Origin of the sequence: Campylobacter sp., assembly GCF_052169515.1 — a bacterium.
Lineage (GTDB): Bacteria > Campylobacterota > Campylobacteria > Campylobacterales > Campylobacteraceae > Campylobacter_A.
This window is the reverse complement of the sequence record NZ_JBQNCH010000002.1, coordinates 1-107,492: the sequence shown is the minus strand read 5'-3', so window position 1 is coordinate 107,492 and position 107,492 is coordinate 1. Positions and strand designations below refer to the sequence as shown.

Below are 107,492 nucleotides of genomic sequence, written 5' to 3'. Positions count from 1 at the left end.
AATCAATAATGTAGCCATAATCTTTTCCGTCATAAAGCCTATTTACTCTAGCTATTGCTTGGAGCAAATTATGCTCTTTTAGCTGTTTATCTATATAAAGCGTACTTGCCCTTGGCGCGTCAAATCCCGTCAAAAGCTTATCCACGACAATAAGCAGATCTATCTCGTCGCCGTAAATAAATTCGTCTTTTACGTATTTTAGATACGCCTCCTCGCTGCCGTAGTCTTTTATAGTCTCTTGCCACGCTTTTGCGACATACTCTTTATGCCCGCCTTCAAGCTCCTCATGCTCGTTGCTTGATATCACATAGGCACTTTTTATCTCTCCAAATTCCTCAAATATCTTATGATATTTTATGGCGTCGTATTTTCTTTGCGTTGCTAACATCGCCTTAAAACCGCTATTTGTCATCTTTAACGTCTTTTTAAAATGCTCATTTATATCAACCGCTATGAGCTCTAGCCTTTGTTCGCTTGAAGCCACACACTCAAACCTCGCCCATTTTTGCTGCAAGTCCCTCTTAGCCTCATCGCCAAGCTCTTTTGATATTAGATCAAATTTCCTTGTTAGCCCATCAGCATCTAGCACCTTTTGACCCACGTATCGCCCTTCATAAAGTAGTGGCAAGACGGCTCCGTCTTTTACGGCGTCGTCTATCGTATATCTATGAATTTCTCCGCCAAATTTAGCAAAGCTATTTTTCTCGCGCTTTAAAAGCGGCGTTCCGGTAAATCCTATATAGCAAGCAAGAGGCAACGCCTTTTTCATCGCCTTATGCAGATCGCCGCCTTGCGTGCGGTGGCTCTCATCCACTAGCACAAATATATCGCTATCTCTTATCACCACCTTTTGGTTTTGCACTTTTTCAAATTTATGCACGAGCGTAGTTATCACGCTAACCCCGCTTTGTAGCTTTTCTATCAGATCGCTTCCGCTACTTGCTCGCCCCGCTTTTATATCCGTGTTTTTAAATGTTTCGTGTATCTGCTCATCTAAATCTATCCTATCGGTTACGACGATGATCTTTGAGTTTGGATAAATTTGCTTTAAAAGCTTTGTTAGCATTACCATCGTTAGCGACTTGCCGCTTCCTTGCGTGTGCCAGATTAGTCCGCCCACTCTTGCGCCCTCTTTTTTTGTCGCCACCCTTTTTAGCGTCTCTTCGATAGCAAAAAACTGCTGATAGCGACAAACTTTCTTCATCCTTTTATCAAATAATATATAGTGCCTAATTAGCCTTAGTAGCCTATTTTTAGACAACAGCGAAAAGAGCGTAGTATCAAGCGCGCTTATCTTTCTATCTTTTATCGCGCCATTTAGGCTCTCATTTGTGTTATCTTGCTCTTTCCACACGCTATAAAATTTAAATGGCGTTCCCGTTGTGCCGTATCTTGCCTCGCTGCCGTTTGCGGCGATAGTTAGTTGGATGTATTTAAAAAGATGCGCTATTTCCTCTTTGCCCTGCTCTTTTTCTAGCTGTTTTATGCCGTTTTCTAGGCTCACGCTTGATTTTTTAAGCTCGATTACGACTATTGGTATGCCGTTTATAAAAAGCACGAGATCAGGCCTTCTGTGTTTTTGCGCTTCGCCTTGATTTACCCTGCTTACTTCAAATTCTTCCGTTACGTAAAAGTCGTTATTTTGCAAATTTTCAAAGTCTATAAATTTAAAAGAGAAGCTCCTCTTTGTGCCGTCTTCTAAATTTTCCTCGATACTAGTGCCGAGCAAGAGTAAATTCGTGATCTTTTCGTTTGCGATCATTAGCCCTTCGTTTAGTGAAACTCCCGCTAGCTCATCGACTGCTTTTAATATACTGCTTTGGCTAAATTTATATCGCTTGCCCTTATACTCGTAGTCGTTTATCTCGCCAAGCTTTTGGGTTAAAATTTCCCTAAACAAAACCTCGCTAGATTTACCGCCGCGAAGCTTTAAATTTTCTTCTCTGCTTATAAATTTATAGCCTAAATTCTGAAGTAAATCTATGCTGTTTCGCTGGATTTTATTTTCTGAAGTATCGGGGGTCATTTGGTGTCCTTTTGGTTTTCTTTTTTGATTTTAAAAAATATTTGAATCAAACTTCGCAAGTCTTTTATAATGGTATATATTTCAAATAAAAATACTTTAATAAGAAAAATATATGTTATAAAAAGCGCAACTATTAATACCCTTTTTGCAGTAATGCACCAAACCATTTTCTCGATTTCTTTAAAAACATCAGATGAGGCAACATCTCTAATGATTAGAATAAATAGTATAAAAACAAATAAGCAAAACATACTTTTTAGAAAAGATATAAATCTATAAAACAACGGTTTTATGTAAAAATTCAAGCTATCTTGTTTTGTGAGCTTATTTATAAAATCTGTATTTTGATTAAAAATATGTATTGCTAGAGGAACTATGGCTACTACAAAACCGAACAAGCCAGCTATCAAAGTAGAAAATAAACTAAACAAATCTTTATTAAATAATAGACTTTTAAAAATAAAATAAAAAGAATCAACACTTATTCCCAAAAATAGTAAAATCAAAACAACAAACGTCATAAAAATTGTTTTAAACATCTTACAAAGCCTTTGAGGTAAATTCTTCAATTAATGCCTTATATATACTTTTTGAATATCCGATACGCTCATTTTCCTCTAATCCAGATATATCATCATAATAATGCTCTTTTTCTATATTTAAAAATACCAAGTTATCGTATAAATTTGCTGTTTCTTTTTCATTTTTTTCATTTTTGTATTTTATTTTTATATTCGACAATTCTTGTTCAACCTTGCCTTCTAAAATTTCACGAAAATAATCCACAACTTTACTTTTAATAGTAGAATCATTTTGTTTTATTTGCAATGTAGCCTTGAATTGAGAATTTGGGTTTGTTATAATGCTTAGTAATTCACCATCACTATCTTCAGGATTTGACAAATATTTATGCAATTTCAAATCACATAAATCAATAGACTCTATTTTTTCAAGAAACAGATACAAAATTTCGATTATATTTTCTTTTAGTTTGGGAGAAAATAATAAATCTCCTTTATATTCTATTAAAGCATTAGCTATTCCTCTTTTAATTGTGCCAATAGTAGCTGCATTGGTATTACTTTCAACAATAAGAATGTCTTGGCTTGGCAAATATATACAATGGCTAGGAATTTTAGGTCTGATTTTAGAGTTACCAGTATAACTTCCTAACTCCTCTTTTTCTTTGTCTTCTATAATAGAGAAATCCATATCTTTTGCTAATAAAAAACAAACACTACCTTGCAATACATTATCTTTTGAAAAATCTTTTTCATAATCAAAAGAATCAAACCAAATTGAAGTTTCCTTGTCTTTGTATGTATCTAGTATCCTAATATTTCCATTGCCTCCAACATCATCCAATACCGAGGAAAGATCTTTTAAAATTTCTTTAAATGGTTTTGCAAATAGATTATTTGGTTTTACATCATATACATAAGCCTTTAATACACTACTCATATCCTCACCTTTCCGCTTAGTAGTTTTTGCATCAAGCCTTGTTTTTGTTTTTTCAAATTTTCTAGCTTTAAATTTAGTAAATTTATCTCATCATCGCAAGCCGTTAAAACCTCTGCGATTTTTTGTTGCTCTTTAAAATTTGGAAGTTTAATAGTTAAATTTAATACCTCGATTTTTGATATATTAAATCTTGTGCTTCCTTGTGCCAATTTAAATATCTGCTTTCTAAAACAATCACTTCTAAAATAAAATACGGCAAAACACGGAGTTAAAATTTCAAAATTGCTTAATCTAAAACCGAAACAAAAACTATTTAAATATAGAATGCCACATTCTCTCAATAAAACAGAGCTTATCCCGACTTCGTTTGGAGTTTCAGATGAGATTGTAAAAAATATATCTCCGAATTTAACCAAATTTTGTTCTTCGTCTTCCATAATTTTTACTTTTTCAAAAATATTGATATCTATTTTAGGGTTGTCGAAGATATTTTTATACGTTATAAAATTTGAGTTTCCATTTTGAAAATCTTCTGCAACTTTACCGATTAAGCCATTATATGATTTTCCTAAATTACCAAGCTTTATTTCTTCCCACTCGTCTTGAAACTCGGGAAAGCGGACTTTGGCTGTAAGTAAATTTTGCATAAGAGCTTTTTTAAACTGTTTTTTGTTTTCTATCAAATTTATAGTTAAATTTATAGCCTCATCCCAAGTAGATAAAATTTCCGCTATCTTTTCTTGCTCGTCTAATGGCGGAATTGAAATTTTTATACTTAAAAAATCACCATGATTTAAGTCTGGTATTGTTGAGCTCCCAGCTCTTTTTAAAATTTAGTTTTGTATTTTTGGTCCAGTAAGCAAAAAAACAAAATATTCTTTTTTAATAATTTGTCTATCGTATATAATTTTAAAAAAATTATTATGAAAAACACCAGAAACATTTGTAACAATTCTACCAGTATTACCAGTTCTTGTCATCAATATATCATCACAAAAACAAATGGTACCCTCTGGCGGGTTTTCAATATAATACTTAACTTCCGAATTTTCTTTTAGAAATTCATTTGTTATATAAAAGTATCTATTTTTTGCATTTTCACAAAATCTTTTCGATATAGGGATTTGCAATCCTTGTTTAACATTGCAAATTTCCCCAAGCCTCATGACCTTCCACCCGCTCGGTAAATTTTTAAATTCGCTCATAACCCAAGCTCCGCAAGATACTCGCTCATCTTGTTTTGAACGCTTTTTAGCTCGCTTTCAAGGTGCAAAATCTCAGCCTTTGTCGCCTCGATATCCACAGCCTCTTCTTCTTCAAAAGTATCGACGTAGCGAGGGATGTTTAGGTTGCAGTCGTTTTCTTTTATCTCGCTAAGGCTTGCTAGGTGGGAGTATTTTTCTATCTCGCTTCTGTTTTTATAGGTTGTGACTATCTTTTCGATATTTTGCTCGGTTAGCGAGTTTTGGTTTTTGCCCTTTTCAAATTCTTTGCTAGCGTCGATAAATAGCACGTCTTCATTTGCGCGGTTTTTCTTAAAAACGAGTATGCAAGCAGGTATGCTCGTGCCGTAGAAAAGATTTGCCGGTAGACCGATAACGGCGTCAAGTAAATTTTCTTCGATCAGCTTTTGGCGTATCTTGCCCTCGCTAGATCCGCGAAATAGCACACCGTGCGGAAGTACGACGCCCATTTTGCCGTTTTTATTTAGACTTTTTATCATATGCACGACAAATGCGTAATCACCCTTGCTCTTTGGCGGCAAAGCATAGCTACTAAATCTCATAAAAGGATCGTTCCCAGCAAAATCAGCGCCCCATTTATCTAGGCTAAACGGGGGATTTGCCACGACTATATCAAATGTTTTGATAAGATTATCTTGCAGATGAAGCGGATTTCTGATCGTGTCGCCCCACTCGATGACGGCATCGTTTATCTCGTGTAAAAACATATTCATCTTGCAAAGTGCGTGAGTTTGGCCGTTTTTTTCCTGTCCGTAAAGGCGGAAATTTTTGCTACCGACCTCTTTTGAAGCCTTGATAAGAAGTGAGCCGGAGCCACAAGTAGGATCGTAGATCATGTCGCCATCTTTTGGCTCGACTAATCTCGCAAGAAGCGTCGAAACCTCGCTTGGCGTATAAAACTCTCCGCCTTTTTTGCCCGCGTCGCTTGCAAAGTGAGCTATGAGATACTCGTATGCGTCGCCGATTATGTCGTTGCCCTCTAGCATGGAGGGGCGAAGGTCTAGCCTAGCGTCGCTAAAATCCTCGAGTAAATTTTGTAAGATGGCGTTTCTCTCTTTTGTGTCGCCAAGCTTGTTTTTGTTGTTAAAATCTATGCTTCTAAAGATGCCTTCAAGCTTGTCTTTGTTGTCCTCTTCGATCTTTTCTAGCGTTTTGTTCATTATCTCGCCTAAATTTACCGCCTCTTTGTGCGCCAAAAGATACTCAAACGTGCAGCTCTCATCAAGCTTAAATTTCTCTTTCTTTAGCTTTGCTTCGATCCTCTCGCTCTTCTCGCCATACTCGGCTCTAAGCATTTCGAGCTTTTCTTTGTAAAAATCAGATAGATACTTAACAAAAAGCATAGTTAAAACATAGTCTTTATAGTCGCTTCCGTCCATCGTGCCGCGAAACGTATCACAGGCTTTCCAAACGACGTTGTTTATGGTCTCTTGTGTGGTCTTTTGCATCTTAGTTCTCCTCTTTTTTTATCAAATTTTCAAATATGCTTTTGTTGTATTTTTGCTTTTGAGCTACTAAATTTTGTAAAATTTCGCTCTCTTGACGCACTAAATTTAGGTATTTTACTATCTTGTTTTGAGTTTGCAAATTTATAAGCGGTACTTTTAGATTATTTATACTAGCAACGCTTATCATCGCTATGGCAGTGCCTGAAATATCTGGTGCAAGGGCTCTTTTAACGGCGCTGCTGTTTAAATAATGCGCCACAAAACGCGGATCAAATTTATCGCTTTTAACCCTTATGCGAACCATCAAAGATGTGTGTAGATAAGATCGTCATAGTCTTTGTCTATATAAACGGCGAAATTTGGCTCTCTAAGGCGCAACAAAACATCGCCACGGCTCACTTTATAATCTTCGTTTATTTGCTCGCTCGATATAAATTCATCAGCAAAAGCGTCGTCGTAATATGTATCTTCTGCAAACGACTTTAGCGATACGATTTTATACGAGTGCTCGGACGAACTATGCGCCTCAACCTTTTTTCTGCTTAATACTAAGCCTGTTTTTATTTCGGCTATTTTGTTTAAATTTATCATTACAAAGCTTTTTTATGTATTACTTATAAAATAATACTAAAACTTTTATGACAGAAGTATAACAAGCGAATCAAAAATGTCAATATATTTTTATACTATTTCAAAAATAATGCAAAAAAGATAAACTAAGTGAAAAGTTTATTTTGATTGGTAGCTTTTAAAAAAATGCAAATTATTTTATGAGATCTATATCAAGGCAAAAATAGAAAAATAAAAAATATTATAATTTTTTAATATTAATAAAAATGATCAAGGAAATAAATATTTTTAAAAGAAATGGCTCCGGATGCTGGGTTCGTATAATAATATTTCTTAAAGTATTTTATATACCTATAAAATACTACAAAAATACCTAAAATAGGCAATTTTATTGATTAAGCTTGTTCTAAGTTATTCTAAAATATTATGTATTTTTTTAAAAACAGAGGGGAAATAAAGGGGAAAAATGCTTCGCCACTTTTTAAGTAAAAGGAGAAACCTTAAATGGCTTTAATGTCTTATAATAAATTTGCAAATACAAATAAATATCCGGGAGTTAGAATTTATATTCCCGAAAATAACGATATGATTTTTTACGTAAGATTAGACGGTAAAGATATAAAAGTAGGCTCAAAATCAGAAGGCGTAAACGTAACCTACGCCTATAATAAAAAGAAAGAATACGACACCAAAAAGAGAAACGGCGAGCTACCGGATAGTATAACGAAGAAACAGCTTATTAAATGTGGTTTAAAATTTAATGACATAGCAAAAGTATTTTTTGATTATAGGCTCGAACAAACGCCAGATAAAACGGAAAATGTTAAGGAGCAAATCTGCATGTACGAGCAGTATCATAAAGATAAATTCGGAAGTCTCACTACAAGCCTGATAAGCTCCGAGATGATACAAGAGCACTTTAAAAATATAAAAGAAACGGTGTCTAGCAGAACCGGTCGCAAACTATCGCAATCGCGTACAAATGCTATCATGGGTATAATAAGAACGATTTTTAACTACGCTATAAAACAAAAGCTTATATCTCATCTTAGTCCATTTGATATAGAGATCAAAAAACCAGATAATAAACGAGAGAGATTTTTAGAACTTATAGAAATCGAGCTTTTGCGCAAAGAGCTAGTCCGCAAAGGAGATTTTGCGTTAGAGTTATTCGTAGAACTTGCTTTATGCACAGGAGCCAGGCTTGATGGCATATTGAATATAAAGAAAAAAGATATATCACTTTCAAATATGAGCGTAAACATAACCGACTTTAAAAGCAAAAATCCAGAAAATAAAAGATATACGGGATTTTTAAGCAATGAAGCATTGGTGTTGATAAATAAAATTTACACGAAAATTTCACCAAATGACGCTCTTGTTGATAAACCCTACGCTACTCTCCAAAACGTTTTGCAGCATCTATTAAACAAGCTCTTTAATGATGGCCTTGCGCCAGAAGATAGTGCAAATAGAGTCGTAATACATACGCTAAGGCACACGTTCGCCTCTCATCTAGCCATAGCTGGCACTCCGATACTAACGATCAAAAAGCTCATGAACCACTCAGACATCAATCACACCCTAAGATATGCTAAACTGATGCCTGATAGTGGTAAAGAGATGGTAAAGAAACTATATAAAGCATAATTTGTGGCTTATTTGCAGAAAAAGTTGTATAATCCAACAACTATAAACGGATTAAGATGTTTAATTCTGTTACTTACCATTTAAAAAGTAAAACCATAGATTTAAATCGTATACATTATATAGGCAAACACAATGACCCAAAAAAGAGAATTTATACCCCAAGAGCTTCCGCTGGATTTTAAGCCTACTGAGCAAATTTATAAAACGCTAAATAGAGCTTCAAGAAAACTAGGCGAGCTAAATGGCTTTATAAAAACCATACCAAACCATGATATTTTGATAAATTCTCTCGTTTTGCAGGAGGCAAAAGACTCAAGCGCGATCGAAAATATTATCACGACGCACGATGAGCTATTTTTAGCGCAGATAGACGAAACCAAGATCGCACAAAGCGCAAAAGAGGTAATGAACTATGAAATCGCCTTAAAAAAAGGCTACTCGCTTATAAAAAAGGATAATCTATTCTTAACTCGTCATGTACTAGAAATTCAAAAACGACTGCAACGCAACAACGCTGGCTTTCGCACCCAAAGCGGAACTATGCTTAAAAATCCTGCCACAGGCGAGATAAAGCATATACCACCGCAACACATAGACGATATAAATAGATTGATGGCAAATTTAGAAAAGTACGTAAACGACGACCTGGACGATCTTGATCCGCTAATTAGACTAGCCGTTATCCACTATCAGTTTGAAACCATACATCCGTTTTACGACGGAAACGGCAGAACTGGACGCATCATAAACGTCTTATATCTAACGCACAAAAAGCTTCTTGATTTGCCGATCTTATATCTAAGCGCCTATATCATAAAAAACAAATCCAAATACTATGAACTTTTAGAAAACGTAAGTAAAAATGGCGAGTGGAGTGAGTGGATAGAGTATATGCTAAACGGCATAGAGCGTACTGCAGAGGCATCCGTAACGCTCATAAAAGAAATAGACGATGCTATAAGAGAATTTAGCGAGCTCTTGCAGGAAAAAGAGCGAGGTGTATATAGTAAAGATTTTGTTGAGTTGCTTTTTTCATACCCGTATACAAAAATAGAATCGGTCGAGAAAAAACTAAAAATCTCCAGGCAAACCGCTTCTAAATATCTTAAAATTTGCGAAAAATTAGATGCCTTTAAATGTGTAAAGCTCGGTCGTATAAATTACTTCGTAAATTTAAGGCTATTTGAAATCCTAAAACGAGGCTTAATTTTATAACTTGCTAATGGCTGGTAATTTGTAAAATTTTTAATATTTTTAACATATTAGCAACAACTTGTTAAAAATATTAAAAATTTTTAACATATTAAAAATCGTCATATTATGACATCAAAACTACACAAGGTTCTTTTTATTTCATTGTAAAATTCTTAAACTATTTTTTAATACTGCCTTAAATTGATTAAAAATACAATCCATAACCAGCTCACTATTCGCATACATATGATATCATCTATCAAAAAGTCATCTTTTATTCCATCTGGGCGAGGATACTTTTTGTCTGACAAGTCAGACAAAAACACCTCGTTAGGGATAATCCCTAAAACCCTTTTAAAGTCAATTACGGAATGCTAAAAATCTTATAAATATAGTCACTAAACGATATCTAGATTTAAAATATAGCTTAGTCGCCTAAAACAGATCATCAAGTTTAGTTTAGCATTTCTATCGAATTTATCATCGCTTAACATATTTATCGATACTAATCTTTTGCATACGTCGTGCGCCGCGGCAGCCTCTTGAAGGTCGCATTCATTAAAATATTTAACGTATATGTGTAAAATTTTATTGACATCTTTGATTACGCTCGTAAAGTCTTCTATCCATTGGGCGTAATAAAACTTTCTCCAATCCTCCGCTTGCTTATCTAGCAAAAGACAAATGTCTTGCATGTATTGTTTGGCGTTTGCGTCCAGAGATACTACCGAAACGTCGGCTTCGTTCAATTTACGCCCCAAGGAATAAACTAGATTAAAAAGAACGCCTCTAGCCATTTCGTATTTAGTGATAGACAGATCTAAATTTAGATCTTCGCCGGTACTTTTGAATTCGCTAGCGTTTTTCGAATTTTTATTTGTCAGATTTTCTTTCATAGCTCATCTCCTAAATTAAGACTATTTTAGGAGATTTTATAAAATATCTGCGACAGGTTATGTCATTTCAAATAATCCCTAAGCAAATTTTCAAATTTATTCTTCAAATTTAAAGGCTCGACTATCTTTATAAATGGTAGCCAGTATTTTACAACCCGCAATATCTCGTCGTCGTAAGCTACTTCCGTGCTTATAATGATTTTATTCTCACCCTCTTGCACTACTTCGTAATTTGGCAAAAACTCTTTTCTCTTAAAATACTCCATAGCTTCGTTTTTGATTTCAAGCGTAACCTTAAATTTATCATCCGAAAACCAGTTGGTGTCGTTTTTTTCGATACGTTTTAAAAACTCGGCGTTTGCAGAGAAGGTATCACCCTTTATCTTTATGCGTTTTATTTTAGAGAGAGTGAAGTTTTTTAGTTTGCCTTCGTCGTCTGCTAGCAGATACCATATACCGCTATTGTTTATTAGTTTATACGGGTTTAGTTTGCGCTCTTTACCGTTGTATTCGCACTCTACGATACGGTTTTTGATGACTGCGGCGCTTACGGATTCAAAGTCGTCTCTTGAAATTTGTATACTTTCAAACCCTTGGTTTTTGATTAGGTAGGCTTTGTTTAGCTTTTCGTTTAAAATATCGCTTATAAATCTATCGTCTAGCTCTAAAAATAGCGATCTTGCGCCGATTAATGCGGCAAAAGCTTTTATATCTTTAAAGCCTAGTTTACCAAGAGCGTAGTCCTCTAGGAAATACTTACCGTTTTCTTTTCCTATTGGCAAGACGCTAAGTCTCTCAAAATCTCTCAAAATAGTTCTTTTATTTACGTTAAACTCTTCTGCCAGCTCATCTATGCTGAGTCTTGCTCTGTCATTTAGTTTTATCAAAATTTGAGCTAGTCTAAATGCTATCTTATCGTGAGAATGCATTTTTATCCTTTTAGATAGTCTTTTGGTATCTCAAAATAATACGATTGCGGTAGAATTTTGCCGTTAAAGTCGAGTAAATAGCATTTTCCTCTAAATGGATGATAGCTACTATCGCCTGCTAGTAATACATTATCCCACCACATTAATCTTATGCTATCAAAATCGTGTTCCGATATAATTTCCAAATTATTATTTATCAAATATCTTTTTTTACCGAGTTTAGCACTAAATCCAAAGTTTCCTACGTAATCCAGTTTATCGTAAATTGCTTCTAAAGCATTTAAGTTTGGCATTACTACACCGTGCTTAAAGCCTAGCGAAATTTCTAAAATTTCATTTTCCAAATCACTATCACATCTTAAATAACAATAGTCACATCTTAAGCTCTTTAAAATTTCGCCTTTATCGTTAAAAATAGATAAATCATTGTCTTTTTGTATATAAAAATTTTCTCCAAAAAATTCAATCTCCCCACGATCTATATTTTTTAAAATCTCTCCCTTATTATTCATAACGATTTCATTATGCTTGGATCTCTCTTTTACGATATACAAATTCCCTTTTTGTTTATAGATATATAAATCATCTAATACTACTTTATTTGAATTTTCATCTTGGTAGCTATATTTTTCATATATGCGGCTATCGTAAAGATAAAAATTATGCTCTTTTATTTCATTTAAATTTTTATCCACAAAAGTTACGCTATCTCCTTTTACTAGAGCTATAACATATTTATCGTAGTCAAAACGCGATTCAACAATATTATCAAACTCTATATCTAAAATAAATTTCCCATTGTCATCTATAATTCCAGCCTTTCCGTCTCTTTTGACAATAAAATTTTTCGTATCACGTATGCTATATATTTTTGTAAGTTTAATTGGTATTATTTTATTACCGTTTTTATCCAATACTCCATATTTGTCGTATTTACGTACCACTATAATATTGTCATAAATTTCAATATCATCATATTTTGGTAGCATTATTGTCGCATCTTCATAAGAATCTTTTAATTTCTTACTATATTCGAAGAATTTATCTAGAGTTTCTTCCATATTTATGGCATGGGGTCGTTGTTTAAAAACATTTCCTTGTTCATCCATAAGTAATGTTTCATATCCATACAAAAGTTTTAAATAAGAATTTTCGCAATAATTTATAGGTAGTATGAAATTTTGTGCTTGTGCAACCTTTTTTCCATTTTTATCTACGGCCCAACCATCCTCAAATTTTAGTCCATATTTTTCTAAATCATTAAAACAAACCATATCTATTTTTTCATCTTTTTCTAGCTTTTTTTCTATATCTTGAATCTTTCTTTCGTAACTTTCAGTACTGCTAGCCAAATGTAGTGCATCAACTTTTAACTCATTTAAAGCTGTGCCTGGATGGTCGCAAAACGGCTTAACAATAGATAATTGTTTACCTATACTTTTGGACAAGCGATATAATTTAGAACAAACTTTTTTCAGACTCTCTTCTAAATCAAAATCATCAAAGATACTTTGTAAAACATCTACCTCTTGGCTTTCACTTAGTTCATCTGGCAAATCGTTTAATAATTTTGGCAAATAAATTAATCTAAGCTGTTCCTTTAAAGACTCACACTTAGATATTATAGACTCATCTATGTTTTTAAGTTTTTTGCTATTTTCTTCAGTTTCTTCCAATTTTAACTTAGATATTTCGTTAGCAAATTCTAAAATATCCCTTATTAGATCCAAATCTTTGGCTCTATATAATGCTTCCCTTATTAAGGCAATATCCTGCGTCGTCATCTCGTCTCCTTTAAAAATTTAGAAGATTATAGAATTTCGGTTTGACAGGTTGTGTCAAATAGTAAAGCGATACTTTATTTTACAACCCTTGATGTTTCATATTTCCCGCTTCAACCCTAGCCTTGACCACCTTAGCTAGTACGCTCTCACGAGCCACGCCTATTATCTTTGCTCTTAGCTTAGTTACGTCGGTATGGTTAGGGGCTTTGGCATGAACGGTTTCGTTTCGCAAATCTTGAAGATCGGTTATTACCTTTGGCAGGGTTCTAGTCACGTAGCTTTGTAGTAGATTTCCTTCGAGGACATCCTGGATAAGGCGGTTTTTAAAAAGAAATTTATATGTACCCAAATTTGGCTTGTTTTCAAATATATCGCTTACCGTAAAGCTCGTGCCTTGCACTTCGTATGGGATATTTAATATAGACGGCTTTATCTTTGCAAGCTTATCCATGAGAACTTTAACGAAAGCATAAATTTCTTGCTCCATAGTTTTTGAGTATTTGACAACGACGGAGCTAAAATCATAAAGCGGGTTGGCGATGTTACTCAGATACTCTATCTCTGCGGAGATGATATTTTCTATGCTATCCGGGTGCATTAGATTTATTAAACTTCGTCCGAAGCAGTAACGGATCAAATTTCGTTTTATCTCTAAAAACTCGGCGCTTTTATACGCGTCAGGATAAAATTTGCCCTCATCCTCAAAATACCTCGTCTCTTGCTTCATCTTTATAATCAGAGGATAAACATAAGCATTGCCGTATACTGCGTAAGTATGGCCGCTTACGGTAAAATTTGCCAAGTAATCGTCTCTAACGCACTCAAAGTCGTTTCTAACTAGCTCTCTAATATCGCTTATGATAAACCACTTTTCTACATCGAGTCTTTTTTCTTTATAATACTCAGGCGCTATCTCGCTCATATCTTCATCGGTTACGGCAATAACCTTTGCGACGAACAAATTTGAGTAGTCGGTCAAGAATAGTTGTAGATATTTATCGCCCTCAAGGCCCTGGGGAGCCAGATTTGGCACTTTAGGGCCTTGATTGCTTAAATTTAAGCTCTCGTAAATTTGCTCAAGTTCGGTTTCGTGAGAGTTTATCATATCTCGCCGCTTACTTTTTATCTTGCCGAAGGCTACTTTGCCTTTGAAGATTAGGATCTTAAGGTGTCGCTCGATGACACCCTCTTGGTAGTATGGGTTGTATAGGATGAGGATATTGTGCATTTTAATCATTCCTCACCATAAGATAGAGTTCTTTTTCTATATATTCATCTACTTTTTCAGGATCTATCTCGCCTGAATTATACCAGGCATTTACCTCCTTTAATCCTAAATATCCAAACCTAACCCACCCAATTAAATTTGTTCTTAGTAAAAATTCCACCATATTTACACCGTCGCTTCGAATATATGCATCCACGCCATCTATCATACAAAGGGTTCCATGTCCGACTAGTAGCATACGTCTAAGCTCCGGAATATTAGCACTTGGTATACATTCCTTCCAGCCTTTTTCATGGTAAAACCTTGCTTTCAAGACATACATGACTCTTATAAGTAGCTCAGTTATTAAAACCGGTATTGCCATAGCCATGCCATGTCTTAAGTCGTAGCCTTTTTGGAAAACAACCGTACATACTTCGGCAAAACTTAATAAAACTTCTTTATTCTTTTTATCGTTAGGCTTATATCGAAATTGACCAAAGTCAAATAATAAAAATAATTCATAAAAAGGAATTGGTATTCCACTACCTCTATTCCCTTTTGCTATTGAGCTATTTGAGCCTATCCAGTCCGAAAGTAGGTGACCAATCCAATTACAAAAACCACAAAAAATCTTAGATATAAAATTACTACCTTGAAGCTCGAATGTCTCGGTTTTGATTGTTATAAGCTGTCCATTGCTTACAAAACTTGATGTATCTGTAAATTGATTTAGTATTGAAAAAAACAGTCCTATTAGGTCTGGAGCATGACCCAGGCTTTTAACATGATGATTATTCTTAAGCAGATCTTTTACTGCTCCTCCGACTTGCGACGAATCAGTCTGATCATAATTAATCTTAAATTTACTCTCAAGAAATTGAATTACTCTCTTTTTGTAATAACTTTCAAAATCCAAGAACTCCTTTCCTTTGGCCACATTGGTTGCTACATTTTTCTCGTAATCTTTTATTATCTTATCCTTATCAAACCCCAGCATCTCAGCAAATTTCATAGTTATATCATTTGCTTTTTTATCTACAAAATCTCCTAAATCACTTTCGCCAGGCTTCCCAACAAGCAATACGTCTATTATTCCGCCTATGACGCCGCAAGTACCAGCTATCATATAGTCATATTTATCGCAGTTAGCGTTTTTATAGGCAAAGTCTTCTTTGATTCTCTTTTGAAGTTCTAGAATCTGACTTTTGGACATTAAATTTCTAAACGGGTCATCTGATAAATTTAGATTATACTTTTTAGCATATTCATCTACGGAATTTAAATAATCAAGCCAAGACATATTTTTATTAAAATCAATTTGTTCCAAAGAGTCTATTATGGTAACCTGATCATAAACAGGCTCATGTTCTAGTTCTTTTTCTACCGCGTCCAAGTTTACATCTATCTCATTATTCCTACTGGCATTCTCTAGTAATTCCTGCATTTGACCCATTAGCTCATCAAGCAAAACATCGCTCTCGCTTTGTGATTTTTTTATATCATCTAGGTTATTATTTATTTCATTTAATTTGTTGGTAACGGTTGAAACCTGATGTTTTTGGACTATTACGGCATTTGCTTCATCGACTAAGTGTTTTTCTTTCACTTTAAAATACCTTTAGCAAAGTCGGTAAATTTATCGAGCCCGTCCTGTGCCTTACCCTTTAAAATATTGCCTACATCAAAATAACCAATACCACTAAAAATATCAGCCATTTTCTCCAATGTTTGAGTATCTATATTATCTTTAATTTTTACTATTTTCTCTTTTTTGTCGTTTTTATCTACTTCTACTTCCTTATAGTTATTTATTATTAATTCAAACATAAATTCTTTAGTTGGATCACTAGTTAATTTTTTTAACCTAGAAACATCCAACACGTCAGGGCATTGCAACTTATTGACGCTATTCTCATAAGTATCTTGTTTACTTGTCATACTCTTGGCTGCGCTAACAAACTGCTTCACCATTTTTTCAAGCTGTTGAATTTTTTGATTTTTGTTTGCATCTGATTGCCTTACGTCATTTAATTTTAATACTATGTAATTTATATCCTCTATTACGTTACAAATACTTTTTTGGGTTTGTTTAATAGCCTCATGGAGCATAAGTTCTCTTTGTTTATAATTACTAACTTGATTTGCACCAGTCAAATATCTAACTCCTTGATATGCCCCCACACCAATTAACATCGCAAAACCAAGGCCTGTAACCATAGAAGATAATCCAAGAATGCCACCCATACCAAGAGCCGCAAGTCCAGAGGTCATGCCTGCAGCGCTTAATCCAAATACGGAACCGGATATATATACCGCACCAAGAGGAACACCGACGCTTGTAGCTTTTGCCGATAAGTCTTTTATTAGAGTTTTTATCTTATCGTCGTCAAAATTGTTGTAGAGTATACTGTAGTCTTGCTTAATGGTATCAAAGGCCAGTCCAATGTCACTATCATTTAAACCAAATAAACTCTTATTATCTTGTATAAATTTTACATCTTTTGCGTCAGCCTTATTAAAATCATCTATACCTATAAAATGAATATTTGCTATATCTTTTACCAGTGATATCATAATCGATTTAAACTGTGATCCGTCAGAATTTGCTTTTATATCTTCTAAAAGTTCTTTTATATCTGTTAAATTTTCAGATGACACATCAGACATATAAGCTCTAACTTCGAATCTAGGCTCTTTGCCGGCCTCAAGTCCAACCCTATCCATAAGCAAAAATATTTCCGCAAGCTCTTTTTCGTCTATTTCGTTGTCATTTGATAATGCTGCATTCACAATGATCTTTAAATATGCAACTTTTAAAGGATCAGGCATGTCGGCTATTATTTTTAGCTGATTTTCATCCTTAAAATTTTCATGCTGTAAAATTTTATTAATAAATTCTTCTAAAAATATATAGTCGCAATCGTGCAGGCCTTTTATAATAACATTTTCTTTTTCTGGGTCTTTAAATTTTATTTCGACATACTCATAATCAAGCTTGGAATTACCATTTTTATCCGTTTTATATTTTTGTCCCCACTCTGCACTTTGCATTTCATCGTATACAAAAACAACTGGATCAGTTAGTATGACCTTTTGTATCATCTTAGTACCAGTAAATAAAAGACCTTCTTCGCACGAGCCAGCCAATGTATGATCAAAAATAGCTAGTATAGAGCTAAAGTCATCACATTTAAAAGCCTTAGAGGCATTATCAAGATATTTTTTATCAAAAGGAGCTACTAGTACTTGGCTATTAGCTGTATCGCTTAGTTTGTTTACAACTTTATTTGCGAGCTTACCAAAAAAACCGGAAGTCATTTCAACAAGCTCATTATCAAGCTCTCTATTATCTCTTTCAATCCAACTTTTTGAAATCATATATGCGTTCTCTTTAATGTACGTATTTACGTTACCCATTTTTAGCTCCTTGAATAAATTTTGATAGTACCAATAGATTTTTCATCATAATTTGAAAAAATGCAAAACAATACCAACCGACGATAGCAATAATGCAACAATAGCTATGATATAAACTTTAGTATCTTTTTTTGATTGGAGTTCTCGTAAAATTTCGGTATTAGCCATTATGGCTTTAGCATTTTGAGCTATTAGCTTTTCTTGTTCTTGATCTAGCCGACCCTTTTCATCCATATGCAAAAATAGCTCTCTTATCTTATTGGCATTACTTTGTATAGCTTGGCCTTGTTCTTCGTCCACCTGATGCTTTTTATCTAAGCAAGAGTAAATTTGATCTATCTTGTCATCAAGTCTTGCTTGACTTGCGGCAAATTTATCGGCTGCATCCAAAATATCACAAAATGCCTTTGCACTTTCACCACTAAGCTTTGTAATGTTGCCATTTGCATCTTCTAATCCGTTTTTAAATAGAAACAACATTGCCTGTTGGAGATAAATTGAAAATTTACCTGTTAGCTGAGTAAAGTGAATTGACTCCTTAATAATATTTGACAGTTCAAAAATTGCTTCATTTTGTTTTATTTGACCTTCGATTGTTATTTTTAACCCATTAGCTATCTTATCTTCTCTGCTCTCGCCCGCGATGCCAAAAGAAATAATATTTTTTATATCTGATCCACCAGTGTCAAGCTCACTTGCCTCGGTCGATAATTTTTTAGCCTCCTCAATTTTTTTATTGATTTTAATGATATTTGAAAATATCTCTTTGGCTTTTTTTCTTGCTAGTTTTTCTAGTTCACTTTGAGGCATACTTTCTAAAATTTCGACAGAGAGTATTTCATTTTTTGCTAATTCGGTCATCACTACTCCTTTGTAATTTGTTTTAATTTGGATCTAAAATCTGCTATAGTTTTAGAAAAATTTTCCACAGACTCGCTTGCTTGTTTCGCACTTTGGTCGATTTCCAGCTTGGCTTGTTCAAGCCTAGCGTGACTTTGTTTAATATCGTTAGAAAACTCCTCATACGCTTCACCAAGCACAAACCAAGTTTGAGCGGCTTTCATATGGACTATCTCTCCACTTTTAGTCATAAGTTGAATTTGGATTTTACTTTCTTTTGCTTTAGTTTGCGCCTTATCCATAAAATATAAAGCAACAGTGGTTAATAGCCCACCACACATTGCACTAAGTGTTACGGCTATTGCATCACCAACTGTTTGATCCCCAAAAGGCAAAGGGAAACTCATAATCGGAGTAAGAATAGGTACTGACAATAAAAGTTTTTCTATGCCTTCCGTTAGCCCAAGAGATAGTGCCCCGATTAGTCCAGCAGTTAAAACTTTAAGAGCTTGATAGTTTATTTCATCTTTTGGCATATCAGATGGTGGATTTGCTAAAATTTTGGTAGCTTGAACTAGCGAAACAAATCCTGCACGTATTATTGCTACAAATCTTTTAAGAGTAGTCGCAAATAAATTTATAGCAAATACTACGATATTTGATAAAAAGGCAGTAATACCAGCCTCAATTGAACCCGCAAATATGTCTTTATATTTTGATTTCAATTCGACTAAAATGTTACTTACTCTATCTTTAAAACGACTAAATATTTCTTTTAAATTTTCGTTTCCTCTTTTTTCTAAAGTCAAGCGAAGTTCTATCATAATTCCTCGCATCAAATCTTTCAATATAACACCGAGAGCTGAGTAAGCTGCCATTTTAATTGCATCTTTTCCACCTGTTTGTAAAAGCTCTTTTGAATTTTTCTTTAAAGCTTCGATTGTTCTTTTTTTGTTTTCATTTCTTTTCGCATTATTATATTTTTGTGTTGCTACCCCCTTATCCACTTTTGAGGTATACTCGCTATTGCCATCTTCAAGCCATTCCTTTAAATTGCTATCTCTCTTTGAGCGATTAACGCCACGATCGGCATAAATTAGATTCTTATCGCTTGATGCTATTTCTGCTCTTTGTTCCACGCTAAGATAGAGATGATTTGAAGCATTCGACTCTATTTCTTTGACGGATACTATATGCTCTACGTCAGTGTATGATTTTGGTATTTTTTTGCCAGTATATCCATCTACTACAATCTGCTCCGTATTATCAAGCATCGCCTTATAATTCTTGTGCTTATCATAGTGCTGGCTACGATATTTTTGCCAATCCTCGCCTTTTAGCTCCTGTACTTTTTTAAATTCTTGATATTTACTTGCGTCTGATTGATTTGAAGTTATGCCTTTCTCAAAATTATGAGTCGTAGTTACACTACCTCCGTCACGAGCATCTATAAATAAGCTAGCCAACCCAAATTGTGAGGTAATAGTATCTAAAACATTGTCCTTGCACAATTCGAGAAGTGTTATGGTTTGTTCTTTTGGCAATTTGGATTTTAATTCCTCAAACTCGCTCAAGGCATTTTCAAGATGCTCATTTAGTTGTATTTGGTGTGCCCTAAATTCCGAGTTTTTATCTAAGATTTCAAATTCATTTTCTATTGATTTTAAATCAATATTTAGATAGTTAACACTGCTTATATCTGACGTATTATTGTTTATTTTAATTTGATCTTCCATGCCTTCTCCTTTTTTGAGATTTTGCTATTTTAGCCCATTTTAAACAAAAACCGACTTAATTCAAGTCGTCCGAATTTACCTTTTTATAAGCCTGCTTTACGCCCTCTTTCACCGCTGGCAAATAAAGATTCAACGCTAAAAATTTAATGATTTTATACATAGCATATCCAAACGATAAATCTAAAACCGTTCTCCACATTTTAGCTCCTTATCCTAGTTTAATTTTTAGCCTTTGAAAGGCTCTTTTGGCTTGTTCGTTTATCTCTTCGCCGTTACTTGTTAAAGTTGCGCAAGAAATAGCGTTTACTACTAGATTATTTAAATTTATAAGCTCCGACAAAAACTGCATTTGAGTATCTTTTAACGAGCTAAAATCGTCGTTTAACGTCGCTATTTCGTTAATAACGGTAAAATTTACAAGCTCGTTCGCTTGCGATAAAGTGCGCGTAAAATCCTTTAAAAGCTCTAAATTCTCCTCGCTTGCATTAAAGTATAAATAATCCTCTTTAAAAGGCGCCGTTCTAAGCGGCGATACGTTTGCTTTTACGTCTTTTATCTCGGATAATGCTTTTTGAAATTCGAAAAATATTTCAAAGCTTTTACTTTTTTCCGCTTCAAAAGCGTAAAATATCTCTCTGATCTCTACCGAAAAATTACCCACGTCATCTTTTTCGAAGCCTTTTTTTACGAGCTTTTTTATAAAGCTTACCGAATCGTCTAGCATATATAAAAATCTTTGTCTATTTTCGTAGTTTTGTAGATACTTTTTAGCCCCGTAAACTCCTGCGCCGATAACAGCTACTAGCGCTAACTTATTCATAAATTTCCTCCTTAAAAAATTTCTTATCATAATATCTTTTATATGCAGTTGCCGTATCTTTAAAAATAGTTGCGATCTCCTTCATGTGCGTAGCCATTCTTAACTCTCGTAGCGCTTTTACTAGACGGTTGTTTAGTTCAATCAACTTGATGACTATTTCTTGCTGTTCTTCACTAAATTTATCATAGTCACTCACTCTCTTGTTATGAGATGCGTCTAGTTTAGATATATTGCTTTCTATCATGTATTGCAGCGCGTAATTAATCATCAAATTTAGGTCGCATAAAATTTGCAAGTCCTCTTTGGTATCTATAAATAGATATAAAAAATCGTTAAAATTTTTACCGTCTATCTCATTAAATTTTAAAATCTTCTCGCCGCTGATAGACGCGTAAGCAGATTTTAGCTCTGGTAAATTTTCTATACCAGATAGTTTTTCTTGCAAGATTTTTAAAGATATGAAAAGACGATTAATGGTTTCATTAAATTTATAACCTTTGTCCATAGCTTTGCCAACTAAAGAATTATCGTCGGTAAAGCTTTTAAAATTCATTTCGTGCTTGTCTTTTATATCTGAATCTTTGGCGTCGCTTTGAATTTGATCACCTAGAGATAAGTGCGTATCAAATTTATCAATGTATTTTTTAAGTCCGTATCCGGTAGCTGCCAACGCTACTCCACCTATAATATATCTTAGCATTTTTGTTCCTTTGATTTAAATACGACGGAAATTTAGCATATGGTAGCGACAGGTTATGTCACACAGGTAGTATCGGGGCAATTAACCCATTCCCATATCACCGCCAGCCCAGATATCTTTAATATCCTTCCTTTTTATCTTACTTGCGTCTATTTTTATATCTTCGGGAATACGACTTAATACATGCTTTCTAGCGACTTCTTCAAATTCTCTAGTTGTGTCACATATTTCTCTTGAATAAATGTCTGATTCTCGGATTCTTTCTGTAAGTTTGTTAATTGTATTTGTACATTCTCTAATTCTTGAGATAAAGAGTTTGTGTTGTTTGTTAATTGCGTTTGCAATTTGGCTAATTTGTCGTTTAACGAATCGTATTCCATTAATAGCTGCTTTAATAGAATCATAGTATCTTGCTCTTGCTTCTCTTTTTCTTCTAATTGTGTCAATAATGTTTGCTCTAGTAGAGTCATTATCAAAAATCCTTTCGTTAAAAATAGTGTGTTTATGATTTGTTGCTCGCCATTTGTATTTTGTTCTATATATGCTATCATTTGCTGATTTATTTGCTAAAGCCAGATCTTTTGTAGATATGGGATCCATATGTATATCAATACTAGTATTATTAGTACGCCAATCAGCATCCATGACATGGCTTCGAAAAACTTTGCTTCGCTTCGGTACTCTACCAACCTGGATTTCAAGCCATTTATCGCGTTTTTGTATTTGTTTGTCAAGTCCTCTTTCGAGTCTTGCAAGCTCTTGATCTCGTTTTGAGATGTTTTGTTTGAATTTGATAATTCTAAAATCTCTTGGTTCTTTTGTTTCAAGCTGCCTTGTAAATATAAAACTTTCTTTTGAAACTCCCTTATCTGTTTGCTCATCTGTTCTGCTTCTAAATTCTGCTGCTCTCGCTTCAGTTTTATTTCGGAGTTGCTCCATGCTTTTAATATTTCCAAATTCTTCACTAAATATATCTCCCTTGAATCTTCTAGCTTTTTTAGTACCAGGTAATTTGACCGATATGTAGTCTTTGCTAATTCTAGTTACCTCTATCCTGCTATCCTTTAAAGCTTTTAAAATGTCATCTCTACAAGTAAATTCTTGATTTATAAATTTTTCGGTCAGTATTTTTTCTAGCTCAATATAGTCTTTGATGACGCCAATCTCTTTTCTTGATCCTTGAAGTATGTGAGCTTTAGCTGGGTCTTTTGGATCACTAAAGTTAAATTTGAAATTTGTAAGGTTTTGCCAAGCGTCTATTAAAGCTCTATCTGTTTTGTCATAATATGGATTAAAAGCCATTCCACTTTCTAAATCAATTTTTGGTATGGTAAAATTTAGCTCAAGTCGACCTTTATCGATATGTTGAACCCAAAGGATATTAAATCTCTCTTTGTATCTTCCGAGTAGCAGTGTTTCAAATTCATCTATAATCTTTTGTTTGGTATCTAAATCAATATCAACTTCTTCAAAGCTCAAACAACCAATACAAAGTTTTTGTTTTTTAGTAATATTAGATACTATCTTCCTAGTAATCACTTCGCTACCTTTTAAAACAAACGCTGTCTTGTCTTTTACCCGATGATTTAAAAGATAGTTGATACCAGCAACACTACCACCGTTTTTAGTTTTAAAGAATTTTACTAACATACTTAACTTCTTGGATTTTGCTTTTGCAGCATTAAGTCGTCTAATTTTTTATTGACATCAATTATTTGTTTTAAAACAACACCGTCTATGACTTTATCTATATTTATATGCTTTGCAATTTGGTTTATGTTATTGCCTATTTTTGCCACTTGAATTATCATTGCCTTGTCAAATTTATGAATAGGTGGCTTAGCATTTATTAAAACGTATCTTACATAGGATGATTTATTTAGCCCAGATATTGAAGCATTTAGATTCACTTGATTAAGTTCATTATCATCAAGTCTTATAGTGAGTCTGTTCTTTTTGTTTTGCTTCATCATAAAACCTTTTGTCTTTGATTTGTTAAAAACTCAGCTATTGAAAGTAAGGGAAAAACTATCCTTGAATTTTTAGCATCACCTATTTTTATATATCTAGGCAAATTCCTACCATCTTTGATACGCAAGTCTAATGTTGAAAGTCCGATTCCAATCGCCTTGGCCGTTTGCTTTCGATCTAGAGCTTGCACAGATGGAAATTGTCTTTCTAGACTTTGTAGTACTGTATTTAAAAACTCATTGCTATCAAGCATAAATATCCTTTTTGCTTTTACTACTAATTATACTAATTGGGATATTTTTTCATCACAGAATGAGGTATTTTTAGAAATTCTTTATAAAATATAGCTCTTTAGAGCAATTTGTAGTGAATTAGAGTAAAAACATTTTATGTTTTTACTCTACAACTTTTTAAAAACAAAAAATAATATACATAAAAACACATTAGAGCAAAATAGAAAATTTCAAAATATTAAATAAAACTGAGGGGAAATAAAGGGGAAAAATGCAAAAAATAAGAAAACTTAAAGTTCTTAAAATATCGTTAAAATCGGGATTTTAAAAGGATTTTTGAAGATAAATGGCTCCGGATGCTGGGTTCGAACCAGCGACCAAGTGATTAACAGTCACCTACTCTACCGCTGAGCTAATCCGGAACACTTGAAAAGAGCTCGTATTATAGACGAAAAGATATATTTTGTCAATAAATTCTAGCTTAATTTATAAAAAATCATACAACATATAGCAAATTTTATAAAATTATATTTTATAAAAGACCAATTTCAGCCTTTTATAAAACCACTTGCAATAACCTTATCACCATCATACATCACACATAGCTGGCCTTGTGCCACACCAAGTGCATTTTGATTTAGAGTTAGCTTTGCAGTTTTAGTATCTTCATCAACCTCGACAAAAGCATCTAACTTTGGGCTTCGATATCTTATCTTAATTTCACACTCAAATTTATCTTTATCTATAAATAAATTTACATTTTCAAGCTCAACTACCTTTTGAGCCAAGTCGTCTTTTGTTCCAACAACGATCTCATTTTTATCGGCATTTATTTTTATAACAAAATGTGGCTCATGAGCACCGTAAACCTCAAACCCGCGGCGTTTGCCGATGGTATAGTGCATGTAGCCTTGGTGGCGACCTATTATTTTGCCATCTTTATCAACCACATTACCTGGTAAATTTGTATTGTAATGCTTATTTAAAACTTCAATGTAAGTGTTCTCAACGAAGCAAATTTCACTACTTTCAGCTTGAGTGGCAAATTCTTCAAGCACCTTTACGCCTTTTGCGAGCTCTTTGATATCTTTCTTAAATTTATCCCCAAGTGGGAAAATGACATCCTTTAAGACCTCTTTTGGCACTTGAGCCAAAAAGTAGCTCTGATCCTTGCTAGGATCCTTGGCACAGGTTATAAAGCCATCAACGACCTGCACATAATGTCCAGTAGCAAGTTTCTCACAGCCATTTGCCTTTGCAAAATCAAGTAGAACGCCAAGCTTTATAAATTTGTTACACAAAGCGCAAGGATTTGGTGTTTTTCCTTCTTTATAAAGTCTCACAAAAGGATCATAGACAAACTCATTAAATTTATCTTGTAAATCCAATATATGCACTTTTATGCCGAGATATTCGCCTACCTTTTTTACTTTTCTTATGTTTTCTTCGTGATATCCTGGCTTTTGATGGAGCATCATATAGCAGCCTTGCACCTCATGTCCAGCTTCCTGCAAAAATTTAGCCGTCATCATGCTATCTACACCACCACTCATTGCAACCATTATTTTCATGATTTTACCTCTATTAAAATTAAAGCGGATATTTTATATCTTATTTTTAAATAGTCAAAATTTCGTTTGCGATAAGCTCTAGATCATCGGTGATCTTGTATAAATTTATATCTTCTTTTTTTATCGTTTTTTGGCTAACTAGCGTATTTTTTATAAACTCATCAAGCCCTTGCCAAAACTCGCTTCCAAAAAGAAAAATTTTCACTTTTTTACTACCAACTTGAGCGAGTACTAAAATTTCAAATAGTTCATCAAGCGTACCAAAACCGCCAGGAAAGACGACAAATGCGACTGAACTATCGGTGAGTGCAAATTTTCTTGGGCTTAAATTCGAAAAAAGATATTTTGCAGTAACGTAAGGATTTGTATTTTGTTCAAACGGTAGCCTTACGTTTAGTGCGACACTTGGAGACTTTGCGCTATCAAATGCACCCTTGTTTGCAGCTCTCATTATGCCATCTCCGCCTCCGGTCAAGATAGCATATCCTAGCTCATTTAGCTTGTAGGCTAGCTCGTAAGCCTTTTTGCAGTAAAAATTATTTTCCTCAAATCTAGCCGAGCCAAAGAAGGTTACATTCTTATTTTTATATTTTAAGACACTTGGAAATTTTAAAAGATCATTAACCAGTTGTTCATTGTTCATTATTTTAACTGCTGAAGCCTCTCGCGTTTTGTGCCTATCTGCGTGATCTGGATGCCAAAGTTTCCGTCTATTATCACCACTTCGCCAAGTGCTATAACCTTATCGCCGATTAAAATTTCAAGCGGATCATTTGCTAGCTGATTTAGCTCAATAACAGAACCAATATCCATACTAAGAACATCTTTTAAGAGCATTCTTTTTGAGCCGATACGAACACGAATAGGCAGTCTAACGTCCATTATAAGCCCGATATTTCTCATCTCTTCAGCACTAAATTCACCCTTAGCTGCATGAGGAGTGTTTACAGGTGCAGCTGGCGCTTCGACCTTTGTAGGATCAAAAAATTTCATCAGAGAATGGTCGCAAGCAAAACCAATATGCTCACTTAAATCTTCGATTTTGACATTAAATAAAAATAGTTTTTCATAAACACTAAAATCAAGCGAAGAATTTTCATCTAAAAAATTTACATTTACTACTTCAAAATTTATCTTTGGCATACCCTTTTGAGCACCCAAAGATGTGCTAAAGGCACTAAAAAGGTTTGAAAATATCTCCTTAGCTGCGTCAAGCTCATCATTTCCTAAATTTTCATTTCTAGAAATTTCTTCTTCACCCATCATCCATTCGCTGACAGCGCTTATTAATACTGGCGTGCATACAACCTCTGCTTTAGCATTAATATCTCCGCTTAAAGCAACGCTAGCCATTACCGCTGGAGGCTTTATGCCGTTTTGTGTTGGTGCATCAAATTCGTTTCTCTCACCAACTTCTGGAGCTCTACCTGTAAGCCCTTCGATAGTAGCTTTTATTTCATTAGAAAATATATTAAAAAAATCATTCATCATCTTCGTCACTCTCTTCTTCTTCCATATTGCGTTCGTTGGCTTCATAGGCCATTAGTTTTGCTTTTCTCTCTTCTTCATATTTTTCTAGGATGTTTTTGATCTCATCTTTATCGGAGCGTATTAACTGCTCAATTTTTATAGATTTTCTAAATCTATGAAGTCCGACCTCAGCCAAGAAAACTTCTTTTTTATCGATACAAACAATCGCCTTATCATCAGCTCCTCTATCAAGCCTTAAAATATCGCCTTCTTTTAAATTTAAAAACTCATTTACGCTAATGATCGATTTGCCAAGTATAGCTTCATATAAAATTTCTGCCCGTCCGATAAGTGTTTTTAACTCTTTGTTTCTACTTTTTTTTGCACTTGTTTCACCAAGCATAATGTCTCTGTTTGCAAGGCGTGAGAGTATCGGTTCAAGGTAGATAACTGGATAGCATAAATTTATCATACCGCTTGAGCCACCAACTATGATCTCCATAACGACCATAATGACAATCTCATTTTGAGATACAATCTGCACGACGTTTGGACTGCTCTCTTTGGCTTCCACATTTGGGTACATATCAGTTATCATCGACCAGCTCTCTTTTAGACGCTGCATGATCATTCTAAGCACCGCATCAAGCAAATTTACTTCAATGTCGGTTAGCTCTCTATTTGCCTCGAAATTTTCACCAGTTCCGCCAAGCAAACGATCTATCATCGGAAAGGCAATACTTGGATTTATCTCTAAAACACAGTTTCCATCAAGTGGCTTTATGGAAAAGACGTTAAAGCTAGTTGGGCTTGGCAAGCTCATCAGAAATTCGCCATAAGTCATTTGATCAACACTGTGAAGTCTGATCTCGACAATACTTCTCATCACACTAGAAATTTGACTAGCTAAATTTCTAGCAAGCTTATCATGGATGCCTTTTATCGCGCGAAGTTGCTCTTTACTAACACGGTTTGGACGCTTAAAATCATAAATAATGATCTGCTTTTGTTCGCCCTGCGATCTCTCTTCAACCTCGATGTTACTCGTATCGCCGTCTTCATCGACAACTTCAAGTAGCGCGTCTATCTCTTCTTGACTTAAAATATCAGCCATTAAACCCCCAAACTACGCCTGATACGATCAAGCAAACGTTTATGAATTTGTGAAATTCTACTCTCGCTGATATTCATGATCTGGCTTATCTCTTTTAAATTTAGCTCTTCATAATAATAAAGCTGAACCAACATCTGATCTCTTTCGTCAAAATCTTTTAAAGCTTCTTCTATTTTTAGAATAAGATCTTCTCTTTCAATGCTCTTTTCGACATCGCTTTGACCAATTAGCTCCATTTGCTCGTCTATTGGCAAAATAGTTATGATACCGCTAACACCTCTTGCATCTCTTATCTTTTCAATATCTTCATTTAACTTATCAGCCAAATACTCATCACTTGGTTCTTCTTCATGCTCATTGAAATAGTTATCTATCTCACTATTTATACTCTTTACTAACTTTCTATCACTCCTACTAACAACATCAAGCGTCCTTAGATAATCAAGCATAGATCCATAAATTCTCTTCTTACCATACCCCCAAAAAGAGTCATTTTGCTCTTTGTCATACTTCCTACTAAGCTTTATCATCTCTTCAACGCCAATACTTATCAGATCATTTGCATCTATACTTGATGGCAAACGCTCTTTTAGCCTAAATGCCATTGCACGCAATGCTGGCATGTATTTTAAGACAATCTCGTCTTGTTCTTTTTTTATCGTATTTTTATAAGCGTTAAGCTGCTTTTGCTTTAGTTCGTGCATTTCGCTTACCAGAATCAAAATTTTCAGTGGCCATTTTTACCATGATATTTTCCATACGTTTTTCCCTAGTATTTAGCTCAGAGATGAGATAGTCTGCGATCTCCTCGTGCCTTTGCTTATCAAAAATTTTATTCAAAGCTCTTTTTACATCAATGTAATTCATGATAACAATGTGAATTATAAGGTAAAAAAACAAGGTGATAACTAGCGTATAAATAAGCATTTCGACAGGCTCACTCACCTTTAGCAAGGTAAAAACTATACCCACAAAAAAACCACAAACCGTAAAAAATGCTATAAAATTTTCTGCACGCAAAGCTCAATCTCCATTAAAATTGTTCTATCAAACGCTTAAAGAAGCCCCCAAAGCTCCTGCTTTGCTCATCTTTAAGCACTTTTCGTTCCAACCTATAAAGCAAATTCGAAGCTATCTGCTTGATCTGTACACTAGGATCAGCATATGGAGCGTCATCTGTAAAGAGCGTCCTTTGCTTTATGCTCCTTGCTACACTTCTATCAGAAGCTACGTAGCCTACAAGATCTAAATTTAAGCTGGGTCCGATATTTGCGTTAGCCACTCGCTTTATATTTTCATAAATTCTAGTCGCCTCAGCCTCATTTTTTACCATATTTAACAATAAAAGCTCACTACTTTTAAACCTTGAAACGATCTTTATAACAGCGTACGCATCGGTTATCGCTGCAGGATCTGGCACAGTCACCACCACGACCTCATCGGCTGCTTCTAAAAAGAGCTGCGTACTGCCGCCTATTCCAGCACCAGTATCTATGATCAAAAAGTCTAGCTCATCAAGCTCGCTCGCCTCGTCTAAAAATCTTTCAAATAAAAATTGATTGTTAAATTTCAAAATTTCATCACCACTTTCACCAGGGATGAGGATCAAATTTTTATTTATAGGTATCAAGATATCTTTTAAATTGCACTCACCTTTTAACACGTGAAGCAGGTTTTTACCCATTTTGACGTTTAAAATGACATCTAAATTTGCAAGGCCAATATCAGCATCAAATAGCCCTACTTTATAGCCATTTTGCGACAAAACATTTGCCAAATTTGCACTTATCGTGCTCTTACCAACACCGCCCTTGCCACTCGTAATCGCTATAAAATGTGTATTTTTGCTCTTATTTTGAGACTGGACTAAATTTTGTAGTTTTTGTGCTTGGTTATTCATCGCCAGCCCTTTGCTTTATAAAGCCATCAAATACGCACTCCACTAAAAATTCGCTCTTCGCCTCGACCAGATCATCAGGCACCTCTTGCCCCACGCTAAAGTAGCTAACAGGCGTGTTTGTCTCGTATATCAGTGAAAAGACGTTACCAAAAATTTTTGTTTCATCAAATTTTGTGATTATGAGCGTGTCGATATCTAAAAATGAAAATCCATTATAAATTTCCATAAGGTCTTCGACTTTTGAGCCAGCTGAAAGGACTAAATTTACATCAATCTTTGCACCACTGTGCTTTAAAAATTTATCAAGCCTTTCAAGTTTTTCTTTGTCGTATTGCGAATTTCCTGTCGTGTCTATCAGGATAACATCACAGTAGTTAAGCTGTTTTATGGCATTTTTAAAGTCCTCGACCTCTATCACGTCAAGGATCGGTAGCTTCATCATCTTTGCATATTGAAATAGTTGCTCAACCGCTCCGATACGGTACGTATCAAGAGTGATGATGCCTGTTTTGTAACGCTTTTCGTTACCGTAAGCAAAACGAGCCGCGAGCTTTGCAAGAGTCGTCGTCTTACCAACTCCAGTTGGGCCAACTAGCATCATGATACGCTGTTTTTTGTCGCTTAGCTCTTTTCTGCAAGGTAGCATATTTCGCAAAAGCGAGTAGAAGTACCTTTTTACCGCAGTTGGGTTACTCTTCATAGAAACTGGCAAATTTTCAAGCGTAGTTTGCATGATCGCTTCTAAATGCTCTTCTTTCATACCACTTTGTTTTGCGAGCTTGTAGATACTAGCAAATTCTGGCGGGATCGATAGATTATTGCGATTTGGAGCTTTTTCGTCCCAGATCATGTCGGTTATGAGCCCTATCTTTTCACTTAGCACGCTTACTTGCTTTGCTACGTCGTCTATTTTTTTATTCATGCCATTTGTATTTGGCTCTTTGATCTCGTTCATATCGACATTTGCAATTGTACTTATCTCTTTTGCAGCAGCCGAGATATTTAAAAGCACGCTCTCATTTGGATCGTAAGGCTCAGGCGACGTCGTCTTTGCCTCAAATTTAGCGGGCTCCTCTTTTATCTCAAATTTTGGTTTTGGAGGCTCATAGTTTTTACTAAATTTTGAGTAAGCGTTTTCGTAGTTTATGGCTTTTGCATTAGGCTTTGGTGGTTGTTTAACATCGTCTTCTTCAACACTTACTAAAATTTCATAAAGTGGCTTTTTGTTTATCGTTTTGGCTTGAATTTGCTTTGTTGTAACAAGTATGGCCTTCTCGCCGCACGCTTCTTGAGCCTTTTTCAAAGCCTCGATGGTGCTCTCACCTGCAAAAGTATGAAATTTTGTAGCCATTTATATCCTTTAACCTCTCATAAGCCCTAGTGGCACGATCACGCTAAGCCTCTTATCAGCCCCTGGATGTGGAACGATAAGGCGCGGCGTCTTATAGACTTTTTTACTAAAATACAAAATATCCAGATCAAGCGTGCGTGGTGCATTTTTAAATGTCCTCACGCGCTTAAATTTACTCTCATAATGCCTTAAAATTTTTAGTAAATTTCTAGGCCCCAGAGATGTTTGTAAATTTATAACAGCGTTACTAAAATCAGCCTGTGCCTCGTAGCCAAACGCCGCATTTATAAGGATCGGCGAGACTTCCACCACGTAAAATCTGCTATCACTTGTAATCGCTCTTATAAATCTATCAAACCTCTTTGCACTATCGCCGATATTGCCACCCATACCAACTAGCGCCTCGTACTTAAACTCATCTCTTTTATGAAAAAAACTAGGGCAAAAACGGCTTTTTACAATCTTTCTTGCTCCAGCTAGCCTCATAAAATTTCGCACCCACCTTCTCTTGCAACTACCACGTCCTCGATGCGTACGCCAAATTCATTTTCTAGATAAATTCCAGGCTCCACACTAAAGACCATGCCCTCTTTTATGAGCGTTTCACTCCTTGCTGAGATGACTGGAAGCTCGTGTATATCGACGCCCACGCCGTGTCCTGTCGAGTGAAAAAAGGCCTTTTCATATCCAGCCTTTGCTATCACATTTCTTGCTGCAAGATCTATCTCACACGCCCTCACGCCAGCTCTTGCGACCTTTATCGCAGCAGCCTGAGCCTCCTTTACGATCTCGTAAATTTCTTGCATTTTGGCGTTTGCAAATTTCTGCTCTTTTGAGAAGTTAAAATTTTTATCAAAGTAAGCAGTTCTGGTGCGATCAGAGCAGTAACGCTTAAATTTAACCCCAGCGTCAAGTAGCAACAAATCGCCTCTTTTTAAAATTTTATCCCCAGGTAGCGCATGCGCCTTTGCGGCATTTTCATTTATCGCCACGATCGGATCAAAGCTAAGACCTAGCTCGTTTTTTTGCCTAAAAATGAGCAAAGCGTTAAAATGAAGCTCTTTTTCGCTCATCCCTTCGCCATTTTCACGGACAAATTTAGCAAATTCGTCAAAGCATTTTGCTCCAAATTCGCTAGCCTTTTTTAAAATTTTTATCTCATCCTCGCTCTTGCAAATTCTCTTTAGCCTAGAGAAATTTGCCTTTGGCTTGAAATTTATCTTAAAACCCTTGCTAAGCGCATTATACTCGCTTAAGCTTAGCTCATCAGAGTTAAAAACGAGGCTTTTTGGTTTCATCTTTCTTAAAAATGCCCGCACCTCGCTTATTAAATTTCTCTGCGCTAAAAGAACGACCACGCCAGCATTTACGCAGCTTTTTGCCTCGAAGTAATACCTCGCGTCCGTGAAAAAGTATTTCACGCCATCAAGGCATAGCAAAAACTCGTTGTCGCAGCTATAACCACACTCATAAAATACGGCGTTTTCGTCCTTTAAGATGAAATTCATTGTGCGTTTTGATTTGCTCTTACTGCTTTTATCTGCTCAAAAATTTGAAGCATACCTATCATTGCTAAATGATAGCCAACTGGTCCAAAGCCCACGATCTGGCCTGCTGCAACTGGCGCGATAAGGCTTTTGTGGCGGAATTCTTCTCTTCTATAAACGTTGCTGATATGCACCTCGATAACCGGTAAAGCGACCGCACTTAGTGCATCACGGATAGCTATTGATGTGTGAGTGTAAGCGGCTGGGTTTATGATGATGCCATCAGAATCGCCCAAGCACTCTTGGATCTTATCAACTAGCTCGCCCTCAAGGTTGCTTTGAAAAAACTCGATCTCGACGTCATTTTGATCGGCGACAATCTTCATTTGAGAGTGGATGTCCTCCATCTTCATAACGCCGTAAATTCCTGGCTCTCTAGCACCAAGCATGTTGATATTTGGGCCTTGGATAACCATTATTTTTAGCTTCTTATCCATGTCACTCCTTTTTGATTAAATAGCCTAAATTATACATTTTCGTTCCTAAATTTTCGCTACAATAACAAAAATTTAAGGCCAAAAATGGAAATTCTAAAAGCAAAAAAGATTATCACTGGCGGAGAAAATCCAAAAATTTTAAGAAATTTCTGTGTCGTCATTGAGGACGATAAAATTTTAGAAATTTTAAACGAAAAAGAGGCGCAAAAGAAATTTAAAGAGGCGAAAATTTGCGACTTTGGTGACAGCGTGATCGCCCCGGCCTTCGTAAATACGCACGTTCATTTAGAGTTTAGTTCAAATGTCAGCACCCTAAAATATGGCGACTTTATAAAGTGGCTTGGCTCTATTATCGATAAAGGCGGCGAGCTAGCCAAAATGGACGCCAAAAAAGCAATGAGCGGGGCTATAAATTCTCTACTAAAAAGCGGAGTTTGCACCATTGGCGAGATATCTAGCTTTGGCTCGGATCTTGAAATTTTAGCCGCTAGCCCGCTAAAAGTCGTGCTTTTTAGTGAAATTTTAGGCTCAAACGAGCAGATGTGCGAACAAAATTTGCAAAATTTCTTAGCCAAATTTGAAAAGACAAAGGGCTATAAAAGTAAAAATTTCACCCCAGCTATCTCACTGCACTCGCCCTACTCTGTGCACCCGAGACTCGCCAAAGCTACCCTTGAGATCGCCAAAAAAGATGATTTGCTTGTTAGTACGCACTTTTTAGAGAGCAAGGCTGAAAAGCAGTGGTTGGAGCGTGGCACCGGAGGGTTTAAAAAACATCTTTTAAGATTTAGCCCGGATCCAAAGCCGATGTATAGCTCGGAGGGCTATTTTGCGATGTTTCGTGAGATAAATACGCTATTTACGCACTGCGTTTATGTGAGTGATTTTGCCAAATTTAAGCCTCATCACAGCGTTACACACTGTGCCGTTTCAAACAGGCTACTTGGCAAAAAGGCGCTAAATTTAAAAGAAATTTTCAAAAATAACGTCAGTCTAAACATCGGCACAGACGGCCTTAGCTCAAATATCAGCCTAAATTTTTGGCATGAACTAAGAGCTGCTCTATTTACCCACGCTAGCCTTGATCTAAACGAGCTTGCCACTAGGCTTTTTGTCGCTGCAACACATGGAGGCGCAAAGGCACTTAGGACAAATAACGGCGAGATAAAAGCAGGACGCGCGGCTGATCTTGCCGTCTATAACGACCTAGAGTGCGATGACAGCGAGCTAATATTACAGCTCATACTTCACACAAACGAAGCTAAAAAACTATATATCGGAGGCAAAATTTGCAAATTTTAAGGCTTATTTTTAGAGGAATTTTTGGAATTTTTAAATTTATCAACAACTACTTTAAGGCGCTCATATTTCTGCTTATTTTATTTTTCGTATTTGCGCCAAGTGGCAAGATAAAAGAGCCAAATTTAGCCCGTATAGACATCGTCGGCACAATACTTGACACAAGTGAGATCTTAGAGTCGCTAGAAAAAGCAAGGCTTGATAACAACATCAAAGGCGTGCTACTCTACATCGACAGCCCAGGCGGCTCACTAAGTCCCAGTGTAGAGCTTGCTATGGCGGTCAAGAGGCTAAAGGAGAGCAAAAAAGTGCTCGCTTACGCAGCTGGCAACATGGCAAGTGGCAGCTACTACGCTGGCGTAAATGCCGATACTATTGTCGCAAATCCAGGAGCTTTCATAGGCTCGATCGGCGTCATCATGCAAGGGGCAAACATCGAAAATTTAGCCAAAAATCTAGGCGTGAGCGAGCAGGTGGTAAAGGCTGGCGAGTTTAAAGAGGCTGGCACCTTTATGAGGAGCTGGAGCAAGCAGGAGCGTGAGAGCCTGCAAGGGCTTGTAAATGACGCTTATATGCTCTTTGTAAGCGACGTTGCGGCAGCTAGAAATTTGGATGTAAATAAAAAAGACGAGTGGGCAAACGCAAGGGTCTTTTTAGCTCACAATGCCCTTAAAATGGGCCTAATTGATAGCCTTGGTAACTACTTTGACGCTCAAGATACTCTAGCACACCTAAGCATGGTAGATGAGCCTATCTGGCAAGAAAAACCAGCTATTGAAAAAATAATGGATAAATTTACAAAGCAAGGCATAAACTCGCTTTTTAGTGCATTTTTTGAGACAAAGATTAAATAGCTTATTGCCAAAAATTTTTAGCTATATTTTTTAGCTTAAACTCGTAAAGTAGATTTGCAATTTTATCTGTTGATTTGATGTCCAGCCCAAGATCATCTGCTAATATTTTGTAATAAATTTGCGGATTAGATCTTAGATCGATGGGCGGTGATTTTGAACTTTTGGATAGCTTTTTGCCATCTTTTAAAAGTAGCTTATGATGAATAAAAGTAGCCTCTGAGAAGTTAAATTTTAGCCTTTTTGCAAGGTATCTTTGAGCTAGTGTGCAAGGCAGCAGATCTTCCCCTCTAATAACCAAATTTACGCCCATATCCTCGTCATCTATCACGCTTGCAAAGTTGTAAGCTGGCGTAAAATCTTTTTTATAAATCACAAAATCGCCCATTTGCGCTGATACAGCTTTGCCAAGATCATCGTTTTCATCAATGCTTAGCCTAATGGTGGTTTTATCTTTTATAAATTTAAGATTTTTATCTTTGCATATTTTGGTGTAAATGCCGTTTTTATAGGCACCCTTTGTAGTCCTTGAACATTCACAGATATAAATTTCATCTAGTTTTTCAAGTACATCTTCATATCTTTTAGCTCTTACTTTGAAGCTAAAATTTTGCTCAAAATCACTCGTGCAAGTAGGCCCTTTATCGCATTCAAGCCCCAAAAATTCTAAAACATCAAAGATATTTTGAACGAACTCGCGCCGGTATCTACTAAGGTCATAGTCATCAATACGTAAGTGTAAAATGCCACTTACTGAATGTGCCAAAAGATAAGTTAGGATGAAGTTATAAGCGTTACCAGCATGTAAAAATCCGCTTGGTGTAGGAGCGATACGAGAGACTATGCCACCATCTGGTGGCAAATAGTCATTAATCCCTTGGTCTAGCCTCATTTACTCTTAAAGTACGTCCGCCTAGCTCTTTTTCATTTAATGCATCTATGGCTCTTTGTCCCTCATTTGCATCGTCCATTTCAACAAAGCCAAAGCCTTTTGAGCGGTCAGTTTCTCTATCTTTTACTATTTTTGCTCGCTTTACTTCACCAAATTGTGCAAAAGCTTCCTTCAATTCTGCCTCTGTCGTTCTATACGACAAATTTCCTACATAAATATTCACAGGAGTGTTCCTTAAAAAAATTACCGATTTATTCGGTTAGTGTGATAATAGCTAATTTTCGTCAAAATGATGTCAAAAAGCAAAAATTTATTACAAATTTTTAAAAAATATCCTTAAAAGATACAAATTACAACACTGCGGTGTTTTAGTCTATTACACTAAATAAAATTTATTCTTAAGTTTAAATATAATAATTAAATAAAAAATTATATTTTTTTTATAAACTATTTATAAAGTAAATCATTCTTTACTTTAAGATAGACTTCATCGCCAAGTAAATTTTTAACTATAAAAAGCGCAAATTCCATTGAAAATGCAGGACCCTTTCCTGTGATGATGTTTTGATCTTTTAGCACGTTTTTATCGCTCACGTAGCCTCTTTTGTCGCTTCTTACATTTTCTTCAAATCCTGGGTAGCAAACAAAACGGTCTTTGAGTACGCCAGCACCCTCAAGCACCATAGGAGCAGCACAAATAGCACAAATAAGCTTATTGCCTTTATCAAAATTTCGCAAAATTTCTTTAAGTCTTGCGTCATTTGCTAGGTTGCTAGCTCCTGGGAGTCCGCCAGGAAGGATGATCGCATCATAGTCTAGCTCTCTCATTTCACGAAGCGTCACATCGGCTTTTACGTATATATTGTGACATCCCTTGATATTTGCATCATTTAGCCCGACAATAGAAGCTATCGCTCCAGCTCTACGCAAAACATCAACAGAAGTTAGTGCCTCTATCTCCTCAAATCCGTCAGCCAAAATCACAGCTATTTTTTTCATGACTTTTCCTTTGAAGTAGTATTGCCTGTTTGTTAAATAAAATTCTATATAATTTTGGCTTATTTCACAAGAAAGGACAGAGCATGCAAGTAAAAATTATTTACTGCAACTCTTGAAACTATCGTCCGGTAGCTTCTCGTGTAGAAGATGAAATAAAAACGAACTTTAGTGATGCAAGAGTTGAACTAGCTATAGGTGATGGTGGAAATTTCATCGTCGAGGTTAATGGAGATGTTATATTTTCTAAGAAAGATCGCATCGGAAACGATGAAGCGAGATTTCCTCACGGTGAAGAGATCACAACTCTTATAAATAAATATCTTAAAGAAAAGTCAGCTTAATGCTAACTAGCGGGGCAAGCAATTGCCTCGTTTTCTGCTCTAAATTTACTCTTTAAAATTTATCTTATCTTTTTTGTATTTTCTAAGTAGTTCATTTATTTGGTTTTCAAATTTTACCCATCTTTCTTCATTGCCATACTTTGTGTAGAGCCTTTTAGCATGAGAGGCTAAAATTTCGCTTTTTTCTTTTATCAAAAGATACTCATAGAACTGATTTATCGCTGCAAGACCATTTTTATCAAGCATTAATTCTATTAAATTTTCCTCCGAGCTATTTTGCTTGAAAAATTTAAAAACAAAGCTAAGATCATTTGCTAAATTTTCATAAATTTTAGCCACGTCACTATCTGGCTCTAGCTCGTAGTATGCAGTAGCTGTATGAGAAATTTCATGTACTCTGGCTCTAAAATGGCACTCATACTCTTTTGGCTTGCTAAGTGCTTCTTTACCAAGAGCAGCCTCTATAAGTGAGCCATAAATGCCACAATTTATATAAAATCTTGTGTGCGCAGAGTCATTCCAGCTACTTTTTTGAAAATTTATAACGTAGATAAAGTTTGAAGTGTTTTTGTAGAAATTTAAGGCGCTCTTGCTAAAGCCATTATCCTTAAATAGCGGCTTTAGCAGAGCAATAAGCTCGTCAAATTTCTCTTTCATAAATTTAACGTGCCAAATTTGCGATTATTTATTTGCGCGCTCGATATACTCGCCACGAACTGTATCCACACGGATGACCTCGCCTTCTAGTACGTGAAATGGTATTTGAACTACCGCGCCGCTCTCAAGAGTAGCTGGCTTTTTGCCGCCTTGTGTATCGCCCTTGAAATTTGGTGGAGTCTCAACTATCTTTAGCTCGACTACTTGAGGTACTTCAACGCCGATCGCATTGCCATTGTGAAATAAAATTTCAACCATCATGCCGTCAATCATCCATTTCTTAGCGTCACCCACATCCTCATCGCTGATCGCAACTTGCTCATAAGTAGCTGTATCCATAAACTGACAAAACTCTCCATCATCATAAAGATACTGCATCTCTTTTTCTTCAAGATGTGGTTGCTCGCACTTATCACCTGCGTGAAAAGTCTTTTCAAGCACCTTTCCATCGATGAAAGATTTGATCCTTGCACGAACAAAAGCTGCACCTTTGCCCGGTTTTACGTGTTGATATTCTACGATTTTATAAGGAACACCGTCGATTTCTATCTTTAATCCCTTTTTTAGATCACCCATTGAATATGAAGCCATTTTTTATCCTTTCAAAATTTATATAACTGCGTATTGAGCCCAAACGCAAGCTTCAAGCGCGTTTAATCTCTCTAGCGTTTCTGTTTTTATATGTTCATCAACTAATATGACAGCAAGTGCCATGCCATGCTCGTCCCTGCCAAGGCGGAAGTCTGCGATGTTTATCTTCTCGTCAGCTAAAATTTTACTGATCTGAGCGATAACGCCTGGTACGTCATGGTTTTTAAAGATGATCATCTTACCTTTTGGCTTGAAGTCAGTCTTAAAGCCGTTGATTGTCACAATGCGTTGCTGATTTTCACCAAATACCGTGCCGCCAACTGTTGCGATGCCTTTTTCGGTCGTTATGCGAACAGTAATTTTATTTTTAAAAATGCTATCACCACCGGCAATGGTTTCTGTCACTATGCCTTTTTCATCGCATAAAAATTTGGCATTTACATAGTTTATCGCATCACCTAGACTCTCTTTTAGTGCACCAACTATGGCAAATGTTAGCAGTGAGTTTGCATATTCGCTGATTTGACCGTGAGTTTCTATGCGGATAGCCTTGATAGCGCTTTTATTGATCTGTGCTGCAAGAAATGCCATCTTGCTAGTAAGCTCGATATAAGGCTCAACAAATGGCGGTAGATCTTCTGTTTTGATCGGTAAATTTAGAGCGTTTGGATAGCTTATGCCACGTGCCGCTGAGATAGCTTGCTCCACTGCCTCAACTGCGATGTTGCGCTGTGACTCAAGGGTATTTGCACCAAGGTGCGGAGTAACACTTACATTGTCTAGATCAAGAAGCGGATGACTTGTCGCTGGCTCTTTTGTAAAGACATCGATGCCAGCAAAAGCTACCTTACCACTTTTTAGCCCTTCATAAAGCGCTTCTTCATTATAAAGACCGCCCCTAGCGCAGTTTATAAGCCTTACGCCATCTTTCATCTTAGCTATCTCTTTTGCACCGATGATGTCAGTGGTCTCTTTGGTTTTTGGAGTATGGATCGTGATGAAGTCACATGCTAGAATGTCATCAAAATTTTTAGTGTAAGTGCCGCCCATATCAATGACTTTAGATGGATCGATATATGGGTCGTATGCGATGATATCCATGCCAAAAGCTTTTGCGCGTGCTGCCACTCTTGAGCCAATATTTCCAAAGCCTATCACGCCAAGCTTTTTCTTAAACAGCTCAACCCCGTACCACTTCTCACGCTTCCAAATTCTATCTAGCTTTAAGTCGTTGTGAGCATACTCGAGCGATCTTGCAGCTGCTAGCATGTGAGCCATGGTTAGTTCGACTGCTGCGATAGTGTTTGCAGTTGGGACGTTCATAGCGATGATACCTCTTCTTGAACAGCCTTCTATATCAACGTTATCCACGCCAACACCGGCTCTAACGATAGCTTTTAGCTTTTTGCCAGAATTTAAAAAGTCCTCATTTACCTCAGTCGAGCTTCTAGTGATCGCCACATCGGCCTCACCTAAAATTTTTAAAAGCTCATCTTTAGGGGTATTAACTGCGTCTATTATATTTATATCTTGCTCTTTTTTTAAAAGCTCAAAACCTATTGGGTGTATCGCGTCGCAAACAATGATAGTTTTCATAATTTTACCTCTCTTACACTTGAGTGGATGTCGTAAACTCTTAGCTGCAGTATGATATTTTGAAGCAACTTTGAGTCTTGAGTATTTAAAAAGATCTGGCTCTTGGCGCCGTCTTTTACAACAGTGAAATCAACCTCGCTATTTCGCAAAGTCTGCATCAAGCAAAACATGGAGTAGATGTCGTTTTTATCTATCATAAGTTCATATGCTGTGATCTTTGGCTTTTCTATCTTAGGTCGGTTGTATTCTATAAAAATTTCATTTACAGGCAATACGTAATCTTTTTTCTTAATAGTTGCCAGCTCGTTGATCCAGTTTTCACTGCCGGCTGTGTTTTTGGTTATATTTTGCTCGTTTGTTATATTGTTTTCTGGGATCTGGCTGAAATTTACGCTTGCAAATTTAACAAGATAAATTCCAACCAAACCCAATATCACAAAGAGCAGAACAACTACTAATAAAAGTGTGCGTCTGCCCATTTATACTAGCGTAATTGTTCTTTTATAATGTCGCCAAGTGTTACTTTGTCGTCGTTGTCGTTGATCTCATTTAACACTTCACGCTCTTTTTGTTTTGCCAAACGGCGTATGCTTAGGCGAATTCTATTTTTCTTCTCATCGATAAATGCTATAGCAGCCTCGATCTCATCGCCGATCTTTAACGTGCTAGCATCTACACTACCTAGATCTTCTTTGCGGATTAGCGCATCGACATTATCGCCAAGCTCAACAAATACGCCAAACTCTTTAATGTCACGGATCGTTCCTTTTACGATGTCGCCTACACTAAATTTATTAGCAAATGCTTGAACTGGACTTTGTTTTAGATCTTTTAGGCTTAGAGAAATTTTTTGCTCAGCGCTGTCGATTTTGATGATCTTTACCTCAAGCTCGTCGCCAGCTTTGAACATATCTTTGCATTTGTCGTTTCTATCCCAAGATGCATCTTCATTGTGCAGCAAGCCCTCAACGCAGCCTACTCTAACAAATGCACCAAAATTTGTGATAGTTGTTACAACGCCTTTTACTATGTCGCCCTCTTTAAATTTAGCTTTAAATTCATCAAATGGCTTTGGAAGTAAATTTTTAAGGCTCACTCTTAAGCGGTGTCCTTTTGCGTCTATTTCGATAACCTCAACATCGATCTCTTGGCCTTCACTGATGTGATCTTTTGGATTTTTGATATTTTTGTCCCATGAAATTTCAGATATATGTAAAAATCCTTCAATATCATTTCCAAGATCGACAAAAGCACCATAAGGCTCGATGTTGCTAACTGTTACTTTTATAGTATCACCAACTTCAAGGCCGTCGCTTATGATCTCTTCCCAAGGATCTGGAGTAGCTGCCTTTATAGATAGAGATAGGTGGCGTTTTTCGTTGTCGTAGCTAATAACTTTAACTAAAACTTTATCGCCTTCTTTGTATAAAGAGCTAGGATTTACTGGGCCTTTGTAGCTTATCTCGCTGTAATGCACAAGCCCATCGACTCCACCAACATCAACAAACATACCATAAGTTGTGATTTTCTTAACTGTACCCTCTATAACATTATCGTTTTCTACTATGCTTGATAGGGCTTCTTTGCGTTTTTTGCGGTCGTCATCTAAAATTTTCTTTCTTGAGACAACGATACTATTTTCTTCTTTATCTACTTTTATAACTCTTACTTTATATGATTTTCCAACTACACCTTCGGCATTTTTGAATCCGCTGTGTGTTCTTGGCAAGAAAAATTCTACGCCATTTGCGTCTTGAGTGATAAAACCACCTTTATTTTTTCCGACTACTTTTACTTCGATTTCATCAGAATTTTCAGGATCGTAAGCTTCGATGAAAGCTTTAACTTTCTCTTTTCTAAGTGCTTTTTTATGCGATACTATAGGTCTTCCATTTCTTGATCCAGTTATAACAACTTTGATCGTATCGCCAACTTTATGCGTCAGGTTTCCGTTTGCGTCAGTGATCTCAGAAAGATTCAAAATGCCTTCTGACTTCTTGCCAACATCGATTAAAACCTCATCACCATTGATACTGACGATCTTTGCGTCACTATCTTCTTCAGTCTTTTTAAAAGACTCCTCTAACATCGCAGCAAAATCAATATCTTCGATATCTTCGTCTTTTGCTTTTCCTAATTGAACACTTTTGTTCACAGCCATCTTGATCCTTTAAATTTTATTATGCCAGTAGAGGCAAATCGGCTTATTATAGTTAATTGTGGCTTTAGCTACTATAAATTTTATACTTTTTTGATTCTATCAACGACTTTTTGTATGATCCAGTCAGGTGTGCTAGCACCCGCACTTATGCCACACAATTTTTTGCCATCAAACCATGATCTTTCGAGCTCTTCTTCGCTTTCTATCAGGTAGCTATCTTCGCAGAAATTTTTAGATATTAGGTAGAGTTGTTTTGTGTTTGAGCTATTTTTTCCGCCGATGATTATCATCACGTCAGCACGCTTTGCTAAATTTTTAGCAGCCTCTTGATTTTCAAATGTCGCGTTGCAGATAGTGTTAAAAACTCGCACCTCTTTTACATGAAGCATGAGGTAGTTTGCGATCTGCATAAATTTCTCAACTTTTCTAGTCGTTTGGCTAACAAGAGCGACCTTTTGCTTAAATTTAATACCCTCTAGCTCGCTCTCTTCAAGCACAACATAGACATTTCCCTTGGCGTATGACTTCACGCCCTTTACCTCAGGGTGGTGTTCGTCGCCATAGATAACCACATCATAACCCTCTTCGCTCATTTTTTCACAAATTTGCTGCGGCTTTGTCACAAATGGACAAGTAGCATCTATCACTTTTATGTCTGTCTTTTTTAGCTCGGCTAGGTCGTTTTTAGTGATGCCATGGGTACGGATGATCGCCTTTTTCTCATCCTTTAGCTCATTTATGCCATCAAGCGTCTTTACATTGTAGTTTTTCTCAAGTCTATTTATCTCTTCATTGTTGTGAATGAGTGGCCCTATAGTTGCCGCATCTCCAGCATTTTCAGCTATCTTTATCGCCCTTTTCACGCCAAAACAAAATCCATAGCTACTAGCAAGCTCAATTTTCAATTTTAGCTCCCATTTTCTTTAAAATTTCAGCAAAATTTGGAAATGAAGTGGCGATAAATTCGCTCTTTTCTATCTGCATGCCACATTTTAGTCCAAGTATGGCAAAGCTCATGGCGATCCTGTGATCTCCGTAGCTATCTATAGTGGCAAATTTAGCCTCAGAGCCATTTATGATAAAACCATCTTCAAGCTCACTAGCATCGACACTGCACTGCTTTAATGCATTTATCGTGACAGCTATCCTATCACTCTCTTTTACACGAAGCTCTTTTGCATTTGTTAGCTTGCTTTGGCCCTTGGCGCAGGCAAATGCAATAGCTAAAGCTGGGGCTTCGTCGATGAGCCACGAGATATTTTCGCTAACCTCTACGCCTTTTAAATTTGGCGAGTATCTAACCTCGATATCACCAATATCTTCGTACTTGCTTGAGGTTTTGTGAAATTTTATCTCAGCGCCCATTTTTTCTAAAATCTTATAAGCTTCGATGCGAGTTTTATTTAGCAAGATATTTTTTAAAACAATATGCGAATTTGGGATGATTAGAGCTGCGACCGCAAAGAAAAATGCCGAGCTTGGATCGTTTGGTACGTCTATATCAAGTGGTGCGAGTGGCGAACTCATCGGCTCTAATGTAATCTCTAGGTCGCCACGTTTTATATCAGCTCCCATGCCTGCAAGCATGTGCTCAGTATGATCTCTACTTAGCTCTGGCTCGCTAAATTTGCAGCCATTTGAATAAAGTGCCGCCAGCAAAAGCGCACTTTTTACCTGAGCTGAGGCGATCTTACTATCAAAACTAAATCTTTCAAATTTCGTCCCTCTTATACAAAGTGGGGCGTTGTTTGCGTTGTTTGCACCATCTATCTTTGCACCCATATCGCTTAGAGGCTTTGCTATCCTTGCCATCGGACGAGAATTTAAATATTTATCACCGCTTAGCACAAAAAATCCATCCTGTGCGGCCAGTAATCCCATAAAAAGCCTCATTGCCGTACCAGAGTTACCACACTCTAAAATTTCACTTGGCTCCTTTATCTTTTGTGGCGGAGTGATCATTATCTCAGAGCCGTTGTCCTCGATCTTTGCACCTAAGAGCTGGACTATCTTTAAAGTATTTAGCGTATCACCCGCTCTTAGGTAGTTTCTAACGCGAGATGGCTTATCGCTTAAAAGCGAAAATATTGCACATCTATGCGAAATGGACTTATCCGCAGCAATATCATCTATGGTTAAATTTAAACTTTTGTCTAATGGGTAAATTTTCATCTTATTCCGATATTTAGTTTATCTTTTAGCTCATTTAAAATTTTATCCATAAGTGCGTTTATATCATCATCTTCAAGTGTTTTTTCCATATCCTGAAATGTAAATTTCAAACTAAGACTGATTGAGCCATTTAGCTTCGCATCTTTATAAATATCAACCGGTAAAAATTCTTTTAGCTCTTTTAAATTTAGTCCTCTTATGCACTCATAAATTCGTCCAGCCTCAAAATTTTCAGGCACAATAAGGCTAAGATCCCTTGTGGTGCTTTGAAACTTAGAATAAGGAGTAGCCAAAATAGGTTCAAATTTAAGCTTGGTAAAATCTATCTCGCAGATATAAGTTCTTGGCAGATCTCTCTTTGCTTCGACTCGCGCATCAACTCTACCGATATAGCCTATCTTTTCATTATTTTGATAGATATGAGCCTGCTCATAAGGGCTAAGATATGAAATTTCGCAGCAAGGTTTGAGCTCAAATTTACCTATGACATTTTGCACCATCGAAGCAAAAGCATAAAAATTTGCGTCCTCACCTTTTGCGCCATTTATCAATGTCGGCTCTTTTAAAAGCCCAGATACAACAAAGCCTAAATTTAGACCTTGACTTGCGTCTTCATCAAAAACTTCTCCAAGTTCAAATAATCTAACTGAGCGTTTAGAATTTTTGATATTTTTTTCACTCGAGCTCAAGAGATGATTGGCAAGAGTTGGTCTAAGCGTATTTAGCTCGTTGTTTATAGGATTTAATATCTTGACCTTGCATGGCTTGAAATTTAGCTCACTGAGCTCATCTTGGCTATCAAATACATAATGCACGCTTTCAAAAAATCCATTATCAGCAGCACTGTGTCTTAAATTTAGAGCATTTTTATAATCAAAATATGTCTTATTTAGCCTATTTTTCTCAGAGAAATTTAACGGCTTTGACGCGATATTATCGATACCTATTATTCTTACTATCTCTTCGCAAATATCATGAGAATTTATGATGTCGTGGCGAAATAACGGCACTTTTACATTAAAGCTCTCTTGCTCGACATTTATGCCGATCTCAAAGCCAAGTTTCTTTAAAATTTTTACTACATCATTTCTGGCGATCTCTTGTCCGATCATGTTTTTAAGCTCAACAAGAGAGATATTTAGGGTTATTGGCTCAATATTTAAAAATAACTGCTGTGCACCAGCAAAAAGATTTAGCCCATCTTTAAAGCCAGCAAGTCTTTTAAACAAATAATCCGCCCCATAAGCCAAATTTGGCTCACTGCCACGTGTCGAGCGATAGACCTGATCGCCTTTTGGTAAATTTTTATTTTCAAAAATAGCTTTTGAAACAACATCTGGCTTGACGTAGCTAGCCTCTACCAAAATCACTTTTGAATCTTCACCAACTCTTGCCTCGTCACTTTGAAATATTCCAGCGGCACCTAAATTTTTACCTCCGCAATAAATCACACATTCGCCATTTTCGCCATTTTTTATGTCAAAAGCTATCTTTTCACTATCATTTGCAAGCTTAGCATGATCATAAGCTCTAAATAAAACACCTGTGCAAAACGTTGCATATTCAAGCAATCTCTCTACTAAATTTGTCTTTTGACACTCTATCAAAGCCAAACGCATGCGAGTTAATAAATTTTCATTTAAACCACTTTTTAACTCAAAAGCCTTATATAAAAACGAACCATTTACCTTCTCTTCTGCTCGGACAGATGCGATCCTACCGATGCCTAGTAAATTTTCACTTTCTTCGCTTTCATGACTCTCTTTCATGCTTAGATCAAGTGCTGTGCAAATTTCTCTTGCAATGCCATGTAAATTTTGGCAATCACCTCTATTTGCTGTGACATCAACTTCGATTATCGTATCTCTAAAGACCTCAAATTCGCTAAGGCTTGTACCAAGTTTTAGCTTACCAATACTTTCATCTAGTGGCAAAATTCCATCATTTATTTTTGGAAGTCCAAGCTCGCTTGAAGAGCAGATCATGCCGCTTGACTCAACACCTCTTAGCTTTGCTTTTTTAATCTCAAGACCATTTGGCATAGTCGTACCAATAAGTGCGACTGGCACGAACTGACCAGCTTCAACATTTTTAGCTCCGCAGACGATCTGAAGTGTCTCTCCGCCAACATCCACCTGACAAACACTTAGCTTATCAGCATCTGGATGTTTTTCTCTACTTTTTATGTAGCCAACTACGATACTCTTTGGTAAATTTATCTCTTTATAACTATCAACCTCTAGGCCAATTGAATTTAGTGTTTTTAAAAGTGTTTCGCCGCTAACCTCACTAAGGTCGATCCATTCACTTAACCAATGCTTTGAAATTATCATTTAAACTGCTCCAACAATCTTAAATCTCCCTCAAAAAGTGACCTCAAATCAGGCACTCTATGAAGCAACATCGCAAACCTTTCAACACCAAGGCCAAAGGCATATCCACTTACATTTTTATAGCCAACTGCTTTAAATACATTTGGGTCAACGACTCCGCATCCAAGCACTTCAAGCCAAGTAGTTTGCTTACAAACCCTGCAACCTTTGCCATGGCAAAATATACAACTAATATCAACCTCCGCACTAGGCTCCGTAAATGGGAAAAAGCTAGGACGAAAACGCACTTGCACATCGCCAAACATATGTTTTAAAAAATCCTCAAGCATTGATTTTAAATTTGCAAAGCTCACCTTTTCAGCATCTTCCACCACAAGACCTTCTACTTGGTGAAACATCGGTGTATGCGTTAAGTCCATATCACGTCTAAAGACTGTGCCAGGAGCTATCATACGAATTGGTGGCTTTTGATTTAGCATAGTTCGCACCTGAACTGGGCTTGTATGCGTCCTTAAAAGCCTAAAATCATCTAAGTAAAATGTATCTTGCATATCTCTTGCTGGGTGATATTTTGGTAAATTTAGGGCTTCAAAGTTATGAAAATCATCTTCGATAAGCGGTCCGGTCTCAAGCGAGAAATTTAGAGTCAAAAAGTACTCTATTATCTTGTCCATAGTAGCCATAACTGGGTGTAGTGCACCACTGGCAACAGGCTCATTAAAAAGCGTAATGTCGACAGCTTCTTTTTTCATCTTGCCATCTATCTCTTGCTCGCTAAGCTCTGCCTTTCTTGCTTCTATTAATGCACCAAGCTCGTCTCTTTGCCTATTTAAATTTGCTGCAAAATCTTTTTTTTCATCCTCGCCAAGCTCTTTAAGCTTTGCAAAACCTTGAGCTAAGATGCCCTTTTTGCCAAAAATTTCAACTCTGACTTTTTCCAAATCATCAAGCGTTGAAATTTCATTTTTGATTTTATTAACGAAATCTTGCAATTTTTTACCTTTGTAAGTTTTTGAGTCGATTTTATAGAAAAAGAGTTAAAATCAAGATAAAAAGCACGAAATTTAAGCACACTTTGATATAATTTTGCAAAATTTCAAAGGAGCTAAAATGACCATATTTGAAAAGATCGTAGCTGGTGAAATTCCTTGTAACAAGGTGCTTGAAAGCGAGAAATTTCTAGCTTTCAACGACATAAATCCAAAAGCACCGATCCACATCCTCATCATCCCAAAAAAACACTACAAAAATATCCAAGAGATGGATCCGGTTTTGATGGGCGAGATGACAAAATTTATCCAAGAAGTCGCTACATTGATGGGTGTTGATAAGAGCGGATACCGCCTCATCACAAACTGCGGTGAAAACGGCGGTCAAGAAGTTATGCATCTGCATTTTCACCTACTTGGTGGGGCAAAGCTTGGCTGGAGCGAAGGCGTAGCTGATCCACAAAGCACATTTTAATAACTCACAAATTTAGACTCAGAATAGAGTCTAAATTTTAATCTAATTCATAAATTTCAAACAAAGATAACTTTTTATAAATTTTAATGCAAACAATCCACAAAGCTCTATAAAACAACTAAATTTAGTTTATTTCTCAGCAATTTTGATAGCCTCAAATAGCTCTTCAAAACCCATATTGATCGAGTTTTAGACATTCTTGTTTTAAATTTTAGCCATTAAAATCCATAAATTTTCACAAAATATAGTTCTTTTTATTTAAGCCATGCATCTAAAATTTCTATTTGTTCATCTACGCTTTTGTTTGAAGTTCCGCCCTGCGAACAACGTGCCTCTTTTGAAGCATGCAAATCAAGAAATTTAACGGCTTTTGCATCTAAATTATCATCAACGCTTTTTAGCTGCTCTTCGTTTAACTCGCTCAAATCAAGCCCTAAACTTTCAGCCTTTGCGACAGCTTTACCTACTATAAAGTGAGCTGTCCTAAATGGGATATTTTTCTCGCGCACTAAATAATCTGCCAAGTCAGTCGCACTTAAATGCCCAGTTTTTGTCGCTTTTAGCATATTTTGTTTATTAAATTTTGCTGTTTTTATCATCTCATTTAGGATAGTGGCCGAGCTTAAAATGGTCGCAACGCTATCAAACACGCCCTCTTTATCTTCCTGCATATCTTTATTATAAGCAAGTGGCAAGCCTTTCATCGTTGTCAGAAGCGCCACTAAATTTCCATTTACACGTCCAGTTTTGCCACGGATGAGTTCGGCAACGTCAGGGTTTTTCTTCTGTGGCATTATAGAGCTGCCTGTGCTGTAAGCGTCACTAATACTTACAAAGCCAAATTCTTGCGAGCTCCAAAGTATAAGCTCCTCACAAAGTCTAGAAGCATGCGTCATAAAAACGCTAATGTTAAATAAAATTTCCAGCGCAAAGTCACGGTCGCTCACGCTATCCATTGCATTTTGTGTACAACCTGCAAAGCCAAGCTCGCTTGCAACCACGCTTCTATCTATCTTATGCGGTGTGCCAGCAAGAGCGGCTGAGCCAAGTGGGCTTAGGTTGTTTCGTTCATAAGAGCTCACAAAACGCTCAAAATCTCTTTTAAACATAAATGCATATGCTAACAAATGATAGCTGAGGCTTACTGGTTGAGCATGCTGAAGGTGCGTATAGCCTGGCATGAGCGTATCTTTGTGGTTTTTGGCTAAATTTACAAGTGTGACGATAAGCTCTTTTATAAGTGTTGAAATTTCTATATTTTTCCTTAAAACGTGCAGTCTAAAATCGAGTGCGACTTGGTCATTTCTACTTCTTGCAGTGTGCAGTCTGCCGCCAAGCTCACTGCCTATAAGCTCACTAAGACGCTTCTCAACTGCCATGTGTATATCTTCATCTTCTATTCTAAACTCGAATTTGCCTGATCTTATCTCATCCAAAACTACATCAAGTCCGTTTATGATAGCCCTAGCCTCATCTTCCCTTAAGATGCCACAAATTCCAAGCATCTTTGCGTGAGCCTTGCTTCCAGCAATGTCTTCTTCAAAAAGATTTTTATCAAAATTTATAGAAGCGTTAAAAGTCTCAAGCAACTTTGAGCTAGCTTCGCTAAATCTACCTTCCCACATCTTTTTGTGTGTATTTTCATCTTTTTTCATATCTTTGCCTTTTAATTAGTTTTTGCGATTTTAACAAAATAGTGCTTAACTGGGCATTTTAATTACATTTAGATAAGTGCTTTGATATATCAAATATCACATAAAGATATTTTATAGTTGCAAAAAAGTTATAAATATAATTTGGCTTTAAGGTTATTAAAATATAATTCTTTGCATAACTTTTTAAAAACTATTTTAGTTTTCTTTGATATTTGCCGATATAGTTTTTAAGATACAAACGAGATATCTAAAGGAGGGTGATATGCAAATAGATGCGAACATGAACTCAAATATTTTTTATCACGATGGTTTTACATCTATCTCTTCAAATAGCTCAAAAACAAGCATATTGGTATCTTCTAGCTATGGCAAAAAAGATATCGTTAGAAGTAACGAAGTGCATGTAGAACAAAGGGAGAATACCAAAACTACTCTAGAAATCAATGTCACACAGTTACAAAAAGATTTAGTAAAATTACAAGATCAAAAAATGGATCTTACACATCAAATTTTAGGTATTCAACGCCTAAAGGATCGTGACTCTATGCAAATGCTTCATTACTTAAATTTAGAGCAATCAGCAATCCAAAATAATATTTTAAGCATTAAAACTCAAATGACAGAAATGGCACAAGCTTAAAACTAAGCCTTGCCAATAATAGTCTTTAATACCAAACAAAAATCCTCCAAAAAATAACCCATTGATTTATAGAAATTGCTAGCAGCATTTTGCTCAATGTCTTTTGAAAGTTGCTCGGCAAAAGGTAAGAAAAACGAGACGCTAAAGGCTGCAAGAAGTTTCATAGACTCAATCGTTGCCTCATTTTTTAAAATATTTGCTATTAAGATTAGTTGATTTGAGATACTATCAACTTCACCCATTTTTGGCTGAAAATTTATAGCCTTATAAAACTGAGCTAGATCATCTTTTGCAGATGAAAAATAGTAGCTCGCCTCAAATTTTGACTTTAAAATGACAAAATCATCACATAAAGCTGCACTGCTCTCATCTTTGATAAATTTAGCATAAAGCTCGTTACCTTTTTTATTTGCCTCACTATTTGTCTGTGTTATCCACGCATTTGTCTTTTTGATACGCATAAAAGATGAAACATCCAAAATGCTATTAAAATTTGCAGCAAGTGCGGCTGCTACGACGCTATAAAGTTCTCCAAATTTCAAATTTAATCCTTAAGTCGTAAATATCTAAGTCTAAGTGCGTTTAAAACCACCGTGACCGAACTAAAGCACATCGCCATTGAGCCATAAACTGGGTTTAAAAGTAGTCCAAAGACTGGATAAAACACACCAGCTGCAACCGGAATGCAAATAGCGTTATACATAAACGCCCAAAATAAGTTTTCTTTTATATTTGCCATAGTAGCATTTGCTAGTCTGACAAGCCCAGTCACGCCTTGCAAATCATTTTTAACAAGCACGATATCTCCGGCACCCTTTGCGATATCTGAGCCTGAGTTCATAGCTATACCAATGCTCGCTTCTTTAAGCGAAGGAGAATCATTTATACCATCTCCTACAAAGATGACACCGCCATGATTGGAAAGCTCTTTTATCTTGTTAAATTTATCCTCTGGTAGCATATTTGCGTAGTATTTGCTTAAATTTAGCTTATTAGCGATATTTGCAACCACCTTTTCATCATCGCCTGAAAGTATCACGCTTTGTAAATTTAGCCTCGTAAGCTCATTTACGACATTCACCGCTTCATCTTTTAGCTCATCGGCAAGTGTTAAAAAGCCAACAAAATTTTTATTTATAGCGCAAAGTATGACACCACTTCCATCATTGGTAGCCTCTTTTACAGACTTACTGTCGTCTAAATTTAATATAATCTCCTTTGATAAAAGCAGCTTTTCGTTGCCTATTATTATCTGATTATTCTCATCTTCATAAACTATACCTTGCCCAACGATATTTTGAAATTTACCATTTAGCTTTTGTAAATTTATGCATTTTTGCTTTGCATATCTAACGATAGCCTTTGAGATGAGATGCTCGCTTAAATTTTCAGCTGACGCCACAAGCTCCAAATCTTTTTCACTTAGGCTTGAACTTTTTACACTGATTTGCCCTTTGCTAAGTGTGCCAGTTTTATCAAATGCTACAAATTTAGCATCTTTTATTAGCTCCAAAACCTCTGGATTTTTTACCAAAATTCCAGCTTTTGCCCCGCGTGCGAGCGAGCTTACTATTGCTATTGGGGTGGCAAGCCCAAGAGCGCATGGGCATGAGATGATGAGCACACAGATCGCACAAGAGATGGCATAGGCAAAATTTCCACTAAAAATGATCCAACCTAAAAACGTCAGCACTGATACCACTACAACACTTGGCACAAAGATATTTGCTATCTTATCGGCCAGTCTTCCTATAGGCATCTTTTTCGAACTAGCATCATTTAAAAGACTCAAAATTTGTGAAAGCAGGCTCTCGTAAGAATTTTTAGTAACTTTGACGCTTATGTAGCCATTTGTGTTTAAAGTGCCGGCGTAGACGTTGTCGCCAACCTCCTTATATATAGGCAAACTCTCACCTGTAAGCATCGAAGTATCGATCTCGGCTCCACCTTGCACTATCATGCCATCGCATGGGACGTTGTAGCCATTTTTAACGATGACAACATCTCCTACTTTTAGCTCACTTACGCCTACTTCTTTACTCTGTCCGTCTGACATGACTAAAAATGCGGTTTTTGGAGAAATTTTAAGTAGAGTCTTTAGATAATCCCCTGCTTTTGCCTTTGAGCGCTCCTCAAGGTATTTGCCAAGTAGTACAAAAGCTATTATCATCGCTACGCCTGATACATATATATGATTTAGGTCGCTTGGGAGAAAATTTACAAAAAGCACCACAAAAAGCGAATACAAAAAGGCACTGCCACTTCCAAGAGCGACGAGTACATTCATATCGTAATTTTTATTTTTCACAGCCTCTATGGCGTGGGCAAAAAAGTCCTTACCACTAAAAGCCAAGACCAAAAAAGCCAGAACCAACATACCTAAATTTACTAGCGTACTAGGAGCTACAAACATCTCAAGCGCCATTATCAGGATACTTGAGATAAATGCAAATATAAATTTATTTCTGATCGTAGTTATATGCTGATCTCTTTTGGCTTCAAACTCATCGATATCAGTTGCCACAAAGTAGCCAAGTCTCTTTATCTTTTGCTCTAAAATTTCACGCACGCTTGCATCTTTTAGGAGAAATTCTCCGCTCGCATTTGCAAAATTTACATTTGCCTCAAGCACTCCATCTATCTTTTTTGAAACCTTTTCGATAGCATTTGAGCAGTTTACACAGCTCATTCCAGCTATATTTAGTTTGACTTTCAAAGACATATCAAAGCTCTTTGATGACTTCAAATCCTAAATTAGCTATTTCGGCTTTAAATTTTTCAACCTCACTATCATCTATGTTTACGCTTACTTGTTTTGGCTCTTTGCTAAGGTCGACACTTATCTCTCCAAAGTCATCTTCAAGTGCGTTTTTTATAGTGTTTGCGCAGTTTTGGCAGTGTATATTTTTTACCTCAAATGTTTTCATACTATCTCCTTTATCATATGGTCATATTCATGTAAATTTACAATTTTTTTGACATTAAATTTAAAGCCCAAACTCTCGTAAAATTTACGAACTTTTGGCTTATTTGTGTCTACTATTAATGAAACCTTTTTATGCCCCAGCTCTTTTGCTACGACAAATGAATGCCTTATAAGCTCTTTTGCTAGTCCCTGCCCTCTAAATTTCTCATCAACAGCGATGCTATCTATATAAAACTCATCATCAAAACACTCTTTTTCTACCTCACAATCTTTGCCAAGCGCCTTTAAATGCTGAGAAATTTCTCTATCAAGTATCGCCACATCACCACCAAAATAGACACACATGGCAGCGATAATCTCATCATCACGCTTGCAGATATAGACATTTTTATAGCTTAGTCTATTTGTTTCGCTTTTAAAGAAATTTTCTAAAATTTCATCACTTTTTTTAGGCTCATCATATCCGCTTAGTTTAAAAGCGATATCCTCCATTGCTAGATTTAGTAGTTTTATGCAGCTTTTTGCATCTTGTTTTTGGGCATTTTGTATCATGTGCGTCATTATAAAACTCTAGCTTAAATTTTTACCAAATATCATCTTGCAATTTATAAATTAATAACCACCAATAGGCAAACTAAAAATGTTTTAAAAAAGTATAAAATTTTTTTAGTTATAATCCGTAAAAAATTTATTTAAGGATATTTATGGGACGAGCATTTGAGTACCGAAGGGCTGCAAAGGAAGCTAGATGGGATAAGATGAGTAAGGTATTTCCAAAACTTGCAAAAGCTATAACAGTAGCTGCAAAAGATGGTGGATGTGATCCAGATATGAACCCTAAACTTCGTGCAGCAATCGCAGCAGCAAAAGCTGAAAATATGCCAAAAGACAACATCGACGCTGCTATAAAAAGAGCAAATGGCAAAGATAGTGCCGATATTAAAACTATTTTTTACGACGGCAAAGCAGCTCACGGTGTGCAGATCATCGTCGAGTGTGCGACTGATAATCCAACTAGAACAGTTGCAAACGTAAAATCAATCTTTAGTAAAAATGGCGGAGAAATTTTACCAAGTGGCAGCCTTAGCTTTATGTTTACAAGAAAGAGTGTTTTTGAGCTTGAAAAACCAAGCGCAGACATCGAAGAGATCGAGCTTGAGCTGATAGACTACGGCCTAAGCGATATCGAGGCTGACGATGAGACGCTATATATTTATGGCGACTATGCAAATTTTGGCACACTACACGAGGGTATAGAAAAGTTAAATTTGGTAGTTAAAAAAGCTTCACTTCAGTACTTGCCAAACCAAGCTGTAAATTTAGACGAAGAGCAGATGCTTGAGGTCGAGAAACTTCTTGATAAGTTAGAAGACGATGACGACGTTCAAGCAGTTTATACAAATATAGAGTAAAAAAGGAGATACATGCGTTTTGATGAGTTAAAAGTTTATGGTATAAATTTAGACGAGCTTAAAAAAGATAAATTTGCAGTTTTAGAGACAGACAAAGGCGAGATAAGACTTGAACTTTTTGCCGAGGAAGCGCCGCAGGCTGTTGCAAATTTTGTCCATTTGATAAAGTCAGGCTTTTATAATGGCCTAAATTTTCACAGAGTTATACCAAATTTTGTTATCCAAGGCGGCTGCCCAAATGGCACAGGCACAGGCGGTCCTGGCTGGAGGATAAAATGCGAGTGTGTTAAACAAGGGGTAAAACACGAACGCGGAAGCCTAAGTATGGCTCACGCAGGTCGTGATACTGGCGGATCGCAGTTTTTCATCTGCCACAGCAAGCAACCTCATCTAGACGGTGTGCATACAGTCTTTGGAAAATGCGCTGACGATGAGAGCTTAAAGGTGCTTGATGCTATCAGGCAAGGAGATAAGATCGCCTCTGCAGTGGTTAAAGAGAGCCTATAAAAGGGGAATTTGATGAGTAATACAAAAGAGCAAAAAAATCTTTTTATGAGACTATTTACTAATCTCGCCATTTGGGTTGTGATCGGTATAGTTGGCGGTGTCATCGTCGGCATGGTCGCACCTGAACTTGGTATAGCTAGCAAACCAGGAATCGACTATTTTATAAAAGCACTTAAAATTTTAATCGGCCCTATCATCTTTTTAACGATAGTTTCTGGTATCGTTGGACTTGAGAGTTTAAAAGACCTAGGTTCTATCGGACTAAAAGCTTTTATATATTTTGAGATAGTAAGCACCTTAGCACTTGCTGTTGGTATCATTTTTGGCGAGGTGCTTCGTCCAGGACACGGCATGAACCTAGACTACACACAACTTGATGCTTCAAGCGTAGCTAAATTTACATCTCAAGCTGCAAACATGGACGCAAACAGTGGCTTTTTGGCACATACGGCTCATCTTTTAATAGGAGCTGTACCGGTAGATGGCATATTCCCTTACGTGCACCTGCTTGATCCATTTATAAAATCAAACACACTTCAGGTACTTTTTATCGCAATAGTTGTTGCAGTTATTCTTTCGCTACTACCTCATGACAAAAAGCAAGCTTGCCTAAAACCGCTTGAATTTGTTCAACACTATGTCTTAAAGCTTCTTACTTGGCTTATGTTATTTAGCCCAGTAGCTGCATTTTCAGCAATGGCTTACCTGATCGGCAAATTTGGTATTGGAACCCTTCTTGGTATGATGGAGCTTCTGATTGTTATGGCGGTTGCGAGCTGCTTCTTTATCTTTGTCGTGCTTGGTATCATCTGTTACTTTGCAAAGGTTAATGTCTTTAAATTTATGCGTTTTATTTCCAAAGAGGTCCTAGTTGTTTTTGCAACAAGCTCTAGCGAAACAGCTCTTGCGCCACTTATGCAAAAGCTAGAAGCGGCTGGTATAAATAGAGGCGCAGTGGGTCTTATCATCCCAACTGGATATTCATTTAACCTCGACTGCACCAACATCTACCTTAGCTTAAGCGTTATCTTCCTAGCGCAAGCCTTCAACATCCCTCTAAGCTTTGAGCACTTCATAAGCATACTAATCGTGCTAATGATCACGAGTAAAGGTGCTGTGGGTGTTACAGGATCAGGCTTTGTTGTACTTGCTGGAACACTTAGCGCACTTCCAAGTACTGGCATACCGGTCGTAACCGTGGCCGTGCTACTTGGCGTTGATAAATTTATGTCAGAGATGCGTGCCGTAGGTAACCTTTGTGGTAACGCGGTTGGCTGCATGATTGTATCAATATGGGATAAAAAAGTCGATATGGAGAAATTTAGATACGCACTAGATCATCCAGACGAATTCCACTTCCACTCATAATCACAGGGGCATTCATGCCCCTCACTCTCTTTAATAAATTTGTACCAAACCTTAAAGTAAAAAAGCCCTATTTTAGGCCTACTAAGCTAAAATTTTTAAATTTTATTTTAAATATAGAAACTAGTATTATAATTATTAAAAATTTTAATTTGGAGGAGTTATGAAGACACTAGGTATCATAGGCGGCATGGGACCACTTGCTACGGCCGATTTATACAAAAAGATCATCGATCTAACACCCGCAACTTGCGATCAAGAACACCTACACATCGTGATCGACTCATATGCTCAAATCGAAGATAGAACAAAATTTATCATGGGCGAGGGCAAAGACCCATTGCCAAAACTAGTTCAAAGTGCCAAACTTTTAAAAAATGCTGGCTGTGAAGCAATGCTTATGGCTTGCAACACAGCCCACTACTTTGCACCAGGCATAGAAAAAGAAGCTGGAGTGAAAATTTTACACATAGCAAAAGTTACCGTAGATGCCTTACAAAAGAGATATCCGCACGCTAAAGATATCGCCGTAATCGCAACTAGCGGCACAAAAAAGGCTGGTGTTTATGATCAAATTTTAAAAGAGCGCGGACTAAATAGCGTAGAATTTAGCAAAGAGATACAAGATAACATAATGGACTGCATCTACAAGGGAGTAAAAGCTGGTAAGCTAGAAGAGTATGTGCCTGTATTTTACGATGTGCTATCAAACATAAAAGCTGATGTATATATTGCAGCTTGCACAGAGATACCGATCTTTTTACCATTTATAAGTAGCGAATATAAATTTATAGATGCAACATTTGAGCTAGCAAAAGCTGGCGTAGAATTTGGCTTAGACAAGAAAGTATTTTGATATTAAATTTAGCCAAAAATTCTTGGCTAAATTTATTTTAAAGAAATTTATTAGAGTAGTCTTGTAGAAATTTCCACAAGGCTGCTAAAGTTAAGCGTTTGGACCAGCTTTTGCGTACTCAACGCCCTCTTTTACATCTTCATAGCGTTTGAAATTTTCAACAAACATTTTAGCGAGCTTATCACGTGAAGCGTTATACTCAGCCGGATGTGTCCATGTATTTATTGGATTTAGCAGTTTTGTCTCGACGCCGTCAAGCTCTTTTGGAATGGCGAAGTTAAATTTGTCAAAATTTTCAAATTCGCATTTTGTGATGCTGCCATCAAGGATCGCATTTATGCAAGCACGTGTCGCTTTTATGCTCATACGCTTGCCAACGCCGTAAGCACCGCCGCTCCAGCCTGTATTTACAAGATAGACATTAACACCGTGTTTATCGATCTTCTCGCCAAGCAGTTTTGCATAGACGGTTGGGTGAAGTGGCATAAATGGCTCGCCAAAGCAAGCACTAAAAGTAGCGACTGGTTCAGTAATACCGCGCTCTGTACCAGCAACTTTTGCTGTGTAGCCACTTAGGAAATAATACATCGCCTGCTCTTTTGTAAGCTTCGCAACCGGAGGAAGCACGCCAAAAGCATCAGCACTTAAAAAGATGATATTTTTTGGATGGCCAGCACTTGAGCTTGGCTCGTAGTTGTCGATATGGTAGATCGGATAGCTAACACGTGTATTTTCAGTCTTTGAGCCGTCTTTATAATCAACTACACCATTTTCATCGGCCACAACGTTTTCAAGCAGTGCATCACGTCTAATAGCTGCATAAATTTCTGGCTCGCTGCTTGGATCAAGGTTTATACATTTTGCATAGCAGCCACCCTCAAAGTTAAAGACGCCATCATCGTCCCAACCATGCTCATCATCACCTATTAGCTTACGTTTTGGATCAGTTGAAAGTGTAGTTTTGCCGGTGCCAGATAGACCAAAAAATAGTGCCGTATCACCCTTCTCACCTACGTTTGCAGAGCAGTGCATGCTTAGCTTGCCTTCAAGTGGCAGCCAGTAGTTCATCATAGAAAAAATACCCTTTTTCATCTCGCCACCGTACCATGTGCCACCGATTACTGCAACATTTTCCTCAACATTGAAGATAACAAAAACGTCTGAATTTAGCCCGTCAGCCTTGTAGTCATCATTTTTTGTTTTACAAGCGTTATACACTACAAAATCAGGCTCAAACTCAGCCAATTCTACGTCGCTTGGGCGGATAAACATATTTTTTACAAAGTGCGCTTGCCACGCTACTTCTGTGACAAAACGAACTGATTTTTTACTCTTTTTACTAGCTCCACAAAATGCATCTTGGATAAAAATTTCTTTACCGCTTAGTTGCTCTTTTGCTTTTTTAAGAAGCTTATCAAATAGCTCTTTTGTGATAGGCTGGTTGATCTTGCCCCAAGCGATGTATTTTTGGCTTGGATCTTGCTTTACAAAGTACTTGTCTTTTGGGCTTCTTCCAGTAAAAATCCCGGTATCAACCATAAATGTGCCATTGCTTGAGACTCTACCCTCGTTATTTGCTTTTTCAAGTTCAAAAAGCTCGTCGTAGCTTAGATTGTGATTTATCTTTTTGATCTCTTTTAGACCTAGCTCGTCTAGTTTATTTATCATGCTATTTCCTTTTTAAATTTTTATTTTATTTATAAATTTTGACCTAAAAGTCATCAAAATGTTAATCAAATTTCGCTTAACACTCTCTTTTTAAAAGCTCAAATTTATCTAAATTTAGCCACCACTTGATTATTGGCTACACTTTGACCTTTAGTCACTTCAATAGATGCTATAACACCATCTCTTGGGGCTTTAACCTCTATCTCCATTTTCATCGCTTCAAGTACGACCACAGCTTGCCCTTTTTTAACACTATCACCTGCTTTTGCTAAAATTTTATGCACCGCACCTGGCAAATTTGCCACAATATCATTTTTACCAGCACCAAGAGCTTCATTTTTTACATTTTTATTTTCAACTTCAGTGATCGATTTTATCTGTACACTATCGTTAAAACCTTCGCTTACTTCGACATTATATCTGCTACCATTTACAACGACGCTATATCTGCCGCTTTGAGTTTGCTTGCACTCATTTGTCTTGGCGTTTGGATCGATCTTTCTAACATTTACTTTTGCTTCACCTTTTAAAAAGGCTATGCCTTTTTCTTTACAAGCTGCTGCAATAAAGACGTTTTCATCAGTAACTTTGATCTTATTTTGTTTTAGAATTTCTTTTACGTGAGCAAGTGATTTTGTTTCATCTTTATCAGCTATATCAACGGCGTGTTTTTTAGTTGGTTTTAGTCCTAGTTGCTCGCTAGCAAGCCTTATGATCTCCTTATCAGGGGTAACTGGAGTCTTACCAAAGTAACCAAGCACCATCTTGCCGTATCCATCAGCGATCTTTTTCCACTTGCCAAACATCACATTGTTAAAGGCTTGCTGAAAATAAAACTGACTAACCGGAGTCACAGAAGTTCCGTATCCACCCTTTTGCACCACTTCACGCATTGCAAGGATCACTTCTGGAAATTTATCTAAAATGTTGTTATCTCTCATCATTTGCGTATTTGCAGTGAGTGCACCACCTGGCATTGGTGAAAATGGTATGAGCGGGCTTACTTGCACGGCTTCAGGTGGCAAAAAATACTCTTTCAAACAGTCATTTAAAACGCTTTCGTATTTTAAAATTTTCTCCACATCAAGTCCGCCAAGATCATAGTTTTTACCCTTAACTGCATGAAGCATAGTCAAGATATCTGGCTGGCTGGTACCTCCACTTACCGGACTTGCAGCAAGGTCAATTCCGTCAGCTCCGGCCTCAAGTGCCGCAAAGTAACAAGCCACACTTACGCCTGCGGTTTCATGAGTATGAAGTCTGATATGAGTCTTTTCTGGTAGCAGCTTTCTAGCCATTTTTATAGTCTCATAGACCTTTTGTGGGCTACTTGTACCACTTGCGTCTTTAAAACAAACGCTATGATACGGGATATCTGCATCTAAAATTTCTCGTAAAATTTTCTCGTAAAATTTAACATCATGCGCCCCCACACAGCCATTTGGCAGGTCCATCATCGTAACAACGACTTCATGCTTTAAGCCATGATGAGCGATTCTCTCGCCTGAATATTTTAAATTTTCAACATCATTTAATGCATCAAAATTTCTGATAGTAGTGGTTCCATGTTTTTTAAAAAGTTTTGCGTGAAGGTCTATTAGCTCGCGGCTACCTGTGTCAAGAGTAACGGTGTTTACGCCTCGGCTTAGAGTTTGAAGATTTGCTTTGGGGCCTACGATACTTCTAAATTTATCCATCATAGCAAAAGCGTCTTCATTTAGATAAAAATAAAGACTTTGAAACCTAGCCCCACCACCAAATTCAAAATGCTCAATACCAGCTTCCTTTGCTGCTTCAAGTGCAGGTAAAAAGTCATTCATCAGCACTCTAGCACCGTAAACTGACTGAAAACCATCTCTAAAGGTCGTATCCATAACATCGATAAATTTCTTTGCCATCGTTCACCTCGTTAAATTTATAAATTCGCTAAAAGAACTCATAAAAAATGGCTAACTTTGAGCCAAAACTCAAATTAGCCATTTTTTGCTTATTTACTGGTATTTTACAACCAAAAACTTTTATATCATTTAAAAAGTGAAAGCAAGAAATTAAATAATCCGCCATGACTTGCGTCAATTGCTGGTTTTAGCTCCATCAAAAAAATACAAAAGAAAACCAGCACTATCATCTGAATGATAATGTATGGCACGACACCCTTGTAGATAGAAGCGGTCTTTATCTCTGATGGTGCGACTGATCTTAAGAAAAATAGGCTAAATCCAAATGGTGGTGTTAAGAATGAAGTTTGTAAATTCATAGCAACCAAGATCGCTAGATAGATAGGGTTTATGCCAAGTTTTGCAGCTATTGGTACTAAAATAGGAAGCACAATATATGAAATTTCAACAAAATCGATAAAAAATCCAAGCACAAAGATAATAACCATGCTAAAGATTATAAAGCCCCACTTTTCGCCTGGTAAATTTGTCATGAAATTTTCAACTATCTCGTCGCCACCTGTATAGCTAAATACCATAGAAAAAGCGGTTGCGCCAACAAGTATAGCAAAGACGATTGCTGTGGTTTTAACGCTTTCTGCCAATGCCTCTTTTATCATAGAAAAAGAAAATGTTTTATAAAAGATAGCTAATATAATAGCACCAACACAACCAAAAGCTGAGCTTTCAGTAGGAGTGGCAACCCCTGCAAAAATCGAACCCAATACACAAATAACTAGCAAAAGTGGTGGGAAGATAGCGGTTAGTGCTTTTATAATTTGATTAAATTTACTAACACCACTTTCATCTTTTACAACAGGTGCTGTCTCTGGTTTAAGATAGGCAACTATCAAAATGTAAATGATATAAACTGCAACCAGTGTAAGTCCTGGTGTGATGGCCTGATGAAAAAGTTCACCAACTGGTACAGAGAAGATGTCACCTAAAATGATAAGCACAATAGATGGCGGAATGATCTGCCCAAGTGTGCCAGCCGCACATATAGTACCACAACCTAGCGCCTGATCATATTTATACTTTAGCATGACAGGTAGGCTTATTACGCCCATAGCCACGACACTAGCACCTACGACACCAGTTGAGGCAGCAAGAAGCGCACCAACTAAAATAGTACTTATGGCAATTCCTCCACGAATTTCTCCAAAAAGCATACCCATGCTCTCAAGTAATCTCTCGGCCAGTTTTGACTTTTGAAGCACGACACCCATAAATACAAAAAGTGGAACGGCTATAAAAATTCTACTCTCCATGATAGAAAAAATTCTATAAGGCATGAAGTTAAACATATCTCTAAAGACTTCAATACTGCCAATTAGTCCGTTGCCATCGCTAAAGCCCTCGATCAAACTGCCAACCATGCCAAATATCATCGCCACAGCGCCAAAGGTAAATGCGACAGGAAAGCCAATGCCAAGCATCAAAAGTGCAGCTATAAACATTATCAAGCCAGCCATTATTGCCCCTTTTTGGCTTTTTTGTAAAGATTTAAATTTCTTATAAAAAAACCAATTGCAAAAAATATAAGTAGATAAAATGAAAAAGGAATAAGTGCTTTTATGATCCATCTATGAGTAAGACCGCCTGGATCTGCGCTTGCTTCAGCTGACGTATAAGCATCGCTCACAAATTCAAATGATAAATTTGAGACCAAAAGTGCAAATGGAATAATAAATACAAAAGTTCCTATCATGTTTACAAGTGCTTTGTTCTTTGGTGAAAATTTAGCATAAAATATATCGACTCTGACATGCGAATCCTCTTTTAACGCATAGCTCATGCCGAGCAAAAATATCACGGCAAAAAAATGCCACTCAAGCTCCTGAAAAGCGACATTACCGTAAGAAAAAAAGTATCTTGCTACGACGTTAAAAAAGACGTCTATTATCATCAAAGCCATGACAAACATACAAATATAGCCGACTATGTTGCCGGCTTTATCAAAAAATTTCTCAACCTTATGCATTAAAAACCTTCAATAACTCATTTACCATGATGATAAGTACACAAACTGGCGCTACATATCTTAGTAAAAAATACCACGCGTTAAACACAAAATCGCTCATATAAGGACTAAATAGCACATAAAGCGCATCTCTTTTCATAAAGTACCCAACAAAGATCGCGCCACCGATACCGCTAATTGGAAGTAAGATATTTGAAGCGGTAAAGTCAAGGAAGTCAAAGAAATTCTTGCCAAAAAGTGTAAGTTTATCGCCGACGTTTTCTATATTTGATAAAAGGCATAAAAATCCTAATATAAATATCCCTGCACAAACTATACAAAGTGCTTTTCTTCTACTCATGCCATACTCTCTGATCAAGAAAAAGACAAATGGCTCAACGATAGAGATAGCTGAAGTAATACCAGCAAAGATAAGTGCAGCAAAAAATGCCGCGGCTAAAATTTGACCGATCGCTCCAAGCTTTGCAAATAGCGTCGGCAGTGAGATAAAGACTAGACCAGGTCCTTGAGCCGGTGCTGCACCAAATTCAAATATAAATGTAAAGATGACAAGACCCATCATGATGGCTAGAACGATGTTTATAAAGACGATACTTAGCGTTGAAGTAGCCAAGTTTGTATCATCGCTTAGGCTAGCTGAATAGGTAATGATCGCTGCCATACCAAGTGAGAGTGTCCAAAACGCAAGACCAAGAGCTAGCAATAGTGAATTAAATGAAATTTTACTAAAATCAGGGATCAGCAAAAATTCAGCCGATTTTACAAAGCCGTTCATCGTCATAGAGTAAAAAAGCATGATCAAAACCATGATAAATAGGCTTGGCATCATCCAAACATTTAGTTTTTCTATGCCACTTTTTACACCTTTTGATAGGATAAAAAAGCAGGCTGCAAATGCTATAACAAAGTAAAGTGTCTGCTCGCCAAGGCCATGCGTAAGCAACTCGTTAAATATCACTTTTGAGCTCTCTATATCAGCTGGAAGACCGCTAAATGAGAGTGTAAAGTACTTAAAGACCCAGCCGATGATAACTATATAGTAAGATGAGATTATGGCTGCTGTCACCATAGCTAAAATTCCTACTATCTGCCATAAATTTTTATTTTTAGGAGCGAGTTTTCTAAATGCATTTACGCTGTCACTCTCGCTAAGCTTGCCAATACTAAGCTCCGCCATAAAGATAGGTACACCTACTAGAAAAGTTATCAAAAGATATAAGATAATAAACGCTGAACCGCCATTTTCGCCGACCATGTATGGAAATTTCCACGCATTACCAAGTCCAACAGCCGATCCTGCGACTGCTAAAACATAACCTATTTTAGAAAATTGTTCTTTTGCCATATTATGAGATCTCCCTTATTAACACTACTAAAACCAAAACTGGTGCTACAAATCTAATTAAAAAATACCAAACATTAAAGATGCTCTTGCCCATATAAGGCAAGAAAAGTTCTTTTAAAAGCTCAAATTTCATAAAATATCCAACAAAGATCGCAAATACTATGCCACCAAGTGGAAGCATAATGTTTGAGCTAAGATAATCAAGCAGATCAAAAAAGCCTTTGCCAAAAACAGTAAGACTCTCTTTAAACTCGCCGATGCCACTTAATGCACATAAAACCCCTAAAACATAAACCACGAAACCAACTATAATGATAGATTTGTTTCTGCTAAGCCCAAAACTTTTATTTAAGAAAAAGATAAATGGCTCAACCATTGAAATAACCGAGGTGATGCCAGCAAAAAATAGCGATATAAAAAATGTAAATGCCAAGAAATTTCCAAGCGTACCGAGCTTTGCAAATAGTGTTGGCAATGAGATAAATGCTAGTCCTGCACCCTTTGACGGCTCTGAGCCAAATTCAAATGTAAAAGTAAAAACAATAAGTCCGATAATCACACTAATGATAATATTTGCAAAGACAACATAGAGTGACGATGTAAATAAATTTGTATCATCTCCAAGACTTGATGAATAAGTAAGGATACAGCCTATGCCTATACACATTGTAAAAAAGGCAAGCCCAAGAGCGTTTAAGATAACGCCTTGATCGATCTTTGAAAAGTCAGGCACTAGTAAAAATTTAGCCGCCTCGTCAAACCCATTCATGCCAAAAGAATAGCCAAGCATCAGTAAAAGTAGAATAAACAAAGCCGGTATAAGATAGACATTTATGCGTTCTATGCCGCTTTTAACACCCTTTGTCAAGATAAAAAAGTAGGCAAAAAAGGCGATACTAAAATATAAAATTTGCTCCCATGCGCCATTTGAAGTAAAATTTACAAAAAGCGCCTCTGAATGCGTGATATCTTTAGGAAGCTCGCCAAGGCTTAGGATGACGTATTTTAAAACCCAGCCAATGATAAGCGTATAAAAAGAAGCTATCAAAAGCCCTGTTACCATTATAATGCCAGCAAATTTCCATACGTTTGCACCTTTTATAGCTAGACTCTTAAATGCTCCAACCGTGTCAAGACGAGAAATTTTTCCCATTGCCATCTCAGCAAAGAATATACTAAGCCCAACTACAAAAGCAAAAAATAGATATATAAGTATAAACGCTGAACCACCGTTACTACCGACCATATATGGAAATTTCCACGCGTTACCAAGTCCGATAGCAGCTCCAATAATGGAAAGTATAAAACCAACTTTACTAAATCTATCCATCATTTACCTGCTATTTGATAGATCATGATGGCGCAAATTGCGATTGGTACGATGTATCTTAGAGCAAAATACCAAATTTCAAAAAATGCTTTTCCCATAAATTCGCCAAAAAGTAGATGCAAGCTCTCTTTTTTGAGTTTGTAGCCCACAAAAAAGCTAAATATGATAGCACCTATTGGCATCATAATATTTGATGTAAGAAAGTCGAGTGCGTCAAATACTGGCTTGCCAAATATACTAAATGTACTGGCCGTATCAGAATAGTATGAAAATATACAAAAAAATCCCAAAACATAGACAAAAACGCCTATATAAAGAAGTGCTGCTTTGCGTGAAATTTCAAATTTTCTAACCAAATAATAAGCAAAGGGCTCGATCATCGAAACTGCACTCGTGATACCTGCAAACAAAAGCGATACAAAAAATGCAACCGCCATGACGTTGCCAACGACGCCAAGCTTTGCAAAAAGCGTGACAAGCGAGATAAAGATAAGACCCGGGCCACTTGCCGTGCTATCAGCCCCGTAAGCAAATATAAATGTAAATACGACAAGCCCCATCATAATGCCTATTAATATATTTATAAAAATGATAGAAAGTGTTGATTTTATTAAATTTGTTCTCTCTGGTAAATTTGCGGCGTATGTTGGTATGACGCCAACGCCCATAGATAGCGAGAAAAACGCAAGTCCAAGAGCCTGTAAAATCACGTCTGGCGTGATTGCACTAAAATTTGGTACAAATAAAAATTTAGCCGCCTTGACAAAGCCATCGCCCATGCTAAGCGCGTAAAAAAGCATACAAACAAGCAAAACAAAAAGACTTGGCATCATCCAAATATTTAGCTTTTCTATGCCACTTTTTACGCCTTTTGAAACGGCAAAAAATACCATTAAAAAGACTAAGCTAAAGCAAAGCACACTACTAGTTAAGTCATTTGCTAAAAGAGTATTAAACTGCGCTGCTGCTTCTTTTGTATCGGCCAAAAGTGGCGAAAAACTAAGATAGATATACTTTAAAATCCAGCCAATAACTACCATATAAAACGAAGCTATCAAAATCGCACCAATCATGAAAAAGCCAGAGAGCGACCACGCTTTTTTATGCTTTGGAGCAAGTTTATAAATAGAGCTTACGACGTCGCTTTCACCGAGCTTTCCTATACTAAGCTCCGCCAAAAACGCCACAAATGCGATAGCAAATGTAAGGAGCAAATATAAAATTATAAATGCCGAGCCACCGTTGTTTCCCACCATTGTAGGAAATTTCCAAGCATTACCAAGACCGACGGCAGAACCAGCCATCGCAAGAACAAAGCCTATTTTTGAAAATTTTTCATTTATCATTGATTACCTAAGATTAAGAATAAATTAAATTTTTCAAAGATAGCATAAAAAAACTTTTATTTTTCTAAGCCAAGAATTTTTTATAGGCAATTTAAATTTTTAGTGTTTTTATTTGAAACAAAGTTTTGTTTTTGTAATATTACAGCTCATAAAGTTTAAGTAGGGGGCAGATCCGAAAGAGCTTTAAAATTTTAAAGGAGCAACGATGAAAAAGATCGTGTTTTTAATTCTTGGTCTTGCTGCATTCGCATTTGGCGCTGATGGCGAGATGATCAAATCATATTCAGTTATCGCTGGCGGTATCGGCCTTGGCCTTGCAGCTCTTGGCGGTGCTATAGGTATGGGAAACACAGCTGCTGCGACTATCAGCGGAACAGCTAGAAACCCAGGTGTTGGTAGCAAACTTATGACTACGATGTTTATCGCACTTGCGATGATCGAAGCACAAGTTATCTACGCACTTGTTATTACACTTATCGTTCTTTACGCAAACCCAATGCTTGGCTAAGCGTAAAGCTTAAAATTTAGCCCCTTTTTGGGGCTTTTGTTCTTTTTTTTGCGATCATGGTGGAATTGGTAGACACGCTATCTTGAGGGGGTAGTGCCGTTAGGTGTGCGAGTTCGAGTCTCGCTGATCGCACCATTTTATCTCTCTTTTTAAATACAAATTTTTAAACATCCAATTTTAATTTCTCACATCACAATAAGATATACATGTTTTTCACTAAAAAGCCAAGAAGACCAGAAAAGTAATTTGGTAAATTTAAATTTTTACAGGTGTTAAGAGAGTTATTTTAGAAATTTAATCTAAAATTTCATACCAAGTGTAGCTATCATCTCCAAAATTTCCATTAAATAGTGGTTTTAGATTTAGATCAAGGCTTAAATTTTTACCATCCTTAAAATTTGAGCTTTGATAGATAAGTAGCCATTTTACGTTTGCTAGTTTGCCATCTTTTGCAAGTTTTAAAAACTCACCAGCACCTTCAAACATAGTAAGCCCTTTTAAATTTAGCTCTTTTTGCACGCTCACTTTGCGATATGGCACACTAAAAAGCGGTATCGTTTCATCAAATTTATCACTTCTTGAGTAGATTATAACGTTTGGGTTTTTACCGCTGCCCACCAACCTGCTGTCAAGCTTTGGCCGGTCTGTTCGCACTGTATTGCCACCGATCACTAGCGTATCTATGACGCTTCTAAGTTTATGGACATGCTTGCGGCTAAGCTCATTTGTGATGATGCCACCACTTGCCACGCCATTTTTACTAAGAGCTATTTTTAAAAAACTAAATCCACCATTTTGATATGCCAAAAATGGCTCAAGTAGCTTGTCACAACGCCCTTTTAAAACGCCAAATTTAACCCTCATGCCAGCACTTTGCAGTAAATTTGCGCCACCACTTGCTACCTTATTTTCATCATGACTGCCTATTATTACCTCTCTAAAACCTAGCTCTTTTAGCAAATTTGCACAAGGTGGCGTTTTGCCATGATGCGAGCAAGGCTCAAGAGTGACGTAAGCTTTTGCATCTTTTAGTAAATTTGAGTGGTTATTTAGTATAAATTCGTAAGTAAATTTTGGCTCTAAAAGGCCAAATTCGCCCTCTTTTATATTAGAAGCAAATTTGGCGTTATACGCCTTTATGAAATCATCTTTAAATTTTTCACTTTTTTTGCAAAGCGCAAAGAGTATCGCTGTGGGTTCAGCGTGTAAATATCCAGCCTTTTCATGAGCCTTGCAAGATAAAATTTGACCATTTTCATCAAGAATAAGACATCCAACGGCTGGATTTGGATAGGTCAGGATCTGAAATTTCCAAGCCTCGCTTAAAGCAAGATCCATGTAAAATTCGTCATTCATCTTAGCAGACTATTTTTATTTTCCTATGTCTTTTATCTCATCAACAAGAGTTTTTGAGATCAAGTCGATATCGGTCGGCTCATCCTCCGCGTCCCATCTAAATGCAGCAATCTCCGCCAAAACAGCGATCTCTTTAAAATAGCTATATTTCGTTGTAGAGAGTGGTATAGCGTAAGAGACCAAAAGCCTATTAGCGTTATCATAAATTTTCACGCTATAGCGAAAGTGTGGCTTGTTTAACGCCTTACCACCCCAGTTAAACCATCTTTCATAGTCCATTTGTATTTTTATCTTGAAGCTATTTTCGTCCCCCAAAATGCCCTGCTCTTTTAGATGTTTGTTTATAAATTCCAGAAACTCATCACGAAGTTCACTTTCATTTTTGTAGTTAGTGTTGCGCTCGTATCTAGTCGGTTGATTTGTCAATGTTAGGTTAAAATCACTAACAATGTATTTAGACACGCCTTTTTGTATCGGCGTTGGCTCAACATTATATTTATATACTCCCCCACATCCAACAAAGAAAACACCTAAAACTATTAAAAAGAGTATTTTTACAAATTTCATATTTCTCCAAATTTACGACAAACCGTCGATCTTACCGTCTGCGTCTATCTTCATATTGACAGCAGCTGGTACTTTTGGAAGGCCTGGCATCAGCATGATCTTACCGCAAACCGCGACGATAAAGCCAGCTCCCGTTCTAATATCGAGGTCTTTTACGCTAAATGTAAAGCCCTTTGCTCTACCCAAAAGCTTCGCATCGTCGCTAAATGAGTACTGCGTTTTTGCGATACAAACTGGCAAATGGCTCAAATTTAGCTCTTTTATCATCTCGAGCTTTTTAAGGGCAGCCTCTTCAAAGACTACCTCACCAGATCCATAAATTTCCTTAGCAACTTTTTCTATTTTAGTTCTCGTATCGTCACTCATCTCGTAGGTGAAATTTATCTTGCTTGGTTTATCACACGCTTTTAAAACTAGCTCAGCAAGCTCAAGTGCACCTTTGCCACCTTTTAAGAAATTTTCACAAACCGCCACTTCTACGCCAAGCTCACGGCAGTATTCTTTTACAAAATTTATCTCTTCATTAGTGTCAAATCCAAATTTATTAAGCGCCACAACTACATTTTGTCCGAATTTGCCTTTTAAATTTTCGATGTGTCCGCCAAGGTTTTCGATACCTTTTTTGAGGGCATTCATATCTGGTTTTGTGATCTCATCTTTATTTGCTTCGCCGTTATATTTTAGCGATCTAATCGTACTTACGAGCACTACAGCACTTGGCTTAATGTCTGCTATCCTGCACTTTATATCTAAAAATTTCTCCGCACCAAGCTCAGAGCCAAAGCCAGCTTCAGTGATGACATAGTCTGCTAAATTTAGAGCTGTTTTTGTCGCGATAACAGAGTTGCAGCCGTGTGCGATGTTTGCAAATGGACCGCCATGCACGAGCGTAGGCGTATGCTCAAGTGTTTGAAATAAATTTGGCTTGATCGCATCTTTTAAAAGTATACAAACAGCGTCTTCGCAGCCTAGATCACGTACATAGATAGGCTTTTTGTCGCTATCATAGGCGACCATGATGTTTGCCACGCGCTCTTTTAGATCAGAGAGGCTCGTAGCTAGACAAAGCACAGCCATGATCTCGCTTGCAGCAGTGATGTTAAAGCCATCTTCTCTTGGCACGCCGTCTGTTCTGCCGCCCTGACCCACGGTAACAAATCTTAGTGCGCGGTCGTTCATATCCATACAGCGCTTCCATAAAATTTTCTCTATTTTGAGTGGGTTTTCTTGATAAAGACTATTGTCTATCATCGCCGAGATAAGATTATTTGCCGATGTTATAGCATGAAAATCGCCAGTAAAGTGCAAATTTAGATCTTCCATCGGCGCAAGCTGTGAGTAGCCGCCACCTGCTGCTCCACCCTTTATGCCAAAAACTGGTCCAAGAGATGGCTCGCGAAGTGCTAAACAAACCTTTTTATTAAGTGAATTTAATGCGTCAGCTAGACCAATCGACATAGTCGTTTTGCCTTCGCCGTATGGGGTTGGATTAGTCGCGGTGACTAAGATGAGCTTTGAGTTTGATGGCTCAAGTCTAGGGGAAATTTTAGCCTTAAATTTTCCGTAAAGCTCGAGCTCGTCTTCACTTAAGCCTAATCTTGCGGCAACTTTACTTATGTGTTCTAGCTTTGTTTGATGAGTTATCTCGATGTCGCTTAGCATTTTACCACTCCAAATATGTTTTTGCTTTTTTTATCTCACTGATGTTGATCTCAAAAATTCCCTCTTCATTTTCAACTGCAATGTTCTCTTCATTCGCTTTTACGAGTCTTCCTCTGAATTTATCAGCCTCGGTTTGAACTTTCACAAGCTCGCCAACACTCGCTTTAAAATGAGACGGCTTACTAAGTTTTCTTTCAAGACCAGGCGAGCTAACCTCTAGGTTGTAGTCTCCACTAACTGGTGGTGTCACGTCAAAAATAGGTGAAAGCAGACGGCTTACTTTTTCGCAATCATCTAGGCTAACTCCGCCATTTTTTGTAATGTAAACTCTAAAAATAGCCCTGCCATTTTCACTTGCGATCTCGCTGTCGTAAAGCTCAACGCCGCATTCGCGCACTAGTTTGTCTAAATTATCCATTTTTGTTTAAATCCTTTGAAATTTTATCAAACAACTTATCCATATGGTTTTGATACTCTAATCTATCGTCAAATTTAAAGTGAAAATTTGGGCATCTATACCAGCCCTCAGCTGCCATGCAGTGGTTTTGCAAATGTCTACAAACTCGCTTTAAATGCCCCAAAATATACTCTTGTTCACGCTCGTCAAATGCCATTTTGTCAAGATAAACAAAGGCATCGTATCTGCCCTTTTTACATTCGACATCAGTGACGCAAAGCCCCTTTAAAATGCTATCTTCAAGAGTAGCTAGAGCCTCTGGAATGAGCTCTTTTAACACACTCTCTGTTCTCATACGCTTTATTTCGTTAGCGTTCATAGAGTAGCTTTCTCCTTAACTTCTTTGAAGCTTTCGATGTAGTCATTTTCTCTGATGTCGTTGAAATTCTCGATACCAACGCCGCATTCATAGCCTTTAGCAACCTCTTTGACATCATCTTTGAAGCGTTTGAGCGAGCTAACCGAGCCCTCATAAACAACCACACCTTCTCTAATAAGGCGAATTTTTGCGCCTCTGTTTATCGTGCCTTCAGTGACGATACATCCAGCAATAGCACCAACTTTTGGTACATGGATCACTTGGCGAACCTGAGCTTGACCAAGCTGCTCTTCTCTGATGATCGGTGACATTAATCCACCTAAAATCGCCTTCACATCGTCAATTAAATTATAAATAACATTATAAGTCTTTATCTCGACACCGCTCTCTTTTGCTTTTTCTTTTATATCGCCAGTTGGTCTTATATTGAAACCAAGGATTACGCAGTCTTCGCTCGCACTAGCGAGTGCCACGTCGCTTTGTGTGATGCCGCCAACGCCTGAGTGGATGACATTTACTCTGATCTCATCATTTGCAAGTTTTTCTAGGCTTGCTTTTAGAGCTTCAAGTGAACCACCAACATCAGCTTTAATAATAACTGGAAGCGTCTTTAGCTCACCCTCAGCAATCTTGGCACTAAGCTCATCAATACTAACTTTTGTGCTCTTACTAAGCTCTTTTTGACGAATATACTCAGCTTTTTTCTGTGCGTATTCACGAGCCTCTTTATCAGTTTTTACGCCTATTAGTGTCTCGCCAGCCTCTGCTATCTCACTAAGGCCTACTATCACACCACATTCACCTGGTTTTATCTCTTTTAATGGCCTGCCCTGATCATCAAGCAAGCTTCTTATCTTGCCATACGCAACGCCTGCAACAACAGTGTCACCAACATTTAATGTACCGTTTTCAACGATAATGGTAGCTACTGGGCCACGACCCTTTTGAAGTGAGCTCTCAATAACAGTAGCTTTTGCGTTTGCTTTTGGATTTGCTTTTAGTTCCAAAAGCTCAGCTTGTAAAAGTACGATCTCTAGTAAATCATCTATACCTGTACCCATTTTTGCAGAGATTGGCACAAATTCATACTTTCCACCCCACTCTGTTGGCATGACATCAAGTTCGGCAAGACCTGTTTTTACTAGATCTGGATTTGCCGTTTCTTTGTCCATTTTGTTTATTGCGATGATTATTGGCACACCGGCAGCTTTTGCATGGCTAACTGCCTCTTTTGTTTGTGGTTTTACGCCGTCATCTGCCGCAACAACGATGATAACTATATCAGTTACACCAGCACCTCTTGCGCGCATAGCTGTGAACGCTTCGTGACCTGGGGTGTCGATAAATGTGATGTTTTTGCCATTTTTATTTACCATATAAGCACCCACGTGCTGAGTGATACCGCCAGCCTCACCAGCTGCTACGCGAGAATTTCTGATATAGTCAAGTAGCGAGGTTTTACCATGATCAACGTGACCCATGATGGTTATGACTGGTGCTCTTGGCTGGAGATTTTCATCATCTTTTATCTCTTCTTCGTAGGCTGCCACATAGTCAAATTCTTTTTGGTCATCAATTATATTAACCTCAACATTAAACTCATCGGCTAAAATTTCAATTGCATCTTCGTCCAAAAAGTCATTTTTTGTTGTCATCATACCAAGCATAAAAAGCTTGCCTATGACCTCGCTTGGCTGTTTGTTTAGCTTCTCAGCAAATTCATAAACACGAATTTCTTTTGGAATATTTACGGATGTCACAGCTTCGTTGTTTTGTTTATTTTCAGGCTTTTTATGTTTTTTCCTAGCTCTTCTTTGTATGCCGCCCTCACCAAATGAATTTATTGTGTTATTGACTGTAGTTCTCATAACATTTGGCTGTTTTGTCTTTTGTGCGGGTGCTGGTGCTGGGGTTTTAAAACTAAAATCAGGAAGAACAACCACATCTTCATCTTCAAGCACTATATCACCAAAGTCGCTTCCGCCAAGAAGATCCATTTTCTCGGCACTATCTTTTTTGCTTACGACTACTACTTTTTTCTCTTTTTTCTTTTTTCTTGCTAAATTTTCATCATTTGCAGAAAACATATTTTTAAAATCACTTATATTTGCCACCACTGGTTCTGTTTTTTTCTCTTCTTTTACAGCAACTGGGGCTTCGTAGTCCTTTTTCTTTTTAACTATTACAAGACCGCGCCTTTTTTGAGTTACATCAGCCAAGCTCTCTTTTGGTTTTGGTGCCTCGGCTGGCTTTTGTTCAACCTTCACAGGCTCTTCTTTTTTAGGCTCAGCCTTAGGTTTTTCCTCTGAAATTTCTACCTCTTTTTTAGGTTCAGCCTTTGGCTTCTCTGGCTTTTGCTCGACCTTAGTGGCTGCCTTTTTAGGCTCAGTCTTAGATTTATCTTCTTTTTTAGTTGACTCTTTTTCTTTTTCTTTTTTAGGCTCTTTTTTCGCCTTTGGCTCACTCTTTTTCTTTCTAAATTTATCTGGTATTACTCCAGTTTGAACGTATTCATATATAGCCTCAGCTTCTTCAAGGCTAACAGCATTTGCATGAGTTTTGACCTTTAGCCCTAGCTCTTGAGCTTTTTCTACTATTTCTTTGCTTGGGTATCCAAGCTCATTTGCGATCTCTGAAATCCTAACATTGCTCATTTAAGAGTATCTCCTTTAACTTCGGTGCGTCAAGTCCAAGAGCACCTTTAGTTTGTTTATCAATTATTTTTTTTAAAATTTTGTCGTCTTTTTGCAAACAGCCATTACATAGATAAAAACTGCGACCATTTCCCTTGCCAAATTCTAAATTCTTACTTACCAAGCGGTATCTTTTTAGCAAGTTTTGAGAAATTTTAACTCTGCAAGCGACGCATGTCCTTACTGGATTATTTTTATTCATTATATCTTTTTAAACTTGTTTCTAGCTTTGTGTAATTTCGTATCCATCGTTATCAAATGAAAAAATCTCAACTCTAAAATCGTTAAATTTGCTCTTTAAAACATCTTGTAAATTTTTAGCATCCTCTTTGTAAGTGATGTTTAAAAAACTTGATCCTGAACCAGAAAGTGTACTCATTAAAGCACCATTTTCATAAGCTACTTTTCTCACTTCAAAAAGCTCATTTAGTGCATGCATTCTACGCTCTTCATGCATCATATCCTCACTTGCGATCCTCAAAAGATCATACTTTTTTTCATAAAAACATGATGTTAAAAATGCAGCACGAGATAAGTTATTCACACATTCTTTCATGGTGTAGTTTTTTGGCAAAATTTGCCTTGATGAAGCCGTACTCATTGGTTTATTTGGGATAACAACGACTGCTTTTATCTCATCACTTAAATTTATTTTATTTGCGTAGACATTACCATTTTTTACGATCGCACTGATAAATCCGCCGTGAACTGCTGGCGAGATATTATCTGGATGAGTTTCATAAATGATCGCTTTATTTAAAACAACGCTTTTACTGGCCTTAAAACCAGCCATCTCATAAGCCGAAGCTATGGCGCCGACGATTACAGCTGAGCTACTGCCAAGCCCTCTTGAAAATGGGATATTGTTTTCAAAAACGACTCTAAAGTTTTCATTTTTGCCGGTTAGCTCGAGAAAAATTTCATTAAAAATACTTAGAAAAATATTATTTCTCTTTAAATTTACACTATCGCTTCCCTCGCCATTTATCGAGACCGAGCTAAATTTAGATGGTTCGATCTTTACGCTATTAAAAAGCTTCAAACTAAGTCCCAAAGCATCAAAACCAGGACCTAAATTTGCACTCGTAGCAGGGATTAAGATATTCAAAATTTCTCCTAAACAGCTTGGATAATATAATTTGGAAGTGTATCTGAATTTAGTTTTAATTCATCTAAATTTAAAGGCAACACAAATCTCACTGGCTCAACTTTTTCAAGTGAAATTTCGCCACTTTTTAAGACAAAACTTAAATTTTTATTTGCTCTGATCGCTTGGCCGCCATTTAGACTAAAGCCGCTAACTGCGTAAAACTCACAGCCCTTTGCCAAAGAAAAAGTTTTTAAGATGACGTAGGCCACCTTTAGCCCCATGAAGCTTCCAGGCGTATTTGCGTAGATGATCTTTGTGATATTAAATTTAGAGGATAGATTTTCAAGAATTTTTATCAGAGCTTCGCTGACATGCTCGTCAGTTACGATCTCATCAAATTTTACACCGTCTTTATAGACTCCGACCAAAAGCGGAGTCGATAAAGAGACTATTAAAATTTCAATATTTTCTATGCAAATACCTTTTGATACTCTTTTAGAAGTTCGCCATTTAGAGTTGCGATCTCGTAGTTTCTCTCATCTGCCATTAGAGCAAGGGTAAGTTTGTGGTTTAAATCGTGACTTCCAGCAAATGCCGTATAATCACCAAGCAAAAGTGCTCCAAGTAAGCTCAAATCACCTACTGCATCTAAAATTTTATGCCTTACAAACTCATTTTCAAATCTAAGACCTTCTGGATTTAAAATATGCGTGTCATCAATTGCCACAGCATTATCAAGCGAAGCTCCAAGAGCTAGATTCTGAGATTGAAGATACTGCAAATCTTTTAAAAAGCCAAAGGTTCTAGCGCGAGCAATATTTTTTACAAATGAACTTTTACCAAATTCAAAGACATATCTTTGCTCACCGATAACTGGGTGGTCAAATTTAATCGTATAGTCAAATTTTGGATTTCTTGAAGGAGAAGTTCTTACAAATTTTGAACCTTCCATTATCTCAACCTCTCGGCGAACAAGTATAACTTTTTTACCAGCATCAAGATATCTTATTCCAGCCTCGTCAAGCAGCATACAAAAGCTTATCGCACTACCGTCCATTACTGGAATTTCATTTGCATCAACAGAGATTCTAATATTATCAATGCCATATCCATTTATGGCTGCCATTAGATGTTCAATAGTGCTAATAAAACCTTTTTCATTACCAACAACGGTTGCCATCTGCGTATTTATCACATTTTTAGGCTCAGCCTTAAAACTAATACCAAGATCTTCACGGTGTAAAATAATGCCAGAATTTGCGTCAAGAGGTTCTAGTATAAGTCTTATCGGCTCACCCTTATGCAGTCCTATACCAACTGTTTCAACGCGTCTTGCGATAGTAGTTTGTTTCAAAAATTTTCCTTATTTTTTAATCCGCTTATAATAGCACTAAAAAATCAATTTTGCAAATTTTTAGTTCTTATCTATCATTGCCTTTGCGGCATCTAAGACACTAGTCACGTTATCTTTTATCCACTTTTTATCCATCCATTGCTGAGGTCTCACCTCTTCGCCTTGGACTAAAATTCCAAAGTGCAAGTGATCTCCAAGCGCAAGGCCGCTAGTTCCAGTAGTGCCTATCTGATCGCCAGCAGCGACCATATCGCCCTCTTTTACCCTAGAGCTTGAGCAGTGTCCATAAAGTGAATAAAGTCCAAATCCATGATCAATCACGATATTTAATCCATAAATTCCATTTTCTGATGCAAGCACAACACGACCAGCATTGGTAGCTATTATTGGAGCTGCCGCCACGCTTGCAAAGTCTATTCCCATGTGCCAAGACTCACTTACTTGCTCATTATTATATGTATAGTAGCGGTGATCGGCAAAATCAGCTACTTTTTTACCATTTCTTAGTGGATAAAATGGGGTCACACTAAAGCCAGTTAGCATCTCATCACCAGGATTTGAAGTCAGAGACATAATCTTTTCTTCATTAGAATTTCTAAGCGTTTCATTGACAAATCTCATCTTTTCAAGTCTTGAAAGTGAGCTTGGATCTTTTGCATATTGATCTGTTAGATCAACTATCTTTCCATCTAAAAATTTATCGTTTAATGCAATTGTTGAAGTTTTATATTTTACATTTTCATAAAAATATCTCACGTGAGACTTGCTCTCATTTCCTGCAAAGTCTCTAGCAATGACTTCTGCGCTAAAATTTTCAACCTGAACTGGCCAAGCAACAAGTGCTGCATAAAAGCCCTCTTTGTAAAATGGTACTGCCTTAAATTTCTTACCAAAATTTGTCTGAACATAGACCTCTTTTAGTTGATTGTCAGTCGCTCTAAATACCACAACCGCACTACCGCCTTTTGAAATAGAATAAGACTGTGAAAGCACGTAAAGATCAGGCTTTGATGTATCAAGTACTACTTCGACTTTTTTACTAGCTTTATTACCGGTAAAAAAGCTCCATTTGCTCGTATCAACCGCTTCAATATTCATCTCATAAGTAACTTTTTGAGCAAAGAAGCTAGTTTTTGGAAAAGTCAAATTTACATCAAGTTCGGTGCTAGGATTTTGTATGATTTGATTTAATAAATTTAGATCATTTTTACCATCATTTATGCTAATGCGTACAAATTTTATGCCACTATCGTCTTTAAATTTGATATTCATAGGAGAGCGGAGATTCCAGTAAACTTTATCAGCAATGCCAATTATCGGCTCATTTCGCTCAAAATCCTTGGACATCAAAGCATATCCAAAACCACCAGCAATGATCAAAATCAGCAAAATCACAACAACACCAAAACCACCAATTCCACGTCTATTCATACATTATTACCTTAAATTTTATTTACGAAATTCTACATATAAATCAATAAATTTTTAGTTAACTATAAAATTTCTCTAACTGTTCTAGCTTCATTCATCCAATCAAAAAGCTCATCCCAGCGTTCATCCTTGATGAGGTCTTTACACAAATTTAACTCTTTTTCAAATATGCCTATAGCTTCAATGACATTGTCTTTGTTTTGTTTAAAAATATCACTCCACATAAAAGGTGAGCTCTTTGCAACACGTATCATGCCCTTAAATGTAGGCCCGCCAAGAGCTACAATATGCCTTTTGTCTTCCTCTTTTAAAATCCCACTAGCAAGCGAAAACGCAATAGCATGCGGCAGATGAGAGATAAGACCCACGTGATGATCATGCTCCTTTGCACTCATAAAAATAATCCTCATTCCAAGATGAGAAAATAGCTCAACACTTCTTTTGACATGCTTTTCTGAACTTTCGGCAAAGTCGCAAACTATTACCGTAGCTCCGGTATAAAGTGACTTAAAGGCAGCTTCAGGTCCAGAGTACTCGGTACCTGCCATCGGGTGAGCTGGGATAAAATTTTTACGAATTTTTTCTGGCACTGCCTCAATAATCTTTTGCTTGGTTGAGCCAAAATCAATAATGGTCGTATTTTCGCTAATATCTGTTAAATTTTGTACTATTGATACGATAGCCTCTACTGGTACGGCCAAAAAAATGATGTCACACTTCTTTTTCATCTCGTCAATGCTTAAAATTTCATGCACCAAACCAAGCTCTAATGCTTTCTTGCTATTATTTTCATCCTTATCATATCCACTAACGCAAGAGATTAGTTTTTCATCTTTTAATGCAAGTCCGAGCGAACCACCCATAAGACCGAGTCCAATGATACCTATTTTCATAAAAAACCTTCAAGATTATAAAATTTAAATTATTTAAAAATAAAATATGATATTATACGCATTTATACTAAAACTCTAGGTTAAATTTAATGAAAAAGAAGTTATTTTTATTAGCATTAGCTTTCAGTGGCCTAAGCGCACAAACAATCCAGTCAATAAATTTCAAAGGTCTAATTCACCTTTCACCTGAGGTAGCAAGCCAGATAATGGGGCTAAAAGTCGGTCAAGACCTAACTCCAAAAGCTAGCGATAAGGCGATTACAAATTTATACAAACAAAACTATTTTGACGATATCTATATAGAAGATACAGGCAATGGTAATCTTTTAGTAGTTGTAAAAGAAAAACCAAGTGTTGCTAGAGTCGATCTAAAAGGCGTTGTAACAAACGACAAAACCGCCATAGAATCACTGATTAATATCAAACCGGGCAATATGTATGACGAACTTACAATTGAAAAAACAAAAGAGAGAATTCGTCAGTATTATGAGTCAAAGGGTTATTTTGATACCGTTGTTGATGTAGAAAAACAACCAGTTGCAGACAACGACAGCTCACTTTTTATAACACTCAACATAAATCGTGGCGAAAATATGATAATCAAAAATGTGAATTTAGTCGGAGCGAAAGAATTTGACTATGATGATATCGAGCCAGTGGTTGCAAATAAAAGTAGAGAATTTATGGGCTGGTTCTGGGGTAGAAACGATGGAAAAGTTAAACTTTTTGAGCTTGAAAACGACCCAGCAAGAATCCAAGATAAATATTTCCAAAAAGGCTATCTAGATGCGACTGTTTCATCGCCTTATCTAAATTCATCATTTGACAACTACACAGCCGATCTTACTTATTATATTCATGAGGGTGAACCTTACAAGGTTTCAAATGTAAGTATTACAGCACCTGAAGAGCTAGAGCTTGATACTAAAAAGATTATAGATGACTTTAGACTTGAAGCTGGCGACACGATGAACTCAGCAAGACTCCGCCAAGACATGAAAAAGCTTGATGATATGGTAGCCGATAAAGGTTATGCATTTGTAAAAGTCTATCCGAAGACTGACAAATTTGACGAAAACAAAACTGTTGATATTGACTATGAAGTCGATCCTGGAGAAAAAGTATATATAAGAAATGTCCAAATTTCAGGAAATGATAGAACTGTTGACCGTGTCGTTAGACGTGAACTATATCTAACCGAAGGAAATTTATATAGCAGAACCGATCTTCAAGACTCAAAAGATGCACTAAAAAGAACAAGCTATTTTGATGATGTTGAAATAGAAGAAGATCCAGTTGATAAAAACACAGTCGATCTAAAAGTACAAGTAAAAGAAGCCTCAACTGGCTCGATAAGCGGCGGCATCGGATATGGTAGCAGTGATGGCTTGCTCTTAAATGCGGCACTTTCTGACACAAATATCTTTGGTTCTGGACTTCAAGGACAAATAAGCGTTGATAAAAGCGACAATGAGCTTTCTGGCCAAATAAGCCTTACAAACCCAAGAATTTTTGACTCAGAGTATAGTCTTGGCGGAGTACTTTATGCAAATGACTACGACTGGACAACATACGAGGAACGTAGCTACGGCTTTAGTACAACTCTTGGTAGAAAACTTACTAGAAATTTAAGCGCTTCACTTACTTATAACATCGAACAAAGCAAAATTAAATTAAAAGACAATGAACTACGAGATATAAATCAGAAAACTGGTAAAGAAATTTACAGACAAGGCAAAGCTATAAAAAGTGCTGTAACACCAGCCCTAACTTATAATAGCACTGATGACTACTACCTACCAAGACGTGGTATCATAGCTAGCACATCATTTGAGATAGCTGGACTTGGCGGTGATATGGACTTTGTTAAAAATCGCACAAATTTCAACTACTATCTAGGCCTTAGAGAGTACATCGACTACGATCTCATCTTAAGATACAAAGCAAGCTTTGGCAAAATTTGGGAAAGAGGCTACACCCCAATCAATGAAAGGCTTTATCTTGGTGGTATAAGAAGCTTGCGCGGATATGAGAGCAGAACCGTATCTCCAAAAGTAAGATACAATGGCGATTATTACGAATACGGTGGCGAAACTTCATTTAATAACTCGGCTGAAATAAGCTTCCCTATAATAGAGCGCGTCAAAATGCGTGGAGTCTTATTTTATGACTACGGCATGATAGGCGAAAATAGCTTAAATGAGATCAAAAGATCATCAGTTGGTACAGGTATCGAGTGGATAACTCCGATCGGACCACTTCAACTAATATTTGCAAAAGCTCTTAAACCTAAAGAAGGTGATGACACAAATACTTTTGAATTTACTATCGGAAGACGCTTCTAAAATATTAATATAAGGGGCTAGGCAGCCCCTTTTTGTCCCTACATATACACAACTTTAAATCATATAAGAAAAAGCAAGGTAAACATTAGATATAATCCCACAATTTTTAATATAAGTGGGTAAAAATATGAATTTCTCAGATATTTTTTCAAAAATAAGAAAAACCCAACCTCGTCCCGAAGAGGCACCTACACACTGGGTAAAATGTGACAACTGTCACTCGCTGATGTATTACAAAGAAGTTGAAGCTTGCTTTAATGTATGCCCAAAATGTGGCTATCATATGAGGTTAAAAGCTGATGACCGCATAAATTTGATTTGCGACGAAGGTAGCTTTATTGAATTTGATGCAAATTTAAAGCCAGTTGATCCATTAAATTTTGTCGATAAAAAATCATACAAAAAAAGAATTACAGAAAATAAAGAAAAAACTGGACGCACAAGCTCAGTCATTTGTGGAGAGGGCAAATGCGAAGGCCAAGAAATTCAGCTAGTTGTTTTTGACTTTAGCTTTATGGGTGGCTCACTAGCATCAGTTGAGGGAGAAAAGATAGTAAGGGCAATCAAACGTGCAATTACTAAGCGTCAAGCTTTAGTTGTGGTGAGTGCTTCAGGTGGCGCTAGAATGCAAGAGAGCACGTTTTCTTTGATGCAGATGTCAAAGACTTCAGCGGCTTTAAAACTACTTGATGAGGCGAAACTACCATATATTTCTGTGCTTACAGACCCAACAATGGGTGGCGTCAGTGCCTCTTTTGCTTGGCTTGGAGATCTGATCATTGCTGAACCTGGTGCATTAATAGGCTTTGCTGGACAAAGGGTCATCAAGCAAACCATAGGTGCTGATTTGCCAGAAGGATTTCAAAGAGCTGAGTTTTTGCTAGAACATGGACTCATCGATGATATAGTACCAAGAAGTGAGCATAAAAAATATATCAGTGATATGGTTAAATTTCTTACAAACAATAAAGCTACATGTCAAAAAGAAATGACAACAAGCCAGAGCGAAAATAGTTTTGAATTAAAGCTAAAAACTAAAGGTTAAGCTTGGAAATTTCGGTCTTTAGTATTCAAAAATCAACGCGCGATAATTTTGAAAACGAGATACAAGAATATATAAAAATGAGTACGAAATTTGCCAAAATAAATGACAAAATTATATTTAATGAAAAAATAGCAAAGGCTCAAAGTACTGGTAGAAAAGAGGCACTAAGAGCTTATGATGAAATTTATGAGCCGAGCTTAAAAGGTTTTTGCGTAATGCTTGATGAAAATGGATCACAGCTTGATAGCCAGGAATTTGCTCAGATTTTAAAATCAAATTCACAAATTAATTTTTTCATAGGTGGAGCTTATGGACTTAGCCAAAATTTAAAAAGCAAGGCACAAAAAGTCATAAGCTTGAGTAAAATGACAATGGCACATAAAGTTGCTAAACTCGTACTCTTTGAACAAATTTTTAGAGCACTTTGCATAAACGCAAATCATCCATACCACAAATAAAGGAATTATAAAAATGACTCAAAACGAACTAAATTTTTTTAAAAAATTACTTGAAGAGAGAAAACTACAAATCAAAAAAAATATTTATGATTCATCAGTTGAGGTAAGTGGCTTAAGAGATAGTGGCGTAAGCGATGAGTTTGATATAGCTTCCGTAAATACTGATCAGTTAATCGAGCAGACTATCTCCACACAACAAAGAGCAGAACTCTCAGAGATCGATGAGGCACTAGAGAAGATAGCAAATAAGACTTACGGAATTTGTGATATGTGCGAAGAAGAGATCAGTATGCCTAGACTAAAAGTAAAACCACATGCAAGATACTGTATATCATGTCGCGAAATAATAGAAAAAACAGCAAAAAACTAAGGAGAAAATATGAAAACTAGAAAATTTCTCGTCTATTGCATAATCTACATTATAGTTATCGCAGCACTTACCTACTCTCTTAATAGTTCAGACTACACATTTGAATTTTTAGGTCAAGCTATAACCTTACCGGTAGCTATTTGGATATCTCTTCCAGTAGCTCTTTTAGCTATACTTGCACTACTTCATATCTCTTATCATGGATATACGTTTTATAGATATAAAAAATGGATCAAAAAAGATAGTCAGCTTTATAAAGATTTAGCAAAAGAAGTACTTCTTGGTTTTGAGAGCAACAAAGACTTCAAGACTGACACCTATAAGATCGCCTCACAGGTTACTCGTTCTATATCACCATGGGGCGAGCTAAAGGATATTGGTGTTGATGATGCTGAGATAAACAATATATTACAAACTATCAAAAGCATCAAGGGCAATGAAATCGTCGATTTAAAAAAATTTAGACTAGCAAAAGATAGCAAGCTAAATATCTTAAATGAACTAAACAAAATCGAACAGCTTCCTACCTATTATATTGATTTGCTCAAAAATACAGAACCAAACGAGAGTCTTAAAAAAGCAGCGTTTAACAAACTCATAAAAACAGCACAGTTTAATGAGATCAAAAAGTTAAATCCCGAGCTTTCTAGCGAAGATATAATGCTAATAATCACTCGTTTCGTAAACGACGAGATAGATCTAAGTAGTGATGAAATTTTTGATCTTTTAAACAATGCCAAAGTGACAAAAGCTCAGTATGATAAAGCTGCGATAATACTTAAAAATAAACTCAAACCAGATATGTTTATAGGAATTTTTGAAAAGTTAAAAAGTATTCATGCTGATGCTGATGAAGCTTACGTATATGCACTATTTGAGCTTCAAATGCTTGATAAAGTAAGAGAAGCTATCGAGGGTAGCGATCCTGATGAATTTAAAGAGATAAAAGTTTTACTATTCTTGCGAGATAATGGCAAAATGGTACCTAGTTCGCTATTTTTTAAATGATAGACTTTAGTAAAAAGCCACTTTTTTTAGCACCGCTTGCTGGCTTTTCTGACTTGCCATTAAGAAGCGTGGTTAAAAAATTTGGCTGCGATGTGACTGTTAGTGAGATGATTAGTGCAAATGCTCTAGTTTATGAAAGTAGCGATAAAACACTAGAAATGCTCAAAAAATCCCCAAATGAAGAGCCGTACATAGTTCAGATAGCTGGCAGCGATGTGGAAAATTTAAAAAAAGCTGTGCAGATAATCAATAAATTTGATGGAATTTACGGCATTGATTTAAACTGTGGTTGTCCCGTACCAAAGGTTGTGAGGCAAGGTGCAGGATCAGCCTTGCTTAATGACCTAGACAAGCTTCAAAATATAATCCAAGCTGTAAAAAGTGCTTCAAACAAACAAAGTTTAAGTGTAAAATTTAGGCTTGGGTTTAATGACAAAAACGAAGAGAAAATCGCAAAGGCTTGCGAAGAAGCTGGCGCAGACTATATCGCAGTACATGGTAGAACTAGAGCTGGTGGATACACTGCAAAGGTTGATTACGAGGCAATCGCTAGAGTAAAGACGAGCGTTAAGATACCAGTCATCGCAAATGGCGACATCAACGCACAAAACGCAGACGAAATTTTTAACACCACAAAATGTGACGCGCTCATGATAGGCAGAGCAAGCATTGGCAATCCTTGGATATTTCACGAGATAAAAACAAAAACCAGTGTCGACAAAACACTAAAACAAGAGATCATCCTAGCTCATTTTGACGCAATGATAGAGCATTACGGCGAACATGGACTTTGTATTTTTAGAAAACATTTGCACCAATACAGCAAAGGCATAGACGGTGCTGCCACTTTTAGAAATGAGGTAAATTTTATCAAAGACGTGAGTGTGATGCGAGAGTGCATAAGGGAGTTTTTTGCTTAGATGCAAGGCTATATCCTGCGTGTGCAAAAGGTTAGAGACGAAGACCTTTTAGTCTTTGTGTTAACTCCAAATTTACTCGTTAAATCATATAGATTTTTTGGAGCTAGACACTCAAACATCATGACAGGCTACAAGATCGACTTTGAGCTTGAGCAAGAGGCAAAATTTCTACCAAAGATTAGAAATATACTTCATCTTGGATTTAAGTGGCTACTTGAGCGTGACAAGCTTATCATCTGGCAGCAGTTTATGCGTCTAGTTTATGACCATCTTAAAGAGGTTGAGCAGCTTGATGAAATTTACTTTAATGAGCTTGACCGCTGCGCCAGACAAATGCAACTGCAAAATCCCAAACGCCTTATAATAGAAAGCTATGTTAAAATTTTAGAATTTGAGGGTAGGCTTCATAGCGAACTTGAATGCTTTATCTGTGACGAAGAGATAGAGAGTGAGCTTTGCCTAACTAGAGGCTTTTTGCCATCGCATAAGCACTGTCTTGATAGAAGTGACTTTAATACCGGCAAAATTAAAAATTTATTTGATACAAAAAGCACAATCGAACTAAATGACGATGAAATCAACCGTCTTTATAAAATTTTACTTGATGGGCTTTAGGTTTATTTGTAGCAAATTTTAAGATGTATATAAAAGATAAAAATTAAACTTACTAAAAAATAAGACTGGTAAATTTTTATTTTTTAGCTTGCTCTTTTATAGAGAGCAAGCAAATTTACAAGAGATGTTTTACGCTTCGCTACCTTCATTAAGGCCAAAAAATGTATCACTGTGGATATTTTCAAATGCTGCTTTGAGTGAGACAAAAAGCTTTGGATTTTCTTTTTCCAAATTTGCCAGAAGCTGTTTTGTTTCATATCTAGCATGTGGCATCTTTACATCAAACCTCATCGCTGGACACGCCTCATCGCCAATAACCCTAAGCTCATTTTTGATCGCATTTTCACGAAGTTGTCTTTCTCTAACAAATATAAATGGCCTAATCACAACGATACCATTTTTTGCAGTATATTTCGGAGCAAGCGTTCTTAGAGCACCATTGTAAGTAAAATTCATAAAAAAGCTCTCTGCAGCATCATCTAAATGATGAGCAATCGCAAGTTTATTAAAGCCGTGTTTTAGTGCATAAGTATAAAGATAGCCTCTTCTCATCCGCGAAAAGAAGCTACAAAAGCTAGAATTTTTACGGATTTTTTCTTTTGAAATTTCAAATATCGAGCTATCTATTACTTCATGCTCTATACCATGTTCATTGCAGTGTTTGGTAAGATATGCGTAGTCTTCGCCCATGCCATAGCTTAGTGTTACTGCTTTAAACTCAAATTTCTCTGGAGTGACATTTTGAATATGCTTTAGAGTATGAGCAAGAGCCAAGCTGTCTTTACCACCACTAAGGCCAAGCAATATCTTATCTCCACCCTCTATCATCTTATATCTAGCATTTGTCTGACCAACTTGTCTTAGAAGTCTCTTACTAAGATCTATCATAGATTTTCTACCATTTCAAGTATAAATTTTGCACTCACATTTGCCGAGTCTAGCAAGAATGTATCAAAGTCAAACTCTGCCGCATCACCAGCTCCATCGCTAATAGCTCTCAATATAAAAAATGGCACGCCAAGTGTCTCACAAACTAATGCAACACTCGCACCTTCCATCTCTGTAGAGCTTGCGTCAAATATCTTCTTAATCCAGTTTTTTTTCTCATTATCACAGATAAATTGATCACCAGTTGCAATAATACCACCGTTTAAGCTCATGCCTTTTTTGCTAGCAATTTTTTTTGCGAGCTCATTTAAACTCTCATCGCTTTTTACAAATACACTAGTTCCTGGCACATAGCCATATGGATGTCCAAAGGCAGTGATATCAAGGTCATGCTGAACAAGACTAGTAGCATAAAGCATATCGCCTATTTTTAACTTATCATCAAGCGAGCCAGCAACACCAGTAAAAAGTAGCCTTGAGGCTTTAAATTTCTCTATCATTAAAGTTGCAGTAATAGCAGCATTTACTTTACCTATCTTTGAATAAGCAATAACTAAATCCTTACCTTTATAATTTGCCTCATAGAATTTATTATTAGCATACTGAGTGGTTTTATATTCACCTACCATCTCAAGAATAGGCATTATCTCCTCTTGCATTGCTCCAAGTATCGCTATCATCTTTCCTCCAAAATTTTCACAACTTCTTCAAGGCTTGCCATATCAGTGACACTATAAGTTGGCTTATCGGTAATTTTTTTATTTATACCTTTTAGTGTTGCAGCACCAAGTTCGATAAAACAATCAACCTTGCTTTCGTAATTTTTGATGCTTTGTTTGTAGTAAACAGGCTTTATTAGCTGTTCTTTTAACAAAACCAATGCCTCACTTTTATCGGTATAAATTTTAGCATTTACGTTTGAGACGACTGGGGCAAAATCCGTAGACAAAATACCTTCAAGCTCTCCAGCCAATCTATTGCTAGCAGGCTCAAGTATTGGACAGTGACTGGCTACAGACATATTTAAAAGCATGGCTCTTTTTGCTCCAGCCTCCTTAAATTTACTCTCATAACTTGCGAGATCGGCCCTCACGCCAGCTACTACTATCTGGCCGTCGCAGTTGTAGTTTGCAGCGTAAATTTTTAAGCCCTCATTCTGTGCATTTTTGCAAATTTCCTCAACAACCTCGTCACTAAGACCAAGCACGACCATCATGCCAGCATCTTTACCCATGCAAGCTTCTTGCATAAATTTCCCACGTAAATTTACAAGCCTAATAGCATCCAAAAAGCTAAATGCACCACTAACTGCAAGAGCAGTAAATTCACCCAGTGAATGGCCTAAACTAAACTCTGGCTTGGCTTTAATGAAATCAGAAAATGCTAAATAACTCATCAGCGAATTTAAAACAATAGCTGGTTGAGTAAATTCTGTTTTATCCAGATTGTCGTTTTGTGTAAATAAAAGCTCTTTATAGTCAATGCCTGTGTTATTGCAAGCATCATTTAAAAGCAACGTGGCTGCAGAAAAATTTTCATAAAAATCTTTTCCCATACCAATATTTTGCGAGCCTTGACCCGCAAAAATAAAAGCAAATTTCTTCATCTTGATCTCTTAATGGTGGTGATGTCCATGGCCACCGCAGCACTCATGCTCATGATCGTGATCGTGATCGTGATCATGTCCACCACAACCACAACCACCTTCGCCATGTCCATGGCCACCGCAGCACTCATGCTCATGATCATGTCCACCACAACCACAAGTATGAGCACCAGCTACCATACCAGTAGTTTTTTCATCCTCGGTTGCTTCTCTAACTTCTAAAATTTCAACATTAAACAACAAGTCTTTGCCAGCATATGGGTGGTTAAAATCAACTGTTACTTCATTATCAGCTATTGATTTAACTATTACACGAACACTTGAACCATCTTCATTTTGACCAAAAAGTTCCATACCTTCGTGTAAGTCTATACCAGCAAATTGTTCCTTTGGAAGTGACTGAATAGCTTCGCTATTGTATTCACCACAACCATCAGCAGCCTTAATATTTATAGTAGCTCTTTCGCCTGATTTTAATTTACTTACTTCTTCCTCAAGCTTTTCAATAATATGGCCACGTCCTGTTATAAAAGAAATTTGACCACCTTCTTGCATATTTGACTCAAGAATTTCACCAGTATTGGCATCCTTTAACTTATAAAACATGGTTATAACTTGATCTTTACTCACAATAATCTCCTTGGAATTTAGTTTTGATTAATGCGAGATTATATCTAAAAAAGATTAAAATTAATTTCTATTAGGAGAAGCTTTGGCTTCTTTACTATCAGGATAGCCGACTTTTAAAGCTTTATAAAATCTATTTGCACTTTCCGTGTCACCTATTTTATCAAAGCTTATAGCTGTATGATACAAAAGTTTTGGCGTGTAGTCAGCCTTGTCTTCACTTTGTATGCTTTTTTTGTAGTATTGTATAGCGGTACTGTATGATTTTTGACTATATGCGACTTCACCCAAGTAGTAGTTTGAAGCACCGGTTTTATAGCCTTTTTTGTTTAAGTATTCAAAATATTCAGCAGCCTCTGCACTTTTGCCAGAATTTAAAAGTTTAATCCCATCAGACAAGATATCTTTGTCGCTTTTACCGCTAAAATTTGAAGTTGGTTTATTTTGTTGTTTTGGATTTGAGTTTTGTTTTGGTTGAGCAGCATTTTTATCCATTATTGCACCTAGTTTATTCAAGGTAGCAGTAATGTTTTTATAGTTTCTATCCTGGATCTCTCTAGTCTCATCAACGTAAGCCTTTAATGAAGTTAAACTAACACCAGAATCACTTATGCCGCCATTTACTCTAGTTTCTAACTCATTCACTCTTTGCTCAAGCTTATTCATCCTAGCACTCATACTCTCGATCAAGCTTTGTAATCCTTGAAGTTGCTCCGAAATATTATTCATATTTTCTTCAATATTTTGAACACTTCTCTTATTGTTTAGGGTAGCTTTTTCATTATCGGTTAGTCCATATGGATTTGCATTATCCATATTGCCTGCATCGAATACTGAAATTTCTTGAGCTGAAGTAGTTATAGAAATAGCGACCCCAAGAAGAGCCGCTATAATTATTTTTTTATTCATTATTACTTATAAATTATGGAAGTACTTTAAAATCTGCACGTCTATTTTGAGCGTCGCAAGCTTTTGTTTTGTCTGTGCAAACTGGGTTGCTTTCGCCAAAGCTAACTACAGCGATTCTATCAGCACTAACGCCATTTCTTACAAGAGCGTCTTTAGCACTTTTAGCACGTTTTAAACCAAGAGCATAGTTGTACTCATCAGTACCCCACTCATCGCAGTTGCCTTCTACTTTTATAGAAAGAGCTTGTGCGTCAGCTTGATTAAATACTGATGCGTTTGCACTAACAACACCTTGCTGATCACCTTTGATATTAAATTTATCAAAGTCAAAATATACACTTTTAACTTGGCTCTCAATGTTAGCGATAAGAGCTGCTAATCTATCAGCATCACTCATGCTATTTGAATCCATAGACTGATTTGAATTTGCATTCATATCAACTTCAGGGTTTTTTGAGCTACAACCACTCAACAATAGAGTTGCAACTGCAACACTTGCTAGAACTACTTTTTTCATTCCTTATCCTTTTTGAAAAATTTGGTCGAATTATATCATATTTTTTTAAATATTACCAATCAATTGATTGAATTTTACCTACTTTTAGTGGGAATTGGAAACTTCTATTTTCATTTAATCTAACAACACCAAGCGAGCTTTGACCGCCAAGTTCTTTTATAAACACAACGCTTTGACCATCGCTTGAAAATCTTGGATAGTTATTTTTACCGTTCGCTGTAAGCTGACGTATAAAATCTGTTTGAGTTGAAATCAAATATATATTAAAACTACCACTTGCTTCCCTACTTGAATAAACAACATAATTTTCAAATGTACTTACAGAATTATTATTTTTACCGTGAAAAACCATCTGTTCAACACTTCCACCAGAAACTGCAGAAGTCGCAAATACATTCGGATACCCGAGTCTATCTGAGACGAAAACTATCCTGCTGTCATTATCCACAAAATTTCCATTTACATCAATACCTGGGTAGTTTGTAATCTGAGTTAAATTTTTATTTGCTGTATTATAAATAAAAATATCTGGCTGATCTTTTGGAGCCATTGTTAGTAAAATTTTACTTCCATCTTTGCTAACATCTGAAGCTATAAGCATACCAACACTGTCAATTATCTTTGTTTTTGTGCCGGAATTTAGGTCGTATCTAAATAAAGTCGGCTTGTTGTTCACATAAGATGTGTAGTAAAATTTACTCTGATCAGCTCCGGCCCATTTTGGGAATATGTTTAGACCGCCACTTACTATCGTTTTTTGATATGTAAGAGTATAGTCAGCCACAATAATAGAGCTTTGGCGAGCCGAAGTATACTTAGCTAGGATTATAAATTTCTCCATCCAACCAACTGGTGGCAAATTTAGCTCATTTGTTAGCTCAACTATGCTTTTGTGTGCCAAAAATGGATATTTTGCACCGTCTGGCATGGTGTAGACTTTCTCATATCTAGTAGTAGCTGTTTTGGCATTTATTAACTTTACTCTTAAAGTTAGAGGTGAGTTCATAGAGCCCTCAAGCGCATATCTCAAAATAAGCTCAACGCCTTTATCGCTCATTGTATTTGTAGCTGCTGTCCCCTCATAGGTCGAAGGTACGTGGTCTTCGATAACCTCAAAGTCAGAACTAACTTTTAGGTCACCCAACATGATTTTAAAGAATTTCTCTTTAAAATTTATATCACTAACAGCTGTAGTTGCATCTTGCAAAGCAATCTTTGGCAAAGCAACACCTTGATTTACAACAGATATGGTTGCATCAGCAGCATAAAGCCCTAAAGCAACGCATAAAAAAAGAAAAATTTTCTTCATCTTTACTCCGTAAATTTATAATTTTTAGTTTATTTTATCTTCTAAATTTAAATTAAAAGTAGTGCTCTTGTCCGAATTGAAAGGAAATTTCTCCGTCGTAAGCTTTTCCAGACACTCTTTTACTTTTGCGTTAAATTCTTCATTGTATGATAGCTCTAAAATTTCATAGCTAAAATTTCCAGCTTGATCTATCATTACCTTAACCTTAGCAAGGTTTGTAGAGTCGGCCTTATAGCTTTGCCATCTTCTTTGGATTTGCTTTGTTATCGCACCCATCAATGGGTCATAAGTACCTGTCATTTGCGATTTTGGGGCAGTTGGATTTTGGTCAATCTTTAGGCTTTTTATGATATCACTAGCCTCTTTTGCAGTTTTTGAGCTAGAATCCTCGCTTTTTTTGCGGCTTTGTACCTTGTTTTCTACCTTTTTTATACCCTCATCTTTTTTAAGCTTATTAGGATCTATATCACTAAAAAGATCTTTTATAGTAGGCTCTTTTGGCTTTGGTTTTTCTACCGGTTTTGGTTCAGGCTTAGGCTCTTCACTTGGCTTTGGAATTTCAGGCTTTGGTTCTGGTTTTGGCTCTTCTTTTGGTGGAGTTGGCAAGCTTGGGGTTGGCAGTGGTTCGTCTGGTACAACTGGTTTATTTGTGGTCTCTTGCTTATCTTCCTCAGACTCTTTTTTAGGCTCTGGTTTTGTTTCTTTTACAACTTCTTCTTTTTGTTTTGGAGCTTTTATGGTTTGATCAACTTCTCGATCAACCATAACAATATCCATAATAGCATCTTTGTCATCAGTGTATTTTTTAGCTGGTTCTGTAAAAAAAGTAAGCTTTATAAACAAAACAAGAATAATAGCAATATAAATGCTTAACGCTACAAAAAATGAACTTAGCGTTGGAAATTTAACTTTGTTTGACATCTTAGCCGTTTGTCTCTAAAGCCACTTTGTTAAAACCAGCACCTTTTAAAGTTTTTAATACAAACATAACATCATCGTATTTTAAATTTTTATCAGCCTTTATATAAATAGGCGCGGTTTTGTCATATTTTGCACCCATAAGTGCAATGTTATCAGGTAGTTCAGCAAGACTCATCAAACTTTGATCTATCTTGACTTGTCTTTGTGCGTTAATGGACACTATAAGATCCTTCTGCTTAGACATAGAAGTCTTTGCCTTTGAACCGTCAGGGAGTGTAATATCCTCCTGATATGTTATGGTAGGCATAGTAACCATCAAGATAGCTAGTAAAACTAGCATAATATCGACAAGAGGCGTTATATTTAGCTCTGGTGCTTCATCAGTAAATTTAAAAGCCATCTACAACGTCTCATCGTCTTTTTTGAGTGCCATCATAACATCGGCTTGACGCTCGATAACGCTCATTAATTCATAAGCTTTTCTTTTTATAAGCAAGTTAAATGTATATGCTGGAATAGCAACAAAAATTCCACATCCAGTAGCAACTAGTGCTTCTGAAATAGCTGGAGCAATAACACCAAGAGATGAGCTTGACCCATTTCCTAGCTGTGAAAATGTCTCTAAGATAGAAACAACTGTTCCAAATAGACCGATAAATGGAGAAGTAGAGGCTATTATGCTAAGCCAAGTAAGTCCACTGGTTGCATTTCTCTCAGCTATACTTATACAAACATTTAATTTTTCTTTTGAAATTCTACCATTTGCACATTTCTTCAAAGATGAGTCGTTTGGGATATTTTTAGCACCCATGAGAAGTGCTTCAAGAGCACTTTGCTCACGCTTTTGCCAAGCACCAATGCCAGCCATCCTTGAAAATAAAATCGTAAAACTAATTATAAAGTATATTGATAGCCACGTCAAAACAATGATTGTAATAAAACTACTTCTTTGAACATAATTTAAAAATAGATCTATACCACCCACTTTATCTTGCTCTCACTACATTTTCCATTTTTGATATAGTCGCCGCAAAAGCATTTGTATCACTGCTCATGCTCTCTATCAATTTTCTAGCAGCTTCCAATGAATTTGCAAGCTCGCTTTCACTATCACCAGAGACATAGACCGCACCGTCAGCTAGTATAACTACCTTACCTTCATCGATCTTTGCATAACCCCAGTTAATTGCAACTACATCATGCTTTTTATTTTTATCTTCAATATCTATAATACCTGCTTTTAAAAGAGATATTAATGAAGCGTGGTTTGGTAAAACACCAAACTCACCCTCACTACCTGGAAGCACTACACTGCTCACGTCATCATTAAATATCTGACCCTGAGGAGTTACGATCTCTAAATGCAATTTATCCATTATGCTTCCTTTTTAAATTTAAGCCTTAAGTTTCTCAGCTTTAGCTAAAGCCTCATCTATATTTCCGACCATATAAAATGCTGCTTCAGGCAAATGATCATATTTACCTTCTAAAATTCCCTTAAAGCCAGCGATGTTTTCGTCAAGACTTACATATTTACCAGGGCTACCTGTAAATACTTCAGCAACGAAGAATGGCTGAGATAAAAATCTCTCGATCTTTCTTGCTCTATCAACCGTTAGCTTATCTTCTTCGCTAAGCTCATCCATACCAAGGATAGCGATGATATCTTGAAGGTCTTTATATTTTTGAAGCACAGCTTGAACGCCGCGAGCCACTTTATAGTGATCTGCTCCTAAAATTTGAGGATCGAGCATTCTTGAAGTAGAATCAAGCGGGTCAACAGCTGGATAAATACCTTTTTCTGCAATAGATCTATTAAGAACTGTTGTAGCATCAAGGTGAGCAAAAACAGTAGCAGGTGCTGGGTCTGTAAGGTCGTCAGCTGGAACATAAACAGCCTGAACAGATGTGATAGAACCTTTTTTGGTTGATGTGATTCTCTCTTGGAATTTACCCATCTCACTTGCAAGAGTTGGCTGGTAACCAACAGCTGATGGAATACGTCCTAATAGAGCTGACATCTCTGCACCTGATTGAGAGAAACGGAAGATGTTATCGATAAACATCAAAACGTCAAGTCCCATCTCGTCACGGAAGTATTCAGCCATTGTAAGACCAGTTAGCGCGATACGGTTTCTTGCTCCCGGTGGCTCGTTCATTTGGCCGTAGCACAAGGCAACTTTATCCAAAACGTTACTTTCTTTCATTTCGTGATAAAGGTCATTTCCTTCACGAGTTCTCTCACCAACACCTGCAAATACAGAATAACCGCTGTGTTTAAACGCAACGTTGTGGATAAGCTCCATAATAATAACCGTTTTACCAACACCAGCACCGCCAAATAGACCTACCTTGCCACCTTTTGCATAAGGAGCTAAAAGGTCAACTACCTTGATACCAGTTTCAAAAATTTCACTTTTTGTGCTTTGCTCTTCAAATGGAGGAGGATCGCGGTGAATAGACCAGTGCTTATCAAAATTTATGCCCTCGCCCTCATCAATTAGATCGCCAACTACGTTAAAAATTCTACCCAAAACTTTTTCGCCAACCGGAACACTTATAGGTGTACCAAGTGCTTTAGCCTCAAGGCCACGAGTCAAGCCCTCACTCATATCCATAGCAATAGTTCTAACCCTATTATCGCCTAGGTGAGCAGCAACTTCTAATATTAGTTTATGTTTCTTGCCCTCAACCTCAAATAAAACTTCGATAGCTTCATTGATCTTTGGCAAGTAGTCATTAAAGTCAACATCGACCACAGGGCCCATAACTTGACTAATAACACCCTTCATTCATACTCCTTTTATTTCATTGATTCAACACCACTGATGATCTCGATAAGCTCAGTGGTAATAGACTCTTGTCTTGCTTTATTGTAAGCAAGATTTAACTGTTTTACGCGCTCTTTAGCATTGTTTGTTGCATTATCCATAGCTTGCATTCTGGCACTATGCTCAGCAGCCAAAGAATCAACCAAAGAATAATACATGCTATATTCAAAATACTTGTTAAGCAACTCGTCCATAATCTTAGTATAGTTGTCTTCTGGTTCAAATTCCATCAAAGAATTTGTCTCAACCGCAACTATCTTAGACGGCTCAATAGGCACAATATCATTTACTCTGATCTCTTGAGAAATCATATTTTTATAGCCATTGTGTATTAGTACGACCTTATCGGTTGTACCGTTTATAAAATCATCAATGGCATCTTTTATGATCTTTTGAGCTTTTTCATATGTAGGTGACGAGCTAGCTCCGACATAAGTCTCAAGTAGTTCAACGCCTTGGAAATTGAAAAATTCTATGCCTTTTTTACCAACAGCTCTTAGTCTAACTTTAATCTTTTTGGCTTTTAGCTCGTCGATCATACGCCTAACCGTCTTTATAGTCTGAACATTAAAGCCGCCGCAAAGTCCTTTATCAGCCGTCACAAATATAATATCAACCTTTTCTACACTCTTTGTTGTGTTAAAAAATTTACTCTCAGTCATGACTGAAGCGTATTGATTGATCTTATAAGCTATCTCTGATAAAACCTCATTGATTTTAAGTGCGTAAACTCTAGAATAGCGTGCAGCCTCTTCGGCTTTTCGAAGCTTTGCTGTTGAGACAAGCTTCATCGCACGTGTCGTCTTTTGAGTGTTCTGGACGCTCTTAATCTTTCGTTTTATATCTTTTAAATTTGACATATCTTAGCCCTAGTTAGCGGCAAAAGTCGCTTTAAAATCTTTCAACGCTTTATGTAAATTTTCTTCTACTTCTTTATCAAGAACCTTTTTAGTTCTTATTTGCTCAAAAATTTCAGGATACTTTGCCTCAATATATGGATATAACTCAGCTTCAAATTTTGTTACACTTGTAGTTGCAACATCATCTAAATAGCCCTTAGCACCAGCAAATATGATAACCACTTGATTTTCAACTGGAAGTGGAGAATATGGAGGTTGTTTTAGCACTTCAACCATCTTTTGACCACGCTCTAGTTGTTTTCTTGAGCTTTCGTCAAGGTCGCTTGCAAACTGAGCAAACGCTTGTAGTTCGCGGTACTGAGCAAGGTCTAGTCTTAGCGTTCCAGAAACTTGCTTGATAGCTTTGATCTGAGCTGCACCGCCAACACGAGATACAGAAAGACCAACGTTAATCGCTGGGCGGATACCTGAGTTAAATAGGTCACTCTCAAGGAAAATTTGACCATCTGTAATAGAAATAACGTTTGTTGGAATATAAGCTGAAACGTCGCCCGCTTGTGTCTCGATAATAGGTAGAGCCGTTAAAGATCCTGCACCTAGTGCGTCATTTAGCTTACTTGCTCTTTCTAGAAGTCTTGAGTGAAGATAGAAAACGTCGCCTGGATAAGCTTCACGGCCTGGTGGTCTTCTTAGGATCAAAGACATCTCACGGTAGGCAACCGCGTGTTTTGACAAGTCATCATAGATGATTAACGCATGGCGAGAATTATCTCTAAAATATTCACCCATTGTTACGCCAGCATATGGAGCAAGGTATTGAAGCGCAGCTGCATCGCCAGCACCAGCATTTACAACTATCGTATAGTCCATAGCGCCATACTCTTCAAGCTTTTTAACGACTTGAGCAACGGTTGATTGTTTTTGACCGATAGCTACGTAGATACAAATAACATCTTGACCTTTTTGGTTGATGATAGTATCAATCGCAACCGTTGTTTTTCCTGTTTGGCGGTCGCCAATGATTAGCTCTCTTTGGCCTCTGCCGATTGGCACAAGTGCGTCGATCGCTTTGATACCTGTTTGAAGTGGCTCATGAACGCTTTTTCTAGCCATGATACCTTTTGCTTTTTCTTCGACGAAGCGAGATTCAGTAGCTTCGATTGGTCCTTTTGCATCGATTGGCTCACCGAGTGAATTTACAACACGGCCGATCAATGCGTCGCCAACTGGAACGCGTAGAAGTTTTTTAAGTCTTTTTACAGAGCTTCCTTCTGTGATACCGCTAGTTTTTCCAAGGATAACTATACCAACACTGCTCTCTTCAAGGTTAAGAGCCATACCTTTTTCGCCGCTTTCAAATTCAACCATCTCGCCAGCCATAACGTTTTTCAAACCATAAACGTTAGCAACGCCATCAGCGACTGAGATGACTTTACCGGTCTCTTCTACATCAACACTTAAATCAAAATTTTCAATACGCTCTTTGATTATCGTGCTAATTTCGTCAGCTTTAATTTTTGCACTCACGCTTTCACTCCTTTTTAAATTGCTTTTAATATATATTCACTCATTTGACTTTTTAGTCTATCGATAGAGAAATTCACCTCGACGCCTAAATTATCCAACTCAACTTTTACGCCATTGTAATCACTTTTTGAACCATCAAGCTTGATCTTAGAGTTAAATTTCTTAGAAAAATTCTCTTCTAGAGCTTTTAACTGATCAGCGCTTAGATCAAAATTTCCAATGACCTCGCCGCGATATGTATTTTCAAGTAGAGACTGCTCTATCTTCATCTCGTTTAAAATTGCTGGGATAAGTTCTAGTCTTTTGTTTGCACCAAGAAGCTTTATAAAATTTGCAAATTTGGCATCTGAATTTTTCACTAGAGAGAGTATAAATTCAACTTTTTTTGCTGCTTTTAAAGTTGGCAAGCTTATGATGCTTTTAAACTTATCATTTCCAAAAGCGGCAGCTAGCTCAACTAAATTTTCTATAAATGCACTTAGCTCACCTGGTTTTGCATCGCTCAGGATCGCTTTTACATATTTTTTGGCTACTACTTCATTCATTAGCTAACCTTTTTAAGTATGATATTTACAAGCTCTTTTTGATCGACTTTTAGGCTATCGCTTGAGAAAATGTCGCTCAAAATTTCATTTACAACGCCTTTTGTCATCTTGCGTTCTTCAAATTCTTTTTGCTCTTTGTAACCCTTTTCGATATTTGCGATATCATTTTGGGTCTCTTTTTTAACTTTAGCAACTAAATTTACAGCCTCTTTTTTCGCAGTTTCAATTAGTGCATTTGCATTTTGTTTAGCTTCTTCGACACGTTTTAGAGCATCATCTTTTTTAGCCTTAGAGTCACGAAGTTTTTCTTGGATACTCTCAAGCTTATTTGCGATCCCATCAATCCTACTTTGATAAAGATCCCTAAGTGGCTTAGCAGCAAAATAGACCAAAATACCAAAGAAAAGTAAGAAGTTTAGCGTTCTCTCAACTATATCATAGTTTGTTCCACCATGCTCGCTCGCATATGCTAAAAATGGAAGAGCTATAAAAAATAAAATTTTTATCTTCATAAATTTCCTTTATATTTTAGAGAGTTTAGCATTTAAAGCAGCTCTAAGTTCTGGTAGTTTAGCCGATAGGTCTGCTTTTAGGCTATCTTTTTGAGAGCTTAAGGCGTTTAGAAATTCATTATAGTCAGCCTCTAGGCTACTTTTTACAGCATTAACCTCTTTTAAAGACTCTTCTCTCGCCGAATTTAGGGCCTCTTGTCTTATTTTATTAGCCTCTACTCTTGCATTTTGTATGATCTCTTCGATCTCTTTCTCATGAACGCTTAGATCACTTGCATTTTTACTTGTGCTCTCTTCATCATGTTTTATAGAAGCATTTCTGTCGTCTATAAATTTGAGCATAGGCTTGTAAAGCAAGGGATTTAAAATGGCGATCAAGAGAAAGAAAACGACAGCCGTTAAAAGCATCAATGGCACATCTATTTCTAACATCCACTCTCCTTATTTTGTTATTAAGTTTTATTTAATATTCAAATTAAAGTCTGATTTTACAATAAATTACTAAAAATAAAAATAAATTTGTAATTCTATTTTAGCTTAGCTATAAATTGCTCTATCTCCGAAATCTCATTAAATTCTAATATTAAATTTTTAGATTTTACTTTTGTCTTTATATTTAAATTTTTAAAAATTTCTTGTAAATTTGATAATTTTTTACTCATTTCCTCTGAAATTTGAGACTTTGGTTCTTTTACTTCTTCTTTATTTTTTATCTTTTTTACTAAAACTTCTGTCTCTCTGACGCTTAGTTTTTGACCGATGATCGTATCAACAACCATCCTTTCTTCTTCGCTGTTAAGACCTACGATGACTTTAGCATGGCCTTGCGTGAGCTTGTCTTCTTGTAGAAGTTTTTGCGTATAGTCGCCAAGAAGCAAAAGCCTCATCGTATTTGTTATCTGAGTTCTGCTTTTATGAATGATATTTGCTAGACCATCCTGCGTGATCTTATACTCGTTTATGAGCTCTTTGTATGACTTTGCAAGTTCGATTGGGTTTAAATTTTCACGTTGGATATTTTCGATAAGTGCAAGCTCTCTTAAATTTTGAGACTTAATATCAGCGATGATCGCCTTTATCTTGCTTGCTCCAAGCATCTTTGTAGCACGGTATCTTCGCTCACCGGCTATTAGCATATAGCCATCATCTTTTTTGATGACGATTATTGGTTGTATTAGTCCGTGCCTTTTGATGCTGGCACTTAGCTCTTTTAAAGCTTCTTCGTCAAAATGCGTTCTTGGCTGGTATGGGTTTGGTAAAATTTCATCTATATTTATCTCTTCGACTATCTCAGAGTCGTTTAAATTTGCGATCTCTTTGCTGTAGGCTTGCTCTACATCTTCAAGTATTGCGCTAAGTCCGCGCCCTAATCCACCTTTTTTAGCCATTTTTTTCCTTATTTTTTAGTTTAAAATACAATATGCCAAATTTTGATACGCGATCGAGCCTGGTGATTTTATATCATAAAGTATCACTGGCTTACCAAAACTTGGACTTTCAGCAAGTTTAACATTTCTTGGAACGACCACAAATTCATCCTTACTGTCTTTGCTTTTGAAGAGCTTGTTTTCAAAATGCTGTTTTAAATTTGCAATGGTCTCTTTGGATAGATTATTTTGCGAGCTAAACATAGTCGGCAAAAAGCCCTTTATATTTAGCTTTGGATTTATTGTTTTCTTAATAATCTTAACCGTATTTAAAATTTGAGCCAGACCTTCAAGTGCATAAAATTCGCACTGAATCGGAATAATAACGCTATCGCTTGCACTAAGAGCATTTATCGTGATACTGCCTAGTGCCGGAGGGCTATCAATGATGATAAAATCATAGTCGTTTATTACTTCAGAAATTTTATTTTTAAGTATTAGTTTATAGTCCTTGCTTTGGTCGTTAAATTCTTGCTCAATGCCGACAAGTCCTATGTTTGACGGAGCTAGAAAAAGCGTTGGTATCTCAGTTTTTAATACAATTTGCGAGAGCTTTTTTCTATCTGTTAATACGTGATAGATATTAAACTCATAGTCGCTCCTGCTAAATCCAAGCCCAGTCGTCGCGTTTGCTTGTGGATCGATGTCTATTAATAATACTTTTTTTTCAGCTACCGCCAGTGACGCGGCTAAATTTACGGCCGTTGTGGTCTTGCCAACGCCGCCTTTTTGATTGGCTATTGTTATTACCTCGCTCATCTTAAAGAATATACCTTTTCCCCGTTTAATAATATCGCTCCATCTTCACAAATTTCAGCATTTTGAAGCGAAACAGCCTTATTTGCAATATGCGCAATAAAACTTTTTGACTTGCAAAAGTCTATCCTAAATTTGCTAAAAATTGGCTTCCATAAAATCTTTTTATCAAGCATACTAACAAAGCCCCAAACTAGCTCGTATACGCTAGTTTTGATGTCTAAAATGCCCGCATTTTCGGGTGCGCTAGCTAAATTTATCCCCATGCCGCAGATGTAAATTTCATCCACTTTATTTGTCAAAGTACCGCCTATTTTGCAATCATCTACGTAAAAATCATTTGGCCATTTTAGCCAGCATTTTGAACCAAGTTCGCTCAAGACTTCACGCATCAGCATAGAAAAATATATTGAGATCGATGGCGGAGGTATGTCGCTTGGCAGCTCATCTTCGCTTATGCAAAATGACATAAATAAATTTCCGCCAAGCCCCTCCCAGCTGTTGCCGCGGCTGCCGACCCCTTTTGTTTGGTTGTACGCCACGACCATATACGGAGCTTTTATCTCGCCGTTTTTTAGGGCGTCTATCAAAAATTTCTGCGTCGAAGGCAGACTTTGGAAAAACTCAACCTTCAAATCACACCTTAAATTTATAGAAGTGATTTACCGGATTTTGTCCGCCGCCGATAATGACTGCGTTTTTGATAGCGTTAAAGATATAGTCATGTGCGTTTTTCACGCTATCTTTTAGACTAAGACCATTTGCTAAATTTGATGCGATCGCACTTGATAGCGAACAGCCTGAGCCGTGAGTTGCGGTCGTTTTTATGCGCTCATCGCTAAAAATTTCATACTCGCTGCCGTCATAAAATATATCAAGCGACTTGCCATCAAGCTCGCCACATTTTAGATAGACGCTCTTTGTGCCAAATTTCAAAAGCTCCTTGCAAGCCTCTTTTAACTCACTCTCGCCCTTTAGCTCACGTTTTAAAATTTCGCGCGCTTCAAAGATATTTGGCGTGATCACGCTTGAAAGTGGGAAAAGCTCCTCCACGATTGCGTCTTTTGCAGCGCCCTCTAGCCAGATATCGCCATTTTTACAGCTCATCACTGGATCAAGCACGACTGGTGGTAAATTTTTGATCTCTCTTAGCGTTTTTGCGACGCATTTTATGATCTCAACGCTTGGGACAACGCCTATCTTTATCACATCAACTCTTATATCATCAAATATCGCTCTTATCTGATCCTCGATGAGCTTGGTCTCAACTAGCTGCATGCCAAAGATGCCCTTTGTATTTTGAGCAGTGACTGCCGTGATCGCTCCCATCGCATATACGCCGTGTGCTATAAAGACCTTTATATCAGCTAAAACTCCAGCACCACCGCTTGGATCAACACCTGCTATACTTAGTGCATTTTTCATATTTTCTCCTATTAAATTTGATTATTACTCTATCTTGTCGCCAACGCTAAGACGCTTGCCATTTATATATGCTTTTGCGTTTGTTGGCTTTTTGCTTGGCTCTTGAAGCTCATAAATTTTGACCGCCGCACCATTGCAAGCAACCACAACGTGATCTTTTTCTACGCTTAAAATTTCTCCACTTTTGCCACTTTTTTCACTTAGCTCGAGTGATAAAATTTTTAGGCCACTTGCTAAATAAAGTCCAGGCCAAGGTGTGAGCGCACGAAATTTATTATAAATTTGCCCTGCTTCTTCATCAAAGCTAAAAAGTCCGTCGCTCTTGCTTATCTTTTTGGAGTGCGTGGCCTGTGCGTCGTCTTGCTTTTTTGGTTTTAAATTTTCAAAATTTCTTAGCACTTTTACTATTAGCTTACCGCCAAGCTCGCCTAGCTCACTAAAAAGCTCGCTTGACATCTTACTCTCGCAAGGTGTGCAGATGAAGTCCAGCATATCGCCAGTATCAAGGCCAGCATCCATTAGCATTGCAGTCACGCCAGTTTGCTTCTCGCCTGATAGAATTGCACTTTGTATAGGACTCGCACCTCTATATTTTGGTAAGATAGAAGCGTGTAAATTTATACAGGTGGCGACGTCTAAAACGCTTTGAGGCAAAATTTTGCCATAAGCCGCTACTACAATAAATTTAGGCTCAAATGCCTTTAGCTCGCTAACTATCGCCTCATCTTTTAGCGTATTTGGTGTAAAGACTGGTACGCCTACTAGCTCGTTTTGCGCGTAAATCTTGACCTCGCTTGGGGTTAAAATTTGCTTTCTGCCAACTGGCTTATCGGGCTGGGTAAAGACAGCTTTTATATTAAAGCCGGCTTCTTTTAGGTGCCTAAGTATCCTAACCGCATAATCAGGCGTTCCCATAAAAACTACATTCATCACTTTCCTTTAAAATTAACGCACTATTTAGCAATGCTCTTATTTTGATCTTCGTTTTTGCTATCCCACGGCCAAGAAGTGCAAGGATCTTCTTTCCAATCAATCTTTTGAAACAGTAAACTTCCTAGCTCATCAAGGCTAATTTTGCCGTTATGATTGATATCTAACCTCTTAAATTCCTGCCCAGTGCATAGATCTGGCGCTATTTTTAGAGCTTGGGGCGCTTTGCATGTTACCCACTCATCTAAATTTAGCGTTCCGTCGCGATTATTATCATTAAAATCCAAAAGCATATATGCTGGATCGGCTGGATCGCAGCTATATGCGCTAAGGCAAAATAGCATAATGCAAAACATTTTCTTCATTTTATATTCTTAAATTTCTAAGTTCAAAGCACTAAAAAGTCGCAACTCAAAGCTCTTTTTTTAGTAGCTCAAGCAGTGCAAATTTAAGTTCGTCGATGTTCTCGTTTGTCGCTGACGAGATCGGCAAAATAAAGTATGGTTTTTTGGCATCAAAGCTGTATAGGTCTTGCTTATAGATAAATTTACCATCTTGTTTTGGTTCTAAATTTATACTTTTCATAAATTCTTTTACTTTTTCATCTAAATTTTCCGCCGCATCGACTCTAGTAATCGCGATAGCATAGTCTCTGTTAGCAAGTACCTTTGAAAATTTAGCGACCTCCTCTTTTAGTACGCTAAACTGCTCGCTCATACTTCTGTAATTCGCACTATCTATCATGAAAAGCAAAATTTTATTTCTCTCGATGTGCTTTAAAAACTGCACGCCAAGGCCACGTCCGTCGCTCGCTCCCTCAATGATACCAGGGATATCAGCCATGACAAAGCCACTAAACTCATCAACCTCAACAAGTCCAAGCTTTGGCGTAAGCGTGGTAAATTCGTAGTTTGCGATCTGTGGTTTGGCGTTTGAGACGGCTGAAATAAGTGTTGACTTGCCGACATTTGGAAAGCCAACAAGGCCTACGTCAGCTATAAGTTTTAGCTCAAGTCTGACCTCCACGCTCTCTTCTGGCATGCCTTTCTGAGCGTACTCTGGGGCTTGGTTGATAGAGTTTTTAAAGTGAAAATTTCCAAGTCCGCCCTTACCACCTTTTAGAAATAGCGTCCTTTGTCCCTCGTTTACCATGTCGCAAAGTAGCTCATTTGTCTGCGCGTCATAGACCGCCGTTCCTGGTGGCACGATGAGCTCTAAACTCTCACCCTTTTTACCAGTCATGCGTCTGCCCATGCCAGCCTCGCCGTCGCTAGCTCTCATAGCCCTTTTACCCTTGTAGTTTGCCAGCGTGTGGGTGTTGTTGTCGCAGACAAAATATACATCCCCGCCGTCGCCGCCGTCGCCGCCATCTGGTCCGCCTAAAATGACATGCTTTTCACGGCGAAAGCTTACTGCACCAGCTCCGCCATGACCTGAGCTTAGGGTTAATTTCACACTATCTATAAACATTTTTTGCCTTAAATTTTTTATTTGGATTATATCTAACTTTACTGAAATTTAAATCGTGGTATTTTAATTAAAACAAGCATAAGTGGCGTATTATAAAGCTTGAGTAAAAAGTTATTGATTGGTATAAATTTTTATCTTAAAAGGCTATTTGAAATATTCTAAATATTAATTAATTTTTTGATTTTTAAATGATTTTAAAAGAAAAAGGGGCTTTCGCCCCAAGGATTACGCAGCTGGATAAACCGAAACTTTTTTTCTATTTTTATCTAGTCTTTCGAATTTAACGAAACCGTCGATTAGCGCAAAAATCGTGTGATCTTTGCCTAGACCGACGTTGCTGCCCGCGTGAGTGGCGGTACCGCGCTGGCGGATGATGATGTTGCCCGCGCGAACGAATTCGCCGCCGAATTTTTTAACGCCTAAGCGTCGTCCGATACTATCTCGGTTATTCTGGGTTGAGCCTTGACCTTTTTTGTGTGCCATATCTTATCTCCTTAAGCTGCGATACTTACGACTTTTACGCGTGTAAACTGTCTTCTAAAACCGCGTTTTAGTTTTGAGTCTTTGCGTCTGCGTTTTTTGTAAATAACGACTTTTTTATCCTTGCCCTCGTTTACGACTTCAAGAACGACTTTCGCACCCTTTACGAACGGCGCGCCTACCTTTACTTCACCGTCGTTTACGCACAAAACGTCCGTAATCTCGACTGATGATTTTGCTTCAGCACTGAAATGGTCAAGCTTAAGATATTCGCCTTCGCTGACGCGATACTGCTTGCCGCCGTGCTTAAATATAGCGTATTTTGACATACTCTACCTTTCTAAAATTTGGTAAGACCAAAAAGCGCTTTTGGATTTCAAAAGACTTGGGGAGCTTTGTTGGTTGTAAGAGACGGATAATACCCAAAAATTTATAAATTTAAGTTGAATGAGGCGGAAATTTATCCGCCTTTTTGTTTAGTTTAGTAGTCGAGTTCCGGTTTTGGGGTCTTTTCGGTAGATGCAGGGAATGACGGATATTCAACTTTAGGCATTTTGCCTGTTAATGAATTTAAAAACATCACTATATCAGCAGCTTCTTTATCATTTATCTCGATACCTAGCTGTACGCTACCCATCATCTTGACGGCATCTTTTAGAGACCAAACCGCGCCGTTGTGAAAATACGGAGCCGTTAGCTCGATATTGCGTAGCGTAGGAGCTTTAACTAGGCCGTTTGCATCGCCTTTAAAGTCGCCCAAATTTGCAAATTCGTATTTGCCCGCAACCTCAAACGGCTGTAAGGTACCGCCCAAATTTATACCGTTGTGGCATGTGGCGCAGCCTTTGTCGATGAAGGTTTTTAGGCCTTTTTTCTCAGCGCCGTTTAGCGCAGCTTCGTCGCCTTCTAAAAATTTATCAAATCTAGACGGAGTTACGAGCGTTCTTTCAAAGATACCTATCGCAGTCGTTACTAGCTCAAAGCTCACATCGCTATTAAACGCAGCCTTAAACTC

General features: G+C 37.0%; 115 protein-coding genes, 2 tRNA genes and 1 pseudogene. 20 read left to right on the top strand and 98 right to left on the bottom strand.

The window, feature by feature from the left end; translation table 11 throughout:
- From ACTTKV_RS01175 to ACTTKV_RS01140, 8 genes and pseudogenes are all read right to left on the bottom strand, one after another.
- The coding region (locus ACTTKV_RS01175) for a type I restriction endonuclease subunit R (protein WP_442548848.1) at window positions 1–2,026 on the bottom strand (2,026 nt) is incomplete at its 3' end.
- Entirely contained in the window at window positions 2,023–2,565 is a 543-nt protein-coding gene (locus ACTTKV_RS01170) for a hypothetical protein (RefSeq protein WP_442548847.1), read from the bottom strand. The genes ACTTKV_RS01175 and ACTTKV_RS01170, both read right to left, overlap by 4 nt.
- 1 nt (window position 2,566) lies before the next feature.
- Complete coding sequence (locus tag ACTTKV_RS01165) at window positions 2,567–3,487, bottom strand: hypothetical protein (protein ID WP_442548846.1); 921 nt, start codon at window positions 3,485–3,487, stop codon at window positions 2,567–2,569.
- The gene (locus ACTTKV_RS01160) at window positions 3,484–4,134 is read right to left on the bottom strand and encodes a restriction endonuclease subunit S (protein ID WP_442548853.1); all 651 of its coding nucleotides are present in this window, start codon (window positions 4,132–4,134) and stop codon (window positions 3,484–3,486) included. Before ACTTKV_RS01160 ends, ACTTKV_RS01165 begins: the two co-directional genes overlap by 4 nt.
- 48 nt (window positions 4,135–4,182) lie before the next feature.
- A pseudogene (locus tag ACTTKV_RS01155) lies at window positions 4,183–4,692 on the bottom strand (restriction endonuclease subunit S); the annotation flags it as partial.
- Entirely contained in the window at window positions 4,689–6,179 is a 1,491-nt protein-coding gene (locus ACTTKV_RS01150; protein ID WP_442548845.1) for a type I restriction-modification system subunit M, read from the bottom strand. The pseudogene ACTTKV_RS01155 and the gene ACTTKV_RS01150, both read right to left, overlap by 4 nt.
- A 1-nt stretch (window position 6,180) precedes the next feature.
- Complete coding sequence (locus ACTTKV_RS01145; RefSeq protein WP_442548844.1) at window positions 6,181–6,483, bottom strand: restriction endonuclease subunit S; 303 nt, start codon at window positions 6,481–6,483, stop codon at window positions 6,181–6,183.
- Window positions 6,483–6,770, bottom strand: a complete 288-nt coding sequence (locus tag ACTTKV_RS01140) for a hypothetical protein (protein ID WP_442548843.1) — start codon at window positions 6,768–6,770, stop codon at window positions 6,483–6,485. The genes ACTTKV_RS01145 and ACTTKV_RS01140 overlap by 1 nt, the downstream gene beginning before the upstream one ends.
- Before the next feature lie 483 nt (window positions 6,771–7,253).
- Between ACTTKV_RS01140 and ACTTKV_RS01135 the strand changes: the two genes are divergently transcribed.
- Both ACTTKV_RS01135 and ACTTKV_RS01130 read left to right on the top strand, forming a co-directional pair.
- Window positions 7,254–8,399 (top strand): tyrosine-type recombinase/integrase, encoded by a 1,146-nt coding sequence (locus tag ACTTKV_RS01135; protein WP_442548842.1) that lies wholly within the window; start codon window positions 7,254–7,256, stop codon window positions 8,397–8,399.
- A gap of 132 nt (window positions 8,400–8,531) precedes the next feature.
- Entirely contained in the window at window positions 8,532–9,614 is a 1,083-nt protein-coding gene (locus ACTTKV_RS01130) for a Fic family protein (RefSeq protein ID WP_442548841.1), read from the top strand.
- A 377-nt stretch (window positions 9,615–9,991) separates the two neighbouring features.
- On the opposite strand, the gene ACTTKV_RS01125 is transcribed toward ACTTKV_RS01130, so the two are convergent.
- The 27 genes from ACTTKV_RS01125 to aroQ all read right to left on the bottom strand — a co-directional run bounded on the left by ACTTKV_RS01125 (window position 9,992) and on the right by aroQ (window position 33,519).
- On the bottom strand, window positions 9,992–10,489 hold the full coding sequence (locus tag ACTTKV_RS01125) for a hypothetical protein (protein ID WP_442548840.1): 498 nt from the start codon (window positions 10,487–10,489) through the stop codon (window positions 9,992–9,994).
- Between the two features lie 62 nt (window positions 10,490–10,551).
- The gene (locus tag ACTTKV_RS01120) at window positions 10,552–11,418 is read right to left on the bottom strand and encodes a helix-turn-helix transcriptional regulator (RefSeq protein WP_442548839.1); all 867 of its coding nucleotides are present in this window, start codon (window positions 11,416–11,418) and stop codon (window positions 10,552–10,554) included.
- A 2-nt stretch (window positions 11,419–11,420) separates the two neighbouring features.
- A complete protein-coding gene (locus ACTTKV_RS01115; RefSeq protein WP_442548838.1) occupies window positions 11,421–13,202 on the bottom strand; it encodes a WG repeat-containing protein in 1,782 nt (593 codons plus the stop codon).
- Window positions 13,203–13,281: 79 nt separating this feature from the next.
- On the bottom strand, window positions 13,282–14,430 hold the full coding sequence (locus ACTTKV_RS01110; protein WP_442548852.1) for an HP0729 family protein: 1,149 nt from the start codon (window positions 14,428–14,430) through the stop codon (window positions 13,282–13,284).
- Between the two features lies 1 nt (window position 14,431).
- Window positions 14,432–16,018 (bottom strand): hypothetical protein, encoded by a 1,587-nt coding sequence (locus tag ACTTKV_RS01105; RefSeq protein WP_442548837.1) that lies wholly within the window; start codon window positions 16,016–16,018, stop codon window positions 14,432–14,434.
- On the bottom strand, window positions 16,015–17,829 hold the full coding sequence (locus ACTTKV_RS01100; RefSeq protein WP_442548836.1) for a hypothetical protein: 1,815 nt from the start codon (window positions 17,827–17,829) through the stop codon (window positions 16,015–16,017). Before ACTTKV_RS01100 ends, ACTTKV_RS01105 begins: the two co-directional genes overlap by 4 nt.
- Window positions 17,830–17,874: 45 nt before the next feature.
- Window positions 17,875–18,690, bottom strand: a complete 816-nt coding sequence (locus ACTTKV_RS01095) for a hypothetical protein (protein WP_442548835.1) — start codon at window positions 18,688–18,690, stop codon at window positions 17,875–17,877.
- Window positions 18,691–18,692: 2 nt separating this feature from the next.
- Window positions 18,693–20,405, bottom strand: coding sequence for a hypothetical protein (locus ACTTKV_RS01090; RefSeq protein WP_442548834.1), 1,713 nt, complete (start codon window positions 20,403–20,405; stop codon window positions 18,693–18,695).
- Window positions 20,406–20,460: 55 nt separating this feature from the next.
- Window positions 20,461–20,604: a hypothetical protein gene (locus tag ACTTKV_RS01085; RefSeq protein WP_442548833.1), complete on the bottom strand. Its 144-nt coding sequence runs from the start codon at window positions 20,602–20,604 to the stop codon at window positions 20,461–20,463.
- 9 nt (window positions 20,605–20,613) lie between these two features.
- On the bottom strand, window positions 20,614–21,225 hold the full coding sequence (locus ACTTKV_RS01080; RefSeq protein WP_442548832.1) for a hypothetical protein: 612 nt from the start codon (window positions 21,223–21,225) through the stop codon (window positions 20,614–20,616).
- Window positions 21,218–21,925 (bottom strand): hypothetical protein, encoded by a 708-nt coding sequence (locus ACTTKV_RS01075; protein ID WP_442548831.1) that lies wholly within the window; start codon window positions 21,923–21,925, stop codon window positions 21,218–21,220. Before ACTTKV_RS01075 ends, ACTTKV_RS01080 begins: the two co-directional genes overlap by 8 nt.
- An 81-nt stretch (window positions 21,926–22,006) precedes the next feature.
- Window positions 22,007–22,570, bottom strand: coding sequence for a hypothetical protein (locus ACTTKV_RS01070; RefSeq protein WP_442548830.1), 564 nt, complete (start codon window positions 22,568–22,570; stop codon window positions 22,007–22,009).
- Window positions 22,492–22,806, bottom strand: a complete 315-nt coding sequence (locus ACTTKV_RS01065; RefSeq protein ID WP_442548829.1) for a hypothetical protein — start codon at window positions 22,804–22,806, stop codon at window positions 22,492–22,494. Before ACTTKV_RS01065 ends, ACTTKV_RS01070 begins: the two co-directional genes overlap by 79 nt.
- 771 nt (window positions 22,807–23,577) lie before the next feature.
- A complete protein-coding gene (locus ACTTKV_RS01060) occupies window positions 23,578–23,895 on the bottom strand; it encodes a plasmid mobilization protein (RefSeq protein ID WP_442548828.1) in 318 nt (105 codons plus the stop codon).
- Window positions 23,895–24,149 carry a helix-turn-helix transcriptional regulator gene (locus tag ACTTKV_RS01055; protein WP_035145040.1) on the bottom strand — a complete coding sequence of 85 codons (255 nt, stop codon included), beginning with the start codon at window positions 24,147–24,149 and terminating at the stop codon, window positions 23,895–23,897. Before ACTTKV_RS01055 ends, ACTTKV_RS01060 begins: the two co-directional genes overlap by 1 nt.
- Window positions 24,150–24,476: 327 nt before the next feature.
- Window positions 24,477–24,551, bottom strand: a tRNA-Asn gene (locus ACTTKV_RS01050).
- A 126-nt stretch (window positions 24,552–24,677) separates the two neighbouring features.
- A complete protein-coding gene (gene mnmA / locus ACTTKV_RS01045; RefSeq protein WP_442548827.1) occupies window positions 24,678–25,700 on the bottom strand; it encodes a tRNA 2-thiouridine(34) synthase MnmA in 1,023 nt (340 codons plus the stop codon).
- 46 nt (window positions 25,701–25,746) lie between these two features.
- Entirely contained in the window at window positions 25,747–26,343 is a 597-nt protein-coding gene (locus ACTTKV_RS01040) for a TIGR00730 family Rossman fold protein (protein ID WP_442548826.1), read from the bottom strand.
- Entirely contained in the window at window positions 26,343–27,191 is an 849-nt protein-coding gene (gene fliY, locus ACTTKV_RS01035) for a flagellar motor switch protein FliY (protein WP_442548825.1), read from the bottom strand. The genes ACTTKV_RS01040 and fliY overlap by 1 nt, the downstream gene beginning before the upstream one ends.
- Window positions 27,181–28,284 (bottom strand): flagellar motor switch protein FliM, encoded by a 1,104-nt coding sequence (fliM, locus tag ACTTKV_RS01030; protein ID WP_442548824.1) that lies wholly within the window; start codon window positions 28,282–28,284, stop codon window positions 27,181–27,183. The genes fliY and fliM overlap by 11 nt, the downstream gene beginning before the upstream one ends.
- Window positions 28,284–28,988, bottom strand: coding sequence for an RNA polymerase sigma factor FliA (locus ACTTKV_RS01025; RefSeq protein ID WP_442548823.1), 705 nt, complete (start codon window positions 28,986–28,988; stop codon window positions 28,284–28,286). Before ACTTKV_RS01025 ends, fliM begins: the two co-directional genes overlap by 1 nt.
- On the bottom strand, window positions 28,960–29,304 hold the full coding sequence (locus tag ACTTKV_RS01020) for a hypothetical protein (RefSeq protein ID WP_442548822.1): 345 nt from the start codon (window positions 29,302–29,304) through the stop codon (window positions 28,960–28,962). Before ACTTKV_RS01020 ends, ACTTKV_RS01025 begins: the two co-directional genes overlap by 29 nt.
- Window positions 29,305–29,317: 13 nt before the next feature.
- A complete protein-coding gene (locus tag ACTTKV_RS01015) occupies window positions 29,318–30,184 on the bottom strand; it encodes a P-loop NTPase (RefSeq protein WP_442548821.1) in 867 nt (288 codons plus the stop codon).
- Window positions 30,177–31,535, bottom strand: coding sequence for a flagellar biosynthesis protein FlhF (flhF, locus tag ACTTKV_RS01010; RefSeq protein ID WP_442548820.1), 1,359 nt, complete (start codon window positions 31,533–31,535; stop codon window positions 30,177–30,179). Before flhF ends, ACTTKV_RS01015 begins: the two co-directional genes overlap by 8 nt.
- 9 nt (window positions 31,536–31,544) lie before the next feature.
- On the bottom strand, window positions 31,545–32,021 hold the full coding sequence (gene folK / locus ACTTKV_RS01005) for a 2-amino-4-hydroxy-6-hydroxymethyldihydropteridine diphosphokinase (protein ID WP_442548819.1): 477 nt from the start codon (window positions 32,019–32,021) through the stop codon (window positions 31,545–31,547).
- The gene (locus tag ACTTKV_RS01000) at window positions 32,018–33,043 is read right to left on the bottom strand and encodes a M24 family metallopeptidase (protein ID WP_442548818.1); all 1,026 of its coding nucleotides are present in this window, start codon (window positions 33,041–33,043) and stop codon (window positions 32,018–32,020) included. Before ACTTKV_RS01000 ends, folK begins: the two co-directional genes overlap by 4 nt.
- Complete coding sequence (aroQ, locus tag ACTTKV_RS00995; protein ID WP_442548817.1) at window positions 33,040–33,519, bottom strand: type II 3-dehydroquinate dehydratase; 480 nt, start codon at window positions 33,517–33,519, stop codon at window positions 33,040–33,042. The genes ACTTKV_RS01000 and aroQ overlap by 4 nt, the downstream gene beginning before the upstream one ends.
- 84 nt (window positions 33,520–33,603) lie before the next feature.
- On the opposite strand from aroQ, the gene mqnF reads away from it, so the two are divergent.
- Window positions 33,604–34,821: an aminofutalosine deaminase family hydrolase gene (gene mqnF, locus ACTTKV_RS00990; protein WP_442548816.1), complete on the top strand. Its 1,218-nt coding sequence runs from the start codon at window positions 33,604–33,606 to the stop codon at window positions 34,819–34,821.
- Window positions 34,809–35,672 (top strand): signal peptide peptidase SppA, encoded by an 864-nt coding sequence (gene sppA, locus ACTTKV_RS00985; protein WP_442548815.1) that lies wholly within the window; start codon window positions 34,809–34,811, stop codon window positions 35,670–35,672. Before mqnF ends, sppA begins: the two co-directional genes overlap by 13 nt.
- A 1-nt stretch (window position 35,673) precedes the next feature.
- Here sppA and ACTTKV_RS00980 read toward each other — a convergent pair whose 3' ends face one another.
- The 3 genes from ACTTKV_RS00980 to ACTTKV_RS00970 all read right to left on the bottom strand — a co-directional run bounded on the left by ACTTKV_RS00980 (window position 35,674) and on the right by ACTTKV_RS00970 (window position 37,560).
- Entirely contained in the window at window positions 35,674–36,561 is an 888-nt protein-coding gene (locus tag ACTTKV_RS00980) for a glutamate--tRNA ligase family protein (protein WP_442548814.1), read from the bottom strand.
- Window positions 36,539–36,784: an RNA recognition motif domain-containing protein gene (locus ACTTKV_RS00975; protein ID WP_054196268.1), complete on the bottom strand. Its 246-nt coding sequence runs from the start codon at window positions 36,782–36,784 to the stop codon at window positions 36,539–36,541. The genes ACTTKV_RS00980 and ACTTKV_RS00975 overlap by 23 nt, the downstream gene beginning before the upstream one ends.
- Window positions 36,785–37,008: 224 nt before the next feature.
- Window positions 37,009–37,560, bottom strand: coding sequence for a DJ-1 family glyoxalase III (locus tag ACTTKV_RS00970; RefSeq protein WP_442548813.1), 552 nt, complete (start codon window positions 37,558–37,560; stop codon window positions 37,009–37,011).
- A gap of 83 nt (window positions 37,561–37,643) precedes the next feature.
- Between ACTTKV_RS00970 and ACTTKV_RS00965 the strand changes: the two genes are divergently transcribed.
- Window positions 37,644–37,901 carry a SelT/SelW/SelH family (seleno)protein gene (locus ACTTKV_RS00965; protein ID WP_262367575.1) on the top strand — a complete coding sequence of 86 codons (258 nt, stop codon included), beginning with the start codon at window positions 37,644–37,646 and terminating at the stop codon, window positions 37,899–37,901.
- Between the two features lie 45 nt (window positions 37,902–37,946).
- On the opposite strand, the gene ACTTKV_RS00960 is transcribed toward ACTTKV_RS00965, so the two are convergent.
- The 9 genes from ACTTKV_RS00960 to pheS form a co-directional block, all read right to left on the bottom strand.
- On the bottom strand, window positions 37,947–38,558 hold the full coding sequence (locus tag ACTTKV_RS00960) for a DUF4304 domain-containing protein (RefSeq protein WP_442548812.1): 612 nt from the start codon (window positions 38,556–38,558) through the stop codon (window positions 37,947–37,949).
- Window positions 38,559–38,582: 24 nt separating this feature from the next.
- Window positions 38,583–39,149 carry an elongation factor P gene (gene efp / locus ACTTKV_RS00955; protein ID WP_442548811.1) on the bottom strand — a complete coding sequence of 189 codons (567 nt, stop codon included), beginning with the start codon at window positions 39,147–39,149 and terminating at the stop codon, window positions 38,583–38,585.
- A gap of 18 nt (window positions 39,150–39,167) precedes the next feature.
- Window positions 39,168–40,748, bottom strand: a complete 1,581-nt coding sequence (serA, locus tag ACTTKV_RS00950) for a phosphoglycerate dehydrogenase (RefSeq protein WP_442548851.1) — start codon at window positions 40,746–40,748, stop codon at window positions 39,168–39,170.
- A complete protein-coding gene (locus ACTTKV_RS00945; protein ID WP_442548810.1) occupies window positions 40,742–41,224 on the bottom strand; it encodes a hypothetical protein in 483 nt (160 codons plus the stop codon). Before ACTTKV_RS00945 ends, serA begins: the two co-directional genes overlap by 7 nt.
- Window positions 41,225–41,229: 5 nt before the next feature.
- Window positions 41,230–42,906 (bottom strand): 30S ribosomal protein S1, encoded by a 1,677-nt coding sequence (locus tag ACTTKV_RS00940; RefSeq protein WP_442548809.1) that lies wholly within the window; start codon window positions 42,904–42,906, stop codon window positions 41,230–41,232.
- Between the two features lie 80 nt (window positions 42,907–42,986).
- On the bottom strand, window positions 42,987–43,811 hold the full coding sequence (locus ACTTKV_RS00935; protein WP_442548808.1) for a 4-hydroxy-3-methylbut-2-enyl diphosphate reductase: 825 nt from the start codon (window positions 43,809–43,811) through the stop codon (window positions 42,987–42,989).
- Window positions 43,801–45,078 (bottom strand): 3-phosphoshikimate 1-carboxyvinyltransferase, encoded by a 1,278-nt coding sequence (gene aroA, locus ACTTKV_RS00930; RefSeq protein WP_442548807.1) that lies wholly within the window; start codon window positions 45,076–45,078, stop codon window positions 43,801–43,803. Before aroA ends, ACTTKV_RS00935 begins: the two co-directional genes overlap by 11 nt.
- The gene (gene pheT / locus ACTTKV_RS00925; protein ID WP_442548806.1) at window positions 45,075–47,411 is read right to left on the bottom strand and encodes a phenylalanine--tRNA ligase subunit beta; all 2,337 of its coding nucleotides are present in this window, start codon (window positions 47,409–47,411) and stop codon (window positions 45,075–45,077) included. Before pheT ends, aroA begins: the two co-directional genes overlap by 4 nt.
- The gene (gene pheS, locus ACTTKV_RS00920) at window positions 47,408–48,403 is read right to left on the bottom strand and encodes a phenylalanine--tRNA ligase subunit alpha (RefSeq protein WP_442548805.1); all 996 of its coding nucleotides are present in this window, start codon (window positions 48,401–48,403) and stop codon (window positions 47,408–47,410) included. The genes pheT and pheS overlap by 4 nt, the downstream gene beginning before the upstream one ends.
- Window positions 48,404–48,521: 118 nt before the next feature.
- Between pheS and ACTTKV_RS00915 the strand changes: the two genes are divergently transcribed.
- Window positions 48,522–48,875: a histidine triad nucleotide-binding protein gene (locus ACTTKV_RS00915; RefSeq protein ID WP_194173228.1), complete on the top strand. Its 354-nt coding sequence runs from the start codon at window positions 48,522–48,524 to the stop codon at window positions 48,873–48,875.
- A gap of 254 nt (window positions 48,876–49,129) precedes the next feature.
- Here ACTTKV_RS00915 and argH read toward each other — a convergent pair whose 3' ends face one another.
- Window positions 49,130–50,530, bottom strand: a complete 1,401-nt coding sequence (gene argH, locus ACTTKV_RS00910; protein WP_442548804.1) for an argininosuccinate lyase — start codon at window positions 50,528–50,530, stop codon at window positions 49,130–49,132.
- 262 nt (window positions 50,531–50,792) lie between these two features.
- On the opposite strand from argH, the gene ACTTKV_RS00905 reads away from it, so the two are divergent.
- Window positions 50,793–51,170: a hypothetical protein gene (locus ACTTKV_RS00905; RefSeq protein ID WP_442548803.1), complete on the top strand. Its 378-nt coding sequence runs from the start codon at window positions 50,793–50,795 to the stop codon at window positions 51,168–51,170.
- 2 nt (window positions 51,171–51,172) lie between these two features.
- On the opposite strand, the gene ACTTKV_RS00900 is transcribed toward ACTTKV_RS00905, so the two are convergent.
- From ACTTKV_RS00900 to ACTTKV_RS00885, 4 genes are read right to left on the bottom strand one after another with little or no spacing between them, the layout of a single operon-like run.
- Window positions 51,173–51,712, bottom strand: a complete 540-nt coding sequence (locus ACTTKV_RS00900; protein WP_442548802.1) for a hypothetical protein — start codon at window positions 51,710–51,712, stop codon at window positions 51,173–51,175.
- Window positions 51,713–51,714: 2 nt separating this feature from the next.
- The gene (locus ACTTKV_RS00895; RefSeq protein WP_442548801.1) at window positions 51,715–53,892 is read right to left on the bottom strand and encodes a heavy metal translocating P-type ATPase; all 2,178 of its coding nucleotides are present in this window, start codon (window positions 53,890–53,892) and stop codon (window positions 51,715–51,717) included.
- A gap of 1 nt (window position 53,893) precedes the next feature.
- Window positions 53,894–54,097 (bottom strand): heavy-metal-associated domain-containing protein, encoded by a 204-nt coding sequence (locus tag ACTTKV_RS00890; protein WP_442548800.1) that lies wholly within the window; start codon window positions 54,095–54,097, stop codon window positions 53,894–53,896.
- On the bottom strand, window positions 54,094–54,648 hold the full coding sequence (locus ACTTKV_RS00885; RefSeq protein WP_442548799.1) for a GNAT family N-acetyltransferase: 555 nt from the start codon (window positions 54,646–54,648) through the stop codon (window positions 54,094–54,096). Before ACTTKV_RS00885 ends, ACTTKV_RS00890 begins: the two co-directional genes overlap by 4 nt.
- Before the next feature lie 152 nt (window positions 54,649–54,800).
- On the opposite strand from ACTTKV_RS00885, the gene ACTTKV_RS00880 reads away from it, so the two are divergent.
- The 4 genes from ACTTKV_RS00880 to ACTTKV_RS00865 all read left to right on the top strand — a co-directional run bounded on the left by ACTTKV_RS00880 (window position 54,801) and on the right by ACTTKV_RS00865 (window position 58,236).
- Window positions 54,801–55,508 carry a YebC/PmpR family DNA-binding transcriptional regulator gene (locus tag ACTTKV_RS00880; protein WP_442548798.1) on the top strand — a complete coding sequence of 236 codons (708 nt, stop codon included), beginning with the start codon at window positions 54,801–54,803 and terminating at the stop codon, window positions 55,506–55,508.
- A gap of 12 nt (window positions 55,509–55,520) precedes the next feature.
- A complete protein-coding gene (locus ACTTKV_RS00875) occupies window positions 55,521–56,015 on the top strand; it encodes a peptidylprolyl isomerase (RefSeq protein ID WP_442548797.1) in 495 nt (164 codons plus the stop codon).
- A gap of 12 nt (window positions 56,016–56,027) precedes the next feature.
- Window positions 56,028–57,383, top strand: a complete 1,356-nt coding sequence (locus ACTTKV_RS00870; RefSeq protein ID WP_442548796.1) for a cation:dicarboxylate symporter family transporter — start codon at window positions 56,028–56,030, stop codon at window positions 57,381–57,383.
- 160 nt (window positions 57,384–57,543) lie between these two features.
- A complete protein-coding gene (locus ACTTKV_RS00865; protein WP_442548795.1) occupies window positions 57,544–58,236 on the top strand; it encodes an aspartate/glutamate racemase family protein in 693 nt (230 codons plus the stop codon).
- A 90-nt stretch (window positions 58,237–58,326) separates the two neighbouring features.
- Here the strand turns inward: ACTTKV_RS00865 and pckA are convergent, their stop codons facing one another.
- From pckA to ACTTKV_RS00830, 7 genes are all read right to left on the bottom strand, one after another.
- The gene (pckA, locus tag ACTTKV_RS00860) at window positions 58,327–59,901 is read right to left on the bottom strand and encodes a phosphoenolpyruvate carboxykinase (ATP) (protein ID WP_442548850.1); all 1,575 of its coding nucleotides are present in this window, start codon (window positions 59,899–59,901) and stop codon (window positions 58,327–58,329) included.
- 107 nt (window positions 59,902–60,008) lie between these two features.
- Entirely contained in the window at window positions 60,009–61,802 is a 1,794-nt protein-coding gene (locus tag ACTTKV_RS00855) for a biotin/lipoyl-containing protein (RefSeq protein ID WP_442548794.1), read from the bottom strand.
- A 125-nt stretch (window positions 61,803–61,927) separates the two neighbouring features.
- A complete protein-coding gene (locus ACTTKV_RS00850) occupies window positions 61,928–63,316 on the bottom strand; it encodes a TRAP transporter large permease (RefSeq protein WP_442548793.1) in 1,389 nt (462 codons plus the stop codon).
- Complete coding sequence (locus ACTTKV_RS00845) at window positions 63,316–63,825, bottom strand: TRAP transporter small permease subunit (RefSeq protein ID WP_442548792.1); 510 nt, start codon at window positions 63,823–63,825, stop codon at window positions 63,316–63,318. Before ACTTKV_RS00845 ends, ACTTKV_RS00850 begins: the two co-directional genes overlap by 1 nt.
- Window positions 63,818–65,170 (bottom strand): sodium-dependent transporter, encoded by a 1,353-nt coding sequence (locus ACTTKV_RS00840; protein WP_442548791.1) that lies wholly within the window; start codon window positions 65,168–65,170, stop codon window positions 63,818–63,820. Before ACTTKV_RS00840 ends, ACTTKV_RS00845 begins: the two co-directional genes overlap by 8 nt.
- Window position 65,171: 1 nt before the next feature.
- On the bottom strand, window positions 65,172–66,503 hold the full coding sequence (locus tag ACTTKV_RS00835; protein ID WP_442548790.1) for a sodium-dependent transporter: 1,332 nt from the start codon (window positions 66,501–66,503) through the stop codon (window positions 65,172–65,174).
- On the bottom strand, window positions 66,500–67,846 hold the full coding sequence (locus ACTTKV_RS00830; protein WP_442548789.1) for a sodium-dependent transporter: 1,347 nt from the start codon (window positions 67,844–67,846) through the stop codon (window positions 66,500–66,502). Before ACTTKV_RS00830 ends, ACTTKV_RS00835 begins: the two co-directional genes overlap by 4 nt.
- A gap of 205 nt (window positions 67,847–68,051) precedes the next feature.
- On the opposite strand from ACTTKV_RS00830, the gene ACTTKV_RS00825 reads away from it, so the two are divergent.
- Both ACTTKV_RS00825 and ACTTKV_RS00820 read left to right on the top strand, forming a co-directional pair.
- Window positions 68,052–68,354 carry a F0F1 ATP synthase subunit C gene (locus ACTTKV_RS00825; RefSeq protein ID WP_087579689.1) on the top strand — a complete coding sequence of 101 codons (303 nt, stop codon included), beginning with the start codon at window positions 68,052–68,054 and terminating at the stop codon, window positions 68,352–68,354.
- A 50-nt stretch (window positions 68,355–68,404) separates the two neighbouring features.
- Window positions 68,405–68,489: transfer RNA gene (locus ACTTKV_RS00820), tRNA-Leu, on the top strand.
- Window positions 68,490–68,648: 159 nt separating this feature from the next.
- On the opposite strand, the gene ribD is transcribed toward ACTTKV_RS00820, so the two are convergent.
- The 12 genes from ribD to ACTTKV_RS00760 form a co-directional block, all read right to left on the bottom strand.
- Window positions 68,649–69,710: a bifunctional diaminohydroxyphosphoribosylaminopyrimidine deaminase/5-amino-6-(5-phosphoribosylamino)uracil reductase RibD gene (gene ribD / locus ACTTKV_RS00815; RefSeq protein ID WP_442548788.1), complete on the bottom strand. Its 1,062-nt coding sequence runs from the start codon at window positions 69,708–69,710 to the stop codon at window positions 68,649–68,651.
- Window positions 69,711–69,725: 15 nt separating this feature from the next.
- Complete coding sequence (locus ACTTKV_RS00810) at window positions 69,726–70,277, bottom strand: hypothetical protein (protein WP_442548787.1); 552 nt, start codon at window positions 70,275–70,277, stop codon at window positions 69,726–69,728.
- A gap of 12 nt (window positions 70,278–70,289) precedes the next feature.
- Window positions 70,290–71,939, bottom strand: a complete 1,650-nt coding sequence (locus ACTTKV_RS00805) for a formate--tetrahydrofolate ligase (RefSeq protein WP_442548786.1) — start codon at window positions 71,937–71,939, stop codon at window positions 70,290–70,292.
- A 1-nt stretch (window position 71,940) separates the two neighbouring features.
- The gene (gene rimP, locus ACTTKV_RS00800) at window positions 71,941–72,357 is read right to left on the bottom strand and encodes a ribosome maturation factor RimP (RefSeq protein ID WP_442548785.1); all 417 of its coding nucleotides are present in this window, start codon (window positions 72,355–72,357) and stop codon (window positions 71,941–71,943) included.
- A complete protein-coding gene (rbfA, locus tag ACTTKV_RS00795; protein WP_021090755.1) occupies window positions 72,350–72,715 on the bottom strand; it encodes a 30S ribosome-binding factor RbfA in 366 nt (121 codons plus the stop codon). Before rbfA ends, rimP begins: the two co-directional genes overlap by 8 nt.
- Entirely contained in the window at window positions 72,712–75,369 is a 2,658-nt protein-coding gene (infB, locus tag ACTTKV_RS00790; RefSeq protein WP_442548784.1) for a translation initiation factor IF-2, read from the bottom strand. Before infB ends, rbfA begins: the two co-directional genes overlap by 4 nt.
- Window positions 75,356–75,610 carry a hypothetical protein gene (locus ACTTKV_RS00785; RefSeq protein WP_442548783.1) on the bottom strand — a complete coding sequence of 85 codons (255 nt, stop codon included), beginning with the start codon at window positions 75,608–75,610 and terminating at the stop codon, window positions 75,356–75,358. The genes infB and ACTTKV_RS00785 overlap by 14 nt, the downstream gene beginning before the upstream one ends.
- Before the next feature lie 21 nt (window positions 75,611–75,631).
- Window positions 75,632–76,516: a homoserine kinase gene (gene thrB, locus ACTTKV_RS00780; RefSeq protein WP_442548782.1), complete on the bottom strand. Its 885-nt coding sequence runs from the start codon at window positions 76,514–76,516 to the stop codon at window positions 75,632–75,634.
- A gap of 8 nt (window positions 76,517–76,524) precedes the next feature.
- Window positions 76,525–76,926 carry a glycoprotease gene (locus ACTTKV_RS00775; RefSeq protein WP_442548781.1) on the bottom strand — a complete coding sequence of 134 codons (402 nt, stop codon included), beginning with the start codon at window positions 76,924–76,926 and terminating at the stop codon, window positions 76,525–76,527.
- 41 nt (window positions 76,927–76,967) lie between these two features.
- Window positions 76,968–77,852: a UDP-3-O-acyl-N-acetylglucosamine deacetylase gene (gene lpxC / locus ACTTKV_RS00770; RefSeq protein WP_442548780.1), complete on the bottom strand. Its 885-nt coding sequence runs from the start codon at window positions 77,850–77,852 to the stop codon at window positions 76,968–76,970.
- A 60-nt stretch (window positions 77,853–77,912) separates the two neighbouring features.
- Window positions 77,913–79,283 (bottom strand): M23 family metallopeptidase, encoded by a 1,371-nt coding sequence (locus ACTTKV_RS00765; RefSeq protein WP_442548779.1) that lies wholly within the window; start codon window positions 79,281–79,283, stop codon window positions 77,913–77,915.
- A gap of 62 nt (window positions 79,284–79,345) precedes the next feature.
- Window positions 79,346–80,176 (bottom strand): prephenate dehydrogenase, encoded by an 831-nt coding sequence (locus tag ACTTKV_RS00760; protein ID WP_442548778.1) that lies wholly within the window; start codon window positions 80,174–80,176, stop codon window positions 79,346–79,348.
- A gap of 89 nt (window positions 80,177–80,265) precedes the next feature.
- On the opposite strand from ACTTKV_RS00760, the gene bamA reads away from it, so the two are divergent.
- From bamA to recO, 7 genes are all read left to right on the top strand, one after another.
- On the top strand, window positions 80,266–82,521 hold the full coding sequence (bamA, locus tag ACTTKV_RS00755) for an outer membrane protein assembly factor BamA (protein ID WP_442548777.1): 2,256 nt from the start codon (window positions 80,266–80,268) through the stop codon (window positions 82,519–82,521).
- A 127-nt stretch (window positions 82,522–82,648) separates the two neighbouring features.
- Complete coding sequence (gene accD, locus ACTTKV_RS00750) at window positions 82,649–83,566, top strand: acetyl-CoA carboxylase, carboxyltransferase subunit beta (protein ID WP_442548776.1); 918 nt, start codon at window positions 82,649–82,651, stop codon at window positions 83,564–83,566.
- Between the two features lie 2 nt (window positions 83,567–83,568).
- Entirely contained in the window at window positions 83,569–84,024 is a 456-nt protein-coding gene (locus tag ACTTKV_RS00745) for a 23S rRNA (pseudouridine(1915)-N(3))-methyltransferase RlmH (protein ID WP_442548775.1), read from the top strand.
- Between the two features lie 13 nt (window positions 84,025–84,037).
- Window positions 84,038–84,394 (top strand): RNA polymerase-binding protein DksA, encoded by a 357-nt coding sequence (gene dksA / locus ACTTKV_RS00740; protein WP_442548774.1) that lies wholly within the window; start codon window positions 84,038–84,040, stop codon window positions 84,392–84,394.
- Window positions 84,395–84,403: 9 nt separating this feature from the next.
- Window positions 84,404–85,402, top strand: a complete 999-nt coding sequence (locus ACTTKV_RS00735) for a LapA family protein (protein WP_442548773.1) — start codon at window positions 84,404–84,406, stop codon at window positions 85,400–85,402.
- Window positions 85,399–86,322: a tRNA dihydrouridine synthase gene (locus tag ACTTKV_RS00730; RefSeq protein ID WP_442548772.1), complete on the top strand. Its 924-nt coding sequence runs from the start codon at window positions 85,399–85,401 to the stop codon at window positions 86,320–86,322. Before ACTTKV_RS00735 ends, ACTTKV_RS00730 begins: the two co-directional genes overlap by 4 nt.
- Window positions 86,323–86,937: a recombination protein RecO gene (gene recO / locus ACTTKV_RS00725; protein ID WP_442548771.1), complete on the top strand. Its 615-nt coding sequence runs from the start codon at window positions 86,323–86,325 to the stop codon at window positions 86,935–86,937.
- Window positions 86,938–87,066: 129 nt separating this feature from the next.
- Here recO and ACTTKV_RS00720 read toward each other — a convergent pair whose 3' ends face one another.
- The 27 genes from ACTTKV_RS00720 to ACTTKV_RS00590 all read right to left on the bottom strand — a co-directional run.
- The gene (locus ACTTKV_RS00720) at window positions 87,067–87,825 is read right to left on the bottom strand and encodes a tRNA 2-thiocytidine biosynthesis TtcA family protein (RefSeq protein ID WP_442548770.1); all 759 of its coding nucleotides are present in this window, start codon (window positions 87,823–87,825) and stop codon (window positions 87,067–87,069) included.
- Complete coding sequence (locus tag ACTTKV_RS00715) at window positions 87,822–88,505, bottom strand: 5'-methylthioadenosine/adenosylhomocysteine nucleosidase (RefSeq protein ID WP_442548769.1); 684 nt, start codon at window positions 88,503–88,505, stop codon at window positions 87,822–87,824. Before ACTTKV_RS00715 ends, ACTTKV_RS00720 begins: the two co-directional genes overlap by 4 nt.
- The gene (gene fabD, locus ACTTKV_RS00710) at window positions 88,502–89,431 is read right to left on the bottom strand and encodes an ACP S-malonyltransferase (protein ID WP_442548768.1); all 930 of its coding nucleotides are present in this window, start codon (window positions 89,429–89,431) and stop codon (window positions 88,502–88,504) included. The genes ACTTKV_RS00715 and fabD overlap by 4 nt, the downstream gene beginning before the upstream one ends.
- Before the next feature lie 9 nt (window positions 89,432–89,440).
- Window positions 89,441–90,067 (bottom strand): FKBP-type peptidyl-prolyl cis-trans isomerase, encoded by a 627-nt coding sequence (locus ACTTKV_RS00705; protein ID WP_442548849.1) that lies wholly within the window; start codon window positions 90,065–90,067, stop codon window positions 89,441–89,443.
- 54 nt (window positions 90,068–90,121) lie between these two features.
- Window positions 90,122–90,967, bottom strand: a complete 846-nt coding sequence (locus tag ACTTKV_RS00700; protein ID WP_442548767.1) for a tetratricopeptide repeat protein — start codon at window positions 90,965–90,967, stop codon at window positions 90,122–90,124.
- Between the two features lie 13 nt (window positions 90,968–90,980).
- Window positions 90,981–91,484 carry an OmpA family protein gene (locus ACTTKV_RS00695; RefSeq protein WP_442548766.1) on the bottom strand — a complete coding sequence of 168 codons (504 nt, stop codon included), beginning with the start codon at window positions 91,482–91,484 and terminating at the stop codon, window positions 90,981–90,983.
- 52 nt (window positions 91,485–91,536) lie between these two features.
- Complete coding sequence (gene tolB / locus ACTTKV_RS00690; protein ID WP_442548765.1) at window positions 91,537–92,793, bottom strand: Tol-Pal system protein TolB; 1,257 nt, start codon at window positions 92,791–92,793, stop codon at window positions 91,537–91,539.
- A 24-nt stretch (window positions 92,794–92,817) separates the two neighbouring features.
- Window positions 92,818–93,714: a TonB C-terminal domain-containing protein gene (locus ACTTKV_RS00685; RefSeq protein WP_442548764.1), complete on the bottom strand. Its 897-nt coding sequence runs from the start codon at window positions 93,712–93,714 to the stop codon at window positions 92,818–92,820.
- A gap of 1 nt (window position 93,715) precedes the next feature.
- Window positions 93,716–94,114 (bottom strand): biopolymer transporter ExbD, encoded by a 399-nt coding sequence (locus tag ACTTKV_RS00680; protein ID WP_442548763.1) that lies wholly within the window; start codon window positions 94,112–94,114, stop codon window positions 93,716–93,718.
- The gene (locus ACTTKV_RS00675; RefSeq protein WP_442548762.1) at window positions 94,115–94,699 is read right to left on the bottom strand and encodes a MotA/TolQ/ExbB proton channel family protein; all 585 of its coding nucleotides are present in this window, start codon (window positions 94,697–94,699) and stop codon (window positions 94,115–94,117) included.
- A gap of 1 nt (window position 94,700) precedes the next feature.
- Complete coding sequence (gene atpC, locus ACTTKV_RS00670; protein WP_442548761.1) at window positions 94,701–95,090, bottom strand: ATP synthase F1 subunit epsilon; 390 nt, start codon at window positions 95,088–95,090, stop codon at window positions 94,701–94,703.
- An 18-nt stretch (window positions 95,091–95,108) separates the two neighbouring features.
- A complete protein-coding gene (gene atpD / locus ACTTKV_RS00665) occupies window positions 95,109–96,506 on the bottom strand; it encodes a F0F1 ATP synthase subunit beta (protein ID WP_298038991.1) in 1,398 nt (465 codons plus the stop codon).
- Between the two features lie 11 nt (window positions 96,507–96,517).
- A complete protein-coding gene (atpG, locus tag ACTTKV_RS00660) occupies window positions 96,518–97,405 on the bottom strand; it encodes an ATP synthase F1 subunit gamma (RefSeq protein ID WP_442548760.1) in 888 nt (295 codons plus the stop codon).
- Between the two features lie 9 nt (window positions 97,406–97,414).
- Window positions 97,415–98,932, bottom strand: coding sequence for a F0F1 ATP synthase subunit alpha (atpA, locus tag ACTTKV_RS00655; protein WP_442548759.1), 1,518 nt, complete (start codon window positions 98,930–98,932; stop codon window positions 97,415–97,417).
- Between the two features lie 14 nt (window positions 98,933–98,946).
- Window positions 98,947–99,477, bottom strand: coding sequence for a F0F1 ATP synthase subunit delta (locus tag ACTTKV_RS00650; RefSeq protein ID WP_442548758.1), 531 nt, complete (start codon window positions 99,475–99,477; stop codon window positions 98,947–98,949).
- Window positions 99,477–99,989, bottom strand: a complete 513-nt coding sequence (locus tag ACTTKV_RS00645; RefSeq protein ID WP_442548757.1) for a F0F1 ATP synthase subunit B — start codon at window positions 99,987–99,989, stop codon at window positions 99,477–99,479. Before ACTTKV_RS00645 ends, ACTTKV_RS00650 begins: the two co-directional genes overlap by 1 nt.
- Window positions 99,990–99,998: 9 nt before the next feature.
- Window positions 99,999–100,421, bottom strand: a complete 423-nt coding sequence (locus ACTTKV_RS00640; RefSeq protein WP_442548756.1) for a FoF1 ATP synthase subunit B' — start codon at window positions 100,419–100,421, stop codon at window positions 99,999–100,001.
- A gap of 95 nt (window positions 100,422–100,516) precedes the next feature.
- The gene (locus tag ACTTKV_RS00635; protein ID WP_442548755.1) at window positions 100,517–101,377 is read right to left on the bottom strand and encodes a ParB/RepB/Spo0J family partition protein; all 861 of its coding nucleotides are present in this window, start codon (window positions 101,375–101,377) and stop codon (window positions 100,517–100,519) included.
- 15 nt (window positions 101,378–101,392) lie between these two features.
- The gene (locus ACTTKV_RS00630) at window positions 101,393–102,175 is read right to left on the bottom strand and encodes a ParA family protein (protein WP_148821205.1); all 783 of its coding nucleotides are present in this window, start codon (window positions 102,173–102,175) and stop codon (window positions 101,393–101,395) included.
- On the bottom strand, window positions 102,172–102,807 hold the full coding sequence (locus tag ACTTKV_RS00625) for a biotin--[acetyl-CoA-carboxylase] ligase (RefSeq protein ID WP_442548754.1): 636 nt from the start codon (window positions 102,805–102,807) through the stop codon (window positions 102,172–102,174). The genes ACTTKV_RS00630 and ACTTKV_RS00625 overlap by 4 nt, the downstream gene beginning before the upstream one ends.
- A 1-nt stretch (window position 102,808) precedes the next feature.
- On the bottom strand, window positions 102,809–103,597 hold the full coding sequence (gene thiD, locus ACTTKV_RS00620) for a bifunctional hydroxymethylpyrimidine kinase/phosphomethylpyrimidine kinase (RefSeq protein ID WP_442548753.1): 789 nt from the start codon (window positions 103,595–103,597) through the stop codon (window positions 102,809–102,811).
- A gap of 24 nt (window positions 103,598–103,621) precedes the next feature.
- Window positions 103,622–104,527, bottom strand: coding sequence for a methionyl-tRNA formyltransferase (gene fmt, locus ACTTKV_RS00615; protein ID WP_442548752.1), 906 nt, complete (start codon window positions 104,525–104,527; stop codon window positions 103,622–103,624).
- A 23-nt stretch (window positions 104,528–104,550) separates the two neighbouring features.
- Entirely contained in the window at window positions 104,551–104,892 is a 342-nt protein-coding gene (locus ACTTKV_RS00610; protein WP_442548751.1) for a hypothetical protein, read from the bottom strand.
- 46 nt (window positions 104,893–104,938) lie between these two features.
- Window positions 104,939–105,997 carry a GTPase ObgE gene (gene obgE, locus ACTTKV_RS00605; protein WP_442548750.1) on the bottom strand — a complete coding sequence of 353 codons (1,059 nt, stop codon included), beginning with the start codon at window positions 105,995–105,997 and terminating at the stop codon, window positions 104,939–104,941.
- Window positions 105,998–106,222: 225 nt separating this feature from the next.
- Window positions 106,223–106,480 (bottom strand): 50S ribosomal protein L27, encoded by a 258-nt coding sequence (gene rpmA, locus ACTTKV_RS00600; RefSeq protein ID WP_002943616.1) that lies wholly within the window; start codon window positions 106,478–106,480, stop codon window positions 106,223–106,225.
- A gap of 11 nt (window positions 106,481–106,491) precedes the next feature.
- Window positions 106,492–106,806 (bottom strand): 50S ribosomal protein L21, encoded by a 315-nt coding sequence (rplU, locus tag ACTTKV_RS00595; RefSeq protein WP_002947447.1) that lies wholly within the window; start codon window positions 106,804–106,806, stop codon window positions 106,492–106,494.
- A 152-nt stretch (window positions 106,807–106,958) separates the two neighbouring features.
- The coding region (locus ACTTKV_RS00590; RefSeq protein ID WP_442548749.1) for a cytochrome-c peroxidase at window positions 106,959–107,492 on the bottom strand (534 nt) is incomplete at its 5' end.

What these genes read in the sequence shown, in the direction of transcription:
- ACTTKV_RS01170 (WP_442548847.1), bottom strand. Translation starts at nt 2,565, where the DNA reads ATGTTTAAAACAATTTTTATGACGTTTGTTGTTTTGATTTTACTATTT.
- ACTTKV_RS01165 (WP_442548846.1), bottom strand. Translation starts at nt 3,487, where the DNA reads ATGAGTAGTGTATTAAAGGCTTATGTATATGATGTAAAACCAAATAAT.
- ACTTKV_RS01160 (WP_442548853.1), bottom strand. Translation starts at nt 4,134, where the DNA reads ATGCAAAATTTACTTACAGCCAAAGTCCGCTTTCCCGAGTTTCAAGAC.
- ACTTKV_RS01150 (WP_442548845.1), bottom strand. Translation starts at nt 6,179, where the DNA reads ATGCAAAAGACCACACAAGAGACCATAAACAACGTCGTTTGGAAAGCC.
- ACTTKV_RS01145 (WP_442548844.1), bottom strand. Translation starts at nt 6,483, where the DNA reads ATGGTTCGCATAAGGGTTAAAAGCGATAAATTTGATCCGCGTTTTGTG.
- ACTTKV_RS01140 (WP_442548843.1), bottom strand. Translation starts at nt 6,770, where the DNA reads ATGATAAATTTAAACAAAATAGCCGAAATAAAAACAGGCTTAGTATTA.
- ACTTKV_RS01135 (WP_442548842.1), top strand. Translation starts at nt 7,254, where the DNA reads ATGGCTTTAATGTCTTATAATAAATTTGCAAATACAAATAAATATCCG.
- ACTTKV_RS01130 (WP_442548841.1), top strand. Translation starts at nt 8,532, where the DNA reads ATGACCCAAAAAAGAGAATTTATACCCCAAGAGCTTCCGCTGGATTTT.
- ACTTKV_RS01125 (WP_442548840.1), bottom strand. Translation starts at nt 10,489, where the DNA reads ATGAAAGAAAATCTGACAAATAAAAATTCGAAAAACGCTAGCGAATTC.
- ACTTKV_RS01120 (WP_442548839.1), bottom strand. Translation starts at nt 11,418, where the DNA reads ATGCATTCTCACGATAAGATAGCATTTAGACTAGCTCAAATTTTGATA.
- ACTTKV_RS01115 (WP_442548838.1), bottom strand. Translation starts at nt 13,202, where the DNA reads ATGACGACGCAGGATATTGCCTTAATAAGGGAAGCATTATATAGAGCC.
- ACTTKV_RS01110 (WP_442548852.1), bottom strand. Translation starts at nt 14,430, where the DNA reads ATGCACAATATCCTCATCCTATACAACCCATACTACCAAGAGGGTGTC.
- ACTTKV_RS01100 (WP_442548836.1), bottom strand. Translation starts at nt 17,829, where the DNA reads ATGGGTAACGTAAATACGTACATTAAAGAGAACGCATATATGATTTCA.
- ACTTKV_RS01095 (WP_442548835.1), bottom strand. Translation starts at nt 18,690, where the DNA reads ATGACCGAATTAGCAAAAAATGAAATACTCTCTGTCGAAATTTTAGAA.
- ACTTKV_RS01090 (WP_442548834.1), bottom strand. Translation starts at nt 20,405, where the DNA reads ATGGAAGATCAAATTAAAATAAACAATAATACGTCAGATATAAGCAGT.
- ACTTKV_RS01085 (WP_442548833.1), bottom strand. Translation starts at nt 20,604, where the DNA reads ATGTGGAGAACGGTTTTAGATTTATCGTTTGGATATGCTATGTATAAA.
- ACTTKV_RS01080 (WP_442548832.1), bottom strand. Translation starts at nt 21,225, where the DNA reads ATGAATAAGTTAGCGCTAGTAGCTGTTATCGGCGCAGGAGTTTACGGG.
- ACTTKV_RS01075 (WP_442548831.1), bottom strand. Translation starts at nt 21,925, where the DNA reads ATGCTAAGATATATTATAGGTGGAGTAGCGTTGGCAGCTACCGGATAC.
- ACTTKV_RS01070 (WP_442548830.1), bottom strand. Translation starts at nt 22,570, where the DNA reads ATGGATGCTGATTGGCGTACTAATAATACTAGTATTGATATACATATG.
- ACTTKV_RS01065 (WP_442548829.1), bottom strand. Translation starts at nt 22,806, where the DNA reads ATGAGCAAACAGATAAGGGAGTTTCAAAAGAAAGTTTTATATTTACAA.
- ACTTKV_RS01060 (WP_442548828.1), bottom strand. Translation starts at nt 23,895, where the DNA reads ATGAAGCAAAACAAAAAGAACAGACTCACTATAAGACTTGATGATAAT.
- ACTTKV_RS01055 (WP_035145040.1), bottom strand. Translation starts at nt 24,149, where the DNA reads ATGCTTGATAGCAATGAGTTTTTAAATACAGTACTACAAAGTCTAGAA.
- mnmA (WP_442548827.1), bottom strand. Translation starts at nt 25,700, where the DNA reads ATGAAAATAATGGTTGCAATGAGTGGTGGTGTAGATAGCATGATGACG.
- ACTTKV_RS01040 (WP_442548826.1), bottom strand. Translation starts at nt 26,343, where the DNA reads ATGAACAATGAACAACTGGTTAATGATCTTTTAAAATTTCCAAGTGTC.
- fliY (WP_442548825.1), bottom strand. Translation starts at nt 27,191, where the DNA reads ATGATGAATGATTTTTTTAATATATTTTCTAATGAAATAAAAGCTACT.
- fliM (WP_442548824.1), bottom strand. Translation starts at nt 28,284, where the DNA reads ATGGCTGATATTTTAAGTCAAGAAGAGATAGACGCGCTACTTGAAGTT.
- ACTTKV_RS01025 (WP_442548823.1), bottom strand. Translation starts at nt 28,988, where the DNA reads ATGCACGAACTAAAGCAAAAGCAGCTTAACGCTTATAAAAATACGATA.
- ACTTKV_RS01015 (WP_442548821.1), bottom strand. Translation starts at nt 30,184, where the DNA reads ATGAATAACCAAGCACAAAAACTACAAAATTTAGTCCAGTCTCAAAAT.
- flhF (WP_442548820.1), bottom strand. Translation starts at nt 31,535, where the DNA reads ATGGCTACAAAATTTCATACTTTTGCAGGTGAGAGCACCATCGAGGCT.
- folK (WP_442548819.1), bottom strand. Translation starts at nt 32,021, where the DNA reads ATGAGGCTAGCTGGAGCAAGAAAGATTGTAAAAAGCCGTTTTTGCCCT.
- ACTTKV_RS01000 (WP_442548818.1), bottom strand. Translation starts at nt 33,043, where the DNA reads ATGAATTTCATCTTAAAGGACGAAAACGCCGTATTTTATGAGTGTGGT.
- aroQ (WP_442548817.1), bottom strand. Translation starts at nt 33,519, where the DNA reads ATGGATAAGAAGCTAAAAATAATGGTTATCCAAGGCCCAAATATCAAC.
- mqnF (WP_442548816.1), top strand. Translation starts at nt 33,604, where the DNA reads ATGGAAATTCTAAAAGCAAAAAAGATTATCACTGGCGGAGAAAATCCA.
- ACTTKV_RS00980 (WP_442548814.1), bottom strand. Translation starts at nt 36,561, where the DNA reads ATGAGGCTAGACCAAGGGATTAATGACTATTTGCCACCAGATGGTGGC.
- ACTTKV_RS00970 (WP_442548813.1), bottom strand. Translation starts at nt 37,560, where the DNA reads ATGAAAAAAATAGCTGTGATTTTGGCTGACGGATTTGAGGAGATAGAG.
- ACTTKV_RS00960 (WP_442548812.1), bottom strand. Translation starts at nt 38,558, where the DNA reads ATGAAAGAGAAATTTGACGAGCTTATTGCTCTGCTAAAGCCGCTATTT.
- efp (WP_442548811.1), bottom strand. Translation starts at nt 39,149, where the DNA reads ATGGCTTCATATTCAATGGGTGATCTAAAAAAGGGATTAAAGATAGAA.
- ACTTKV_RS00945 (WP_442548810.1), bottom strand. Translation starts at nt 41,224, where the DNA reads ATGGGCAGACGCACACTTTTATTAGTAGTTGTTCTGCTCTTTGTGATA.
- ACTTKV_RS00940 (WP_442548809.1), bottom strand. Translation starts at nt 42,906, where the DNA reads ATGGCTGTGAACAAAAGTGTTCAATTAGGAAAAGCAAAAGACGAAGAT.
- aroA (WP_442548807.1), bottom strand. Translation starts at nt 45,078, where the DNA reads ATGAAAATTTACCCATTAGACAAAAGTTTAAATTTAACCATAGATGAT.
- pheT (WP_442548806.1), bottom strand. Translation starts at nt 47,411, where the DNA reads ATGATAATTTCAAAGCATTGGTTAAGTGAATGGATCGACCTTAGTGAG.
- ACTTKV_RS00915 (WP_194173228.1), top strand. Translation starts at nt 48,522, where the DNA reads ATGACCATATTTGAAAAGATCGTAGCTGGTGAAATTCCTTGTAACAAG.
- argH (WP_442548804.1), bottom strand. Translation starts at nt 50,530, where the DNA reads ATGAAAAAAGATGAAAATACACACAAAAAGATGTGGGAAGGTAGATTT.
- ACTTKV_RS00905 (WP_442548803.1), top strand. Translation starts at nt 50,793, where the DNA reads ATGCAAATAGATGCGAACATGAACTCAAATATTTTTTATCACGATGGT.
- ACTTKV_RS00895 (WP_442548801.1), bottom strand. Translation starts at nt 53,892, where the DNA reads ATGTCTTTGAAAGTCAAACTAAATATAGCTGGAATGAGCTGTGTAAAC.
- ACTTKV_RS00890 (WP_442548800.1), bottom strand. Translation starts at nt 54,097, where the DNA reads ATGAAAACATTTGAGGTAAAAAATATACACTGCCAAAACTGCGCAAAC.
- ACTTKV_RS00885 (WP_442548799.1), bottom strand. Translation starts at nt 54,648, where the DNA reads ATGATACAAAATGCCCAAAAACAAGATGCAAAAAGCTGCATAAAACTA.
- ACTTKV_RS00880 (WP_442548798.1), top strand. Translation starts at nt 54,801, where the DNA reads ATGGGACGAGCATTTGAGTACCGAAGGGCTGCAAAGGAAGCTAGATGG.
- ACTTKV_RS00875 (WP_442548797.1), top strand. Translation starts at nt 55,521, where the DNA reads ATGCGTTTTGATGAGTTAAAAGTTTATGGTATAAATTTAGACGAGCTT.
- ACTTKV_RS00870 (WP_442548796.1), top strand. Translation starts at nt 56,028, where the DNA reads ATGAGTAATACAAAAGAGCAAAAAAATCTTTTTATGAGACTATTTACT.
- ACTTKV_RS00865 (WP_442548795.1), top strand. Translation starts at nt 57,544, where the DNA reads ATGAAGACACTAGGTATCATAGGCGGCATGGGACCACTTGCTACGGCC.
- ACTTKV_RS00855 (WP_442548794.1), bottom strand. Translation starts at nt 61,802, where the DNA reads ATGGCAAAGAAATTTATCGATGTTATGGATACGACCTTTAGAGATGGT.
- ACTTKV_RS00850 (WP_442548793.1), bottom strand. Translation starts at nt 63,316, where the DNA reads ATGGCTGGCTTGATAATGTTTATAGCTGCACTTTTGATGCTTGGCATT.
- ACTTKV_RS00845 (WP_442548792.1), bottom strand. Translation starts at nt 63,825, where the DNA reads ATGCATAAGGTTGAGAAATTTTTTGATAAAGCCGGCAACATAGTCGGC.
- ACTTKV_RS00840 (WP_442548791.1), bottom strand. Translation starts at nt 65,170, where the DNA reads ATGGCAAAAGAACAATTTTCTAAAATAGGTTATGTTTTAGCAGTCGCA.
- ACTTKV_RS00835 (WP_442548790.1), bottom strand. Translation starts at nt 66,503, where the DNA reads ATGATGGATAGATTTAGTAAAGTTGGTTTTATACTTTCCATTATTGGA.
- ACTTKV_RS00830 (WP_442548789.1), bottom strand. Translation starts at nt 67,846, where the DNA reads ATGATAAATGAAAAATTTTCAAAAATAGGCTTTGTTCTTGCGATGGCT.
- ACTTKV_RS00825 (WP_087579689.1), top strand. Translation starts at nt 68,052, where the DNA reads ATGAAAAAGATCGTGTTTTTAATTCTTGGTCTTGCTGCATTCGCATTT.
- ribD (WP_442548788.1), bottom strand. Translation starts at nt 69,710, where the DNA reads ATGAATGACGAATTTTACATGGATCTTGCTTTAAGCGAGGCTTGGAAA.
- ACTTKV_RS00810 (WP_442548787.1), bottom strand. Translation starts at nt 70,277, where the DNA reads ATGAAATTTGTAAAAATACTCTTTTTAATAGTTTTAGGTGTTTTCTTT.
- ACTTKV_RS00805 (WP_442548786.1), bottom strand. Translation starts at nt 71,939, where the DNA reads ATGCTAAGCGACATCGAGATAACTCATCAAACAAAGCTAGAACACATA.
- rimP (WP_442548785.1), bottom strand. Translation starts at nt 72,357, where the DNA reads ATGGATAATTTAGACAAACTAGTGCGCGAATGCGGCGTTGAGCTTTAC.
- rbfA (WP_021090755.1), bottom strand. Translation starts at nt 72,715, where the DNA reads ATGAACGCTAACGAAATAAAGCGTATGAGAACAGAGAGTGTGTTAAAA.
- infB (WP_442548784.1), bottom strand. Translation starts at nt 75,369, where the DNA reads ATGAGCAATGTTAGGATTTCAGAGATCGCAAATGAGCTTGGATACCCA.
- ACTTKV_RS00785 (WP_442548783.1), bottom strand. Translation starts at nt 75,610, where the DNA reads ATGAATAAAAATAATCCAGTAAGGACATGCGTCGCTTGCAGAGTTAAA.
- ACTTKV_RS00765 (WP_442548779.1), bottom strand. Translation starts at nt 79,283, where the DNA reads ATGAATAGACGTGGAATTGGTGGTTTTGGTGTTGTTGTGATTTTGCTG.
- ACTTKV_RS00760 (WP_442548778.1), bottom strand. Translation starts at nt 80,176, where the DNA reads ATGAAAATAGGTATCATTGGACTCGGTCTTATGGGTGGTTCGCTCGGA.
- bamA (WP_442548777.1), top strand. Translation starts at nt 80,266, where the DNA reads ATGAAAAAGAAGTTATTTTTATTAGCATTAGCTTTCAGTGGCCTAAGC.
- accD (WP_442548776.1), top strand. Translation starts at nt 82,649, where the DNA reads ATGAATTTCTCAGATATTTTTTCAAAAATAAGAAAAACCCAACCTCGT.
- dksA (WP_442548774.1), top strand. Translation starts at nt 84,038, where the DNA reads ATGACTCAAAACGAACTAAATTTTTTTAAAAAATTACTTGAAGAGAGA.
- ACTTKV_RS00735 (WP_442548773.1), top strand. Translation starts at nt 84,404, where the DNA reads ATGAAAACTAGAAAATTTCTCGTCTATTGCATAATCTACATTATAGTT.
- ACTTKV_RS00730 (WP_442548772.1), top strand. Translation starts at nt 85,399, where the DNA reads ATGATAGACTTTAGTAAAAAGCCACTTTTTTTAGCACCGCTTGCTGGC.
- recO (WP_442548771.1), top strand. Translation starts at nt 86,323, where the DNA reads ATGCAAGGCTATATCCTGCGTGTGCAAAAGGTTAGAGACGAAGACCTT.
- ACTTKV_RS00720 (WP_442548770.1), bottom strand. Translation starts at nt 87,825, where the DNA reads ATGATAGATCTTAGTAAGAGACTTCTAAGACAAGTTGGTCAGACAAAT.
- ACTTKV_RS00715 (WP_442548769.1), bottom strand. Translation starts at nt 88,505, where the DNA reads ATGATAGCGATACTTGGAGCAATGCAAGAGGAGATAATGCCTATTCTT.
- fabD (WP_442548768.1), bottom strand. Translation starts at nt 89,431, where the DNA reads ATGAAGAAATTTGCTTTTATTTTTGCGGGTCAAGGCTCGCAAAATATT.
- ACTTKV_RS00700 (WP_442548767.1), bottom strand. Translation starts at nt 90,967, where the DNA reads ATGAATAAAAAAATAATTATAGCGGCTCTTCTTGGGGTCGCTATTTCT.
- ACTTKV_RS00695 (WP_442548766.1), bottom strand. Translation starts at nt 91,484, where the DNA reads ATGAAAAAAGTAGTTCTAGCAAGTGTTGCAGTTGCAACTCTATTGTTG.
- tolB (WP_442548765.1), bottom strand. Translation starts at nt 92,793, where the DNA reads ATGAAGAAAATTTTTCTTTTTTTATGCGTTGCTTTAGGGCTTTATGCT.
- ACTTKV_RS00685 (WP_442548764.1), bottom strand. Translation starts at nt 93,714, where the DNA reads ATGTCAAACAAAGTTAAATTTCCAACGCTAAGTTCATTTTTTGTAGCG.
- ACTTKV_RS00680 (WP_442548763.1), bottom strand. Translation starts at nt 94,114, where the DNA reads ATGGCTTTTAAATTTACTGATGAAGCACCAGAGCTAAATATAACGCCT.
- atpC (WP_442548761.1), bottom strand. Translation starts at nt 95,090, where the DNA reads ATGGATAAATTGCATTTAGAGATCGTAACTCCTCAGGGTCAGATATTT.
- atpD (WP_298038991.1), bottom strand. Translation starts at nt 96,506, where the DNA reads ATGAAGGGTGTTATTAGTCAAGTTATGGGCCCTGTGGTCGATGTTGAC.
- atpG (WP_442548760.1), bottom strand. Translation starts at nt 97,405, where the DNA reads ATGTCAAATTTAAAAGATATAAAACGAAAGATTAAGAGCGTCCAGAAC.
- ACTTKV_RS00650 (WP_442548758.1), bottom strand. Translation starts at nt 99,477, where the DNA reads ATGAATGAAGTAGTAGCCAAAAAATATGTAAAAGCGATCCTGAGCGAT.
- ACTTKV_RS00645 (WP_442548757.1), bottom strand. Translation starts at nt 99,989, where the DNA reads ATGAAGATAAAAATTTTATTTTTTATAGCTCTTCCATTTTTAGCATAT.
- ACTTKV_RS00640 (WP_442548756.1), bottom strand. Translation starts at nt 100,421, where the DNA reads ATGTTAGAAATAGATGTGCCATTGATGCTTTTAACGGCTGTCGTTTTC.
- ACTTKV_RS00635 (WP_442548755.1), bottom strand. Translation starts at nt 101,377, where the DNA reads ATGGCTAAAAAAGGTGGATTAGGGCGCGGACTTAGCGCAATACTTGAA.
- ACTTKV_RS00630 (WP_148821205.1), bottom strand. Translation starts at nt 102,175, where the DNA reads ATGAGCGAGGTAATAACAATAGCCAATCAAAAAGGCGGCGTTGGCAAG.
- thiD (WP_442548753.1), bottom strand. Translation starts at nt 103,597, where the DNA reads ATGAAAAATGCACTAAGTATAGCAGGTGTTGATCCAAGCGGTGGTGCT.
- fmt (WP_442548752.1), bottom strand. Translation starts at nt 104,527, where the DNA reads ATGAATGTAGTTTTTATGGGAACGCCTGATTATGCGGTTAGGATACTT.
- ACTTKV_RS00610 (WP_442548751.1), bottom strand. Translation starts at nt 104,892, where the DNA reads ATGAAGAAAATGTTTTGCATTATGCTATTTTGCCTTAGCGCATATAGC.
- obgE (WP_442548750.1), bottom strand. Translation starts at nt 105,997, where the DNA reads ATGTTTATAGATAGTGTGAAATTAACCCTAAGCTCAGGTCATGGCGGA.
- rpmA (WP_002943616.1), bottom strand. Translation starts at nt 106,480, where the DNA reads ATGGCACACAAAAAAGGTCAAGGCTCAACCCAGAATAACCGAGATAGT.
- rplU (WP_002947447.1), bottom strand. Translation starts at nt 106,806, where the DNA reads ATGTCAAAATACGCTATATTTAAGCACGGCGGCAAGCAGTATCGCGTC.